Source organism: Pseudomonas sp. PSPC2-3, assembly GCF_049898265.1.
Classification (GTDB): Bacteria; Pseudomonadota; Gammaproteobacteria; order Pseudomonadales; family Pseudomonadaceae; genus Aquipseudomonas; species Aquipseudomonas veronii.
In genome coordinates this window covers 222,097-333,954 of the sequence record NZ_JAFCXJ010000010.1, presented here as the reverse complement: position 1 = coordinate 333,954, position 111,858 = coordinate 222,097, and the positions used below count along the sequence as shown (strand labels likewise).

108 protein-coding genes and 2 pseudogenes (1 of these 110 only partly in view) are annotated in these 111,858 nt (G+C 59.0%); 52 read left to right on the top strand and 58 right to left on the bottom strand.

The window, feature by feature from the left end; all coding sequences use genetic code 11:
- The 5 genes in view from ACP7E3_RS24140 to ACP7E3_RS24120 are tightly spaced (each overlapping or abutting the next) and all read right to left on the bottom strand, a layout consistent with a single transcriptional unit that may run on beyond the window.
- On the bottom strand, positions 1–738 hold the 5' end (the start) of the coding sequence (locus ACP7E3_RS24140; RefSeq protein WP_426124625.1) for a phage tail protein. It extends 807 nt beyond the left edge of the window; only the first 738 of its 1,545 coding nucleotides appear in the window; the start codon lies at positions 736–738; the stop codon falls past the left edge of the window.
- A complete protein-coding gene (locus ACP7E3_RS24135) occupies positions 731–1,351 on the bottom strand; it encodes a phage tail protein I (RefSeq protein WP_426124623.1) in 621 nt (206 codons plus the stop codon). Before ACP7E3_RS24135 ends, ACP7E3_RS24140 begins: the two co-directional genes overlap by 8 nt.
- Positions 1,351–2,262 (bottom strand): baseplate J/gp47 family protein, encoded by a 912-nt coding sequence (locus tag ACP7E3_RS24130; protein ID WP_426124621.1) that lies wholly within the window; start codon positions 2,260–2,262, stop codon positions 1,351–1,353. Before ACP7E3_RS24130 ends, ACP7E3_RS24135 begins: the two co-directional genes overlap by 1 nt.
- Positions 2,259–2,603, bottom strand: a complete 345-nt coding sequence (locus ACP7E3_RS24125) for a GPW/gp25 family protein (protein ID WP_201022013.1) — start codon at positions 2,601–2,603, stop codon at positions 2,259–2,261. The genes ACP7E3_RS24130 and ACP7E3_RS24125 overlap by 4 nt, the downstream gene beginning before the upstream one ends.
- Complete coding sequence (locus ACP7E3_RS24120) at positions 2,600–3,172, bottom strand: phage baseplate assembly protein V (RefSeq protein WP_201022014.1); 573 nt, start codon at positions 3,170–3,172, stop codon at positions 2,600–2,602. Before ACP7E3_RS24120 ends, ACP7E3_RS24125 begins: the two co-directional genes overlap by 4 nt.
- Before the next feature lie 98 nt (positions 3,173–3,270).
- On the opposite strand from ACP7E3_RS24120, the gene ACP7E3_RS24115 reads away from it, so the two are divergent.
- On the top strand, positions 3,271–4,230 hold the full coding sequence (locus ACP7E3_RS24115; RefSeq protein WP_201022015.1) for an FRG domain-containing protein: 960 nt from the start codon (positions 3,271–3,273) through the stop codon (positions 4,228–4,230).
- On the opposite strand, the gene ACP7E3_RS24110 is transcribed toward ACP7E3_RS24115, so the two are convergent.
- The 13 genes and pseudogenes from ACP7E3_RS24110 to ACP7E3_RS24050 form a co-directional block, all read right to left on the bottom strand.
- Positions 4,210–4,668, bottom strand: a complete 459-nt coding sequence (locus tag ACP7E3_RS24110) for a phage virion morphogenesis protein (protein WP_426124618.1) — start codon at positions 4,666–4,668, stop codon at positions 4,210–4,212. The two genes, ACP7E3_RS24115 and ACP7E3_RS24110, sit on opposite strands and share 21 nt — an antisense overlap.
- Positions 4,658–5,140, bottom strand: a complete 483-nt coding sequence (locus tag ACP7E3_RS24105; RefSeq protein WP_426124616.1) for a phage tail protein — start codon at positions 5,138–5,140, stop codon at positions 4,658–4,660. Before ACP7E3_RS24105 ends, ACP7E3_RS24110 begins: the two co-directional genes overlap by 11 nt.
- Entirely contained in the window at positions 5,137–5,394 is a 258-nt protein-coding gene (lysC, locus tag ACP7E3_RS24100; RefSeq protein ID WP_426124614.1) for an Rz1-like lysis system protein LysC, read from the bottom strand. The genes ACP7E3_RS24105 and lysC overlap by 4 nt, the downstream gene beginning before the upstream one ends.
- A pseudogene (locus tag ACP7E3_RS24095) lies at positions 5,315–5,680 on the bottom strand (Rz-like lysis system protein LysB); the annotation flags it as partial. The pseudogene ACP7E3_RS24095 and the gene lysC, both read right to left, overlap by 80 nt.
- Entirely contained in the window at positions 5,677–5,880 is a 204-nt protein-coding gene (locus tag ACP7E3_RS24090) for a hypothetical protein (protein ID WP_426124612.1), read from the bottom strand. The gene ACP7E3_RS24090 and the pseudogene ACP7E3_RS24095, both read right to left, overlap by 4 nt.
- Positions 5,877–6,719 carry an N-acetylmuramidase domain-containing protein gene (locus tag ACP7E3_RS24085; protein WP_201022019.1) on the bottom strand — a complete coding sequence of 281 codons (843 nt, stop codon included), beginning with the start codon at positions 6,717–6,719 and terminating at the stop codon, positions 5,877–5,879. The genes ACP7E3_RS24090 and ACP7E3_RS24085 overlap by 4 nt, the downstream gene beginning before the upstream one ends.
- Positions 6,716–7,039, bottom strand: coding sequence for a phage holin, lambda family (locus tag ACP7E3_RS24080; protein WP_426124610.1), 324 nt, complete (start codon positions 7,037–7,039; stop codon positions 6,716–6,718). The genes ACP7E3_RS24085 and ACP7E3_RS24080 overlap by 4 nt, the downstream gene beginning before the upstream one ends.
- 45 nt (positions 7,040–7,084) lie before the next feature.
- Positions 7,085–7,297 carry a tail protein X gene (locus tag ACP7E3_RS24075; protein WP_141605806.1) on the bottom strand — a complete coding sequence of 71 codons (213 nt, stop codon included), beginning with the start codon at positions 7,295–7,297 and terminating at the stop codon, positions 7,085–7,087.
- Positions 7,297–7,500, bottom strand: a complete 204-nt coding sequence (locus ACP7E3_RS24070; protein WP_426124608.1) for a DUF7415 domain-containing protein — start codon at positions 7,498–7,500, stop codon at positions 7,297–7,299. Before ACP7E3_RS24070 ends, ACP7E3_RS24075 begins: the two co-directional genes overlap by 1 nt.
- Positions 7,500–7,961, bottom strand: a complete 462-nt coding sequence (locus ACP7E3_RS24065) for a head completion/stabilization protein (protein ID WP_426124606.1) — start codon at positions 7,959–7,961, stop codon at positions 7,500–7,502. The genes ACP7E3_RS24070 and ACP7E3_RS24065 overlap by 1 nt, the downstream gene beginning before the upstream one ends.
- A 102-nt stretch (positions 7,962–8,063) precedes the next feature.
- A complete protein-coding gene (locus ACP7E3_RS24060) occupies positions 8,064–8,765 on the bottom strand; it encodes a terminase endonuclease subunit (protein ID WP_426124604.1) in 702 nt (233 codons plus the stop codon).
- A 3-nt stretch (positions 8,766–8,768) separates the two neighbouring features.
- Entirely contained in the window at positions 8,769–9,776 is a 1,008-nt protein-coding gene (locus ACP7E3_RS24055) for a phage major capsid protein, P2 family (RefSeq protein WP_426124602.1), read from the bottom strand.
- 40 nt (positions 9,777–9,816) lie between these two features.
- A complete protein-coding gene (locus ACP7E3_RS24050; protein ID WP_426124600.1) occupies positions 9,817–10,647 on the bottom strand; it encodes a GPO family capsid scaffolding protein in 831 nt (276 codons plus the stop codon).
- Between the two features lie 155 nt (positions 10,648–10,802).
- Here ACP7E3_RS24050 and ACP7E3_RS24045 point away from each other — a divergent pair, with 155 nt between their 5' ends.
- From ACP7E3_RS24045 to ACP7E3_RS24035, 3 genes are all read left to right on the top strand, one after another.
- On the top strand, positions 10,803–12,560 hold the full coding sequence (locus tag ACP7E3_RS24045; protein ID WP_426124598.1) for a terminase ATPase subunit family protein: 1,758 nt from the start codon (positions 10,803–10,805) through the stop codon (positions 12,558–12,560).
- Positions 12,560–13,609, top strand: a complete 1,050-nt coding sequence (locus tag ACP7E3_RS24040; protein WP_426124597.1) for a phage portal protein — start codon at positions 12,560–12,562, stop codon at positions 13,607–13,609. Before ACP7E3_RS24045 ends, ACP7E3_RS24040 begins: the two co-directional genes overlap by 1 nt.
- 273 nt (positions 13,610–13,882) lie before the next feature.
- Positions 13,883–15,817 (top strand): ATP-binding protein, encoded by a 1,935-nt coding sequence (locus ACP7E3_RS24035; protein WP_426124595.1) that lies wholly within the window; start codon positions 13,883–13,885, stop codon positions 15,815–15,817.
- A 305-nt stretch (positions 15,818–16,122) separates the two neighbouring features.
- On the opposite strand, the gene ACP7E3_RS24030 is transcribed toward ACP7E3_RS24035, so the two are convergent.
- The 3 genes from ACP7E3_RS24030 to ACP7E3_RS24020 all read right to left on the bottom strand — a co-directional run bounded on the left by ACP7E3_RS24030 (position 16,123) and on the right by ACP7E3_RS24020 (position 19,675).
- The gene (locus ACP7E3_RS24030; protein WP_426124593.1) at positions 16,123–16,965 is read right to left on the bottom strand and encodes a phage antirepressor N-terminal domain-containing protein; all 843 of its coding nucleotides are present in this window, start codon (positions 16,963–16,965) and stop codon (positions 16,123–16,125) included.
- A 1,005-nt stretch (positions 16,966–17,970) separates the two neighbouring features.
- A complete protein-coding gene (locus ACP7E3_RS24025; protein WP_426124591.1) occupies positions 17,971–19,371 on the bottom strand; it encodes a hypothetical protein in 1,401 nt (466 codons plus the stop codon).
- A gap of 82 nt (positions 19,372–19,453) precedes the next feature.
- Entirely contained in the window at positions 19,454–19,675 is a 222-nt protein-coding gene (locus ACP7E3_RS24020; RefSeq protein ID WP_426124589.1) for a hypothetical protein, read from the bottom strand.
- A 538-nt stretch (positions 19,676–20,213) separates the two neighbouring features.
- Between ACP7E3_RS24020 and ACP7E3_RS24015 the strand changes: the two genes are divergently transcribed.
- The 3 genes from ACP7E3_RS24015 (at position 20,214) to mqo (ending at position 23,093) form a co-directional block, all read left to right on the top strand.
- On the top strand, positions 20,214–20,579 hold the full coding sequence (locus tag ACP7E3_RS24015) for a DUF6124 family protein (protein ID WP_057003770.1): 366 nt from the start codon (positions 20,214–20,216) through the stop codon (positions 20,577–20,579).
- Positions 20,580–20,718: 139 nt separating this feature from the next.
- Positions 20,719–20,940 (top strand): hypothetical protein, encoded by a 222-nt coding sequence (locus ACP7E3_RS24010; RefSeq protein ID WP_057003769.1) that lies wholly within the window; start codon positions 20,719–20,721, stop codon positions 20,938–20,940.
- Positions 20,941–21,446: 506 nt separating this feature from the next.
- Entirely contained in the window at positions 21,447–23,093 is a 1,647-nt protein-coding gene (mqo, locus tag ACP7E3_RS24005) for a malate dehydrogenase (quinone) (RefSeq protein WP_046384303.1), read from the top strand.
- An 84-nt stretch (positions 23,094–23,177) separates the two neighbouring features.
- On the opposite strand, the gene ACP7E3_RS24000 is transcribed toward mqo, so the two are convergent.
- Positions 23,178–23,849: an NADPH-dependent F420 reductase gene (locus ACP7E3_RS24000; RefSeq protein ID WP_046384302.1), complete on the bottom strand. Its 672-nt coding sequence runs from the start codon at positions 23,847–23,849 to the stop codon at positions 23,178–23,180.
- A 99-nt stretch (positions 23,850–23,948) separates the two neighbouring features.
- Between ACP7E3_RS24000 and ACP7E3_RS23995 the strand changes: the two genes are divergently transcribed.
- Positions 23,949–24,845, top strand: a complete 897-nt coding sequence (locus ACP7E3_RS23995; protein WP_169863919.1) for a LysR family transcriptional regulator — start codon at positions 23,949–23,951, stop codon at positions 24,843–24,845.
- 176 nt (positions 24,846–25,021) lie between these two features.
- A complete protein-coding gene (locus ACP7E3_RS23990; RefSeq protein ID WP_046490468.1) occupies positions 25,022–25,351 on the top strand; it encodes a YXWGXW repeat-containing protein in 330 nt (109 codons plus the stop codon).
- Between the two features lie 7 nt (positions 25,352–25,358).
- Here ACP7E3_RS23990 and ACP7E3_RS23985 read toward each other — a convergent pair whose 3' ends face one another.
- The 4 genes from ACP7E3_RS23985 to ACP7E3_RS23970 all read right to left on the bottom strand — a co-directional run bounded on the left by ACP7E3_RS23985 (position 25,359) and on the right by ACP7E3_RS23970 (position 28,521).
- Positions 25,359–25,754, bottom strand: a complete 396-nt coding sequence (locus tag ACP7E3_RS23985) for a PIN domain-containing protein (RefSeq protein WP_017848878.1) — start codon at positions 25,752–25,754, stop codon at positions 25,359–25,361.
- The gene (locus tag ACP7E3_RS23980; protein WP_026140263.1) at positions 25,751–26,008 is read right to left on the bottom strand and encodes an AbrB/MazE/SpoVT family DNA-binding domain-containing protein; all 258 of its coding nucleotides are present in this window, start codon (positions 26,006–26,008) and stop codon (positions 25,751–25,753) included. Before ACP7E3_RS23980 ends, ACP7E3_RS23985 begins: the two co-directional genes overlap by 4 nt.
- 165 nt (positions 26,009–26,173) lie before the next feature.
- Positions 26,174–27,547, bottom strand: a complete 1,374-nt coding sequence (gene ppnN / locus ACP7E3_RS23975; RefSeq protein ID WP_046490470.1) for a nucleotide 5'-monophosphate nucleosidase PpnN — start codon at positions 27,545–27,547, stop codon at positions 26,174–26,176.
- Positions 27,548–27,696: 149 nt separating this feature from the next.
- Positions 27,697–28,521 carry an aspartyl/asparaginyl beta-hydroxylase domain-containing protein gene (locus ACP7E3_RS23970; RefSeq protein ID WP_046384298.1) on the bottom strand — a complete coding sequence of 275 codons (825 nt, stop codon included), beginning with the start codon at positions 28,519–28,521 and terminating at the stop codon, positions 27,697–27,699.
- Positions 28,522–28,841: 320 nt separating this feature from the next.
- Here ACP7E3_RS23970 and fabV point away from each other — a divergent pair, with 320 nt between their 5' ends.
- Complete coding sequence (gene fabV / locus ACP7E3_RS23965) at positions 28,842–30,035, top strand: enoyl-ACP reductase FabV (RefSeq protein WP_046384297.1); 1,194 nt, start codon at positions 28,842–28,844, stop codon at positions 30,033–30,035.
- 176 nt (positions 30,036–30,211) lie between these two features.
- Entirely contained in the window at positions 30,212–30,835 is a 624-nt protein-coding gene (locus ACP7E3_RS23960; RefSeq protein ID WP_169863921.1) for an HAD family hydrolase, read from the top strand.
- On the opposite strand, the gene ACP7E3_RS23955 is transcribed toward ACP7E3_RS23960, so the two are convergent.
- Positions 30,832–31,737 carry a LysR family transcriptional regulator gene (locus tag ACP7E3_RS23955; protein ID WP_017848872.1) on the bottom strand — a complete coding sequence of 302 codons (906 nt, stop codon included), beginning with the start codon at positions 31,735–31,737 and terminating at the stop codon, positions 30,832–30,834. The two genes, ACP7E3_RS23960 and ACP7E3_RS23955, sit on opposite strands and share 4 nt — an antisense overlap.
- A 103-nt stretch (positions 31,738–31,840) precedes the next feature.
- On the opposite strand from ACP7E3_RS23955, the gene ACP7E3_RS23950 reads away from it, so the two are divergent.
- The gene (locus ACP7E3_RS23950; RefSeq protein WP_201022033.1) at positions 31,841–33,010 is read left to right on the top strand and encodes an aspartate aminotransferase family protein; all 1,170 of its coding nucleotides are present in this window, start codon (positions 31,841–31,843) and stop codon (positions 33,008–33,010) included.
- A gap of 118 nt (positions 33,011–33,128) precedes the next feature.
- Here ACP7E3_RS23950 and punR read toward each other — a convergent pair whose 3' ends face one another.
- On the bottom strand, positions 33,129–34,043 hold the full coding sequence (gene punR / locus ACP7E3_RS23945; protein ID WP_426124582.1) for a DNA-binding transcriptional activator PunR: 915 nt from the start codon (positions 34,041–34,043) through the stop codon (positions 33,129–33,131).
- Positions 34,044–34,165: 122 nt separating this feature from the next.
- Between punR and punC the strand changes: the two genes are divergently transcribed.
- Positions 34,166–35,350 carry a purine nucleoside transporter PunC gene (gene punC, locus ACP7E3_RS23940; protein ID WP_134939682.1) on the top strand — a complete coding sequence of 395 codons (1,185 nt, stop codon included), beginning with the start codon at positions 34,166–34,168 and terminating at the stop codon, positions 35,348–35,350.
- A gap of 118 nt (positions 35,351–35,468) precedes the next feature.
- Here the strand turns inward: punC and ACP7E3_RS23935 are convergent, their stop codons facing one another.
- Positions 35,469–36,302, bottom strand: coding sequence for a nucleoside-binding protein (locus tag ACP7E3_RS23935; protein WP_426124580.1), 834 nt, complete (start codon positions 36,300–36,302; stop codon positions 35,469–35,471).
- A 157-nt stretch (positions 36,303–36,459) separates the two neighbouring features.
- Here ACP7E3_RS23935 and ACP7E3_RS23930 point away from each other — a divergent pair, with 157 nt between their 5' ends.
- Positions 36,460–37,962: a nucleobase:cation symporter-2 family protein gene (locus tag ACP7E3_RS23930; RefSeq protein WP_046490485.1), complete on the top strand. Its 1,503-nt coding sequence runs from the start codon at positions 36,460–36,462 to the stop codon at positions 37,960–37,962.
- Positions 37,963–38,049: 87 nt separating this feature from the next.
- On the opposite strand, the gene ACP7E3_RS23925 is transcribed toward ACP7E3_RS23930, so the two are convergent.
- On the bottom strand, positions 38,050–38,982 hold the full coding sequence (locus ACP7E3_RS23925; protein ID WP_426124578.1) for a proline iminopeptidase-family hydrolase: 933 nt from the start codon (positions 38,980–38,982) through the stop codon (positions 38,050–38,052).
- Positions 38,983–39,076: 94 nt separating this feature from the next.
- Positions 39,077–39,841, bottom strand: a complete 765-nt coding sequence (locus ACP7E3_RS23920) for a LuxR family transcriptional regulator (protein ID WP_046384289.1) — start codon at positions 39,839–39,841, stop codon at positions 39,077–39,079.
- 184 nt (positions 39,842–40,025) lie between these two features.
- Between ACP7E3_RS23920 and ACP7E3_RS23915 the strand changes: the two genes are divergently transcribed.
- From ACP7E3_RS23915 to ACP7E3_RS23890, 6 genes are read left to right on the top strand one after another with little or no spacing between them, the layout of a single operon-like run.
- Positions 40,026–40,913 carry a proline iminopeptidase-family hydrolase gene (locus tag ACP7E3_RS23915; protein WP_017848864.1) on the top strand — a complete coding sequence of 296 codons (888 nt, stop codon included), beginning with the start codon at positions 40,026–40,028 and terminating at the stop codon, positions 40,911–40,913.
- A gap of 3 nt (positions 40,914–40,916) precedes the next feature.
- Entirely contained in the window at positions 40,917–41,864 is a 948-nt protein-coding gene (locus ACP7E3_RS23910) for an ABC transporter permease (protein ID WP_046384288.1), read from the top strand.
- The gene (locus ACP7E3_RS23905) at positions 41,861–42,718 is read left to right on the top strand and encodes an ABC transporter permease (protein ID WP_057003760.1); all 858 of its coding nucleotides are present in this window, start codon (positions 41,861–41,863) and stop codon (positions 42,716–42,718) included. The genes ACP7E3_RS23910 and ACP7E3_RS23905 overlap by 4 nt, the downstream gene beginning before the upstream one ends.
- The gene (locus tag ACP7E3_RS23900) at positions 42,715–43,671 is read left to right on the top strand and encodes an ABC transporter ATP-binding protein (RefSeq protein WP_046384287.1); all 957 of its coding nucleotides are present in this window, start codon (positions 42,715–42,717) and stop codon (positions 43,669–43,671) included. The genes ACP7E3_RS23905 and ACP7E3_RS23900 overlap by 4 nt, the downstream gene beginning before the upstream one ends.
- Positions 43,668–44,639 (top strand): ABC transporter ATP-binding protein, encoded by a 972-nt coding sequence (locus ACP7E3_RS23895; RefSeq protein ID WP_108524373.1) that lies wholly within the window; start codon positions 43,668–43,670, stop codon positions 44,637–44,639. The genes ACP7E3_RS23900 and ACP7E3_RS23895 overlap by 4 nt, the downstream gene beginning before the upstream one ends.
- Before the next feature lie 47 nt (positions 44,640–44,686).
- On the top strand, positions 44,687–46,201 hold the full coding sequence (locus ACP7E3_RS23890) for an ABC transporter substrate-binding protein (RefSeq protein ID WP_126587943.1): 1,515 nt from the start codon (positions 44,687–44,689) through the stop codon (positions 46,199–46,201).
- A gap of 118 nt (positions 46,202–46,319) precedes the next feature.
- On the opposite strand, the gene ACP7E3_RS23885 is transcribed toward ACP7E3_RS23890, so the two are convergent.
- From ACP7E3_RS23885 to ACP7E3_RS23870, 4 genes are all read right to left on the bottom strand, one after another.
- Positions 46,320–47,060, bottom strand: coding sequence for a YciK family oxidoreductase (locus ACP7E3_RS23885; RefSeq protein WP_017848858.1), 741 nt, complete (start codon positions 47,058–47,060; stop codon positions 46,320–46,322).
- Positions 47,061–47,162: 102 nt separating this feature from the next.
- Positions 47,163–47,834 (bottom strand): N-acetylmuramic acid 6-phosphate phosphatase MupP, encoded by a 672-nt coding sequence (gene mupP / locus ACP7E3_RS23880; protein ID WP_046384284.1) that lies wholly within the window; start codon positions 47,832–47,834, stop codon positions 47,163–47,165.
- Between the two features lie 4 nt (positions 47,835–47,838).
- Complete coding sequence (ubiG, locus tag ACP7E3_RS23875; RefSeq protein ID WP_017848856.1) at positions 47,839–48,537, bottom strand: bifunctional 2-polyprenyl-6-hydroxyphenol methylase/3-demethylubiquinol 3-O-methyltransferase UbiG; 699 nt, start codon at positions 48,535–48,537, stop codon at positions 47,839–47,841.
- Between the two features lie 62 nt (positions 48,538–48,599).
- Positions 48,600–49,931 (bottom strand): TRZ/ATZ family hydrolase, encoded by a 1,332-nt coding sequence (locus ACP7E3_RS23870; RefSeq protein ID WP_046384283.1) that lies wholly within the window; start codon positions 49,929–49,931, stop codon positions 48,600–48,602.
- 109 nt (positions 49,932–50,040) lie between these two features.
- On the opposite strand from ACP7E3_RS23870, the gene mtnA reads away from it, so the two are divergent.
- From mtnA to ACP7E3_RS23815, 11 genes are all read left to right on the top strand, one after another.
- Positions 50,041–51,117 (top strand): S-methyl-5-thioribose-1-phosphate isomerase, encoded by a 1,077-nt coding sequence (gene mtnA, locus ACP7E3_RS23865; RefSeq protein WP_057003757.1) that lies wholly within the window; start codon positions 50,041–50,043, stop codon positions 51,115–51,117.
- Positions 51,118–51,540: 423 nt separating this feature from the next.
- The gene (gyrA, locus tag ACP7E3_RS23860) at positions 51,541–54,195 is read left to right on the top strand and encodes a DNA gyrase subunit A (protein ID WP_046384281.1); all 2,655 of its coding nucleotides are present in this window, start codon (positions 51,541–51,543) and stop codon (positions 54,193–54,195) included.
- Between the two features lie 238 nt (positions 54,196–54,433).
- Entirely contained in the window at positions 54,434–55,519 is a 1,086-nt protein-coding gene (gene serC / locus ACP7E3_RS23855; protein ID WP_026140261.1) for a 3-phosphoserine/phosphohydroxythreonine transaminase, read from the top strand.
- Complete coding sequence (pheA, locus tag ACP7E3_RS23850; RefSeq protein ID WP_017848851.1) at positions 55,519–56,613, top strand: prephenate dehydratase; 1,095 nt, start codon at positions 55,519–55,521, stop codon at positions 56,611–56,613. Before serC ends, pheA begins: the two co-directional genes overlap by 1 nt.
- A 9-nt stretch (positions 56,614–56,622) precedes the next feature.
- Entirely contained in the window at positions 56,623–57,735 is a 1,113-nt protein-coding gene (gene hisC, locus ACP7E3_RS23845) for a histidinol-phosphate transaminase (protein WP_017848850.1), read from the top strand.
- Between the two features lie 28 nt (positions 57,736–57,763).
- Positions 57,764–59,974 carry a bifunctional prephenate dehydrogenase/3-phosphoshikimate 1-carboxyvinyltransferase gene (locus tag ACP7E3_RS23840; RefSeq protein ID WP_411221055.1) on the top strand — a complete coding sequence of 737 codons (2,211 nt, stop codon included), beginning with the start codon at positions 57,764–57,766 and terminating at the stop codon, positions 59,972–59,974.
- Positions 59,971–60,660, top strand: coding sequence for a (d)CMP kinase (gene cmk / locus ACP7E3_RS23835; protein ID WP_017848848.1), 690 nt, complete (start codon positions 59,971–59,973; stop codon positions 60,658–60,660). Before ACP7E3_RS23840 ends, cmk begins: the two co-directional genes overlap by 4 nt.
- 119 nt (positions 60,661–60,779) lie before the next feature.
- Positions 60,780–62,474: a 30S ribosomal protein S1 gene (gene rpsA / locus ACP7E3_RS23830; protein ID WP_003218806.1), complete on the top strand. Its 1,695-nt coding sequence runs from the start codon at positions 60,780–60,782 to the stop codon at positions 62,472–62,474.
- A gap of 162 nt (positions 62,475–62,636) precedes the next feature.
- Positions 62,637–62,921 (top strand): hypothetical protein, encoded by a 285-nt coding sequence (locus tag ACP7E3_RS23825; protein WP_177030485.1) that lies wholly within the window; start codon positions 62,637–62,639, stop codon positions 62,919–62,921.
- Between the two features lie 131 nt (positions 62,922–63,052).
- Complete coding sequence (gene ihfB / locus ACP7E3_RS23820) at positions 63,053–63,346, top strand: integration host factor subunit beta (protein ID WP_201022036.1); 294 nt, start codon at positions 63,053–63,055, stop codon at positions 63,344–63,346.
- 21 nt (positions 63,347–63,367) lie between these two features.
- The gene (locus tag ACP7E3_RS23815; protein WP_201022037.1) at positions 63,368–63,610 is read left to right on the top strand and encodes a LapA family protein; all 243 of its coding nucleotides are present in this window, start codon (positions 63,368–63,370) and stop codon (positions 63,608–63,610) included.
- Between the two features lie 64 nt (positions 63,611–63,674).
- On the opposite strand, the gene ACP7E3_RS23810 is transcribed toward ACP7E3_RS23815, so the two are convergent.
- The 10 genes from ACP7E3_RS23810 to wecB form a co-directional block, all read right to left on the bottom strand.
- Positions 63,675–64,691: an MraY family glycosyltransferase gene (locus ACP7E3_RS23810; protein ID WP_426124568.1), complete on the bottom strand. Its 1,017-nt coding sequence runs from the start codon at positions 64,689–64,691 to the stop codon at positions 63,675–63,677.
- Positions 64,688–65,647, bottom strand: coding sequence for a UDP-glucose 4-epimerase family protein (locus ACP7E3_RS23805; RefSeq protein ID WP_201022039.1), 960 nt, complete (start codon positions 65,645–65,647; stop codon positions 64,688–64,690). Before ACP7E3_RS23805 ends, ACP7E3_RS23810 begins: the two co-directional genes overlap by 4 nt.
- 2 nt (positions 65,648–65,649) lie before the next feature.
- The gene (locus ACP7E3_RS23800; RefSeq protein WP_426124565.1) at positions 65,650–66,828 is read right to left on the bottom strand and encodes a glycosyltransferase family 4 protein; all 1,179 of its coding nucleotides are present in this window, start codon (positions 66,826–66,828) and stop codon (positions 65,650–65,652) included.
- A gap of 7 nt (positions 66,829–66,835) precedes the next feature.
- On the bottom strand, positions 66,836–68,482 hold the full coding sequence (locus tag ACP7E3_RS23795; RefSeq protein WP_426124563.1) for a heparinase II/III family protein: 1,647 nt from the start codon (positions 68,480–68,482) through the stop codon (positions 66,836–66,838).
- A gap of 49 nt (positions 68,483–68,531) precedes the next feature.
- Positions 68,532–70,370: an asparagine synthase (glutamine-hydrolyzing) gene (asnB, locus tag ACP7E3_RS23790; RefSeq protein ID WP_201022041.1), complete on the bottom strand. Its 1,839-nt coding sequence runs from the start codon at positions 70,368–70,370 to the stop codon at positions 68,532–68,534.
- Positions 70,370–71,989, bottom strand: coding sequence for an O-antigen ligase family protein (locus ACP7E3_RS23785; protein WP_426124561.1), 1,620 nt, complete (start codon positions 71,987–71,989; stop codon positions 70,370–70,372). The genes asnB and ACP7E3_RS23785 overlap by 1 nt, the downstream gene beginning before the upstream one ends.
- A 21-nt stretch (positions 71,990–72,010) precedes the next feature.
- Positions 72,011–72,472, bottom strand: coding sequence for a serine O-acetyltransferase (locus ACP7E3_RS23780; RefSeq protein ID WP_158683860.1), 462 nt, complete (start codon positions 72,470–72,472; stop codon positions 72,011–72,013).
- A 2-nt stretch (positions 72,473–72,474) separates the two neighbouring features.
- A complete protein-coding gene (locus ACP7E3_RS23775; RefSeq protein ID WP_104903659.1) occupies positions 72,475–73,719 on the bottom strand; it encodes a hypothetical protein in 1,245 nt (414 codons plus the stop codon).
- A 132-nt stretch (positions 73,720–73,851) separates the two neighbouring features.
- Entirely contained in the window at positions 73,852–75,117 is a 1,266-nt protein-coding gene (wecC, locus tag ACP7E3_RS23770) for a UDP-N-acetyl-D-mannosamine dehydrogenase (protein ID WP_426124560.1), read from the bottom strand.
- Between the two features lie 3 nt (positions 75,118–75,120).
- On the bottom strand, positions 75,121–76,254 hold the full coding sequence (wecB, locus tag ACP7E3_RS23765; RefSeq protein WP_158683908.1) for a non-hydrolyzing UDP-N-acetylglucosamine 2-epimerase: 1,134 nt from the start codon (positions 76,252–76,254) through the stop codon (positions 75,121–75,123).
- A gap of 1,050 nt (positions 76,255–77,304) precedes the next feature.
- On the opposite strand from wecB, the gene ACP7E3_RS23760 reads away from it, so the two are divergent.
- The gene (locus ACP7E3_RS23760; protein WP_201022044.1) at positions 77,305–79,299 is read left to right on the top strand and encodes a polysaccharide biosynthesis protein; all 1,995 of its coding nucleotides are present in this window, start codon (positions 77,305–77,307) and stop codon (positions 79,297–79,299) included.
- A gap of 110 nt (positions 79,300–79,409) precedes the next feature.
- A complete protein-coding gene (locus tag ACP7E3_RS23755; protein ID WP_201022045.1) occupies positions 79,410–79,742 on the top strand; it encodes a ComEA family DNA-binding protein in 333 nt (110 codons plus the stop codon).
- A gap of 137 nt (positions 79,743–79,879) precedes the next feature.
- On the opposite strand, the pseudogene ACP7E3_RS23750 reads toward ACP7E3_RS23755, so the two are convergent.
- Positions 79,880–80,005, bottom strand: a pseudogene (locus ACP7E3_RS23750) (TetR/AcrR family transcriptional regulator); the annotation flags it as partial.
- 156 nt (positions 80,006–80,161) lie between these two features.
- On the opposite strand from ACP7E3_RS23750, the gene ACP7E3_RS23745 reads away from it, so the two are divergent.
- Complete coding sequence (locus ACP7E3_RS23745) at positions 80,162–80,806, top strand: GntR family transcriptional regulator (protein ID WP_426124557.1); 645 nt, start codon at positions 80,162–80,164, stop codon at positions 80,804–80,806.
- Between the two features lie 15 nt (positions 80,807–80,821).
- Positions 80,822–81,670, top strand: a complete 849-nt coding sequence (locus ACP7E3_RS23740; RefSeq protein ID WP_426124555.1) for an urea carboxylase-associated family protein — start codon at positions 80,822–80,824, stop codon at positions 81,668–81,670.
- Positions 81,671–81,727: 57 nt separating this feature from the next.
- Here ACP7E3_RS23740 and ACP7E3_RS23735 read toward each other — a convergent pair whose 3' ends face one another.
- Complete coding sequence (locus tag ACP7E3_RS23735) at positions 81,728–81,895, bottom strand: DUF2897 family protein (RefSeq protein ID WP_079443146.1); 168 nt, start codon at positions 81,893–81,895, stop codon at positions 81,728–81,730.
- A gap of 109 nt (positions 81,896–82,004) precedes the next feature.
- Positions 82,005–83,369, bottom strand: coding sequence for an ethanolamine permease (gene eat / locus ACP7E3_RS23730; RefSeq protein ID WP_057003738.1), 1,365 nt, complete (start codon positions 83,367–83,369; stop codon positions 82,005–82,007).
- A 412-nt stretch (positions 83,370–83,781) separates the two neighbouring features.
- Between eat and kdpF the strand changes: the two genes are divergently transcribed.
- The 6 genes from kdpF to ACP7E3_RS23700 all read left to right on the top strand — a co-directional run bounded on the left by kdpF (position 83,782) and on the right by ACP7E3_RS23700 (position 91,742).
- On the top strand, positions 83,782–83,871 hold the full coding sequence (gene kdpF / locus ACP7E3_RS23725; RefSeq protein ID WP_003218754.1) for a K(+)-transporting ATPase subunit F: 90 nt from the start codon (positions 83,782–83,784) through the stop codon (positions 83,869–83,871).
- Positions 83,872–83,880: 9 nt separating this feature from the next.
- Complete coding sequence (gene kdpA / locus ACP7E3_RS23720) at positions 83,881–85,575, top strand: potassium-transporting ATPase subunit KdpA (protein ID WP_169863977.1); 1,695 nt, start codon at positions 83,881–83,883, stop codon at positions 85,573–85,575.
- 11 nt (positions 85,576–85,586) lie between these two features.
- Positions 85,587–87,644, top strand: a complete 2,058-nt coding sequence (gene kdpB / locus ACP7E3_RS23715) for a potassium-transporting ATPase subunit KdpB (protein WP_177030661.1) — start codon at positions 85,587–85,589, stop codon at positions 87,642–87,644.
- A gap of 67 nt (positions 87,645–87,711) precedes the next feature.
- Complete coding sequence (kdpC, locus tag ACP7E3_RS23710) at positions 87,712–88,257, top strand: potassium-transporting ATPase subunit KdpC (RefSeq protein WP_057003786.1); 546 nt, start codon at positions 87,712–87,714, stop codon at positions 88,255–88,257.
- A gap of 106 nt (positions 88,258–88,363) precedes the next feature.
- Positions 88,364–91,015, top strand: a complete 2,652-nt coding sequence (locus ACP7E3_RS23705) for a sensor histidine kinase (protein WP_057003736.1) — start codon at positions 88,364–88,366, stop codon at positions 91,013–91,015.
- 37 nt (positions 91,016–91,052) lie between these two features.
- Positions 91,053–91,742, top strand: coding sequence for a response regulator (locus ACP7E3_RS23700; protein WP_026140251.1), 690 nt, complete (start codon positions 91,053–91,055; stop codon positions 91,740–91,742).
- 147 nt (positions 91,743–91,889) lie between these two features.
- Here the strand turns inward: ACP7E3_RS23700 and ACP7E3_RS23695 are convergent, their stop codons facing one another.
- Positions 91,890–92,927, bottom strand: a complete 1,038-nt coding sequence (locus ACP7E3_RS23695) for a patatin-like phospholipase family protein (protein ID WP_017848819.1) — start codon at positions 92,925–92,927, stop codon at positions 91,890–91,892.
- A gap of 217 nt (positions 92,928–93,144) precedes the next feature.
- Between ACP7E3_RS23695 and ACP7E3_RS23690 the strand changes: the two genes are divergently transcribed.
- From ACP7E3_RS23690 to ACP7E3_RS23680, 3 genes are all read left to right on the top strand, one after another.
- Positions 93,145–93,423, top strand: a complete 279-nt coding sequence (locus tag ACP7E3_RS23690) for a hypothetical protein (protein WP_017848818.1) — start codon at positions 93,145–93,147, stop codon at positions 93,421–93,423.
- A gap of 82 nt (positions 93,424–93,505) precedes the next feature.
- Positions 93,506–94,267, top strand: a complete 762-nt coding sequence (locus tag ACP7E3_RS23685; protein ID WP_128192174.1) for a CHAD domain-containing protein — start codon at positions 93,506–93,508, stop codon at positions 94,265–94,267.
- Between the two features lie 90 nt (positions 94,268–94,357).
- Positions 94,358–95,155, top strand: coding sequence for an acyl-CoA thioesterase (locus ACP7E3_RS23680; RefSeq protein ID WP_426124549.1), 798 nt, complete (start codon positions 94,358–94,360; stop codon positions 95,153–95,155).
- A 3-nt stretch (positions 95,156–95,158) separates the two neighbouring features.
- On the opposite strand, the gene ACP7E3_RS23675 is transcribed toward ACP7E3_RS23680, so the two are convergent.
- The 3 genes from ACP7E3_RS23675 to ACP7E3_RS23665 form a co-directional block, all read right to left on the bottom strand.
- The gene (locus tag ACP7E3_RS23675; protein ID WP_017848815.1) at positions 95,159–95,521 is read right to left on the bottom strand and encodes an Mpo1-like protein; all 363 of its coding nucleotides are present in this window, start codon (positions 95,519–95,521) and stop codon (positions 95,159–95,161) included.
- 109 nt (positions 95,522–95,630) lie between these two features.
- On the bottom strand, positions 95,631–97,112 hold the full coding sequence (locus ACP7E3_RS23670) for a methyl-accepting chemotaxis protein (RefSeq protein ID WP_046384251.1): 1,482 nt from the start codon (positions 97,110–97,112) through the stop codon (positions 95,631–95,633).
- A 98-nt stretch (positions 97,113–97,210) separates the two neighbouring features.
- Complete coding sequence (locus tag ACP7E3_RS23665; RefSeq protein WP_017848813.1) at positions 97,211–98,017, bottom strand: TatD family hydrolase; 807 nt, start codon at positions 98,015–98,017, stop codon at positions 97,211–97,213.
- Positions 98,018–98,253: 236 nt separating this feature from the next.
- Between ACP7E3_RS23665 and ACP7E3_RS23660 the strand changes: the two genes are divergently transcribed.
- From ACP7E3_RS23660 to ACP7E3_RS23650, 3 genes are all read left to right on the top strand, one after another.
- Positions 98,254–99,681, top strand: a complete 1,428-nt coding sequence (locus ACP7E3_RS23660) for a transglycosylase SLT domain-containing protein (RefSeq protein WP_426124546.1) — start codon at positions 98,254–98,256, stop codon at positions 99,679–99,681.
- A 103-nt stretch (positions 99,682–99,784) separates the two neighbouring features.
- The gene (locus ACP7E3_RS23655; RefSeq protein WP_017848811.1) at positions 99,785–100,219 is read left to right on the top strand and encodes a DoxX family protein; all 435 of its coding nucleotides are present in this window, start codon (positions 99,785–99,787) and stop codon (positions 100,217–100,219) included.
- A gap of 260 nt (positions 100,220–100,479) precedes the next feature.
- Positions 100,480–100,788 (top strand): hypothetical protein, encoded by a 309-nt coding sequence (locus ACP7E3_RS23650; protein ID WP_017848810.1) that lies wholly within the window; start codon positions 100,480–100,482, stop codon positions 100,786–100,788.
- A 4-nt stretch (positions 100,789–100,792) separates the two neighbouring features.
- On the opposite strand, the gene ACP7E3_RS23645 is transcribed toward ACP7E3_RS23650, so the two are convergent.
- Genes ACP7E3_RS23645 through ACP7E3_RS23635 form a run of 3 tightly spaced genes read right to left on the bottom strand, consistent with a single transcriptional unit; the run spans position 100,793 to position 104,145 of the window.
- A complete protein-coding gene (locus ACP7E3_RS23645) occupies positions 100,793–102,481 on the bottom strand; it encodes a Gldg family protein (protein ID WP_426124544.1) in 1,689 nt (562 codons plus the stop codon).
- 15 nt (positions 102,482–102,496) lie between these two features.
- Positions 102,497–103,222 (bottom strand): ABC-2 transporter permease, encoded by a 726-nt coding sequence (locus tag ACP7E3_RS23640; RefSeq protein WP_046384248.1) that lies wholly within the window; start codon positions 103,220–103,222, stop codon positions 102,497–102,499.
- Positions 103,219–104,145 carry an ABC transporter ATP-binding protein gene (locus ACP7E3_RS23635; protein WP_057003733.1) on the bottom strand — a complete coding sequence of 309 codons (927 nt, stop codon included), beginning with the start codon at positions 104,143–104,145 and terminating at the stop codon, positions 103,219–103,221. Before ACP7E3_RS23635 ends, ACP7E3_RS23640 begins: the two co-directional genes overlap by 4 nt.
- Before the next feature lie 257 nt (positions 104,146–104,402).
- On the opposite strand from ACP7E3_RS23635, the gene ACP7E3_RS23630 reads away from it, so the two are divergent.
- On the top strand, positions 104,403–105,566 hold the full coding sequence (locus ACP7E3_RS23630; protein ID WP_046384246.1) for a hypothetical protein: 1,164 nt from the start codon (positions 104,403–104,405) through the stop codon (positions 105,564–105,566).
- Positions 105,567–105,692: 126 nt separating this feature from the next.
- Entirely contained in the window at positions 105,693–106,166 is a 474-nt protein-coding gene (greB, locus tag ACP7E3_RS23625; protein ID WP_026140354.1) for a transcription elongation factor GreB, read from the top strand.
- Positions 106,167–106,209: 43 nt separating this feature from the next.
- Here greB and ACP7E3_RS23620 read toward each other — a convergent pair whose 3' ends face one another.
- Together ACP7E3_RS23620 and ACP7E3_RS23615 are read right to left on the bottom strand one after the other, a co-directional pair.
- Entirely contained in the window at positions 106,210–108,720 is a 2,511-nt protein-coding gene (locus ACP7E3_RS23620) for an ABC transporter permease (protein WP_057003731.1), read from the bottom strand.
- Positions 108,720–109,403, bottom strand: a complete 684-nt coding sequence (locus tag ACP7E3_RS23615) for an ABC transporter ATP-binding protein (RefSeq protein WP_017849531.1) — start codon at positions 109,401–109,403, stop codon at positions 108,720–108,722. The genes ACP7E3_RS23620 and ACP7E3_RS23615 overlap by 1 nt, the downstream gene beginning before the upstream one ends.
- Positions 109,404–109,413: 10 nt before the next feature.
- Between ACP7E3_RS23615 and ACP7E3_RS23610 the strand changes: the two genes are divergently transcribed.
- From ACP7E3_RS23610 to ACP7E3_RS23600, 3 genes are all read left to right on the top strand, one after another.
- Entirely contained in the window at positions 109,414–110,019 is a 606-nt protein-coding gene (locus ACP7E3_RS23610; RefSeq protein WP_026140353.1) for an arylesterase, read from the top strand.
- A gap of 58 nt (positions 110,020–110,077) precedes the next feature.
- Positions 110,078–110,371, top strand: a complete 294-nt coding sequence (locus ACP7E3_RS23605) for a hypothetical protein (protein WP_017849529.1) — start codon at positions 110,078–110,080, stop codon at positions 110,369–110,371.
- Positions 110,372–110,457: 86 nt separating this feature from the next.
- Complete coding sequence (locus ACP7E3_RS23600; RefSeq protein ID WP_017849528.1) at positions 110,458–111,426, top strand: L,D-transpeptidase family protein; 969 nt, start codon at positions 110,458–110,460, stop codon at positions 111,424–111,426.
- Between the two features lie 134 nt (positions 111,427–111,560).
- Here the strand turns inward: ACP7E3_RS23600 and oprI are convergent, their stop codons facing one another.
- Complete coding sequence (gene oprI, locus ACP7E3_RS23595) at positions 111,561–111,812, bottom strand: outer membrane lipoprotei OprI (protein ID WP_003172710.1); 252 nt, start codon at positions 111,810–111,812, stop codon at positions 111,561–111,563.
- Positions 111,813–111,858 lie beyond the last annotated feature (46 nt).

The window sequence follows — 111,858 nt, the reverse complement described above, 5'->3', positions numbered from 1 at the left end:
CTGGGTGACGCCCTGCTCGACCGACGTCAGCAGCGCCGAGGTCACCTCGGCATTGGTGTCTGCATCCGCCGACCGGGTCCAGACCGCCGCTGCCGCCAGGTAAATACCATTATCCTTGGCCACGGCCTGGTTTTTCACCAGCACGCGGTCACCGGCTACCAGGGCCACCCCGTCGACCGTCTGAAGTCCGGCCAACGCGATGTTACTCGTGGTCGCCGCCCGTACCGACTGCTTGCTGTCGAGCTTAAACAGTTCTTCCTGAATCCGCGTATCAACGTAGTCACGGGTCGCCAACACCACCGCCGGGTCAATCTTGAGCGTGATATTGCCGGTACTGGCGACGATGAAATTCATCCGCACCACTTGCGTGCGGCCGGAGCCCTGCGACAGCAACGGCTTGAAGCTCGGGGCGCAGTTGGCCACAGCTACCAGATCGCCGTCCGCGTCATACAGACCGATCTCGCGAATCCAGCGCCCGCCCTCGTCGGCCGGGATAATCTGCTCGGCGATGATCACTGCCGAGTTAGCAGGGTCAACCCGGAGCTGATTGAGTGGGCGTCGGCGCCATTCATTGATCAGCCGCGTTTGCGACTCGCTCGGGATCGGGTCAGTGTCATTGGCATCACCTACCCCCATTTCGGTGATCTTCCAGGGAAGACCAAGCGCGTCGGCGTTCGCCTGCTTGGCTCTCCCCACTTTCGTGAGGAGCGCAAAAAACTGAGAGTTCAAATCAACCATGGTAAATGTCCAGAGTGTCTATTGAGTGTTCGCGCCCGACCACGTCGATGGTCCCGGTGACCTCAATGTCACGCATGACCGGCGGATAAACGTCGATTTCATCGCCTTCGTAAACGCTGGCGAAGATGTTGAGCACGCCCGTGGTTTCAAGGCTGATAGCCAGGCCAGTGAGGTGACGGGTGACGGGCCTGGCGTCATCGATCAGCCAGGTCAGTTCCTGATACATTTCTTCGGTGATGCCGGTTTCCAGCACGCCGACCTTGATGGCGAAGGTGCCTGGCACGCCCAGAGGATTGGTCTGCCACCATTCAAGAACTTCGATCAGGTAGCCCAAAGGCTCGACCACTCGCCGCAGGGCGCCGATGGTTCCCTTGCGCGAATGGATGAAGTGGGATGACCGGATGGCAGATCGTTTCGCGGCTTCGGTCCATTTGCTGTCCCAGCGGTCCACCGAAAAGGCCCAGGCCAGGTACGGCAATATTTCAAGTGGGCAGGTGTCTGGGTTGCAGAGCTGTCGCAGGGGAATGGGCACGCGCTGAATTTGCGCGAGCGCCTGTGCCGCTTGGCGTTCCAGCAGCGTGGAGTTCCCCGGTAGCAGTTGCTGGGCGGCCATTATTCGACACCTCGGGTGACGGTGACTTTGGTGCAGAACGGCGCCTGGGCTTTGGTCGCGACGATATCGACCCAGCCTTCCAGCTCGACCTTGCGCACGCCCTCGACATGCAACGCCGCATGCAGGGCTGACTCTGAAACTTCCATGCCCAGACGACGCCGTTGGTGGACGTAGGCCAATAAACGCTGCTCGGCGGCTGCAAGGACCGGTTCCGACTCTGGCCCGCTGGAGAGCAAGAAGAGCTGGGCTTTGACCTGGTAGTTGAGAATCTGCGCACCCTGGACAAGCAAGCGGTCCGCCACCGGCCGGCGGTCTTCGTCTCTGAGGTAGGTGTTGACCAGGACGAGCAAGTCAGCCGAGGCGGCGCCATCGCCGAGCAGCGATTGCACGGTGACCACAGCAACGGCAGGTGAAGGACTTTCAGCGGTGGCGTCGGCGACCCGGCCATCAGCTGCTCGGGCGTGGAAGATGTAGCTGTTGCGTGGACCGGCGGTGCTCAGTCCTTCCCAGGCCATCTGCGCCCGTTCGCGTAGGCTGTCGTCGCTCTCCATGAGCCTTGGCACAGGCGGTACTGCTAATGCGTTGCCTTCCTGGATGACCAACTTTTTCACATTGTAGTTGCCCGCCAGTTGCTCCAGATCGGGGCCTTTGGCAAAGGCCAGTAGGTTAGCCATGGACGCTTCATTAACCCGCTGACGCCATATGGTCTCGCGGTAGGCGTTCTCCTGCAGCAGCTTGGCCAGGGGCTCCGAATCCATGTCGAGGCGCTCGGCAATCTGTTCCTGTTCCTCGATCGGCCAGAGGCTGATCATGTAGGCCTTGCGCTCGGCCAGGATCAGTTCGAAGTCGATCTGCTCGACGATCTGCGGCGCGGGGAGCTGACTGAGGTCAATCGCGGCAAAGGAATTCATGCACTGCCCCCCAGTTGCAGCGGAAGGCTCAGGCTCAGCGCTTCATTGGTGTCGACGATGGAGCCTTCCAGTTCCAGCACCGACTGACCTTGCAGGTTCGCGCCGACGAACTGCACGCGGCTGAGGCTGATACGGGTTTCCCAGCGCATCAGCGCCATGACCGTGCCCGCGTACACACGCAGGCGCGTGGCGTCGTTGAACGGATGGTCCACCAGCTCGGGCAGCAGGCTTCCGTATTCACGGCGCATCACTCGGGTGCCGATGCGAGTGGTGAGGATGTCGGTGATGCACTGGCTGATGTGGTCCAGGGTGCTGATGGCTGCGCCGGTTTCTCGGTTCATTCTGGTTTTCCCGTCTTCGCACCGCCCACCAGCACGCCGCCGTGCAGGTGCTTGACGAGACTGATGTTGGCCGCGATCACATCTTCGGAGACGGTCACCAGGCCGACGACGTTCTGGTTGCCGGTTTGGTTGTAATCGCCCTTGTGATTGATGGGGCCGATGATGTTGATCCCGCCCTTACTGACCAGGCTGGTGGTGCCGCTATCGGGTAGGGTGGCGTTCAGATGATGGGCGACGCTGTCGTATTCGATCACCGCGCCGTCGGCGTAGGTGCGACGGTGCAGGCCGGCGCGGTTGCCGTTGGCGGGGATGTGGTCGCTGAACAGACCGGTTAGGACGACGCCGTTGGCGAGCTGGCCGGATGGGCTGAACAGGATCACCTGTTCGTCCACGGTGGGCGGGTCCCATTCGCGGTCAGACCCGGCGCGTAGGGCCAGCCATGGCAGCCAGGCGGTGGTCAGTGTTCCAGTTTTTACCTGCACGCGTGGGGGCTCCATCTGCACGGCGGCGATGACGCCGAAGCGGATGAGGTTTTCGAGCATGCGAGAAAGGGCGGCGAAGTCGTTCATGGCGCCGATGGTGTAGAGTTCGTCACGCGCAGGAAAGGGCTTACGGCTTGTAAGAGGTTGTATTACAAGATTAAAAAAAACGGGACGATGGGGGTTTGATGAAGGAATATATTGAAGAGCGCAGATTTACTAAGGCTAAGAAGTTATTAGAGGCCCTTGCTCCTTGGTCGAATAATATAAAGAGCGAGGACTTTATTTTTCGCGGCCATTCAGATAAAAATTACCTGCTCGCGCCAACATCTATTCGTAAAGAGTCTGTAGATTCAATATGGGAGTCTTCAAAGGCGTATGTTGATATCACGGGGTCACCTAAAGATAACGACTTTTCTCTAGCCTTCGTTGAGTATCAATTGATCAGGGACTTTTACAGGGGCGCAGATGTTGGAGGGCTACTAGTTCCTGCCTCTGATCGCTTACGTGCGCGGCTTCACCGAAAAGTAGATATCCATACTATGTCGACGTGGGTTGATGGGGCTAAGTGGCTTCCAGATGACATGCTTGAAGTTGCAGCGCTAGCACAACATTACGGCATCCCGACCCGGTTACTCGACTGGACATATGACCCCTTCGTAGCAGCTTTTTTTGCTTCAAGACCCTCAGATAGAAAACCTCGCGATTTATGCATATGGGGCTTAAATGCCACTTCTATAGGCACACTAGATTCGGGCACCCCCACGTTTCCTTTAAAACTCGTTACTCCTCATTATGCGGGTAACCCTAACCTTTCTGCTCAAAGTGGATTGTTCACTCACTGGGCACATGCTGTACCTGGCTTGGTAACCCTATCAACTGGTGAAATTAAAACTCTTCCTCCAGTGGATCGGCGCCCTTTAGATGTGGTTTTAAGAGAGTATTTATCGACGCTCTTTAAAAATGGCTTGCCGTCCATGTTTATTAAGTGGACTTTGCCAGCTAGTGAATCTTTAGAGCTGGCGCGACTGCTGAGGGACTTTGGCTATGGCCCAGGGAAGTTATTTCCAGGCTATGAGGGTGTAGCCATGGAGTTGAGGGAACGAATTTACTTCCCGAAGAAGAAGTCAGGCAGTCAGGTGAGCTAGGAGTCCATCGCGGATTAGTTCGAGGTCAGACTCGGTGAATCCCAAAACCGCCCGCTGTTCGTAGCGGACATCGGGAGCGCCAGGCTCTGCACGATCCTTCAAGCCGTACTGGTGAACTCTCGCGATCCGGGCGATACGCCCGGTGAAGCCAACCGTAATGGCATTGCTATCAACACGGACCTTTAGGTACGACGCGGTCCGCAGCTTCTTGAACATCGCCAACTTCCTCCGAACTCGACCCTGTTTTCCGCGCAGGTTCCGCTGCTTACGCGGCGCAAACTTGCTCCCGTCCGGGTTTTCCTGCGCCATCATCCGCTTCTGCTGACTGCGCCGCAGCTCCTGCCCAATGTTCCGCGCCAGTTTGCTGCGCTCCCCTGGCTCCAGCCGATCCAGCAGCACCGCCGCCCAGGTCTCCAGCGCCTCCAAGTTACTCGCCATTCGGCACCCTCCATTCACTGGTGTTGCCCTGGGCCCCTGGCTCCCAGTTCGGATCGAGATAGCCCACCACGTACTGCGATTCGTTCGGATGCCTCACGGTGATGTTGCCCTGGTCGTCCTTACCGACGACCACGCGCTCTGTCAGCGCCAGGGTAATGCTGAGGTCCACTTTGTTCTTGTCGAGGATGTCGGCTTCGAACTGGATGCCGTCTTTGACCTTGTCCAGGTTCTCCAGCAGCTCGGACTGGTTGACGCTGAGCCAGCCAAGGATCGGCAGGATCACACTGTCGGGATGGCCGGCGAACTCGGTGAGGATGATCTGCAGATCAAAGCTGTATTCAAACGACAGGGTGTGGGCAGCGGTGCAACGGACCTTGCCGTTGTCGATGAAGATCAGCAGGCGGTCGGGGTTGTGCTTGAACTCGGCCACTGTGGCCAGAAGGTGAGCGCGCAGACTTTCGGGCTTGTTCATGGGGTGGCCTGCTGGTGTTTGTAGACCATGTCGACCTGCGCCGCGCAGTCGGCCCAGGCGGCTTCGGCGCGATCTTCGTCGGTCAGTAGGTCACCGTTGTTGAGGGGGCTGGTCGCCGGCAGGTGGCATGGCACCACGGCCGGACAGCCAGTCACGGTAAGCTGCGGCGCCGGTGACGGCGGGGCGCTCGCGCAGCCGGCGAGCAGCGTCAGGCAAAGGCTGAGCAGCCCAATCGCGTAGTTCGGTGTTTTCACGTTTCAGCTCCTCTATTGTTCGCTCCCGTTTTGCCAGGCCCTGGCGCAACAGGTCCTGCTGGGTACGCAGGGCAGATTGGTTCGCCCGTTCCTGTTTCAGGGTGTCGGTGAGGGTGTTAGCGGTCCGCAGGTTGCGGTCGGCGTCTTCGCGGGCGGTCTTGGCCGTAGCGTTTGCCCGCTCGGCTTGGCTTTCGGCGACGTCGATGCGCTGTTGCTGGCCCCAGATCAGCAGCGCCAGGGCGCCGAGCAGGGCGATGCCGTACAGGGCCTGGCGCAAGGTACTCACGCGCGGTACCAGCCGAGTTTGTTCATAGCCGCGGAGTCGAGCTGCTTGATGGGGCCACGCACGATCACGGCCCTGGCGCCATTCATCAACTGGATGGCCTCAGCCAACAGCTGCATGTCGTCCTGTTCGGTCGACTCCGGCACCACCAGCAGGTCACCGTCCTGTACCCGTAGTTTTTGCAACGCGTCGAAGTCGATCATGCCGCTACCCCTTGCCCGCAATCGCAGCCGGCGTGCCGCTCGTAGGCGCGCTGGAGCTTGGTGTCGTAGAGGTTCCGCAGATAGTCCGGCCCGTTGTAGAGCTTGGCGAATTCGGCCCATTTGCGGGCTTTCAGGGCCTTGTGCAGCGCCGGGTCGGTCTCGATGAAGCGAGTGAAGGCGTCGAACTGCTGCGATTCGCCGGCACTCATCGCCGCCACGAACGCCTGCACACTGGCGTAGCCGAGGCGCTCCCAGTGGAAGCCCATGATCTGGAACGCGCCCCAGGACGCCGACTCCAGCGCGGCGGTGTCGTCGATCAAGCGGGCCATGGCCAGGCGCTGGTGTTCGGCGGTACCGCCGATGTATCCGCCGGGCTTTGGGTTGACCAGGGCAGGGTTGGCCGTGGCGAGCTGGTCGGCGTGACGCTTGAGTTCGGCCGTGTCGTCGCCTGCGTTTCGGGCCGTGGCGAGCTGGCGGTACATGATGTGCCGTTCGAACAGGATCACCGGCTTGCCGTTGTCGAGAAAGCCCTTGCCCTTGGATTCCACTTCGTTGACTGCGTAGATGGCCGCAAGCGGCACTCCGAGGCGTTCGGCGGCGGTCACCAGATCGTGGTTGCGCAACAGAGCGGCGCAGTCGCCACCGGCCAGGCTGGTCTGGGTCTTGGTGCCGGCGATGCCATCGGCTACCAGGCCGACTTTGACCTGATAGGCGCGGACAGCGGCTTCGGTGGTGTCGCCGTAATCACCGTCCGGCACGAGGTTGGCGCCGTGTCGGTTGAGGTTCTTTTGCAGGATCAGCACCGCTTGCGAGCGGTCGCCGTGGCGAAGAGTGGTCATAGCTGCTCCACCTTACGGTTGAAAAACCTCTTGGCGGCGGCGCGGGTACCTTCGACGCCGAGCAGGCCGATTACACCGCCGAAGAACGGTGCTGTGGATGTCGGAATGCCAAGTAGGGCCAGGCCATGGCTCGCGGCCAGGGCCAGCGTGCCGCACAGCGGGGCCTCGATCAGCATGCGGCGCAGGGTACCGCCGCCGTACATGATCCGCAGGGCCGCGACGATCAGGGCGAGGACTCCGGCGTAAAGAGTCGGCCAGTTCTGTTCGAGCCAGGCAGCGAGCCAGGCCCAGGTGTCGGGACGTTCAGGCATGCGCTTCATTCCGTTGTCCAGGGTTGGAGGGTTCAAGGGCTTGGTGCTGCAGTGTCAGTCCCATAGGTTCACCATCTGCCGCTGGGGCGCGCTGGTTTGGGCTTCGGGCATGTTGACGACAAGGCCTTGCGGCAGGATGGGGCCGTGGTCGGCCAGGCCGGGGTTGGCTTCAAGCACCGCCTCGGTGACGCCTGCGGTGCGGCCATAGTGCCGCCAGCAGAGGGCGTCGACGGTGTCGTTTTGATTGGCACGGACGGCGACGGGCATCACTCGGCCTCAGGTTCTGTCGGTGTGATTGGTGCGGCATATTCGAAAACGCCGTCGGGCGAGACGTAGGCCCCGGGGGAAACTCCGGTCTCAACCACTCGGAAAATCGCCAAACCGAGCGGGTGCATAATTTCGCGGTTGATGCGTTCGTGTAGGCCAAGGCGGCTGATTTCGTTCCAGTCGATGACTTTCATTTCGCTCATCAGATCAGCTCCACTGTGGTACGGGTGCGGCCGAGGAAGTCGCGCACAGCCCAGCGCAGGTCGCGGCGGTAGTCGTCAATGTTCGGGGTGAGGGCTTCCGCTTTGTCGCTGCCGGTTTTGGTCGCGCTGTAGTCGCGGTAACGCTCGCAGACTTCGGCGCCGGTTCCGGCCTCGATCGCGCGGCGGTAGAGGTGGACCTTTACCGACACGTCCTTGATGCGATCACCCGGCACCTCGGCCAGGGTGGCGTAGCCAGCGGCTTGTTGCGCGGTTCGCCATTCGCTCAGTTCGTTGTTGAGGTTGATTGCGGCAGCGATCACGGCTGTTTCCAGGCGGGCCGGGGTGACGCTGCCGTCGATGCGCAGGGTGGCGCGCAAGCCGTCCAGGTCAATCGACGGCCAGAACGGGTCGGTGTTGATATGGCCGCTGTCAACGGTGCCGCTGGCTACAAATGCGCTCATGACTGCACTCGAAAATAGGTCGCCGGTGGTCGGGGCTTCACGTTCAGGAGGAGCGGCCTGGCCGATCCGCCCCGAGCCGGCGGGGTGCGTGGGGACGCTCGGTTAGCTGCTGGGAGCAGCCTGTTTTTTCAGGAGACGCTCGGCGCCGTCCAAATCCTTCTTGCCGCCGCAGCCGTCGTGTAGCTCGATGGCGCGTTTGAGCAGATCGATACCGGCTTGAATCTGTCCGGGCTGGCCTGGCTCTTCGGCGGTGATGCTATGCAAGGTCGCGCGGCCCGTTGCCAGGAACAGCTTGGCGCGGGCCTGATCCGGCATGTCTTCGGCTTCGGTCAGTTCGACGGTGCGGTGCAAGATGCTCAAGTCGAAACTGCCATTGGCCTTCTGGGCTTTCAGCGCGGCGGTGGCAATTTCCTCCGCCACCAGGCAACCGGTAGTGCGCTCAAAACGGTCAGGCATGATCAGCTTGTGCTTGAGCACGTAGTCCGCAATATCCAGGGCGCCGCTGTAGTCCTCGACGTCAATGCGCCAGACCATGACGGTGGTCATGACGTCGTCTTGGGCGCCGTTGCCGGCTTCAAGCACACCCTCGACATACGGGATGTACTCGGGCAGCAGTTGCAGCTTGAGCGCGGCCTTGCCTTCGTTGGACTGGATGGCTTTCAATCGCAACCGGTCCTGCAGCAACTGATTCAACTGATGCTCGTAGGCGGTGGCACCGGCCATAGACTGCTGCGGCGCCGTTTTGGCCGCCTCCATTGCCGCGCGAGCGCGACGTTGGTGGGCTTGGGCGATGCTGAGTGCCATGGGTTAACCCTCGACCGGAGTGATGTTTTCCAGCAGGCATCCGAGGCCGTACTCCTCAACCACATAGGCCTCGTTCGACGATTCGAAGTTGGAGACGCGGTTCCACTCCGGCTCCTCCTTGAGGTAGCGGCGACGGGCGCCGATCTGCCAGTACACCGACAGGTTGGCGAAGGTGGTGATGAGGATCGTGCCTTCAGGAATGTATGGCACCTCGTACAGCGGCAGGCCACCGACGCGGCGTTGCGAGATGATCAGGTCACTTGCCAGGGTGTTGGTCGCGTCCTGGTCCTTGTTGACCAGGGCCAAGAACTTGTCGTGGACCAGCTCGCGGCCGGTCATCACCACCAGGCCAGGGTTGCGGCGATACCAAGGGTCGAGCAATTGGATGGCGTCGTAGACCAGGGCGTCGATGTTTTTGAAGTCGCCGGTTTTGCCGATGGTGATCTTGCCGGTGACGGCACCTTCCTTCAGCACGCGGTCGGGTGCGTGGGTGCGGTACTGCTGGAGCCAGCCGATGTTGACGTCTTCCAACAGCGGGTGCGCCGTGCGGTCGGTTTGCTCTGCGGCCGAAACGCCATAGAAACCGATCTGGATACGGTCGAGTGCCTGACGTTGCGCAATGGCGCCAGACAGCCGGGTTTGGAAGTCCGGGAACTTGGCCCAGGCGTCGAGTTGTTTGTAGCTGACGAAGGTGTCGAAGTCGGTTTGTTCGGCCTTGTACTTGTCGCTCGACAGGGTGCCGATGCTGCGCGGCTCACGTTTTTTGACGTTGGTGTTGGTACGGCTGGCAACGGTGCCGCCCACGCCCAGACCGACCTTTTCGCCTTCCTGCTCGTCGACGCCGATGACATTAATTTTGGTCAGGAACTCGCTCGACTCCTGGATCTTGGTTTCCAAGCGCTGCTGGATGGTTGGGTCAACGCTGAACGTGGCGGTGGTCGATTCCACGCCGTTGAGTTGTGCGACCTGGCTGAGGTAGCCGGTGTAGAGTTTTCGAGTGTCGTTACGCATGGGTATCTCCGATAGTGGGCTGGGCGGTGAAGGCCGCAGGTCAGAACTCAGCCAGGGCTTGTTTGCCGCCGCCGGTTACCGGTGGGCGCTGGGTTTGGGAGTGGTCTTGGGTCTTGCCGAGGGTGGTTTTCAGATCGACCAAGTCTTTGCTGAGCTGCTCAACCTTGGTATTCAGCTCGCCGGAGAATTTCTTCTCAGCGGCCAGTTGGTCGGGCAGGTCTTTGACGTGGTCGGCAATCGCTTCCACGGCCTGGCCCATCTGAGCGAATTCGGCATCGTCCTTCGCCTGTTTGCCGCCCAAGAGCGCCTGCACCTTGCTGAAAAGCTGGGCGCCGAGGCTGGGCTTGTCTTCGATCTCTTCAAACTGCAATTCGGTCTCCACCGCCTCGGTGAACATCGACGTCGCCGAATAATGGCGGTCTTTGAATGGGCTGGATTCGGGCTTCTGCGCAGAGAAAGACAGTACGTCGGTGCCCAGGCTGGCCGGAGAGTCGGTTACCGCCAGGCCGACGATGTAGGCCTCGCCGGTGTCCGAGAAGCTGTCGTCGATTTCGATCGAGGTGTAAATCTTCTGCTTGGCCTTGTTCATGGCGATCAGATCGGGCGTCGGTTCGACCTGGGCGAACAGGGCTAGCTTTTTCGCACCGTTGATTTCCACTTCTTCGGTCTTGACCGCGAGCACGTCGCCGTAGGCTTTGAACGGGCTGTCGGGCAGCAGGCTGCGGAAGTGCTCCAGCCAGATGCGGGCGCCGTAGGTGGACGGGTTGAAGTTCTTCGCGGCCTGTTCCAGCCAGCTGCGTTTGATGGTGCGCTTGTCGGAGGTAGCGCCCTCGACGGCGACGCGGAACCAATTGCTGCGAAATTTCTTCATGCCGGGAATCCTCAATGCGTTGGGCGCTAAGTGCGTTGCAATGAGGGGCATGGTCGTGACGCGCGCGAGTTGCGGCAACGTGGCGGGATTGTAGAGAGCGGAACTACAAGGGGCCGCGCTACTGACTCGCAAGCGCGGGCGGCAGCATCGCGGCCATGACTACGACTGAACTGCTCCCGATCGATCCCCGACGCCAATCCAAGTTTCTGTATTGGATGGGTTGGCGCATCTGTGAGATTGCCGAGGCTACGGGCGAAAAGGAAAAAACGCTACATAGCTGGAAGGCCCGCGACGAGTGGGACCGGGCGGATAACGTCGAGCGAATCGGCGGGGCGCTGGAAGCGCGGCTGGTGCAACTGATCCTGAAGGAAGGCAAGAGCGGCGGTGATTTCAAAGAGATCGACCTGCTGCACCGGCAGTTGGAGCGCCAGGCCAGAATCCAGCGCTTTCAAGGCGGCGGTACCGAAACCGAACTCAACCCCAACCTTGCCAAGCGCAACGAGGGGCCGAAGAAGAAAACGTCGAAAAATGACATCAGCGAAGACCAGATCGAGCTGCTGCGCGAAGCGTTTATCGACGGGTGCTTCGACTACCAGAAAGACTGGCACCGGGCGGGCAATCAGCGCACCCGCGTCATCCTCAAGAGCCGGCAGATCGGTGCCACTTACTATTTTGCCCGCGAGGCGTTCATTGATGCGCTGGAGACCGGGCGCAATCAGATCTTCCTGTCTGCGTCGAAGAACCAGGCTTACCTGTTTCGCGGGTACATCCAGGCGTTTGCCCGCGAGGTCATCGGCGTCGAGCTGACCGGTGATCCCATCGTCTTGCCGAACGGCGCCGAGCTGTTTTTCCTCGGGACCAATGCGCGCACCGCCCAGGGCTACCACGGCAATTTCTACTTCGACGAGTTCTTCTGGACGTTCAAGTTTGAGGAACTGAACAAGGTCGCGTCGGGCATGGCGATGCACAAGAAGTGGCGCAAAACCTACTTCTCCACGCCCTCGACCATGGCTCACGAAGCCTACACATTCTGGACTGGCGAGCGCTTCAACAAGGGCAAGCCAGCGGCGCAGCACACCAAGGTCGACGTTTCCCATGGTGCGCTCCAGCAAGGGCGGTTTTGCGAGGACCGGTTGTGGCGCCAGATCGTCACCATCCTCGACGCGGAGCAGGGCGGCTGCGACCTGTTCGACATTGAGGAACTGCGCCGGGAGTACAGCCCCGAGGCATTCGCGAATCTGCTGATGTGCGAGTTCGTCGACGACGGCGCGAGCATCTTCCCGTTGACGGTATTGCAGCCATGCATGGTCGACAGTTGGGTCGAGTGGGCCGAGGACTACAAGCCGTTTGCCATGCGGCCTTTTGGCGACCGCCAGGTATGGGTGGGTTATGACCCTGCGGAAACCGGCGATTGCTCGGGCCTGGTGGTGGTCGCACCGCCGCTGGTGCCCGGGGGCAAGTTTCGGGCATTGGAGCGCCATCAGTTCAGGGGCATGGACTTCGCGGCGCAGGCCAGCGTGATCAAAGCCGTCTGCGACCGCTACTGGGTGACGTACATCGGGATCGACGTCACCGGCCTGGGCAGCGGCGTGGCGCAGCTGGTGCGCCAATTCTTCCCCAACGTCACTACTTTCAGCTACTCGCCCGAGGTCAAGACGCGCCTGGTGCTGAAGGCCTACGACGTGATCCACCGGGGCCGGCTGGAGTTCGACGCCGGCTGGACCGACATGGCGCAGTCGCTGATGGCGATCCGCAAAACCATCACCGCAGGCGGTCGGCAATTCACCTACACCGCCGGCCGCAACGACAACACCGGCCACGCCGACCTGGCATGGGCGCTCTTTCACGCATTGCACAACGAACCGCTGGAGGGGCAGACCACTGCCAATACCGGGCGGATGGAGATTTTTTGATGTCGAACCGCCGCAGAAATACCAAGCAGTTGGCCCAGGCGCCCGTCTTGGCGACGCAGGAATTTATCCCGCGCAGTGATACCAAGATGGAGGCGTTCAGTTTCGGCGATCCGTCACCGGTGCTGAGCGGCCGGGAGGTGTTCGATTATCTGGAGTGCTGGTTTAACGGGCGCTGGTACGAGCCGCCGCTGTCGCTGGACGGTCTGGCACGGTCGGTCGGGTCCAGCGTGCATCTGCATTCGGGGCTAATGTTCAAGCGCAACCTGCTGAGCAAGACCTTTATCCCGCACCGGCTGTTGTCGCGCGCGGCGTTCGAACAGTTTGCCCTGGACTTCCTGTGCTTGGGCAACGGCTATCTGGAAGGGCGGCGCTCGATGCTCGGCCCGGTGCGCGAGCTGGTGCCGCCGCTGGCGAAGTACATGCGCTCGGGCAAGGATGGTCGGCAGTTCATGGTCCAGGGCTGGAAGGAAGAGCACGAATTTGAGCCGGGCACCGTTTTCCATCTGCGGGAGGCGGATCTGCACCAGGAAGTGTACGGCCTGCCCGAGTGGATCAGCGCCTTGCAGTCGGCGTTGCTGAATGAGTCGGCCACGCTCTTTCGGCGCAAGTATTACGAGAACGGCAGTCATGCCGGCTTCATCCTCTACATGACCGACGCCGCGCATAACGAAGCGGACGTCGACTCCCTGCGCAAGGCGCTGAAGGATTCCAAGGGGCCCGGCAACTTCCGCAACCTGTTTGTGTACTCGCCGAACGGCAAAAAGGACGGGTTGCAGATCATCCCGGTCAGCGAAGTGACGGCCAAGGACGAATTCAACTCGATCAAAAACCAGACCCGCGACGATGTGCTGGCCAGCTTGCGCATTCCGCCGCAGTTGATGGGCATCGTGCCGCAGAACGCGGGTGGGTTTGGGTCGATCAGGGAGGCTGCGCAGATCTATGCGGCCAATGAACTGGAGCCGATTCAGGCGCGCATGGCGCAGGTGAATGACTGGCTCGGGGAGGAGGTTGTGCGCTTCAAACCCTATGAAATTCCCGTAGGGGCCTAAAATCCCCTGCGCAGCAAACTAGGTGACGAACCGGTTCGACGTTGAAACACTCGAACCAGCCGAGTGCTCCATCCAATACTGCACCAGCCTGCACATGGCGGTTTTTTTTCCTCGTTTGTGAGATAACTCCAAGATGAGCTATGCCAAGCTAGCGTAGCGTGTAGGGTATATTAGATTGGATATCCTACTTTCATATTAGCTTAGGCGTCAGTGAAAGTCTTTAGTCTTGCTCATATTTGTTATTGGTTGTTTTTGCGATGGGGTGCGGGGTATATGTTAAATATTGTTGGTGATTCCGAATATAAAGGTTTTTTGCTGAAGCAATCATTAGAGTTTGATGGGTGTATTGTCGTATTAACAGGAAAAAATGGTGCAGGTAAAACAAGATTCCTTGAAAGTATTAAGGCGTTGTCATCTAAATCTTTTTGCGGTGGTCAACAGTTACACACCAATGATATAGCTCTCTTGGCTCAATCTTCTTTGGTACCTTCATTTGGACAAGGGTACAATGATGAATTGTATGTTTTGAAAGTCAGGCAAACGATAGAGTACTTTATTCGTAATAGGCAGGATTTTATAGAACAGTATGATGAGAGTAAAGCCGCTGCTCGCATGATGGGGCGACAGGGTATCAATGGTCAAAATGCTCTTAGCTATGCGAAGCTGCACGAACTGTGTCAAATCATATCGAGAAAATTAAATATTCCAGTTGCTGATTTAAGTGAAGAACATATAAGGCTGAATTTTGATGAGCTCTCAGATACTCCGTTTGGGCTAAGTAATATTTCGTTTATAAGTAACTCTTATCGGCGGCGCATTAATGAGAATGAATTTAATACCTGGCGTGCATTGGTGAAGCATAAAGAAATAAACTATGTTGAGGAAGATGATGTCGATGAGTATTTTGGGCGGAAGCCTTGGGATGTAATTAACTCAATGCTAGAAATGGTATTTGACGAAAAGTTTGTGTTTTCTGTGCCGGATGAAAGTTCGGATGCTTATGATTATGTTGCACAGTTGATGCTGAAAGGAAGCGGGGAGGTCTTAACTCCAGACGCGCTTTCGTCGGGCGAAAGAACATTGCTATGGCTTGTGCTGACGCTTTTCAATACGCAGTACGGGAAAACTATAGCTTCTGCTGTTCCGAAGCTATTACTTATTGATGAGCCTGACGCATTTTTACATCCGAAAATGGTAGAAAAACTTTATACGGTGCTAAACACATTTACCAAGATATTCGGCACTTACGTTTTTATAACTACGCATTCGCCAACGACCGTTGCCCTAGCTCCACTAGATAGCATATATGTCGTAGATGAATCTGGCGCATTTTTAGTTCAAAAAGATTTAGCGATATCCGAGTTGCTTGATGGGGTTAATCAGATTTCTTTAGATCCTGAAAATAGGCTTCATGTTTTTGTAGAAAGTTTTTATGATGCGAATTTATTCAATGCGCTTTATACGCATCTTAGAGGAGTGGAAAATGCGATTGATTCCAAGGTTTCCTTGAGTTTTATTCCGTCCGGGGGGAAAGTTCCTAGTGCTCGTATTGTTGAGGCTATGCATAGCTTGGTCTCTCAAAATGCGGAATTGGTGTCAAAAGTTGTCGCGGCGATAAATGGTGTAGGTAGTTGTGCACATGTTTATGGGGTTGTGGAGAGTTTTACTGATGTTAGTAGTAAGTACGTAAGAGGTGTAGTTGATTGGGATCTCCATAACAAACCTGCGCCCGGTGTGGTGGTTTTTGCTGAGGGGTATGCGTATACCACAGAAAATATTGGCTTAGATCCAATTTCGATTCTTTTATTACTTCATATGGACAAGGGAGACGACTACCCTATTGTGAGTCTGTGTGGGGAGGAAGTTTCTTGGGGGGAGTGGCTCGACCGTTTAGATTTGCTCCAAACGTCATTAGATCGCTATTTGGAGCGCGTAATGGGATCTAAAAATAATCGAGATGTAGAAATTGACTATATTTCTGGAGTGCGGCTTTTAACTGATAGTAGATATCTTCGTATGGGTGGTGAACTAGAGGGACGGGTAACTATGGCCTATCCTGGGCTGCGATCCTATATAGGGAATGGAGCAAAGAAAGATCTAAAATATACAGTTGTAACAAAGTCGATGCTAAAGCTGATGGGTGGGAAACTTATTCCTGTTCAATTCGTTCGGCTATTTAAAGAATTGCAGGCTTCACGAATTAGATGAGTGTATTAAGTGTGCTTGATGGTAAGGGGTGAATGTAGTTGGGTTTAAGTTGTAGGGATTATAGTTTGTTTTATGAGCGCGCATAGATTGAAAGTCGCCCTTGGGGCGATTTTTTGACTTTGATATTTTTATCTGATTGATCAAGCTTCGTTGCTAGAGGCTTTTATTTGGCTTCGATCATCTTGCGCGCGCCGTAGCCCCCCCCCGCCTCTCCTGTGGTCTAAATAGGCCGTTTTTTCTGCATTCCTGTAAGAAACTCAACGAAGCTCAGTCCCTGAATTTGGCCCATGCCCAGACTACTCGAATTAGCTTTCGATATCGGGAAGAGCTTCAAACACCCAGCATTTTACTGTGTTGCGCTCGATGGCGCTGTGGACCGCGTGATTATGGTTTATATAACGCGGAGCTGAACTGCTCTTCATCGCCTTGGTCAGGGCAGCATCCAGGTTGACGTTGATGCCATGTGCTTCGAAATGCTTCGCAAGCTCTTCAAGGCGAAACGCAAGCAGTGTTGATTTTATTGCGTGGTTGTACCGCACTCCCTTGCCATCCAAATCCCTCAGTGCGGCCCAGAAGTCGGCAAGAAGATCTGCCTCCAATGGCTCCGCGATGCCTATGTTGTTCAAGTCAGGGACGCTGAAGCCCAGTTTTGCTGAAAGTAGGGTGATCTCTTCCTGAATGGTGGCGCGTATCACGCGGTTGCGGGTGCGGTGCAGTTCTTTGAGGCGCGCGATGCGATGCCGGGAGAGGGCTATCTGCTGATTAGTGTTGGGCGATGCAGTGTGATGAGTGTTGCTCCTCTTGCTCCAGTAGTCCCATAAGGCATCGTCGCACTCTTCCTGGTAACGGATGATCTTGTCACGCAGTTCACTCTTCACCTTGTTTGGGCTGATTGAATACAGCCAAGACGGGAGCTTGCGAAGGGGGAGGCAGGTCATCTCCCGCATTTTTCCATCCTCGGCAACTATGGTGATTTCCACCACAGTTGAACTGTACTTCTCCGTAACTTTCGCGTGTTGGCTTTTCCAGTCAAGCCCCATGTTGATGACGATTGGTTTCATCGCCACGAGCGGCTCATTGTCTTTACCGACCAGGACAACGGTGTCCTCGTAGAACGGGACAGGTATCAGTTGCTGTGCTGTTTGCATGGTGGAGGCTCCCTGCAAATATCGAGGATGCCCAATAGTAGCGGCGTCCATTGGCGACTCACAACTTCTCTCTGCCCACCAACTCGTATCTCCCTGCCCAGCTATAGCTACGGCTGGCATCGCCAGGGATGCCCACGATCCACGCTGATTAGCTCTTGGTTCCAGAATTGCACTGTTTTAGTTCGAATCGGCCTCGGCCAGGTTAGTTCAGTCTTGGCGCGCGCCGTCGTCCCCCCACCTCGCCTGCGGGCTAAATGTGTCGTTTTTTCTGCATTCCCTGCAATTGCTCCGGCGCAGGCCTAGCGGGGCTTACTCTGGCATTGATAGGGGCGAAAAAGCCTGCGAATCCCTGCAAGGCAGGGCTGTTTTGGGGAGGATGCCGGAATGCAGTGTGGGATGGATTTTGAGAGGTGGCTCGGGAAAAGGGTTAGTTTTTGAAATGGCAGCCCAAGAGTGCCTGAAGCACCCGTATTCACTGGGTTTCAGAGCTAACTCTGAGGGGTTAGTTATGGTTAGGTCTGAGGTTATTAATTTATAACATGCTGATTTATAAGGTGTTTTTTTATCGGGTTTTTAACATCTATAAAGGTTAGGAAATAACCCTCAGATAACCAGTTCCTAACCTGCGGTCATCGTCGCAAAGCCCTACAGCACAAGGCTTTCAGGGCAGTCAGTAAAAAACTAACCTTCCTAACCGTTTTCCGAGGGGTCAACATGAAAAGCCTAAAGCGCCTAAGGCGGGGCGCTGGCACAGGTCCATCAGTTTTTGCGCACTCATGTTGGTGCGCAAAAACTCTCAGAATCCAGCAGCTGTCGCCAGCTCTACGCAACGTTGCCTCTACACCTCTGAAAGCCTTGAAAAAGTGGAGCGTGTGAAGGGAATCGAACTCTCGTTATCAGTCTGGGTAACTTATAATAACCGTCCAATACAAAGTTTTAAGCGCACGATAGGAAAAGGTAGCGTTACGCTACCTTTGTCTTGTTGGAAATTGAGTGGTGATAATGTTAGTTGCTGCTGCCTAGGAAAAACTTCGGAATCTGAGGAGCTCCGCACCATGCGGCTAAATTGTTATATTTGCTGGCAATATTTTGTGCTAACTCGATCCCGCTTTCTATTTTATTAAAAAAATCGTTTGTGGCTGTTCCGGCTTTAGATGCTTCATCTATGAACGTTTTTAGCTTTTTCAGACCGGATGAGTTTCTTGTTTCTTCCGGGGTTTTGTTATTTTCCAGAAGTGACAGGGACTCTTCAAGGTCTAGCAGTCTTAGTTGCATTTGTGGGTCAGCAGCCGACAAATCAGATAAGGTAGATATGTTGTCAAAGATTTCAGAGAGAGGAATGTCTACGTTGTTATGTATGATTGAACTGACGGAAATTGCTGGTTTAATGTCAATAGTAATAGGCGCTGAGGGCTGGCTAAGAGAATGACCGATTAGCTGAGTCAGTGATAGTACTTGTTCTCGATGAAACTGGATGACATCTTTTTGATGGTCGATTCGTATTTCTGCGATCCTCAATTCCTGCTTAAGCTCTATGATTTTTAATTTGTTGTCTAAGAAATCTTCCGGTGTTTTATCTCCACGAACTACTGATTCATATTCCTCCAGCGCTTTTTCAATTATCTCTTTGTCACCGTTTTCAGATTCTATTATAAGTCTGACGCATAGCCCTTCCTGCTCAATTCTGACCCTGGCTTTGGTGTTAGGGTATTTATCGCGGAGTACGGTGCCGAAGTAATTTAATATGCCTAATCCTGCTTGGTGGTATTCAGGTGGGAATTCCAGTGATCTGTTAATTATTACATCTTTTGATGATGTATACGTATTGGAGTCCAGCTCCATCAATGTAATTGGGTGCTCCTTTAAACTAATTCCGATGATCAAAAATGGGGAGTTGTAGGAAAGTGGTTCCAGTGCCTTTAATTCATCCGTGATTCTCTCTGATGAGAGCGCTACTATCGCTCCTCCGTTCAACGATGCATCACTATAAGTGGCGGCCATAACTGCGATTGGAATAGTAATTATATTGTTTTTAGAGGCGATAGGGGCAATTGTATATAGCCATCGGTTGAACACTTCGCGATGGCGATGAAGGCGAACGGCGATACCAGACTTTACGTGCCCAATGCCTCTGAGGGATATTGGACTATTGGCGATTTTAGAATCTCTTGTGGATAACGCTGTCCATCTCCTTTCCTCCAAGCGTTCGCTAAAATTGGTCTCTAACGCGACGCGGGGGCTGTGGTAGAAAGGATCGTTGTTTTTAGCTCTTGTCTCGTTCGGCTCATTGGTGATTGCAAGTGCTAGCGTTGAAATTGCATGCTCTATATCAGATATAATTTCTGGGTAATCGCTATTAAGCGTTTGCCAGGCATTTCCATAGCTTGTGATGTGTTTGATGAACATTTAACATCCTTTTATGTCAGGGTCGGAGTGCAATGGTGATTGATATCTATTAATTTATCTTTATCTAAATTTTAAAAGCTAATTACGAAATCCCAGATTTCCCACTCCGCAATCGAGCTAGACCCTGTTTTATAAAGCCAGCATTTTCCCCGATCGCTTCTAGCGCTCCACGGACGTTGTCTCCGGCATCCGTGCAACCCTCGTGCTCAACTCGTAGCGTCAGCTCCATCACGGCTGCTTCCAGCGCTAGCTGGTTGTTGTAAAGCCTTTCCAGTACATCAGAGAGTGAGTATTCGTTTCTCATGGCGTCGAGTCCGTTCAATAAAGCAAAAGCCCAGTAGTGACAGTGCCCACAACAGGCACCATAAGCTGCGCGCTAAATTTTTGCTACGTCGCGAAGGAAGCTAGGTGTCGAATCGCTGAGAAAGGATGGTACGAAATTGGTACGAGAGGATTAAAGCTGTTCCGAAGGCCTTTATCTGTAGGGGTTATCGGAGCAGTTTGTCCAATCCATCATCGGCGCGACAGATAAACGGCGGGAAAGTGGACCTGTCTGTAGGGACATTGGCAATCTGAGTCAACGAGGCGAATGGCGCAGTTTATCGGGGATGTTTCTTAGGTGTCGGGGAGGTGTATACCGTGCTCTTCACCACTTCGAGCGGGGGCGTTGCAATGTGTGGAATATGCCAGGAATGTCGGTGAAATATCCCGCATTCTTCTCGACTTGCTCCTCAAACCTCCCGCCGCTAACCTCCTCAAGTCGCTGCCAATCCAGCGGCCGGAGGTGGAAGTCCGTATCGCTAAAGGCGTTTTAACTCCCGTCACTATTTGGAGCTTCGCCCATGCACAGCAACACGCCCAGTCGCTCTATTGATCGCGACCCTTCGCCCGTCGATACCAAGCTTCACGCCACAGCTCAACGTGCCATTGCTCGTGACTTGCCTCAATCCACCGACAATGCGCCTGACGAACACCCAACCCACAACCTATTCCTCGTCAGCCCCGACATAGACACCGAAACCCTCCTGGCCAACGCTTCCGAAAACCTCGCGTCCGCCAGCGAAATGGCCGCTACCGTGGCTTTCAACCTCGACGAGTCCCAGCGCTCCATTGTCTTGGGCATTCAGCAACTGATCGACTTGAGCGCGCTACTCGTTGACCGGGCCCATGACCAAGTCGCTCGTGTCATCAGCCCGGCTACAGCCTGACAATCGACCTCTGCCGCCTTAGCCCAAGGCGGCAACCTGAACCCATTCTGTCTTCTGGCGAAGTTTCATCATTTCCTGTGCCGTTGAGGCCTACGATCATCTCTATGGGAAACCCCCGAACCCACAGGGAACTGAAAAAATGATCTCGAACCTTGTCAAAGTCGTGATGATCGCCGGCGCGTTGCTGTTGAGCGCTTGTTCGTCGGATTCGTCGGGCGTGAGTCGCGACCCTTGTTTTGCAGGGGGATGCCAGGCGTTTGGTGACCACAGCCCCAACAAGGCCGCCAAGATGAATTTTGGCGGCAGTGGGCTGGGTAGTAGTTATGGTGAGTATGGTTCTGGGTTGTTGCATGATGACTGATGGGGCAGTGGGGCAGTCAGGGATGTGTTGATTGAACCGCCGCTATCGGGAGCAAGCCCCCTCCCACATGAGGGGCTCCGACGCGTGAGGCTGCACGCTATCAAATAGCCATGCCTGTGACTTCACGTCGCGTCTGTCAGGCTTGACACTCACCCCGATCAGCCTTGCCAAAACGCCTATTTTAGAGCTGTCAATTAGCCAAACAGCGCATGATCGCCGGTTGGCGTGATATTCTGCGCGCCATCTTGGTCTAGTCTTTCTCCGGAACGTACACCCGTATACGTCCCGGCGGCTGGCTGTCGCCCAGGTAGCTGAAGCCAATAATGATAAGAAGTCAGCGCAGAAGGGACATAAAAGTGAGGTCGATACGTCGGCCTTGTGTGCCCACCCTGCGGTCTTTGAGTGAATGTGCAAACCCGGCGCTGCGTTGCCTGACGCCGCGTGATCGAGGGTTGCCCGGGCTCAGGGGCAGTGGGGCGGATGGCGTTTTATCATAGGTGCTACTGATGTTTAAGAAAGTAAACACGGCCCTGCTGGGGCTGGCTTTGTCGATGGGGATCACGTCCGTTCATGCGGAAGAGGCAAAGAAAGTCGATGTGCTGCTGATCGGCGGCGGCATCATGAGTGCGACCCTGGGTGTCTGGCTCAACGAGCTGGAGCCGGGCTGGTCGATGGAAATGGTCGAGCGCCTCGACGGCGTCGCCGAAGAAAGCTCCAACGGCTGGAACAACGCCGGTACCGGTCACTCGGCCCTCGCCGAGCTGAACTACACCCCGGAAGACAAGAACGGCAACGTTGAGATCCCGAAAGCGGTCGAAATCAACGAAGCGTTCCAGATCTCCCGCCAGTTCTGGTCCTGGCAGGTCCAGCAGGGCGTGCTGAAGAACCCGCGTTCGTTCATCAACTCCACTCCGCACATGAGCTTTGTGTGGGGCGATGACAACATCAAGTTCCTGAAAAAGCGTTACGAAGCCTTGCAAGCGAGCCCGCTGTTCGCTGGCATGCAGTATTCCGAAGACCCGGCGCAGATCGCCAAGTGGGTTCCGCTGATGATGGAAGGGCGTGACCCGAACCAGAAAATCGCGGCCACCTGGAGCCCGCTGGGTACGGACATGAACTTCGGCGAGATCACCCGCCAGTTCGTCGCTCACCTGCAAACCACGCCTAAGTTCGACCTGAAACTGTCGAGCGAAGTGCAGGACATCACCAAGAACGCCGACGGTTCGTGGCGTGTCAGCTACAAAAACCTGAAAGATGGCAGCAAGACCGAAACCGACGCCAAGTTCGTGTTCATCGGTGCCGGCGGCGGTGCCCTGCACCTGCTGCAAAAGTCGGGCATTCCTGAAGCCAAGGAATACGCGGGCTTCCCGGTGGGTGGTTCGTTCTTGGTGACCGATAACCCAACCATCGCCGAGCAGCACCTGGCCAAGGCCTACGGTAAAGCTTCGGTGGGCGCGCCGCCGATGTCGGTGCCGCACCTGGACACCCGCGTGCTGGATGGCAAGCGCGTGATTCTGTTTGGCCCGTTCGCGACCTTCTCGACCAAGTTCCTGAAAGAAGGCTCGTACCTGGACCTGCTGACCAGCACCACCACCCACAACATCTGGCCGATGACCAAAGTCGGTATTCGCGAATACCCGCTGGTCGAGTACCTCGCCGGGCAACTGATGCTGTCGGATGACGACCGCTTCAAGGCACTGCAAGAGTACTTCCCGAACGCCAAGCAGTCCGACTGGCGCCTGTGGCAAGCCGGCCAGCGTGTGCAGATCATCAAGCGTGACGAAGAGCAGGGCGGCGTGCTGAAACTCGGCACCGAAGTGGTCAGCTCCGCCGACAACACCATCGCCGGCCTGTTGGGTGCATCGCCAGGCGCGTCGACCGCGGCTCCGATCATGCTGACCGTGCTGCAGAAAGTGTTCAAGGACAAGGTCGCGACTCCGGCCTGGCAGGAAAAACTGCATCAGATCGTGCCAAGCTACGGCACCAAGCTGAACGACAGTCCTGAGGCTGTTGCCAAGGAATGGGCCTACACCGCCGGTATCCTGCAACTGACTCCACCACCAGCGATTCCGCAGATGACCGCTCCCAAGGCCACCGAGGCTGCCAAGCCTGCGGCTGAGCCGAGCAAACCGGCGTCTGATCTGGCGCTGTAAGACCAGGCCCTGAGACTGGGGCCGATCGGTCAAAAAAAGCCCGCTGAGCCGATGACGCTCAGCGGGCTTTTTGTGGGCGCGTGTTTATGCGCGGGGGTGGGTGCGCTCCACCGCAGGCAGTTCAACCGTTCGTTCGGCTGCCGCCAGCGCCGCCGTCAAGCCGGCTCGGTCCAGCACAACGCAATAGGCCGGTTTGGCCCGCTCGAAGCGCCAGCTTTCATCCAGCCCACCGGCATCCACGGCGTCGAAACCGAGTTCGTCGAGTAACTCGATCACTTGCGCTTTCGCCGCGGCGTCATCCGCCGCCACCGGCAGTGCGCGGCGGTCGGGTGCGCCGTGAGGGCGGGCGTCCCGCGTCAGGTCCGGTGCAAAGATTGCGTTGAATACTTTCACCACATGGGAATGCGGCAAATGCTCGGCGAGCAGCCGGCTGGTGGTGGTTTCAAAACGGTCCAATTCAGGGATATGCCCGTCGCGCTCGGGGTAGTAATTGTTGGCGTCCATCACTGTTTTGCCTTCCAGCCACTGCGCGGGCACGCTGCGGTAATGTTCCAGGGGGATCGCCACGAGGACCACGTCGCCAAATCTGGCTGCGTCTTGCGCGCTGCCCACTTTAACGCCCCAGATGCCGCTGAGTACGCTGCTCATGGACTGCGGGCCGCGGGAGTTGCTCAACATCACTTCGTGACCGGCCGCCAGCGCCAGTTGGGCCACCGCGCGTCCGATGAAACCTGCTCCAATCACGCCAATCTTCATGGCCTTGCTCCTGCAAAGTAGGGGAGCGGTTATGATGATTAACAATCACAGGGTGATAAACGAGCGTATTGGCGTGGGTGTCGTTACTGGGAGTTGGGAATGATGGACCGTCTTTCGAGCATGAATGCCTTTGTGGTCGCCGCCGAGTTGGGCTCGTATGCGCGAGCCGCCGAGCGTTTGAATATGTCGGCGCAGATGGTGGCCAAGCATGTCACAGCGCTGGAGCAGCGCCTGGGTGCGCGCTTGCTCAATCGCACCACGCGCCGACAAAGCCTGACGGAGTTGGGTAGCGCTTACTACGAGCGTTGCAAGCATATTCTGACGGAGGCTGAGGCCGCCGATTCCCTGGCGCAGATCATGAATGACACCCCACGCGGCACGCTGAAAATCACCGCCCCGGTGACCTTCGGCTCCTACAGCCTGATGCCCTTGGTGACCGCGTTTTTGCGTGACAACCCCGATGTGAACATCGACCTGCACCTCACCGATCGTTTTGTCGACCTGGTGGAGGAAGGCTACGAAGCCGCCTTCCGCATTGGCCCCCCGGCGATCACGGGGCTGACCGCCAGGCCCCTGGCGCCGTATCGCCTGGTGGTCTGCGCGGCGCCGGCCTACCTGGCGGCACGAGGCACACCGCTGTGGCCGGCGGACCTTCAACAGCATGAATGCCTGGGCTACGCCTTCTGGTCACGCCCGGCAGATCGCGAATGGGTGTTCTACCAGGGCTCGGTCCCGCACACCGTGCAGGTTGCCAGCCGTTTGCAGATCAACGAAAGCAGGGCCTTGATGTCGGCCGCGCTGGATGGGTTTGGCATTGTGCTCGGCCCGGAAGATTTTCTGCGCCCGGCCCTGGCCAGGGGCGAGTTGGTGCGAGTGCTGCCGGACTTTGACGCGCCGAGCCGGCCCATGCATTTGGTCTACACCGCCAACCGCCAGCGTACCGCCAAGTTGCGGCGTTTTGTCGAGGCTGTGCTGGAGCGCTTTGGCCCGGCTTGAGCGTTCAAATCGCGACTCGGCCTTCCGTCTGTTCCTCGGGATGCACTGTCGGCAGGTTCAGCAACCCGACAGACACCACCTGTTAAAAAGTACCCAGGCCTTGCAGGAGCGCGGCTGGAACAAGGGGGGATTTTTTACTGAGGTAGGTGTGGGGCGTTAGCGCCCGAGGGGTTTGTATGTTGCTACGTTATGCAGCATTGGCGGCCATGGTCGTCGCGGCGTCCGGGTGTGTGCAAGAGCGTGTCGTGCATGAGCGTCGACCGGTAGAACGTGAGTATGTGGAAGTGGTCGCGCCACAACCGCCGCCGATGCAAGTGATCGAAGTCGAGCCGGCGGTGCGTGAAGGTTATGTATGGTCACGCGGGTACTGGCGTTGGGACGGTGGACGTTATGTGGCGGTACACGGCCATTGGGAGCCGGTGCGCGAGGGCTACCGTTATGTGCATCCGCATTGGGTGCAACGAAATGACGGTTACCACTGGCAGCATGGTGGCTGGGTTCGCTGAACCCCGCTCAGGCCAGTCGCTTCATGCCCGCGCTCTTGGCTGCATCGAGGTCAAAGGTGGCGGTGTACTCGCAGCCGGCTGCGTGGGCGCAGCGCGCTATCAAACAGTCGGCGAAATCGGCTTTGTTCGCCGAAAACCGCCGGAGCGCCTGCCAGATGATCTCGGCATGCTCGACGATCAATTCACGGGTTCGCAGCAGCGTTTCCAGCACCGCCACCACATCGCTCTTGGCTGACTGGTAGCAACTTTGTAGCACCCATACCAACTCCACCACCGACACCAGGCTGACAAAGCCTGGCGACAGGGTGGTGAGGGATTCGATCAGCTCGGATGCCTTGGCGGATTGGACCGGATCATCCTGGGTGACATAGCGCACCAGCACATTGGTATCCAGGCCGATCATCGGGCTTTCGCTCCCTGTGCCGCAATCGCGCGGTTCATGTCCTCGATGGAAATGGCCTGGGCAGGCTTGCGGATCAGCCCCTTGAGGTCATGAACGGTTTTGCTCGCGGCAATAATGGAAAATTTGCCGTCTTCCATTTCGACGAATTCAACCCGGTCTCCCGTTTCCAGGCCCAGGGCTGTCCTGACCTGGACGGGGATGGTGATTTGTCCTTTTGAAGTCAGCGTGGCGGTCGCCATATTGAAGGTCTCCATCGTGATGCTCCTTACCTTAGGGTAAGGCGTCTGGGAGAACAAGATCCGTTGGTCCATAGGTCGCTCCTCGGTGTGGGTCAGTCGGGCTTCGTAAAAACGATAGCCCGACGTCTCCCGCCGACAAGCCTGAACACAAGGTTAAAGCGCTACAGCATGTGTGCTGACTTATTGCACCACGCGGTAGCACGGCACATATGCCGCGCCACCCGGCAACTTCATGCGGTGCTGGGCGACGAACGCCTGCAGCAGTTCATCCAGCGGCTTCATGATGGCCGGGTCGCCATGGATCTGGTAAGGGCCGTTCTGCTCGATCAGGCGAATGCCCTTGTCCTTGACGTTGCCCGCCACAATCCCCGAGAACGCGCGACGCAGGTTGGCCGCCAGTTCATGGGGCGGCAGCGCGTGGCTCAGTTGCAGGCTGGCCATGTTTTCGTGGGTCGGGTCGAACGGGCGCTGGAAGCCTTCGTCGATCTTCAACAGCCAGTTGAAGTGGAACGCATCGTTACGCTCGCGGCGGAACTGCTTGACGGCCTTGAGCCCGGCGGTCATCTGGCGGGCCACTTCGGCCGGATCGTCGATGATGATCTGGTAGTGCGCCTGCGCGGCCTCGCCGAGGGTGGCGCCGACGAATGCGTGCAACTGTTGCAGGTACGGTGCGGCGTGCTTTGGCCCGGTGAGGATGACCGGGAACGGCAGGCCGCGGTTGTCCGGGTGCATCAGGATGCCCAGCAGGTAGAGGAACTCTTCCGCCGTGCCGGCGCCGCCCGGGAAGATGATGATGCCGTGGCCGACGCGCACGAAGGCTTCCAGGCGCTTCTCGATGTCCGGCAGGATCACCAGCTCATTGACGATCGGGTTCGGTGCTTCCGCAGCGATGATGCCCGGCTCGGTCAGGCCCAGGTAGCGCCCGCCGTTGATGCGTTGCTTGGCGTGGGAAATGGTCGCGCCCTTCATTGGCCCTTTCATCACGCCGGGGCCGCAACCGGTGCAGACGTCGAGGCTGCGCAGGCCCAGTTCGTGGCCGACTTTCTTGGTGTATTTGTATTCTTCGGTGTTGATCGAGTGCCCGCCCCAGCACACCACGATCTTCGGCTCGACACCCGGGCGCAGCGTGCGTGCGTTGCGCAACAGGTGGAACACGTAGTCGGTGATGCCCTGGGAGTTGCTCAGGTCGATGCGCTGGCTGTCCAGTTCGTTCTCGGTGTAGACGATGTCGCGCAGGGCGCTGAACAGCATTTCGCGGGTACTGGCGATCATTTCGCCATCGACGAAGGCGTCGGCCGGGGCGTTCAGCAGTTCCAGGCGCACGCCGCGATCCTGCTGGTGGATACGCACTTCAAAGTCTTTATAGGCGTCGAGGATGGTCTTGGCGTTGTCGATGTGCGCGCCGGTGTTGAGGATGGCCAGGGCGCACTGGCGGAACAGGGTATAGATGCTGCCGGAGCCGGCTTCGCTCAGTTGCTGGACTTCACGCTGGGAGAGTGTTTCGAGGCTGCCCTTGGGGCTGACGGAGGCATTGATGACTTGACGTTGGGGCATTCTGATTCCTTGAAAGCACAGCCACCGCGCCCGTCATGGGGGCGATGGCTTGAGAAGAATGGGCGCCGGATACGGTCGCACGAGACGGCTATTTTCGCTGGCCCGCAGGCGCTACGCAAATACTGTCCAGCCCCATCATGCCGCAGAACCTACTGGATCAGCTTCCAGTTTTTGTAGAAAACCCGACGCAGCGTGAACACCAGGCCGGCAAACCCTGTGATCACGGCATTGAGGACGGCGGGCAACGCGGTCGGCCGCACGATATCAATGAACAGGCAGTAGCGCTTGGCATCGTTCTTGTTGAAGGACGCATGCATCAGCGTGTCATCGAAGATAAACAGTGGGTCGTCGTGCCAGTAATGCTTGTGTTTGCCCACCTGGATGTACACGCCCTCATGGTGAGGCGCCGGCGCCATGTTATAGAGCACCCGGAACATCATGCGCAGGGGGCCGAAGTGGAAGGAGGTCGAACGGTTTTCGTTGAACACCGACACGCCGATGGTCTTCACGAACGGCAATTTCTTGCGCAGTTCCGGGATGTCCAGGGTGGTTTCGATCGGCCGGCCGTACCATTGGAAAAACAGCATGCCGCGTTTCTTCTCGGCCATGCGTTCGTCCAGGTAGCCGATGATTTCATCCTTGTGGGCCATGGCGTCGTCGATCACCTGTTGCAGGTCTTCACGCCAGGCGGGCGGCAGGTCGCGCATCGTGTAGACGTGGCGGTTGCGGCTGCTCAGCAGGTCGAACAGGGTGTTGAACGGTGCCAGCAGCCAGGTATTGCGGCCGCTGCCGATGAAATATTTCTTGAAGGTGTCGCGGTCATACAGGCCGTTACGCAGGAAATCATAGATACCGCAGACCAGCACGAGGCCGAGGAACACCACGGTGGTCAGGGGAAAGAGGTAGATAATCAGCAGGACGCCGAATGCCCAGGCGAACGACACGGCTTTTTTGCGTAACGCAGATTTACTCATGAAACTCAGCTCCAGCTGGACTCCATTCGACAGGTCCAGATGCGTGGCTGCGAGTGGTGGGGTTGCGAAACATATCGAAACAACCTCGTCATGATAAGACGTTCTCAGGTCGATGGGCGTTTTAAATATTACGAAATTGTGAAGAACGGACACAGTTTTTAACCCGCGGCGCGGCTTGCGCGGCGAGTTTTGGATTGGATTTTGTAAACAGAAGATTTGCGACTATCGTGACGCTTCGGTTTTTTGGACGTCATAGACCGGTACGATTACGTTGAATGGCCACCATTGGCCTTCGGCACCTTGGAAGAGGCAGAAATTTTATGATCATCAAACCGCGGGTTCGTGGCTTTATCTGTGTGACCGCTCACCCTGTTGGCTGTGAAGCGAACGTCAAGGAACAGATCGACTACGTCACCCAACACGGCGTCATCGAAGGCGGCCCGAAAAAGGTGCTGGTCCTCGGTGCTTCCACCGGTTACGGCCTGGCCGCGCGCATCAGTGCTGCGTTTGGCTGCGGCGCCGATACCCTGGGCGTGTTTTTTGAGAAAGAAGGCGAAGAAGGCAAGCTGAGCTCCGCCGGCTGGTACAACAGCGCCGCGTTCGAGAAGTTTGCCGTCGAAAAAGGCCTGTACGCCAAGAGCATCAACGGCGACGCGTTCTCTGACGAGATCAAGCGCCTGACCATCGAGACCATCAAGAAAGACCTGGGCAAGATCGACCTGGTGGTCTACAGCCTGGCCGCGCCACGCCGCACCGACCCGCAGGGCGTGGTGCACAACTCCACGCTCAAGCCGATCGGCAAGGCCGTGACCCTGCGCGGGATCAACACCGACAAGGGCGTTGTCGTCGACACCACCCTTGAGCCGGCCACCCAGGAAGAAATCGACGGCACCGTGAAAGTCATGGGCGGCGAAGACTGGCAGCTGTGGATCGACGCCCTGCGTGAAGCGGACGTGCTGGCTGAAGGCGCCAAGACCACGGCGTTCACCTACCTCGGCGAGAAGCTGACCCAGGATATCTACTGGAACGGCTCCATCGGCGAAGCCAAGAAGGACCTGGACAAGAAAGTCCTGACCCTGCGCGACAACCTGGCCGCACTGAAGGGCGACGCCCGCGTGTCGGTGCTCAAGGCTGTGGTCACCCAGGCCAGCTCGGCGATCCCGATCATGCCGCTGTACCTGTCGTTGCTGTTCAAAGTGATGAAAGAGCAGGGCACTCACGAAGGTTGCATCGAGCAGGTCTATGGCCTGTTCAAGGACAGCCTGTACGGCCGCGAGCCGAAGCTCGACGCCGACGGCCGCCTGCGTGCCGACCTGGCCGAGCTGCAACCGAAAGTCCAGGACGCCGTGGCTGCGCTGTGGAATCAGGTCACCGACGACAACGTCAACGAGATCAGCGATTTTGCCGGCTACAAGGCTGAGTTCCTGCGTTTGTTCGGCTTTGAGATCGACGGCGTGGACTACGAGGCTGACGTGAATCCGACCGTAAAGATCAACGGTCTGGTCCAAGCCTAAACACGCTCGAAAAACATGTGGGAGCGGGCTTGCCCGCGATTGCAGTGGGTCAGCCGAAACCTCCGGCACTGACAAACCGCCATCGCGAGCAAGCCCGCTCCCACATTCGTTGTGTGTAAAGCCATCGCGATCTGCCAGACTCCATCCGCTATCAACTCACGCTAACGGAGGATCTGATGACGATTCGTGCAGTCGTTTTTGATTTTGGCGGTGTCCTGTTCGATTGGAGCCCGCAGCACCTGTACCGCCAGCTGATCGCCGATGATGACGAGCGGCAATGGTTCCTCGACAACATCTGCACCCAGGCCTGGAACACCGAGCAAGACGCCGGTCGCACCCTGGCCGAGGCGACGCGCAGCCTGGTCGCGCAATATCCCCAGCACGAAACCTTGATCACGGCCTACTACGACCGCTGGCATGAAATGCTGCGCGGGCCGTTGCCCGAGGGCGTGGCCATTCTCAAGGCGCTGCATCAGGCCGACGTGCCGCTGTTCGGGCTCACCAATTGGTCGGCCGAGACGTTCCCCTATGCGCGGGCCAACTACCCGTTCCTGCAGTGTTTTCGCGACATCGTGGTCTCCGGCGAGTTGAAGCTGATCAAGCCCGATGCCGCGATCTATCACGCCAGCCTCGGCCAGGTGCGTGCTCATCTGCCGGATATCCAGCCTGCCGAAGTGGTGTTCATCGATGATGTCGCGGGCAATATCGACGCGGCTATCGCGCTGGGCTGGCAAGGCATTCACCACGTTTGCGCCGAGCGCACCGCTGAGCGTCTGCGTGAATTGGGCGTGGGCTTTTAGCGCGCCCATTTCTCCAGGGCAAAATCCACGAACGCCCGCAGTTTAGGCAGGCGGTAACGATCCTGGCCGTACAGCAAATGCATGGGGCGGCGGGGCAGTTGATAGGCGGTCAGCAAGGCCACCAGCTTCCCGCTCTGCAGGTCGGGCTGCACCAGGGCATCGGGCAGCATGACGATGCCCATGCCTTGCACTGCCGCCTGGCGCAGGGCTTGCGAGCTGTTGATGGTCAGCGAGCCGGACACCGGAATCTCCACTTCGCCGTCCGCGTCGCTCATGCGCCACAGTTTGTCGGCGTTACGCCAATCGTCGCCGGATGGGTAGGCGAAGGCCAGGCAGTCGTGTTGTTGCAGATCCTCGGGCGTTTGCGGCGTGCCGCGTCGCGCCAGGTAATCCGGCGCGGCGCACAGGGTGATGGTGTAGTCCTGCAGGGGCCGGGCGATCAGGCTTGAGGGTTCCAGCTCGCCCAGGCGGATGGCCACGTCGAAGCCGCTGTCGACCAGGTCCATGCGTTGATTGCTGAGCACCACGTACAGCTTGATCAGCGGGTAACGTTGGGAAAATTCGCTCAAGGCCGGCGCCAGGCGTTCGGTGCCGAAGGCGGGCGGGGCGGTGATGCGCAGGGTGCCCTTGGGCACGTCGCTGTGGGCCTGTTCGGCCAATTGCTCGGAGTCGGCCACCAGCCCCAGCACTTCCAGGCAGCGCTGGTAATACTGCCCGCCGAATTCCGTGAGGCTTTGCTTGCGCGTGGTGCGCTTGAGCAGGCTGACCCCCAGGCGTTGCTCCAGGGCGCGCAAGTGGTTGCCGACCATGGTGGTCGACATCCCACTGGCATGGGCCGCGGCGGTCATGCTGCCGGTCTCGACCACTTTCACATACACCGACATCGCCTGGAACAGATCCATTATCAAGCCCTGGTTTAAAGTCATTGCAGAAAAGCACAGTTTATCCAGCTTGGGTGGCTAACGATACTGGACCCATCCCAACCCAGCACTGGAGCTTGCCACCATGACCGCCGCTTGCCTGATGACCACTTACCAACCCTTGGCCTTGAGCTTTGCGCGTGGCCTGGGCACGCGCCTGTGGGACCAGCAGGGGCGCGAATACCTGGACGCCGTGGCAGGCGTGGCCGTGACCAACGTCGGGCACTCCCATCCGAAACTGGTGACAGCCATCAGCGAACAAGCCGGGCTGCTGTTGCACACCTCCAACCTCTACAGCATCGATTGGCAACAACGCTTGGCCCAGCGTCTGACCCAACTGTCGGGCCTCGATCGTGCGTTTTTCAACAACTCCGGCGCCGAAGCCAACGAGACCGCGCTAAAACTGGCGCGGCTGCACGGCTGGAAAAAAGGCATCGAGGCGCCGTTGGTGGTGGTGATGGAAAACGCCTTCCACGGCCGCACGCTGGGCACCATGGCGGCCAGCGACGGGCCTTCGGTACGCTTGGGGTTCCAGCGCTTGCCGGGGGATTTTCTCAAAGTCGGCTTCGGCGACCTGGCGGCGCTGGAGGCGATCACGCAAACGTTCGGCACGCGCATCGCAGCGGTCTTGCTGGAACCGATCCAGGGCGAAAGCGGGGTGCAAGTGGCGCCGCCGGGTTACCTGAAAGCCCTGCGCGCTCACTGCACGCGCCACGGCTGGCTGATGATGCTCGATGAAATCCAGACCGGCATCGGCCGCACCGGCGCCTGGTTTGCCTTCCAGCACGAGGGCATCGTGCCGGACGTGATGACCCTGGCCAAAGGCCTCGGCAACGGCGTGCCCATCGGTGCCTGCCTGGCCAGGAACGTGGCGGCCGACTTGTTCACTCCGGGCAGCCACGGCAGCACGTTCGGCGGTAACCCATTGGCCTGCCGGGTGGGTTGCACCGTGCTGGAGATCATTGAAGAACAAGGCCTGCTGCAGAACGCCGCGCAACAGGGCGAGCGCTTGTTGGCCCGCTTACGGGTGGAGTTGGATGAGCACCCGCAGGTCCTGGCGATTCGCGGCAAGGGCTTGATGATCGGCATCGAGCTGGCAGACCCGTGTCGCGAGCTGGCCCTGCGCGCCGCCGAGGAACATGGGTTGTTGATCAACGTGACGCGGGGCAAGGTGATTCGCCTGCTGCCGCCGCTGACCCTGGAGGCCAAGGAGGTCGAGATGATCGTGCGGGCCATCACCCGCTTGCTGGATTGAAATGAGATCCCCTGTGGGAGGGTGCTTGCCCCCGATGGCGGTGTATCAGTCGAGCAATCTGCAACTGACACACCGCCATCGGGGGCAAGCCCCCTCCTACAGGGGATTCCGGTGATCTTCAGTGGTCACTCCCATTCAACCACTCTTGGTTCATCGTCTCGCTATCCCCCAGGTAGTCCAGCAACCAACTCATCGCCGGGGACAGTTTGTTCTGTGCCCAGGCCACGCATGACGGGCTGGCCGGGAACGGCCTGTGCAGTTGCAGCGCGACCAACTCACCACGTTCGATCCACGGCAACACCTGATGCGCCGGCGCCATGCCGACGCACAGGCCGTCGCGCAGGCAGTCAATGGCCGAGGCCCAGTTCGGTACCACCAGCCGACGCTGGTTATCCAGGGTCCAGGTATCGCGCTTGGGCAGGTTGCGCGAGGTGTCGGTCATGCACAGGGACGCGAACGGGCGCAGTTGATCGTCACTGAGCAAACCATCCTGCGCCGCCAGCGGATGTTTCGCGCTGACCACGCACAACCAGTTCAACAGGCCCATATCGCGAAACGTAAAGTGACTCGCCACCGGCACCGCGCTGGTGGCGCCGATCACGATGTCGGTGCGCTCATCGGCGAGGGCGTCCCACACGCCGTTGTACACCTCGTACTCCAGCAGCAATTCCACGTCAGGGAACCGCCGATAGAAATCCAGCACCAACTGCCGGCAGCGCTGGGGTTTGACGATGGAGTCCACCGCGACCTTCAACTGGCCGCTCCAGCCATTGGCCACTTGCTGGCACAGGCGCCGTGTACCGAGCATGGTTTTCATCACGCCGCGGGCTTCGTCTATAAATAGACGGCCGGCCGCGGTGAGCTCGACGTCGCGATGGCGCCGCACGAACAAGGGCACGGCCAGCCACTCTTCCAACTGACGCACCGTGTAGCTGATGGCCGACGGCACGCGGTGCAATTCCTGGGCGGCGGCGCTGAAGCTGCCATGGCGTGCGACGGCATCGACCACATCCAGGGAGTATTCGGACCACATGGTGGTTGCCTTCAAATTAATTGATAGAAGTATCCAATTATTATCGCTTCACAGAGAGGCTGCCAGCTTCATAATGGGCAGCAGTCAGCAAATAGTTTGATGGCAGGTTCAACAAGGCTTCAATGAAAAATTCTTTTGGTTTCACCTGGTACCTGGCGGGGCTGAGCATGCTCGGTTATCTCGCCATGGACATGTACTTGCCGGCGTTCGGTGCCATGGGCGAGCAATTACACATCGGCGCGGGCGCGGTGGGCGCCAGCTTGAGTATTTTCCTCGCGGGCTTTGCCGTGGGGCAGTTGTTGTGGGGGCCGTTGTCTGACCGACTGGGGCGCAAACCGATCCTGCTCACGGGCCTGAGCCTGTTCGTGCTGGGTTGCGTCGGCATGTTCTGGGTCGAGACCGCCACGCAGCTGCTGGCACTGCGTTTTATCCAGGCGATTGGCGTGTGTTCCGCCGCCGTGAGCTGGCAGGCACTGGTGATTGACCGCTACCCGGCCGACAAGGCTCACCGCGTGTTCGCCAGCATCATGCCGCTGATGTCGTTGTCGCCGGCCCTGGCGCCGCTGTTGGGGGCCATGGTGCTGAATCACTTTGGCTGGCAGGCGATTTTCGCGGTGTTGCTGGGCGTGTCGCTGCTGTTGCTGCTGCCGACTCTGTTCCTGCGCACCGCGCCGAAACGGCTGGCGGAGGCGGGTGAACCGACGCGCCTCGGATATGGACAATTGCTCGGCTCGCGCGTGTTCACCGGCAACGTCATGATCTTTGCTGCCTGCTCCGCCAGTTTCTTCGCCTGGTTGACCGCCTCGCCGTTCATCCTCGGCGATATGGGCTACAGCCCGAATGACATTGGCCTGAGTTATGTGCTGCCGACCCTCGCGTTCCTGATCGGAGGCTACAGCTGCCGCAGCGCGTTGCAGCGATTCCAGGGCAAGACGCTGTTGCCCTGGCTGCTGGTGGCCTACTGCATCAGCATGCTGGCGTTGTACCTGGTCGCCACCTTGAGCGTGCCGACCCTGACCACCTTGCTGATCCCGTTCTGCCTGATGGCGCTGGTCAACGGCGCCAGTTATCCCATCGTGGTGGCGAATGCGCTGATGCCGTTTGCGGAAAATTCCGGCAAGGCAGCGGCGCTGCAAAACACCCTGCAACTGGGCCTGTGTTTTCTCAGCAGCCTGTTGGTGTCGTCGATGCTCGAACAGCCGCTGCTGATCACCGTGATCGTGATGCTGGCGACCGCGCCGCTGGCGGTGCTGGGTTACTGGTTGGCGCGGCCGAAAACCGATGATTCGCAGTTGGCGAATGCTTGATCTGACAGGTGCGCGCTGGATAGCCTGCGCTGCATCAGGTTTACCGAGCCGATGCGATCGCAGGCAAGCCAACTCCCACACGTGATTACGGTTTCTTCAGGGGCTTGAGCGGTAAATCCTAGAACGTCACTTCCATATTCAGCGTGGGTGTCGACGTGCGACTGCCCCGACCGCCGTCCACACCGAACTTGTTATGCCAGTACTCGTAGCCCACTCCGAGGTACAGGTTCGGCGTTACGCGCTTGCCGGGTCGCACCGCGACCATCAGCGCGCTACGCATCAGCGTTTCCGCTGCGGTATCGCGGCCGTGGAAGTCCTCGCCCTTGTTGCCGACATGGTTGATAAACCCCTGGAACTTGGCCGCGTGGCTGCCGATCTCGAACGGACGCATCCACGTCAGGTTGAGCATGTAGGTGTCGTCGAAGGTATGGTCCGACTCTTTCGCGCCGGGAATCCCGCTGTGATTGCGTTCTTTGTAATACATCAGGCTCAGGTCCAATACGCCGACGGTGTTGAACTTCAAGGTCGGGCCGAACACCAGCGCGCGTTTTTTCGCCGAGGCAAAGTTGTTGTTGCGGTTGGCATCGAAGCCCAGGGTCAGGGCGTAGTCCTTGATCAACCCGGCGCCCAACGGCGTATCGAAAACGCGAGAGGCATACAACTGGTGTCGGTATACCGCATACACCTCACTGCCGCCGTGGTCGGTGCCCTTGCGCGGGTCGCGGCTGTCGGACAAAAACACATCGAGGTTCAGAAAGTTGCTGCCGTACTGGTAGCCACTGGCGTGGGTGACGCTGTAGATGCGCTTGCTGAATGCGTCGGGGTTGTTCGGGTTGGTGAATTGCTGGCCGTAGCGAAATCCTACGCTGTTGTTCATCCATTCCAGCGCGACAGCCTCCCCGCCGCCGAGGAGGGTCAATGCAACGGTTGCGCCCTGTAATGCCTTTTTCATTGTTTAGGTCCTATGGCGTTCTGGCTCATGACGGCCGGATTGTTTTTGTAACGCCGGTGGAGGGTATCTTGTTCGAATGATTGTATACAACTCTATGGACATATAGTCACGGTATTGCATACAGTGGCGCCACAACAAAAACAGAGAACCCCTCACCATGACTATCCCGAAGGCGTCATCGCAACGACCCGAAGATGAGAATCTCGGCGTCGCCGCCAACATGGCTTACGGCCTGCAGCATGTGCTCACCATGTACGGCGGCATCGTTGCCGTACCGTTGATCGTCGGCCAGGCGGCCGGGTTGTCGCCGGCGGATATCGGCCTGTTGATCGCCGCGTCGCTGTTTGCCGGCGGCCTGGCCACGTTGTTGCAAACCCTTGGCCTGCCGTTCTTTGGTTGTCAGTTGCCGCTGGTGCAGGGCGTGTCGTTTGCCGGCGTGGCGACGATGGTGGCGATTGTCGGCAGTGATGGCGCCGGTGGGGTGCCAGCGATTCTCGGGGCGGTGATGGCTGCGTCGTTTATCGGGCTGCTGATCACGCCGGTGTTCTCGCGGATCACCCAGTTTTTCCCGCCGTTGGTGACCGGCATTGTGATCACCACCATCGGCCTGACGCTGATGCCGGTGGCCGCACGCTGGGCCATGGGCGGCAACAGCCGTGCGGCGGATTTCGGCAGCATGGCGAACGTCGGCCTGGCCGCGTTGACCCTGTTGCTGGTGTTGTTGCTGAGCAAGATCGGCAGCGCGACGATCTCGCGGTTATCGATCCTGCTGGCGATGGTGATCGGCACCGTGATTGCGGTGTTCCTGGGCATGGCGGACTTTTCCGGCGTGACCCAGGGGCCGATGTTCGGCTTCCCCACACCGTTCCATTTCGGCATGCCGACCTTCCATGTGGCCGCGATCATTTCCATGTGCATTGTGGTGATGGTGACGCTGGTGGAGACTTCGGCGGACATCCTGGCCGTGGGCGAGATCATCGACACCAAAGTCGACTCCAAACGCCTGGGCAATGGCTTGCGTGCCGACATGCTGTCGAGCCTGTTCGCGCCGATCTTTGGTTCGTTTACCCAGAGCGCGTTCGCCCAGAACGTCGGCCTGGTGGCGGTCACCGGGGTGAAAAGTCGTTTTGTGGTCGCGACGGGCGGGTTGTTCCTGGTCGTCCTCGGCCTGCTGCCGTTCATGGGGCGGGTGATTGCGGCAGTGCCGACCTCGGTGTTGGGTGGTGCCGGGATCGTGTTGTTCGGCACCGTGGCAGCCAGCGGTATTCGCACACTGTCCAAGGTGGATTACCGCAACAACATGAACCTGATCATCGTGGCCACGTCCATCGGTTTCGGCATGATCCCGATTGCCGCGCCGAGCTTCTACGATCATTTTCCCAGCTGGTTCGCGACCATTTTCCATTCGGGCATCAGTTCGTCGGCGATCATGGCGATCTTGCTGAACCTGGCGTTCAACCACTTCACCGCCGGCAATTCGGACCAGCAGTCGGTGTTTGTGGCCGGGACTGAGCGCAGCCTGTGTTTCCAGGATGTGGCCGTCTTGCGCGAAGGCGATTACTTCAGGGGCGGCAAGCTGTTCGATGCCGAAGGCAAGGAGATTCCAGTGGTGGCCGAGGTGCCGAGAAAAACCGCGAAGGCCGAGACCAGCGAGGTTTGAAACGGTGGCAGCGGGTTTGCTCGCGATGGCGGTCAGGCGCTGACTGAACCACCGCCATCATGAGCAGGCCCGCTGCCACATTGCTCGTCAGCTTGCTTTGAGGGTCTTGTGCGGCACTGAACACGCCTCATCCAAAAACTTCACCACTGTCCCCATGCACGCCTGGCGCTCTTCGACATGGGGCATGTGGCTGGAGTCTTCAAACAGCGCCCAGCGCACATCCGCGATTTCATCCAGGAACGGCTTGACCACCAGCGGCGTGGCTTCGTCATGCCGGCCGGAAATCACCAGGGTCGGCACCTTGATTGCCGACAGACGGCCAATCACGTTCCAGTCCTTCAAACTGCCGATCACATGGAACTCGGTCGGGCCGCTCATGGCGTGGTACACGGTCGGGTCTGCATCGACCTGGGCGAATGTGCGCGCAACCTCGTCCGGCCATGGGTTGACCCGGCAGACGTGCTGGTCGTAGAAAATCCGCGAGGCGGCGAGGTATTCCGGGTCCTGGTAGGTGCCGGCGGCTTCATGCTTGAGCAGGGTTTCATGCACGCCTTCGGGCAGCAGCTGACGCAGGCGGTTGGCTTCGCTGACCCAGGTACGCATGCAGGTGGGCGAGTTGGCCGGGATAAACGCACGCAGGCCCTTGGGTTGCAGAATCGCGTGTTCGCTGCCGAGCATGCCGCCCCAGGATTGCCCGAGAATCGCGTAGTCCTGGCTGATTTGCAGGTGGTCCAGCAGGTTGTTCAGTTCGTCGAGGAACAGGCTGACAGTCCAGAAGGAGGAGGCTTTGTCGGGCAAGTGCGTGGAGCGGCCGTTGCCCAGTTGGTCGTAGTGGATGACGGCGTGACCACTGGCGGCGACGTCCTTGAAGGCATCGACGTAATCATGGGTGCAGCCGGGACCGCCGTGGATGATCACCAGCGGTGTACGGCCCGAGGCCAGGTCGCCGGTGACGCGATACCAGGTCTGATAGGGGCCGAAGGGCGCAAACCCTTCGCGGACTTTTTCGATGAATTCCATTTCGTATCCTGCTTTGAAAAAAAAGTATCAGGGACACGATAATCGGCACGCGACGTTTAGGTAACTAGCAAAACAGCTAGGTTTTGCCGAAGGGTCAATCTTCCAGCAAGCGGTAATGAGTGGCGCGCACCACGGCCTGTACGCGATTTTTCGCCCCCAGTTTGTGCATTGCCGAGGCAAGATGCAGGGTGACGACCGCCAGCGAGCGGCTCAGTTGCGTGGCGATTTCGGCGGCGGTCAGGCCGTCGGCGGCCCATTTCAGGCACTCGCGCTCGCGTTTGGTCAGACGGATATGCGGGTAGGTGCGTAGTTCATTGCTGAACAGTGGGTAGGCCGCTTCCTGCAGCGCATGGGAAATCAGGCCGAAATCCGACAAGCTCTGTTGCGCGTCCTCCAGCACCGTATGCGCCTTGCCGGTGCGCAAGCCGGTCAACGATGCGAAGCCGCCCCGGGGCAGATGAATCGGCACGCTGACGCCGCAGGTCAGTTGCTGGTCATGCAGGTAAGACGAGACGGGGGCGTGGCACGGGTCGATGATCTTCTGCAGCGCCGTCTGCGCCTTGGCCTCGTAGGACCAGACAAACGGCGACACCGTATTCAAGGCCAGGTGCTGCACCGGATCGATCTGGTAGAACCCTTCGCCGCACCACAAGGCATGCCAATCGGAAGGCGTGTTGCGCAGTTGCAGCACCGAAGGTGTGATCAACGTGCCGTTGAGGTCGATGGGCACCGGCGAGTAGTCATACACCAGCGCATCGAAACCCAACTGTTGGGCTAGAATAAACGCATTGTCCATCTGCTCGTCCAGGCTCCTGCCCGGCATGAGACGGTGATTGAAGGCAGTTAGCTTGGCCAGCATCCGTTCTGCTCCCGAATTCATATGAATCTCGACTTGCTGCAAGTAGAATGCCACGCCCCGGCGAAGGACTGCCAGGCCAAACCTATAAGAAATACTAGGTTATGGATGCACGGCATCCTCGGTAGCTTATGGCCTCATAAGCGGCCGCAACCCGCCAGGCCGATACCACACAAGGAACGTATGCATGTGGCGTGAAATAGCCCCCGACCAGCAGTACACCGTGCAAGTCGATGGCCATGACCTCGCGGTCTACAGCTTTGGCGAAGGCGATGAGGTGCTGTTGTGCCTCAACGGCGGGCCAGGGCTACCGTGTGACTATTTGCGCGACGCCCATGGCTGGCTCAAAGAGCATGACCTGCGAGTGGTTGCATTCGACCAGCTTGGCACCGGTGCTTCAGCCAGACCGACCGATGTTTCCCTGTGGGAAATCGGCCGTTATGTCGAAGAAGTCGAAACCGTGCGCCAAACCCTGGGCCTGGGCCGTGTGCATTTGCTCGGGCATTCCTGGGGCGGCTGGCTGGGCATCGAATACGCCATCCATTACCCCGATGCGCTGAAAAGCCTGATCCTGGAAAACACCGTCGGCGACATTCCGCACCTCTCCCAGGAACTCGAACGCCTGCGCGGCGCCCTCGGCAGTGAAACCGTGGCGATGATGCAGCGCCATGAAGCCATGGGGACGCTGGATCATCCGCAGTACCAGGCCGCGATCACCTTGCTCAATTATCGCCATGTGTGCCGCCTGGACGAATGGCCGGCGCCGCTCCGGCGCTCCCTTGACGACTGGAACATGGGCCCTTACGCAACCATGCAGGGCCCCAACGAATTTCTGTATATCGGCAACCTCAAGGACTGGAACCGCATCGCCGAGATGGCCGATTTCAACATGCCGATGCTGATCACCACCGGCCAGCACGACGAGCTCACCCCGGCCTGCGCCCTGCGCATGAAACTGGCCGCCCGGCACGCCGAATTGCATGTGTTCCGCAACAGCAGCCATATGCCATTTTACGAAGAGCCCCAGGCGTACTTCCCGGTACTGCTGGACTTCCTCGCTCGTCACCGAGGCTGACGGATGAACCTGGCGCGCTACCGCTTCGTGCTGACCCGGCCGCTGCAATTGCTGCCGGTGCTGTTCGGCATCAGCCTGATCACCTTCGTGCTGGTGCGCTCGATTCCCGGTGACCCGGCGCGCGCGCTGCTCGGCTCGCGCAGCACGCCGGATGCGTTGCTGAAGATCCGCGCACAGTTCGGGCTCGACCAGCCGCTGTGGCTGCAATATTTTTACTTCTTGAAAAACCTGCTCAAGGGCGACCTCGGCCAATCGCTGTTGTACAAGGTCGACGCGTTGAAGCTGATCGTCACCCGTATCGAGCCGACCCTGGTGCTGGTGCTCGGCAGTGTGCTGCTGGCGCTGCTGATCGCAGTGCCGCTGGCCACCGTCGCGGCGCGGCGCAAAGGCGGCTGGGCGGACAACCTGATCCGCGTGTTCACCACCGTCGGCCTGGGTATGCCGGCATTTTGGCTGGGGTTGATGCTGATCCTGCTGCTTAGCGTGCAATGGGGCCTGTTTCCGGTGTCCGGCTACGGTCGCACCTGGCTGGACAAGGCGCACCATATGGTCCTGCCGTGCCTGACCATCGCCCTGGCCCTGTCGGCGGTGCTGGTGCGCAACCTGCGGGCGAGCATGTTGATGGAGTTGCAGGCGGACCATGTTACCGCTGCCCGGGCGCGCGGGTTGTCGGAAGCGGCGGTGTTTCGCCGGCATGTACTGCCCAATTCCCTGGTGCCGACGGTCAACCTGCTGGCGGTGAATATCGGTTGGCTGATCAGCGGCACGGTGGTTATCGAAAGCCTGTTCGCCATTCCCGGCATCGGCCAGTTACTGGTGCGCGGCATCTTTACCCGAGACTACATGGTGGTGCAGGGCGTGGCCATGGTGCTGGCCTGTGCGACGGTGGTGGTCAACTTCGTCGCGGATGTGGTGACCGTCGCCCTCGACCCACGGGTGAAGATGCAATGAGCACTCGTCCACTGATCGCGCCATGGCGCTTGCGCCTGCGCTTTGGCTTGCGCGACGGGCGGCTGACCGCCGCGTGGGGTTTGCTGATTCTGCTGGCGTGGCTGGGCCTGGCGTTGTTTGCGCCGTGGCTCGCGCCGTTCGACCCGATCGCGCAGAACACCGATCTCAGCTTGCTCGGGCCGAGCCTGGGCCATCCCTTCGGTACGGATAATTATGGCCGCGATATTCTCTCGCGGGTGATCTGGGGCGCACGCATCGACCTGCAATTGGCGATTGTCGGGGTGATCTTCCCGTTCATGATCGGTACCTTTATCGGCGCGGTCTCCGGCTATATCGGCGGGCGTTTCGACAGCGTCTGCATGCGCGTCATCGACGTGATCCTGGCGTTCCCGTTCCTGGTGTTGATGCTGGCAATCATGGCCATCCTCGGTCCGGGCTTGAAGAGTTTCTATATCGCCATGGCGCTGGTGGGCTGGGTGTCGTATGCGCGGTTGATCCGCTCGCAGATCCTGGTGCTCAAGGAAAGTGACTTCGCCCTGGCGGCCAAAAGCCTCGGCTTTGGCCATGGGCGCATTCTGTTCCGGCACTTGCTGCCGAATGCGATGTTTGGCTCGATTGTGTTTTCCATGTCTGACGCGGTGCTGGTGCTGCTCAACGGCGCAGCGGTGAGTTACCTGGGCCTGGGCGTGCAACCGCCGACCGCCGAGTGGGGAACGATGGTCGCCGAAGGGCAGGCCTTCATTACCACCGCCTGGTGGATCTGTACTTTTCCGGGGCTGGCCATCGTGACCCTGGCCATGGGCTTCAGCCTGCTGGCCGATGGCGTGGCGCAAGTGTTGGGAGAGCGCCCATGAGCCTGCTGCAAGTGCGCGACCTGAGCGTGATCGCCAACAATGCCGGGCGCGACGTGACCCTGGTCGACCGCGTCTCCTTCGACCTGGCCGAAGGCGAGATCCTCGGCCTGGTAGGCGAAAGCGGCTCGGGCAAGACCATGGCCTGTCGCGGGCTGATCCGCCTGTTGCCGTCGCCCAACCTGCGCGTGCAGGGCGGCGCGGTGCGCCTGGCCGGCCAGGACTTGCTGCCACTGGACGACGCAGGCATGCGCGCAATCCGTGGCGGGCAATTGGGCATGATCTTCCAGAACCCCAGCAGCCACCTCGACCCGCTGATGCGTATCGGCGAACAGATCGCCGAGGGCATCCGCCTGCATCAAGGCGCGTCGAAAAAAGACGCGCGCCGGCAAGCCATCGAAGTGTTGCGCCAAGTGGGCATTCCCGATCCCCAGGCGCGGGTCGACAACTACCCTCACGAGTTTTCCGGCGGCATGCGCCAGCGCGCCATGATCGCCGTGGCATTGGGCTGCAACCCGACAGTGCTGATTGCCGACGAACCCACCACGGCCCTCGATGTGACCGTGCAGGCGCAAATCCTGCGGCTGTTGCTGGAGCTGCGCGACCAGCGTGGCTTGTCGATCATCATGATCACCCACGACCTCGGCGTGGTGGCGCAAACCTGCGACTCCATCGCGGTGATGTACGCCGGGCGCCTGTGCGAGCACGCCAGTAAATACGAGTTGCTCGCCCATCCCCGACACCCGTACACCGCGGGGCTGATCGATTGCCAGCCGGCCCACAGCAGCGGCCACGCCTTGCTGCGCACCATTGCTGGCCAGCCGCCGTTGCTCGATGCGTTGCCCGTCGGGTGCCGCTTCCACCCGCGTTGCCCGCAAGTCGGCAGCCTGTGTCGCGAACGCTTGCCGGAAGGTGCGCGGGTGGCCTGTCACTATCCGTTGGGAGATCGCCCATGAGCCTGTTGCAGATCAAGGACCTGGAGGTACGGTTTGCCGCGTCCGGCAGCGGGATGTTCGGCCTGCACAAACAGTGGGTGAGGGCGGTCAACGGTGTGTCGCTGAACCTGGCGGCGGGCGAGACCCTGGGGCTGGTGGGCGAATCCGGCAGCGGCAAAAGTACCCTCGGCCGGGCGATTCTGCACCTCAACCCGATCAGCGCCGGGCAGGTGCTGTTCGACGGCATCGACATGGCCCACGGCAGCGCCGTCGACATCGCCCGCCTGCGCCATGAAACCGCGATGATCTTCCAAGACCCGTATGCCGCGCTGAACCCACGCCACACCATCGGCGAAACCCTTGCCGAAGTGTTGCGGGTGCAGCGCAAAGTCGCGCCGCAGCAGATCGCGCGGCGTGTCGACGAATTACTCGAGCTGGTCGGCCTGCGCCCTGAATTGGCCGCTCGCAAGCCCGGCTCCCTCAGCGGCGGCCAGTGCCAGCGAGTCGGCATCGCCCGGGCGCTGGCGGTGGAGCCGCGCTTGATCGTTGCCGATGAATGCGTGGCGGCACTGGATGTCTCGATCCAGGGACAGATCATCAACCTGTTGCTGGAACTGCAACAGCGCATGAACCTGGCGATCCTGTTCATCGCCCATGACCTGGCCATCGTGCGCCGCCTGTGCGACCGCGTGGCGGTGATGTACCTGGGCCAGATCGTCGAGGAGGGGCCGGTGGAAGCGGTCTTCACTTCACCGCGTCACCCGTATACGGCGGCGTTGATCCAGGCGATTCCCGAGATCGATCCGCATCGGCCGTTGCCCACGGAGCCCTTGCCCGGCGAGCCGCCGAGCCCGCTGAATTTGCCTACAGGCTGTGCTTTTCACCCGCGTTGCCGGTATGCCCAGACCGTGTGTTCCGTGGTGTTGCCGCCGACCCATTTCCTGCACGAGCATCGGTACAGTTGCGTGCTTGAAGAACCTTTGCTTTGACCCCTGCCATTCTTGAACAACCGCCGTTATAAACAAGGAGTTATGACATGCAATCGCGCCACTTGAAGTTGCTCGCCGCCGCCACATTGACCGCCTGGTCGCTGACCGCCGGTCTTGCCCAGGCCGCCGGTGTTCTCACCATCGGTTGCCGGGAAGACAGCACCACGTTTGATCCGATCAAAAGCGCGCAAAACCGCGACACCTGGGTCTTTGCCAACGTCTACGACACCCTGGTGCGCGTGGACAACCTGGGCACCAAGATGGAGCCGGGGCTGGCTGAAAGCTGGGAGATTTCCAAGGACGGCCTGACCTACACCTTCAAGCTGCGTGCGGCGAAGTTCTCGGATGACTCGCCGATCACCGCAGAGGATGCGGCGTTCAGCCTGTTGCGCATCCGTGACAACAAGGCCTCGCTGTGGAGCGACCCGTTCAGCCTGATCGACACGGCCAAGGCCGCCGACCCGCAAACCCTGGTGGTAACGCTGAAGACTCCGGCTGTCGCGTTCCTCTCGCAACTGGCGTCGCCGACGGTGTCGATCCTGTCGGAAAAGGCCATGAGCAAAATGGGCGAAGACGCCTACGCGGAAAACCCGGTGACCTCCGGCGCGTTTACCGTGGGCGAGTGGCGCAAGGGCGATCGGGTGATCCTGAAGAAAAACCCGAACTTCTGGCAGGCCGGGAACGTCAGCCTGGATGGCGTGGAGTGGGTCTCGGTGACCGACGACAACACGCGCATGCGTATGGTGCAGAACAACGAGCTGGACACGGCGATCTTCGTACCGTTCTCCCGGGTTGAAGAACTGAAGAAAGACAAAAACGTGGTGATCCATTCCGACCCGTCCACCCGCGAAGATCACCTGCTGATCAACCACGAGCACGGCCTGCTGGCCAAGCCGGAAGTACGCCAGGCGCTGGACATGGCCATCGACAAACAATCGCTGGTGAAGACGGCCACTTACGGTCAAGGCACTGTGGCTTATTCCTACATCCCCAAAGGTTCGCTGTACCACTACGCCAACAACCTGCAGCGCCCGTATGACCCGACCGCGGCGAAGAAACTGCTGGCCGACGCCGGCGCCAAGGACTTGAAGCTGAACTATGTGGTCAACGCCGGCAACGAAGCCGACGAGCAGATCGCGGTGATCATCAAGGACCAGTTGGCCAAGGTCGGCGTGACGGCCAACCTGCAGAAAGTCGACCCGACCCAAAGCTGGCAGATGCTGGTGGACGGTGATTACGATATTTCGGTGATGTACTGGACCAACGACATCCTCGACCCGGACCAGAAGACCACCTTCGTGCTGGGCCACGACACCAACAAGAACTACATGACCCGCTACAGGAACGACAAGGTCAAGGAACTGGTCGCCGCCGCACGCATCGAGGCCGACCCGGCCAAGCGTGAGCAGATGTACGTCGACCTGCAGAAACTGGCGAAACAGGATGTGAACTGGATCGACCTGTACTACAGCCCGTACATCAACATCTCACGCAAGAATGTGAGCAACTTCCTGCAAAACCCATTGGGTCGCTTCACCCTCGAGGAAGTCGTGAAAAACTAAAGAACACCGCTAAATAAATGTGGGAGGGGGCTTGCCCCCGATGGCGGTGGGTCAGTCACAGATGCAGTGACTGACACCCTGCTATCGGGGGCAAGCCCCCTCCCACATGTGTCGGCCGTTACTGCGCGTCGAACGCTTGCCCGTTGATCCCGCTGCTGTCCGGCCCCATCAGGTACAGGTACACCGGCATGATGTCTTCCGGCGCCGGGTTGTCGGCCGGGTTTTCCCCCGGGTACGCCTGGGCCCGCATGCTGGTGCGTGTGGCGCCGGGGTTGATGCTGTTGGCCCGTACTGGCGCAACGGTGTCGAGCTCGTCGGCGAGGGTTTGCATCAGGCCTTCGGTGGCGAATTTCGATACGCCATAGGCACCCCAATACGCCCGGCCCTTGCGCCCGACGCTGCTGGAAGTGAACACCACTGAGGCGTCCTGGGACAGCTTGAGCAGCGGCAACAGCGTGCTGGTCAGCATGAACATCGCGTTGACGTTGATGTGCATCACCCGCATGAAGTTCTCACCGGACAACTGCTCGATCGGCGTGCGTGGGCCGATGATCGAGGCGTTGTGCAGCAGGCCGTCGAGGTGGCCGAATTCCTTTTCGATCATCGCCGCCAGCTCATCGTATTGATGGGGCAGGGCGGTCTCCAGGTTGAACGGGATCACCACCGGTTGCGGGTGGCCGGCGGCTTCGATCTCGTCGTACACCTGGGCCAGGTTGGCTTCGGTCTTGCCCAGCAACAGCACGGTCGCGCCATGGGCGGCATAGGTTTTCGCCGCCGCCGCGCCAATCCCGCGACCGGCACCGGTCACCAGGATGACGCGGCCTTTGAGCAGTTCGGGACGTGCAGAGTAATCAAACATAAATAGCCTCGACAAAATTCACTAGGTGACCAACACCGAGCTGGAAAACACTGAAGATCCCCTGTGGGAGGGGCTTCATAGGTCAGCAAGACCGGTAGACCATCAGCAACTGCACAGCGCGTTATCCAGCACCTTGCGCAATTCCAGCGGGTGATCCACCACCACATCCGCGCCCCAGTGACGTGGGTTGTCGTCCGGGTGGATGTAGCCATAGGTGACCGCCGCCGTGCGGGTGCCGGCGTCGCGGCCGGACTCGATGTCGCGCAGGTCATCGCCGACGAACAGCACGCTGGCCGGGTCCAGGTTGAGCATCTGGCACGCCAGGATCAGCGGCTCCGGGTGCGGCTTGCTGTTCGTCACGTGGTCTGGGCAGATCAGCAGCGCCGAGCGCTCGGCCAGGCCCAGCTGCTGCATGATCGGCTCGGCAAACCGCAGCGGTTTGTTGGTGACCACGCCCCAGATCAGCTTGGATTTTTCGATGTCTGCCAGCAGCTCGGCCATCCCGTCGAACAACGCGCTGTGGATCGCGCAGCCCTTGAGGTAGCGCTCGAGGAACTCCAGGCGCAGTTCTTCAAAGCCCGGGGATTCCGGGTCCATCGAGAAGGTCACGGCGACCATCGCCCGCGCGCCGCCGGAGATTTCATCGCGGATATGCTGGTCGTTGATCGGCGCCAGGTTACGGTCGGCGCGCATGGCCTGGCAGATGGCGATAAAGTCCGGCGCGGTGTCCAGCAGGGTACCGTCCATATCGAAGAGAACTGCTCGCAACTTCACAGGCTTACTCCTCGCGCAGGGTCTGGATCATGTAGTTGACGTCGACGTCGCTGGCCAGCTTGTAGTGCTTGGTCAGCGGGTTGTAGGTCAGGCCGATGATGTCCTTGACGCTCAGCCCGGCCTGACGGCTCCAGGCGCCCAGCTCGGAAGGGCGGATGAATTTCTTGAAGTCGTGGGTGCCGCGCGGCAGCAGCTTCATGATGTATTCGGCGCCGATGATCGCGAACAGGTAGGCCTTGGGGTTGCGGTTGATCGTGGAGAAGAACACCTGGCCGCCGGGCTTGACCATGCGGAAGCAGGCGCGGATCACCGAGGAGGGGTCCGGCACGTGTTCGAGCATTTCCAGGCAGGTGATCACGTCGAACTGCTCGGGCATTTCCTCGGCCAGGGCTTCGGCGGTGATCTGGCGGTATTCGACGTTCACCCCGGATTCCAGCTGATGCAACTGGGCCACGGCCAACGGCGCTTCGCCCATGTCGATCCCCAGCACCGTAGCGCCGCGCTGGGCCATGGCTTCGCTGAGGATGCCGCCGCCGCAACCGACGTCCAGCACCTTCTTGCCGGCCAGGTTGATGCGTTCGTCAATCCAGTTGACCCGCAGCGGGTTGATGTCGTGCAGGGGTTTGAACTCGCTTTCGCGGTCCCACCAGCGGTGGGCCAGGGCTTCGAATTTGGCGATTTCGGCGTGGTCGACGTTGCTCATGGTGGTTCCTCTAAATCGGATAAATCGGTTTGTCGGCCCTGAACCCGGGTTCAGGACCGGCGTTATTCGCGGTGCCCGCTGATGCGCTGGCCCCAGGCAATGGCCATGGCGGTCAACTGTGGTTCATCCATGCGGGTCAACTGCCGGTTGTCGAGCAACTGCTTGCCGGCGACCCAAAGGTGTTTCACGCTATCGCGTCCGGTGGCATATATAAGCTGTGAGACCGGATCGTAGATCGGTTGTTGCGCCAGCCCCGAAAGATCAAAGGCGACGATATCCGCCGCCTTGCCGACCTCCAGCGAGCCAATCTCGCCCTCCAGGCCCATGGCGCGGGCGCCGTTGAGGGTCGCCATGCGCAAGGCACGGTGGGCATCCAGGGCGGTCACCGAACCGGAGACGGCCTTGGCCAGCATCGCGGCGGTACGGGTTTCGCCCAGCAGGTCGAGGTCATTGTTGCTGGCGGCGCCATCGGTACCGATGGCCACATTGACGCCAGCCTGCCACAGACGCTCCACCGGGCAGAAGCCGCTGGCCAGTTTCAGGTTCGATTCCGGGCAATGGATGACGCTGGTGTTGCTTTCTACCAGCAAAGCCAGGTCGTCCTCGCTGATTTGGGTCATGTGAACAGCCTGAAAGCGCGGGCCCAGCAGGCCAAGCCGGCCGAGGCGCGCCAATGGGCGTTCGCCGGTCTGCTCGACAGACTGTTGTACCTCGAACGCGCTCTCGTGCACATGCATATGGATCGCCGCGTCCAGCTCCTCGGCGATCACCCGGATCTTTTCCAGGTTGGCGTCGCTCACGGTGTAGGGCGCGTGGGGGCCGAAGGTGATCTTGATGCGCGGGTGATGCTTGAGGTCGCCGAACAACTCGATGCCCTGGCGAATCGCCTCGTCGGCGCTGCTGGCGCCGGGAATCGGGAAGTCGAGGATCGGAATCGCGATCTGCGCGCGCATCCCGCTGTTGTGGACGCAATCACTGGCGACCTTGGGAAAGAAGTACATGTCCGAGAAGCAAGTAATGCCCCCCTTGAGCTGTTCGGCGATGGCCAGGTCGGTGCCGTCGCGCACGAAGGCTTCATCGACCCACTTGGTCTCGGCGGGCCAGATGTGTTTTTCCAGCCAGGTCATCAGCGGCAGGTCATCGGCCAGGCCGCGAAACAGGGTCATCGCCGCGTGGCCGTGGGCGTTGATCAGGCCGGGGCTGAGCAGCATGCCCGGCAGCTCGCGCACTTCACTGGCGGAAAGTTTCAGCGCCGCGGCCCGCGGGCCGATAAAGGCAATGCGCCCATCGCGGATGCCCAGGCCATGCTCCTTGAGCACCACGCCGGCGGGTTCGACAGGTACCAGCCACGTCGGCAGTAGCAATAAGTCGAGCGGGGCGGCAGTGGAGGTCATCGCAGGCTTCTTCCCGGGCAGCAATAAAAGAAGGGCGAAGTATACCCGAGCGTCCTGGCTGGCGGATCGCTATAATCGGCGGCTTTTGTTCATGAGTGCGGGGTGAGGGATGCGCGATCGACTGTTGGCTGCGGAGAAAGTGAAGGCCATCGATTGGCGCGATGGCGCACTGCACCTGCTCGACCAGCGTGTTTTGCCGTCCCGGGAAAGCTGGGTGACCTGCTCCACGGTCGATGAAGTGGCCGCGGCCATACGCTCGATGGTCGTGCGCGGCGCAGCGGCCATCGGCATCAGTGCCGCCTACGGCCTGGTACTCGCCGCCCGCGAACGGATCGCCGAGGGCGATGACTGGCAGGCTGGATGGGAAGAAGACTACGCACTTTTGGCCGATACCCGCCCGACCGGCGCAAACCTGCTCTGGGCCCTCAAACGCATGCGCGACCGCCTGGACCGTCTCAAACAGCACGCCGATCCGCTGGCGGTGTTGGAGGCCGAAGCCATCGCGATCCATGAGAGCGATCGCGAAGCCAACGTCGTCATGGCTCAGTTGGGCGTCGAGCGGATTCGCAAGCACCAGGGCAACGCCCAGGCGATCCTGACCCATGGCAACGCAGGCGCCCTGGCCACAGGAGGCGTCGGCACGGCCCTCGGCGTGATCCGCGCGGCCTTCCTGGAGGGGCTGGTCGAGCAGGTCTATGTCAACGAAACCCGGCCATGGTTGCAAGGTTCGCGGCTGACGGCGTGGGAATTGGCTGGCGAGGGGCTGCCCGTCACGGTCAATGCCGACTCGGCGGGCGCGCATATCCTCAAGACCAAAGGTGTGACCTGGGTGATCGTCGGCGCCGACTGCATTGCGGCCAACGGTGATGTGATCGGCAAGATCGGCACTTATCAATTGGCGGTCTGCGCCATGCACCATGGCGTGCGTTTCATGGTGGTGGCGCCGAGTTCGACCCTGGACCTGATGATGGCCTCCGGCGATGACGTGGCCCTGGAAGAGCGCGCTGCGGGCGAGTTGCTGGACGTCGCCGGGCAGCGTTTTGCTGCGGATGTGAATGCCTTCAATCCGGTGTTTGATGTGACCCCGGCCGACTTGATCGACGTGATCGTGACCGAAAAGGGTGTTGTCGAACGGCCTGACACGGCCAAGCTCGCCAAGTTGATGTGCCGTAAACGCCTGCATTGAGGGCTTTGGTGGTTGTTAGATTGCCATCGGGAGCAAGCTCCCTCCCACATTTGACGGTGTTCACAATTTGAGTGTGGCAGGGGGCTTGCTCCCGATTGGCCTTGAAAGGCTATGGTTTCTTCGGATCTGCCGCGCAAAAACAGCACCACCCCGGCTCTAAGCCCCTCTCGTCGTCCTCAAGCCTGTCATCCGTCAACTTACTATGCTCCATGCCCATCAGGGGGATAGGTGCGTGGCGGCGATTGTGATAACATCCGGCGGTTTCCAGGGTCGCCCCGAGGGGCTGCCTTTAACGTGCAGATCCGTGTCATAACTCGTTGATTTGTCGTAAGTCGTTGCCAGGCACCATGCCGGCAGCGGCGAGCTTCGTTCGTCCCATATGGATGTGACGAGGTTTCACCCGAAAAAGGAATCAGGCTTCTCATGGGCGAACTGGCCAAAGAAATCCTCCCGGTCAATATCGAAGACGAGCTGAAACAGTCCTACCTCGACTACGCGATGAGCGTAATTGTCGGTCGGGCACTGCCTGATGCGCGCGATGGCTTGAAGCCCGTGCACCGGCGTGTGCTGTTCGCGATGAGCGAGCTGGGTAACGACTGGAACAAGCCGTACAAGAAATCTGCCCGTGTTGTCGGTGACGTGATCGGTAAGTATCACCCTCACGGCGACACTGCGGTGTACGACACCATCGTTCGGATGGCCCAGCCGTTTTCCCTGCGCTACCTGCTGGTAGACGGCCAGGGCAACTTCGGTTCGGTCGACGGCGACAACGCCGCGGCCATGCGATACACCGAAGTCCGCATGACCAAGCTGGCGCACGAGCTGCTGGCCGACCTGCACAAAGAAACCGTGGACTGGGTGCCGAACTACGACGGCACCGAAATGATCCCGGCGGTCATGCCAACCCGTATTCCCAACCTGCTGGTCAACGGCTCCAGCGGTATCGCCGTGGGCATGGCCACCAACATCCCGCCGCACAACCTCGGTGAAGTCATCGACGGTTGCCTGGCCCTCATCGACAACCCCGAGCTGACCGTCGATGAGCTGATGCAATACATCCCGGGCCCGGACTTCCCGACCGCCGCGATCATCAACGGTCGCGCCGGCATCATCGAAGCCTATCGCACCGGCCGTGGCCGCATTTACATGCGCGCCCGCTCGATCATCGAAGACATCGACAAGGTCGGTGGTCGCCAGCAGATCGTCATCACCGAGCTGCCTTACCAGTTGAACAAGGCGCGTCTGATCGAGAAGATCGCCGAGCTGGTCAAGGAGAAGAAGCTCGAAGGCATCACCGAGCTGCGCGACGAGTCCGACAAGGACGGTATGCGCGTCGTGATCGAGCTGCGTCGTGGCGAAGTGCCTGAGGTGATCCTCAACAACCTCTACGCCCAGACCCAGCTGCAAAGCGTGTTCGGTATCAACGTCGTGGCCCTGATCGACGGTCGCCCGCGCATCCTGAACCTCAAGGATCTGCTGGAAGCCTTCGTCCGTCACCGTCGCGAAGTCGTGACCCGCCGCACCGTGTTCGAACTGCGCAAGGCCCGCGAGCGCGGCCACATCCTGGAAGGCCAGGCGGTTGCGCTGTCGAACATCGACCCGGTCATCGCCCTGATCAAGGCTTCGCCGACCCCGTCGGAAGCCAAGGAAGCGCTGATCAAGATGCCGTGGGAATCCAGCGCCGTGGTGGCGATGGTTGAACGCGCCGGCGCTGATTCCTGCCGTCCCGAGACCCTCGACCCGCAATACGGTCTGCGCGACGGCAAGTACTTCCTGTCGCCGGAACAGGCCCAGGCCATCCTCGAACTGCGCCTGCACCGCCTGACCGGTCTGGAGCACGAGAAGCTGCTGGCCGAGTACCAGGAGATCCTCAACCAGATCGGCGAGCTGATCCGCATCCTCAACAGCGCCGTGCGCCTGATGGAAGTGATCCGCGAAGAACTGGAAGTGATCCGCGCCGAATACGGCGACGTGCGCCGCACCGAAATCCTCGATGCGCGTCTCGACCTGACCCTGGGGGACATGATCCCGGAAGAAGAGCGCGTCGTGACCATCTCCCACGGTGGCTATGCCAAGACCCAGCCATTGGCTGCGTACCAGGCCCAGCGTCGTGGCGGTAAAGGCAAATCGGCTACCGGCGTCAAGGATGAGGACTACATCGCTCACCTGCTGGTCGCCAACAGCCACACCACGCTGCTGCTGTTCTCCAGCAAGGGCAAGGTGTACTGGCTGAAAACCTACGAAATCCCGGAAGCCTCCCGTGCCGCCCGTGGGCGTCCGCTGGTCAACCTGCTGCCGCTGGACAGTGATGAGTACATCACCACCATGCTGCCGGTCGATGAATACACCGAAGGTCACTTCATCTTCATGGCCACCGCCAAGGGCACCGTGAAGAAGACCCCGCTGGAATCCTTCAGCCGTCAACGCAGCGTGGGCCTGATCGCCCTGGAGCTGGATGAAGGCGACGTGTTGATCTCCGCAGCCATCACCGATGGCGAGCGTGAAGTCATGCTGTTCTCCGATGGCGGCAAAGTGACGCGCTTCAAAGAATCCGACGTGCGTGCCATGGGCCGTACCGCCCGCGGTGTGCGCGGGATGCGCCTGCCGGAAGGGCAGAAGCTGATTTCCATGTTGATCCCGGAAGAAGGCAGCCAGATCCTCACCGCTTCGGCGCGTGGTTATGGCAAGCGCACCGCCATCAGCGAGTTCCCGGAGTACAAGCGTGGCGGCCAGGGCGTTATTGCCATGGTCAGCAACGACCGCAACGGCCGTCTGGTCGGCGCGGTACAGGTACTCGATGGCGAGGAGATCATGTTGATTTCCGACCAGGGCACCCTGGTGCGTACCCGTGTCGCCGAAGTATCGAGCCTGGGCCGTAACACCCAGGGCGTGACGCTGATCAAGCTGGCCAACGACGAAACGCTGGTTGGCTTGGAACGCGTCCAGGAACCGTCGGAAGTCGAAGGCGAAGAGCTGGAAGGCGAGGCATTTGACGGCGAGGTGATCGCAACCGGCGATGACAACGTCGACGAGCCGACCCTCGACGCTGCCGCAGACGAAGAAGAACCGCAGGAATAAGCGGACAAACAGGGGGGGCGGATGAAGATTCGCCCCTTGTTGTTTGTCACCTTTGAAATATCAATGCTCCCCCTGTAGGAGCGGGCTTGCCCGCGAAAATCGTCAACGATAACGCGTGCATCCTGGATAAACGCGGTGATCTTGTGTTTTTCGCGGGCAAGCCCGCTCCTACAGGCAGCGTTAGCAGTTAATATTCGATTTATTGCACCACCCCCACCAGATCAGAGTGAGATTGGATGTGAGCAAGAGAGCCTATAACTTCTGTGCCGGTCCCGCGGCGCTTCCTGAAGCAGTCCTGCAGCGCGCGCAGGGTGAACTCCTCGATTGGCATGGAAAAGGCCTCTCTGTGATGGAAATGAGCCATCGCAGTGATGAGTTCGTGTCCATCGCCACCAAGGCCGAGCAGGACCTGCGCGACTTGCTGGACATTCCCTCCGACTACAAGGTGCTGTTCCTGCAGGGCGGCGCGAGCCAGCAGTTCGCCCAAGTGCCGCTGAACCTGCTGCCCGAAGACGGCACGGCCGATTACATCGACACCGGTATCTGGTCGCAGAAAGCCATCGAAGAAGCTGCGCGCTACGGCAACGTCAACGTCGCCGGTACCGCCAAGCCTTACGATTACTTCGCGATTCCAGGTCAGAACGAGTGGAAGCTGTCGAAGGACGCGGCCTACGTACACTACGTGGCCAACGAAACCATCGGCGGCCTGGAATTCGACTGGGTGCCGCAAGTGGGTGACGTGCCGCTGGTGTGCGACATGTCTTCGGACATTCTCTCGCGGCCGATCGATGTGTCCAAGTACGGCATGATCTACGCCGGCGCGCAGAAGAACATCGGCCCGAGCGGCATCCTGGTCAACATCGTCCGTGAAGACCTGCTCGGTCGCGCCCGCTCGCTGTGCCCGACCATGCTCAACTACAAGGTCGCGGCCGACAACGGCTCGATGTACAACACGCCGCCGGCGTTTGCCTGGTACCTCTCGGGCCTGGTGTTCGAGTGGCTCAAAGAGCAGGGCGGTGTTGCCGCCATGGGCAAGCTCAACGAAGTGAAGAAGCGCACCCTGTACGACTTCATCGACGCCAGCGGTTTGTACAGCAACCCGATCAACCTGACCGACCGCTCGTGGATGAACGTACCGTTCCGCCTGGCCGACGACCGTCTGGACAAGCCGTTCCTGGCCGGTGCCGAGGCGCGCGGCCTGCTGAACCTCAAGGGTCACCGTTCGGTGGGCGGCATGCGCGCCTCCATCTATAACGCTGTCGATATCAATGCCATCAACGCGTTGGTGGCCTACATGGCAGAGTTCGAAAAGGAACACGGCTAATGTCTGAGCAAGAACTCAAGGCCCTGCGTGTACGCATTGACAGCCTGGACGAGAAAGTCCTGGAGCTGATCAGTGAGCGCGCGCGCTGTGCCCAGGAAGTGGCGCGGGTGAAGATGGCGTCCCTGGCGGAAGGCGAAGTGCCGGTGTTCTACCGTCCGGAGCGTGAAGCTCAGGTGCTCAAGCGCGTGATGGAGCGCAACAAGGGGCCGTTGGGTAACGAAGAGATGGCGCGGTTGTTCCGTGAAATCATGTCTTCCTGCCTGGCGCTCGAGCAGCCGCTGAAAGTGGCTTACCTCGGCCCGGAAGGCACCTTCACCCAGGCGGCAGCGATGAAGCACTTCGGTCACGCGGTGATCAGCAAGCCGATGGCAGCGATCGACGAAGTGTTCCGTGAAGTGGCGGCCGGCGCGGTGAATTTTGGCGTGGTGCCGGTGGAAAACTCCACCGAAGGCGCGGTCAACCACACCCTGGACAGCTTCCTTGAGCACGACATGGTGATCTGCGGCGAAGTCGAGCTGCGCATCCACCACCATTTGCTGGTGGGTGAAAACACCAAGACCGACAGCATCAGCCGCATCTACTCCCACGCCCAGTCCCTGGCCCAGTGCCGCAAGTGGCTGGATGCCCATTACCCGAATGTCGAGCGCGTGGCGGTGTCCAGCAACGCCGAAGCGGCCAAGCGGGTCAAGGGCGAGTGGAACTCGGCGGCGATTGCCGGCGATATGGCGGCGGGCCTGTACGGCCTGACGCGCCTGGCCGAAAAAATCGAAGACCGCCCGGACAACTCCACGCGCTTCTTGATGATCGGCAGCCAGGAAGTGCCGCCGACTGGCGACGACAAGACCTCGATCATCGTCTCCATGAGCAACAAGCCCGGCGCGCTGCATGAACTGCTGGTGCCGTTCCACGACAACGGGATTGACCTGACGCGCATCGAGACTCGTCCTTCGCGCAGCGGTAAATGGACCTACGTGTTTTTTATCGACTTCATCGGCCATCACCGCGATCCGCTGGTCAAAAGCGTGCTCGAAAAAATCAGTCAGGAAGCCGTGGCACTCAAGGTGCTGGGCTCTTACCCGAAAGCGGTTTTGTGAGGCGTTAACATGAGTGGCAACTTCCTCGCCCTGGCGCAGCCGGGCGTGCAACAACTGTCGCCTTACGTTCCAGGCAAGCCTGTGGACGAGCTGGCGCGTGAGTTGAACCTGGACCCGGCGAAGATCGTCAAGCTGGCCAGTAACGAGAACCCTCTGGGTCCAAGCCCCAAGGTGCTGGCGGCGATTCGTGAAGAGTTGGCCGAGCTGACCCGTTATCCGGATGGCAACGGTTTTGCCCTCAAGTCCCTGCTGGCGCAGAAGTGCGGGGTCGAGCTGAATCAGGTGACCCTGGGCAACGGCTCCAACGACATTCTTGAACTGGTCGGTCGTGCCTATCTGGCGCCCGGCCTGAACGCCGTGTTCAGCGAGCATGCGTTTGCGGTCTACCCGATCGTCACCCAGGCCGTCGGTGCCGATGCGCGGGTGATTCCTGCCAAGGACTGGGGTCACGACCTGCCGGCCATGCTGGCGGCGATCGATGCACAGACCCGCGTCGTGTTTATCGCCAACCCGAACAACCCGACCGGCACCTGGTTCGATGCACAGGCACTGAACGACTTCCTACAGGATGTGCCGGAACATGTGCTGGTGGTGCTGGACGAGGCCTACATCGAGTACGCCGAAGGCAGCGACCTGCCCGACGGCCTGGATTTCCTCGCGGCCTACCCGAACCTGCTGGTCTCGCGCACATTCTCCAAGGCTTATGGCCTGGCGTCGCTGCGCGTCGGCTACGGCCTGTCGACGGCGGTGGTGGCCGATGTGCTCAACCGTGTGCGTCAGCCGTTCAACGTCAACAGCCTCGCCCTGGCGGCGGCCTGCGCAGCGTTGCAGGATGCCGAGTACCTGGAAGAAGGGCGTCGCATCAACGAAAGCGGCATGCTGCAGTTGCAGGCAGGCTTTCGTGAGCTGGGCCTGGGCTGGATTCCGTCCAAGGGCAACTTCATCTGCGTCGATCTCGGCCAAGTGGCGGCCCCGGTGTTCCAGGGCTTGCTGCGCGAAGGCGTGATCGTGCGTCCGGTGGCCAACTACGGCATGCCGAACCACCTGCGCATCACCGTCGGTCTGCCGGCTGAGAACAGCCGCTTCCTGGAGGCGCTGGCCAAGGTTCTGGCCCGTGGTTGATGTCACTGCATTGCAACCTGCTGTGCCTATGATCGGTCGCCTGGTGGTGGTCGGTCTGGGGTTGATCGGTGGTTCCTTCGCCAAGGGCCTGCGCGAGAGCGGGTTGTGTGGCGAAGTGGTCGGCGTGGACCTGGACCCGCAATCGTGCAAGTTGGCGGTTGAGCTGGGTGTCGTCGATCGCTGTGAAACCGACCTGGCGCGCGCATGCCAGGGCGCCGATGTGATCCAGCTCGCCGTGCCGATCCTGGCCATGGAGAAGTTGCTGGCGGTGCTGGCCGGCATGGACCTCGGCCAGGCGATCCTCACCGACGTCGGCAGCGCCAAGGGCAATGTGGTGCGGGCGGCGCAGCAGGCGTTTGGCGAGATGCCCGCGCGTTTTGTGCCGGGTCATCCGATTGCCGGTTCCGAGCAGAGCGGGGTAGAAGCGTCCAATGCGCAGTTGTTCCGTCGGCATAAAGTGATTCTGACGCCGCTGGCGCAAACCGATCCGGCGGCCTTGGCCGTGGTCGACCGTCTGTGGCGCGAGCTGGGCGCGGATGTCGAGCATATGCAGGTCGAGCGCCACGACGAAGTGCTGGCGGCGACCAGTCATCTGCCCCATCTGCTGGCGTTCGGATTGGTGGATTCGTTGGCCAAACGCAACGAAAACCTCGAGATTTTCCGCTATGCCGCCGGTGGCTTTCGCGATTTCACGCGGATCGCCGGCAGCGACCCGGTGATGTGGCACGACATCTTCCTCGCCAACCGCGAGGCCGTGTTGCGCACCCTGGACACCTTCCGCAGCGACCTTGACGCCTTGCGCGACGCGGTCGATGCCGGGGATGGCCACCAATTATTGGGCGTGTTTACCCGTGCGCGGGTGGCGCGTGAACATTTCAGCAAGATCCTGGCACGCCGGGCCTACATGGAAACCGCTGTGAACGCCGACGACCTGACTTTCCTCGCCAACCCGGGCGGCCGCTTGAGCGGGCGTATCCGGGTGCCGGGCGACAAGTCGATCTCCCATCGGTCGATCATGCTCGGTTCGTTGGCCGAGGGCGTGACCGAAGTCGAAGGTTTCCTTGAGGGTGAAGATGCCCTGGCGACCTTGCAGGCGTTTCGCGACATGGGCGTGGTGATCGAGGGGCCGCACCACGGGCGCGTGACCATTCATGGTGTCGGGCTTCATGGTTTGAAGCCGGCGCCGGGGCCGATTTATCTCGGTAACTCCGGCACCTCCATGCGCCTGCTGTCCGGTTTGCTCGCCGCACAGGTCTTCGACAGCGTGCTGACCGGCGATGCTTCGTTGTCCAAGCGCCCGATGAACCGCGTGGCCGAGCCGCTGCGGAAGATGGGCGCGGTGATCGAAACCGGGCCGGAAGGGCGCCCACCGCTGACCATCCGTGGTGGCCAGAAGTTGAAAGGCCTGACGTATGTGCTGCCGATGGCCAGTGCGCAGGTCAAATCCTGCCTGCTGCTGGCGGGCCTGTATGCCGAGGGCAAGACGTCCGTCACCGAGCCGGCACCGACCCGCGACCATACCGAGCGCATGCTGCGCGGTTTCGGTTATCCGGTAGAGGTCGTGGGTGCAACGGCGACGGTCGAGTCGGGCCATGCGCTGGTCGCCACCCATATTGAAGTGCCGGGGGATATTTCCTCGTCGGCATTTTTCCTGGTGGCGGCGTCAATCGCGGAAGGTTCCGAGCTGTTGCTGGAGCATGTCGGCATCAATCCGACGCGCACCGGGGTGATCGATATCCTGCGGCTGATGGGCGCGGATATCCGCCTGGAAAATCCGCGCGAAGTGGGCGGCGAACCGGTGGCCGACCTGCGGGTGCGGGCGGCCGCGTTGAAAGGGATCGAGATCCCCGAAGCGCTGGTGCCGTTGGCAATCGATGAATTTCCTGTGCTGTTTGTGGCTGCTGCCTGCGCTGAAGGGCGAACCGTCCTGCGTGGTGCACAAGAATTGCGGGTCAAGGAGTCCGACCGTATCCAGGTCATGGCCGACGGTCTGCTCGCCCTTGGCGTGAAGTGTGAACCCACCCCCGATGGGATTATCATTGACGGTGGCCTGATGGGCGGTGGCGAAGTGCATGCCCATGGCGATCACCGGATCGCCATGGCGTTCAGCGTGGCTTCGCTGCGGGCAACGGCGCCGATTCGTATCCGTGACTGCGCCAATGTTGCTACGTCTTTTCCGAACTTTCTTACACTGTGTGCCCAAGTCGGCATCCGTGTTGCCCAAGAGGCTCAATTGTGAATATCAAAGCACCGGTGATTACCATCGACGGGCCAAGCGGCTCGGGCAAAGGCACGATCGCCGGCATCCTGGCCAAGCGCCTGGGCTGGTGCCTGCTGGATTCCGGCGCGCTGTACCGCCTGCTGGCATTTGCCGCGCGCAACCACGGCGTCGATCTCACCAACGAAGAATCCCTGAAGCTGCTGGCGGCGCACCTTGATGTGCAGTTCGTCGCTGCGACGGAAGGTCATCCCCAGCGCATCATCCTGGAAGGGGACGATGTGACCGATGACCTGCGTAACGAACAAGTCGGTTCCTGGGCCTCCCAGGTTGCCGCGTTGCCGGCCGTGCGTGATGCGCTGCTGCAGCGCCAGCGGGCGTTTCAGGAACCGCCGGGCCTGGTAGCCGATGGCCGCGACATGGGCACGGTGGTATTTCCCGAGGCGCCGCTGAAGATTTTCCTGACCGCCAGTGCCGAGGAGCGGGCGCGTCGCCGCTACTTGCAGTTGAAGGGCAAAGTGGATGGTGTTAGTCTGTCGAGTCTGCTAGATGAGATCCGTGCACGCGACGAGCGTGATACCCAGCGCGCAGTAGCCCCGCTCAAGCCGGCGGCTGATGCCATACAGCTGGATTCCACGGAGTTGTCCATCGAGCAGGTGTTGGAACGCATCTTGAGTGAAATCGCTATTCGCGATATCGCCGGGTGACCAAGAAGTCTGCAGGGGACCAGTCATAGTCCTGCGGTGCTTCTTTTAATTGAAACTAACCCACACCGTCTGGGGCGTGGAGATGGGCGTATTCTTCGCCCTTATCAACAGGAATTAAAATGAGCGAAAGCTTTGCGGAACTCTTTGAAGAAAGCCTAAAAACCCTGAACCTTCAGGCAGGCTCCATCATCACCGGTGTTATCGTTGATATCGATTACCAAGCTCGCTGGGTAACCGTTCACGCTGGTCTGAAGTCTGAAGCACTCATCCCGCTTGAGCAGTTCTACAACGACGCTGGCGATCTGACTATCAATGTCGGTGACGAAGTTCACGTTGCTCTGGACTCGGTTGAAGACGGTTTCGGTGAAACCAAGCTGTCCCGTGAAAAAGCCAAGCGCGCTGAATGCTGGATTGTTCTCGAAGCAGCCTTCGCAGCTGAAGAAGTGGTCAAGGGCGTTATCAACGGTAAGGTTAAAGGCGGCTTCACTGTCGACGTTAACGGCATCCGTGCGTTCCTGCCAGGTTCTTTGGTCGACGTCCGTCCAGTGCGCGACACCACGCACCTGGAAGGCAAGGAACTCGAATTCAAGGTCATCAAGCTCGATCAGAAACGCAACAACGTTGTCGTTTCCCGTCGCAGCGTCCTGGAAGCAGAGAACTCCGCCGAGCGTGAAGCTCTGCTGGAATCCCTGCAGGAAGGCCAACAAGTCAAAGGTATCGTCAAGAACCTCACCGATTACGGCGCATTCGTCGATCTGGGTGGCGTCGATGGCCTGCTGCACATTACCGACATGGCTTGGAAGCGTATCAAGCATCCTTCCGAAATCGTCAACGTTGGCGACGAGATCGATGTCAAGGTTCTGAAATACGATCGCGAACGCAACCGTGTTTCCCTGGGCCTGAAGCAACTGGGTGAAGATCCATGGGTCGCTATCAAAGCCCGTTACCCAGAAAGCACCCGCGTGACCGCGCGTGTTACCAACCTGACTGACTACGGCTGCTTCGCTGAGCTGGAAGAAGGCGTTGAAGGCCTGGTACACGTTTCCGAAATGGACTGGACCAACAAAAACATCCACCCTTCGAAAGTCGTACAAGTCGGCGACGAAGTGGAAGTTATGGTTCTGGACATCGACGAAGAGCGTCGTCGTATCTCCCTGGGCATCAAGCAGTGCAAATCTAACCCATGGGAAGATTTCTCTGGCCAGTTCAACAAGGGCGATAAAATCTCCGGCACCATCAAGTCGATCACCGATTTCGGTATCTTCATTGGTCTGGACGGCGGCATCGACGGCCTGGTTCACCTGTCCGACATCTCCTGGAACGAAGTGGGCGAAGAAGCTGTTCGTCGCTTCAAGAAGGGCGACGAGCTGGACACCGTTATCCTGTCGGTTGACCCAGAGCGCGAGCGCATCTCCCTGGGCATCAAGCAACTGGAAAGCGATCCGTTCTCCGAGTACGTTCAAGAGAACGACAAAGGCGCAATCGTTAAAGGCATCGTGAAAGAAGTTGACGCTAAAGGCGCCATCATCACCCTGGCCGACGATATCGAAGCGACTCTGAAAGCCTCCGAAATCAGCCGTGACCGCGTTGAAGACGCGCGCAACGTTCTGAAAGAAGGCGAAGAAGTAGAAGCCAAGATCATCAGCGTTGACCGCAAGAGCCGCGTAATCCAGCTCTCCATCAAGTCGAAAGACGATGCTGAAGAGAAAGAAGCCATCCAGAGCCTGCGCGACAAGCCAGCTACCTCTGAGCCTTCTGCTGGTCCTACCACTCTGGGCGACCTGTTGCGTGCACAAATGGAAAAACAGAACTAAGTTCTGTCAGACCATAGAAAAAGGGCGACTTCGGTCGCCCTTTTTTGTGCCTGAAATTTGTTGAATCAACAACTTGGAGCCACGTAGAGCTGATCGGTGTCAGAACTGATTATAGTCTTTGGATAAGCTATTCCCGTGTTGCTGATTCAGTAAGGATTTTCAATGAACAGGCTCATCTTAGTGTTCGCAATGGCCATGCTTGCAGGTTGCGCCGCCACCAATGCCAAGACTCACGCACGGCATGGCGTCAGTGGCATCGAGATCGACTGCTCAGGCTTGGGTTCCAACTGGGAGAAGTGCGAGAAGCGCGCGGCTCGAGAGTGCAAGACGCAGGGGTACAAGGTCGTCACAAGGTCCAGTGACGCCAAGGACGAGGAAGGGGATTACTTGTTCGGCTGGAACCCGGCAGGCGCCGTTACCCGCACGATGCTGGTGATCTGCAATTGAGCGCGTAAGCGCTTGATAGTGAAGTCGATCTGGCGTGTAGATAAGTTATTGGATGGGCTGTTCAAATTCATCAAGTCATGCTAAAACCTTTGAAGCGCTTTTCCTAGCTGCTTGAAAAAGAAGGGAAAAATATGACGAAGTCGGAGTTGATCGAACGAATTGTCACCCATCAAGGGCTGCTCTCATCCAAGGATGTGGAGCTGGCCATCAAGACCATGCTTGAACAAATGTCCCAATGCCTGGCTACGGGCGATCGTATTGAGATCCGAGGGTTTGGTAGCTTCTCGCTACACTACCGCGCCCCGCGCGTAGGCCGTAACCCTAAGACCGGGCAATCCGTCAGCCTGGACGGCAAGTTCGTTCCGCATTTCAAACCAGGTAAAGAGTTGCGAGACCGGGTCAACGAGGAAGAGGACGAGGCTTGAAACTCGTTCAGGGAGTAAGTCATGAGTAGCTTCAAGCGCGTGCTTGGTATTTTGGTGATACTTTTGGTTTTGCTCTGCATTCTGGCGTTCGTGCTGGAGAACCAACAGGTGGTTTCTCTACGGTTTTTTGGGTGGGTCGTGCCACAGTTTCCAGTATCTGTCTTTATCGTGGCTGCCTTACTTCTCGGTATGACGGTGGGCCCTCTGGTTGGTTGGATTGCAAGCCGTACTATAAGAGCGCGACGCCGCAAGCATTTGGCTTGACTGCGTAAAGTGACGTCGCTCTGCTCATATAGAGACGGGAAGGCGGCTGCCATCCAGGAGTCGATCAGCAAATCTCTTTAGCTCCTGCCTTGAACTTTACCGCTAACGCAACTAGCGGTAGATAGGCCAGAAGTAGCCCAATTACCGCATCCAATATGTTACCGCTGACCAGCAGTGCCATGGGGAGCAGCCAACCAATATTGATTGCCGCCACCGTCAGGGTTACCGGCAAGTGTTTGCCAAACTGGCGTGAAGCAAATTGGTAAGCGTGGCTGCGATGTGCCTCATAAACTTTTTCCCCCCTCAACAAGCGGCGCAGCAGAGTCCAAGTGGCATCGGTAATAAACACGCCGAGCAGGATTAGCCAGCTCCAAAGGAGCTGCGGCGCAGTCCAGGCTGCCTGTAATGACAGTATCCCCAGCGTGACTCCCAAAAAGCCACTGCCGGCGTCGCCCATGAAGATGCGCGCTCTAGGAAAGTTCCAATACAGGAAGCCCGCAACCGCAAATGCCAATAGCAGCGGCAGCAGCGCCAAACGATCATATCCGGCAAGCCAATACAGCAGAGCACTGCTGAGACCGACACAAATTGCTTCGACGCTGGCTATGCCATCAATTCCGTCCATGAAATTGTATAGGTTTAACAGCCAGACTAAATAAACAGCCGCCAACACATGACCGACCCAGCCAAGGTCGATTGAAAACCCTAGTAGTTCCAGCGGCGGAAGTCCGCCAACCCAGAAAAGTACCCAAGCAGCCGCAATGAAATGCCCGAGTAGGCGCCAGCGAGCACCAATATGGCCATGGTCGTCAAGAAACCCCAATACTGCGATACCGGCACCGGCGCCCAAAAGCGCCCAGGCAAAAGACCAGGCGACGGCACCCAGGTTTGCAGTCAGTACCAGGGCAAGCAAAAAGCTTATAACGATCGATACTCCGCCGCCTCTGGGGGTCGGTACGACATGCGAACTGCGCGCGTTGGGTATATCGATCAGGCTTCTGGCGAGTGCGTAATGGCGCAAGGCACCTGTCAGAATAAGTGCGACAAGGGTCGCAGCCGGTAACAGCCACCACATATTCATTTAGCGTGTAGTTCCAAAAAATGTTTGCCTGTTTTACGCAGTGCGTCATCCACGCTGCACGGTGGTGTCCATCCCAAGAGTTCGCGAGTCTTGGAGATATCTACTTGTAGAGAGCCACATAATCGTTGTGCGAGAGCCCGTCGCCCCAATATGGCGGCTCCGGCTTCGAGCATCCAGGCGGGTAAGGGCAGCAGGTGTGCGGGCTTCCCGATAGCCTTAGCCATACGGCGTAACAACGTTGTAGTCGAGAGATCCTCGCCATCACTCACTAAAAAAGTTTGGTTTGCTGCAGCAGGGTGTTCGACACAGGTCACTATCAAGTCAACGAGGTTATCCAGAGCGACCAGGCTGCGTTGGTTATGGATAGCGCCAAGCGGCAATGGCAGGCCCTTATGCAGCCAGCGCATCATGCTGAGAAAGTTCGCCTGCACGCCGGGGCCATACACAAGAACGGGACGGATTATCACAACCTCCATCCCTGTTTCGTCTGCTAAGGCACGTAGACCGCGTTCGGCCTCCATCTTGGAGATACCGTAAGGGTCGGTTGGCGCCGTCGGACCATCAGCCGTGTAAGCCATGCCCCCCGTGGTGCTTTCTCCGTTAACTTTGATTGAGCTGATGAAGATGAAGCGTTTGACGCCGGCATCGGCGGCTTGCCGCGCCAAATGGAGGGTTCCATCAACATTGACCCGGCGGTATTCGACTAGCGGGTCGGCTGAGTTGTCACTCATGACGTGTACACGAGCCGCCAAATGGATCACTAGATCTTTGCCAGCCAGCAATGGCTGCCACTTCTGATCTGCGGACAGCCCGCTTATCTGAACCTGGTCAATGTGCAGATCAAACTCTGCATTCAGGTTGCGCATGGCAGCGGTGATCTTGTGTCGTCGTGCCAATAATGGGGGAACTAGACCACGACCAACGAAACCGCTCGCTCCTGTCAGGAGGATTTGCATGATCAAGTAGTCTCTAGGAGTGAAAGAACGTCTTCTGACATTTCACGCATGATACTACTGCGATCGAAATGTTCTACGAAGGCATGGCGGGGGCTGGTCGCGATAGTCAAGGTTTCGAGGGCCTTTACCCCGGCGGCGACATCGCAAGGCTCAAAGACAGCCGCGTTTTCGATATGCATGGAAACAAAATTCGCCGCATAACCGGATATGCCGGCCCAGATCGGCTTGCCCAGCGCAGCGTATTCGAACAGTTTCGACGGTAAAACTTTGCGAAACGCATCATAGTCGTTCAAGTGTAGAAAGAGCACATCCGCAGACTGATAAATATGAATCAACTCATCGCGCTTGACGGGGGTTAATAATTCAACATTAGTACATCCTTGCGCCGTAATGGCTTCTCTTAGAAGCGCCAGCCGGCCTCCGTCACCGATTACCCGAAATCGCAACACGCCTTCGAGCTGTTTTGCTAATAACGGGACGATATGATGTAGGCCCTGGCCTTCACCAATGTTCCCGGCATAGACGACGTCCATCACCTTCGGCGAGCTAACTGTGGTTTCCAACGGCTGGGCGCTCAAGAACTCGCTGTCGATGCCGTTTGTAAAAAATGAATAGCTCTGGTCTGGATAGCGTGATTTGAAATACGGATAAAATCCTTCAGAAACCAGATTCACTTTTTTCGCTGAGGTGATGGCAAATCTTTCGAGTAGCGAAAGTATTGGCTTCATTAGCCGAACCAGTTTCTTCGGTAAAACATCTTTGATCGTATCAACAAAAATATCGCGAATGTCTAAATAAAGCGGAGCTTTTTGTTTGCGTGCGATGAGGGCGCCCAGCACTGCCGTCATAAGGCGTGAAGAGGTGGCATAGACAAGGTCATGGCGCTTGTCTTTTATTATTTTGCGCACAGTATTTGCGTAAACCAGAAAAGCCTTGGCTTGATCAATCATTCCGCTTTTGTGGGCGGGCAGGGCGACTCTTCGCACCGTCAGGCGAGGATGCTCTTCCAGTTCCGGCGCTGCGCTAGTGAAGGTGCTATAGCGGTTTGGCAGGGTTGTAATCAATTCGATATGAGCATCCACTGGCAGTCGCTTGAGCAGCGCGTCTACCAACGCGGTTGAGCGAAAGGAGCCCGCCGAAAGGTCAGGTTGGTAATAGAAGCTCAAAATTAAAAGTTTCAAATAAACCTCACCAGGTTATACGAGTGCTCAGCACGGTGGATGACAGTTCAGCAATGATGCATTGGTTTGGAATTGATTCACCGAATGCTGGATGCCACGTAGTAGAAATCAAGCTGACACTTTTCGCGCCTTGTACGGTAGCGACGGCGACCTGACCTCCTGGGAGCGTTAACGTAAAGGTGTCGCCATTTTGAATAATCTTGACTTCGGGGTGTACGTAGAGCCTGGCTAATGCTCGGTTGAAATCGCCTGTGACCGAATCGCGGATTTGTAATTCGCCCGGTGTAGCTATCCATTCACGCGTGTGCAGATTTTTGCCTTTCAATCGCTGGTAGCCATCGTGGCTGCTGCGAATACGCACGGCGTTTTCATTTTGTTCGATCAAGCTCAGTGTCGTTCGTGCTCGGCGTGCGACCCTGAAGCCTGCCCATACTTCAGATGAATTTTCATCATTAACGTCGACTGTATTGTGTGCCGCAGTACTGCGTTGGCGATGACGTTCGGAGTCTTCACCGTATTGCGAGGTTCCGGAGTTAACGAACACTCGATGCCCAAACAAACTGAGTTCGAAGCTCAAGGTGTCCGCGTGGGTATGTCCGGGTTGATAGTCGGGGGCTACTTGTGTCAGGTTCAAAAGCGCCTTGCTGGCGTCACTGAAATTAACCGCCACGTAACCACTTTCGATATGATGTTCTGCGTAAACAGCCAAGGGCTTTGGCTTGTTGTTCGCTGGTAAACACCCCAGTTCGCTGGCATACATTTCAATATTGCCTAATGTTGGGGCAATACCCAATGCCGAGTCGTTAAAAAATGGTATATCTCCATCCGGGTGCTGGAGGCTGCGCAGCCAGACGATGCCCTTTTTAATAATTTGTTTCCACTCGGGAAGGCGTGTTCTTAGTGTTGGTATTGTAGTATGAGTGGCTAAATTCACTAAGTCACACATGTCCCAAAGCAAGGACGCGTGGTACATGGGGGATAGTTCAAAATGCGCGCCATCAGCCAAAAACTGCTCTTTGACCTCTGTGTCCAGTATCTTCAATCCGGCAGATTGCCAACGTTCAGCATCTGCACCATCTAAGAAGCAGCCGCCAAATAGCAGCGCCTTACCATTCACAAATATATGGTTGGCGAGGATGTGGTGTTCAACCTGCTTTGAGAGTGCATGGCATTGTATGGCCAGGCTATCCAGCCACTTCGGCTCAAGGGTGGGCTGCTGATTGAACCATTTAATGAGGTTCACAATGCGCAGTGAAAGTGTATAAGGCTCCCAGCCGCAACCTGCATAGGGTGGGTTGCCGGCAATCCAGCTGTTTACCAAGGTTCTATCAAAATCAGGTCGTGTGCGGTCTGATGACACGAGGTGATCAAGGTAGTGCAGGTTATACTGCCAGATCTTCGGGCGCTGTTGATTGTTCCACTCAAACGGTGCTTTAAGGCCCATAAATTCAAACTGTTCGTCAGCTGTAAAGTGCGAAGAACTCCAGTGCGGTGGATTAGCTAAGCCGAAACTCATCCGTTTGACAGGTGTGGGGGCAGTAAAAGAACTGATTTTAGCGTAACGGTAATACAGTCGATAGAAAATCTGCTTCATCCGCAACAGTTTTACCGTATGGTAGAGCTTTAGTAGTCGATGCATTAACGTATTGCCCATGAGAACCACTTGAATAGTGAGAAGTCAGATTGATTGATTTTAGTGATGCTCATGGAAAGTTATGTTTTAGCCAGCGTTCGAAGTACAACACCTGCCATAGCTTGTAGGTGTTATTGGCGGTACCCATGAAATGGTTTTTGACCAGTTTCTCTACTTCTTCAGGTCGCAGGTAAGCATAAATACGTTCGAACTCTGACAGCAGGCGTTCTGAGCCAATGCGACGGATAATGCCATCGAGAGGGGGGTTGAATCCGGTTTTTGGACGATCGACAAGTGAGGCGGGTAGCAGGCTTTTTAATAGAGTCTTAAGTGGCGCCTTGGGATTGCCGCCTTTCAACAAATCGGCACTGGAGGTCGCCAAGCCTTTCGCAACGATTCGTTCATCCAGCAGTGGAACGCGCAGCTCAATACTGGCGAGCATGCTGGCTTTGTCAGATACGCTGAGGTTATGACTGAGAAAACCTGTCAGGTCAAAGTGTTGTGCGAATTTTACCTTGTCTGCCGGATCGCCACTGTAATCAAGGAGTACGGCGTTCAAGCGTTGTTTGTAGTGGCACTCCAGCCCCGCAAAATCGCGGAAAAAGCCCTTGAGTTCTTGGCGCGAAAAATATCCCAGCATTCGAGAATAGGCCAGAGGCCAATAGCTTTCTTCGGCATAGGAAACCAGCCGCTCAAATTTCTTGTCAAGTTGCTTGGGGAATAGCTTCAGTTTCAGCAGCGCGTTCAAGACCGGGTAGAGCAGACGGATCAACCGGTGATGCTTCAGGACCTTGTAGCGTGGGTATCCAGCAAATGCTTCGTCTCCGCCCATTCCACTGAGCATCACTGTGTATCCGCTCTTCCTGGCTTCAGCCGATAAGCGATAGGTGGCCCAGAAGGTGTAATCGGATACCAGCTCTTCTGTATTCGCGGCGACAAAATCGATCGACTCGAAAACATCATCTTTTGAATCAAGAATCTCTGTGACGACCAGCTTTTTGTGCAGGTAATCGGCGATTTCAGCTGAAAACCTCATGTCGATGACGGAGTCATCCGTTGCTTCGTACTTTGCAAAAAAAAGATCTGCTTCACCTGTGAAACTCGCCAGTATGCTCGAATCAGCGCCACCACTGAAAAATACACCGACTGGAACGTCTGCTTCCAATTGCCGCGTGACAGCGGAGCGTACATTTTCTGCAAGGCTCTGTTCTGATGTGTAGCTCGTTATGGTCTGGTGCCGCCGCGTCCTGCAGTCGCCGGTCAATAGATCGAACTCAAGGTAAGTCCCCGGCATTAGCTTTTTGATAGCTTTGTAGCCGGTGTTCGGCTCGTAGAGGAAACCGTTGTTGAAGAACTCAAAAACGTCGTCATTGTCGATCTCAGTTACGACGTCCGAATAACACTTGAGGCCACGGATTTCGGAGCAGGCATAGATGCCATATTCGCCAGTGTAGCAATATACCGGCTTTATCCCAATCACATCCCTTACCAAGAATGTTTTCTGGCGCGGTTCGTCCAGAATGACAAATGTATACATTCCTTGCAGACGTTTGAAGGCGTGGTCCCCGTGCGCTACATACAATTGAAGGATTACCTCGGTGTCGGAGGTGCCATTGAATGTGTAGCCTTGTTCGATCAACTGGTTACGTAGTTCATGATGGTTAAAGATTTCTCCATTGAATACGATGCTAATTCCATTGCCAGTAAACATCGGTTGGCTGCCAGTTGCCGAAAGATCCAAAATGCTGAGTCTATTATGACCAAGTCCAACTTGGTGGTTGGCAATTTCGGCGAAATAGGTGCCGGAAGCGTCTGGGCCACGATGCTTGGTGGCCGCGAGACTCGCTTGCAATTGGTCTCGTAGCGCAGGAGTATCGCGTTTAACCGCAAAAAAACTTAAACCGCACATTAAACTGGTTGCTCCCTATTTTGTTGGTCAGTAACTTTATTTTTTATGGCGTATTCGGTTGCTGAACATTGGGGGGTGTTCAATTCCGTGTTTTTTGCGCTGTCACTGATTTTTTGCATAGGCCATTTTTGCGCATAAATTAATCCCCATACTGTGGCGAGCAGTATGTTGAAAGAGATCAATCGAAAGACCGCAAAAAATAATCCATATATAGCCATGGTCATGACGGTTATGCGAATAACTGTCAAATAGTTGGGCTCGGATTTTAGAGTGGTCAGTTTGTACAGGGCGGGGCCCATGATAATGAGTGTGTAGGTCAGGAGTCCTAGTACTCCACTCACCATTAGCATATACAAAGGCCAGTTGTGTATGTATCCAACAAGTTCTATAAGTGATGAGCCGTCAGGTTTTTCCCAGTGCATCTCATGCTTTACACCTATTCCATTGCCGAATACGGGGCTGCTCAAAAACATGTCCCATGCAATTTCGTATTCTTTGACTCTAGATGCTACGTTGAAATCCTCTTTCTTTTTCGTGATGGTATTTAAAACGATTATTTCCGTGTTCTCTGGGGTATTTGACGAAATGGGGGCGGTAGCCATTGGCAGTGCTGCGTCGGACAGGGAATTCAAGCGCCCCAGCCAAGATTGATCCATACCGGTGGAGAAGATGAATACCAAGCCTAATACCAGTTGAGCGGTAATGTTGGCAGAAATTTTTACACGGAGATTTTTGTGAGTGACAAAAATATAGATTGAGAATAGAGCAATGGTAGCGACGCCACTGATCAACATGCTTCTCGTTAACGTGATCAGCACAGCTGTCAGGCAAAGCAATGATATGAAGGCAGTCACCAGTGCGATATATCGGTTTCGCGTTAATGTGTTGATAACAAAACCTGCGGCCATTCCAGAAGGCAGCAGTGCATCTGTCGCCTGCGGTAACAGCATGGTTATCCGGTCCCGCAGGGGGCCTACGGTATTTGCCATATTCAGTGCGGCTTCCCGTGACAACCTTATCTGTTCTCCATCCACCAACACGGTCCAGTACGGTTGCCATATATCATATTGGAAATAGTACAAAACGATATGGCCTGCGCTCAATAAGACCAGTGCGCCGATCGAGGCGCCAATCCAATAAATGTTTTTTTGCTCACCGTTGATAAGTACGCATACGGGCATGAGCGCAAATATAAATAAAAAGGGTGTAACGCCCCTGATCCAATCTTGTACAGGGACATGATGTTTCATCGCAATCAATAAGTTGAGGCACAGTAACCCAATGCCGATCAAAAGTGGCCAGGCAAAGAAACGAAAAATGGATTTTATGCTTCGGATACGAAAAAGTCTGATAAAGGTGCTGACAAACACCGTTGCCGTGAGTGCGGCAAATATTAACTCTTGGGTACCTACGGATGGCGGCGCGGGGCGCAGCGCAAATACCAGCGGGAATAATGCCAATAAACCGTGCCATGGCGAAGCGACGGCGGCCAGCACTAGGAACAGGCCTCCTAGTATGCCGATATAAAAAAGCACACCGGCATTCTGCGTAAGTAGAATAGCAACGCAGGCTGACATTGCAATCATCAGGCTGCTTTTAAAGTAGTCACTGCCATTCATCGCGATGCTCCAATTGCCATATCAGGGGCGTATTGCCTTGTAGTCTGCGGACGTTTGTCCGACAATTCTGGCCGGAACTCCTACAACGATTGAGTTGTCAGGGATATCCTTTAGTACTACAGCTGAAGCGCCAATTTGACAGTTGTCACCGATTTTTATATCGCCAATGATCTTGGCGCCCGCTCCGATATAGCAGTTATGCCCAATGACCGGGCATCGATTGATCTCACTTGTTACATAACCTTCGGCAGCGCCAATCGTGATTCCCTGACCCAGTACACATCCGTCCCCCACTTTGGCATTCGCATGGAGCACGACCCCAATCGCACCGTAAGCGAAAATGGTGCCCTTTCCGATATTTGCCGAAACCGGGATGTACGAGTTGAACAACAGAAAGATCAGGTTGCGAACAAAGCCCGGCAAGACGGGGATTCGGCGCTGGTAGAACCAATGGCCTATTCGATATAGTTTCACTGCATTCACTGTCAAAACCTCAATGTGCGAAGATCAGCCAGTCGAAGCCGAAGTACTCCTGCTGCGATAATTGTAAGCGAACCCATATAAAGTACGCCCCAGATCAAGCTGATGTCTTTCATGATTACTGCAATTGGCGAAAGTAGTGCTACCCAGAAAACCACTGACAACCGGATTCCGGGTTGGCACATAACATGCAGAAATAACAGGTACGCCGAGAATCCTATAGCGTAAAAGAGCTCTGCCTGCTTAAGACCGTGAACAAAGAGAATCATTCCGGCCACTGCCAGGGGGGCAATGATCAGGTTGACGACGATGACCTTGCGATGAAGTCCGCAGGCCACTAGGTAGCGTTCTGTCACTACAGACCAGTAAAGCACAGGTAAGCAGGGTAGCATCGCTAAGTAGGCGGAATACTGGGGAAATAGCCAGCCGGCTGCGTAACCTGTCAGTCCTGCCAGAGCAAAGTACAGTAGCGCCGTTGACATGATGATTTTATATTGCTCCTGGCGCTGGCTGCCAGAAACGAAAGCGACGAATACTGCCCTGACATTGATGGGAAATAAACTTGTCGCCGATTGAATGATTGATACGATCACCCGGAAAAGTCCCAGATCTCGGACGGGAAGGCTTTTTGAAAGGATAAAAGGGAGGATATTGGTAAATAGATTGAATACCAGAGTGATGGATACCATTCTCGGTAGTAATACCACGACGTTTTTGCAAGTAGACAGTAGCTGTTTCCCCATGGGCAACCGTGCGCCATGACAGACCAGTACCGCAATCGCAAACAAGCAGGGCAGCAGGTTCGTCAGAATTAGCACATCAACGATGTTCAATGGCAATATTTTTTGGTAACTGATGAGAAGCGCCGAGAAAAACACACATAGGAAAATCATCAGATAGCCGACAATCCACCGTTGAAGGCGTAGGCCGAAGAGCGATAACAAGCATGCTGAACTGAGCAGCATCACGCCTAATAACAAAGGATTGCCGATGCTATCGATAAGATTCATCGCGCTGAAAAGTAGAAAAATCAACACCGCCATAAACAGTGAGGTGACGAGTATGTACTCGGCCTCCACGCTGGCAATGAGTTGTTCGTTGATGATGTCTAGAAGCTTCTGAAATAGAAATACCAGTACGTTAGCCTTAATAAAGGCGCCATAAGCTTCCAGGCCATACAGTCCTGGGATGACAAAATTGACAACTAATCCACTTAACAGTGTCAGCGCCTGAATCAGTAGATTGAACATGCTAAGACCTCGTCAACCTTATTACGACAAATGCTATTCCACGAGTACCTGATGACCGCTATTGCGTCATCGCATAAGATCTGGCGGAAACCTGTGTTTTCCGCCAGACCAGTATGTTTGAGCCTGATGCCTTCAGGCCCAGACGCCGCGGGTATCAATGACTTGTCGTGATGACAATTGGTCTTTTGAGATGTTCTTGAACGGACTGTGGTCCACAAGCAGAACAACGACATCAGCCAAGGACAGCGCGTTATCAATGTCGCTCAATGCTGCAAGACCGTTCAGGCGTTCTGGTATTTGTTCGATGTTGGGCTCCACCGCCAGCACGGTACCTGGGTGGTTTTTTGCGATTTGCACCGCAATTTCCAGGGATGGGCTTTCACGAAGGTCGTCGATGTTTGGCTTGAATGCCAGGCCCAGGCAAGCGATTGTCACATCTTTGGCTGTCTTGGAGGGATGCGCCTGCAGGAACTTACCAATCGCAAGCCTTACTTGGTCCAGTACCCATGTTGGCTTACTATCATTCACTTCGCGAGCGGTCCGGATCAGGCGCGCATCATCAGGCGTCTTACTGACAATAAACCAAGGATCGACAGCAATGCAGTGTCCGCCAACACCAGGGCCCGGTTGCAGAATGTTGACTCGCGGGTGGTGGTTGGCCAAGCGAATCAGTTCCCAAACACTAATCTCAAGTTTTTTGCAAATCATCGACAGTTCATTGGCAAAAGCAATGTTCACATCGCGGAAACTGTTTTCAGTGAGCTTGCACATTTCGGCTGTGCGTGCGTCGGTAATGATGCATTCGCCCTTAACGAATGTTTGATATAAGCGCTTTGCGGCTTCCGAGCATTTTCTGGTCAGGCCGCCGATGATCCGATCATTCTCAATCAACTCTCGTAACACGTGCCCAGGCAGGACGCGTTCTGGACAATGCGCAATACGGATATCCGATGCTTCGCCCAGCGTCTGCGGGAAGCTCAGGTCTGGCCGTGCTTGCGCCAGCCACGCGGACATTTGCTCAGTGGCTCCCACAGGAGAAGTCGATTCGAGGATTACCAGGTCGCCTCTCTTCAGTACCGGGGCGATGGATTTACTAGCCGCTTCAATATAAGAGAGATCAGGCTCGTGGTCGCCCTTGAAGGGGGTCGGCACTGCAATCAGGAACGCATCGGCGGGTTCGGCGATGGTGGTCGCCCTCAGATAGCCTTCAGTTACCGCGGTGCGTACGACGATGTCCAAATCCGGTTCGATAATATGGATATCACCGCGGTTGATCGTGGCTACCGCTTGTGCGTTGACATCGACGCCGATAACTTTTTTCTTTCTTGCTGCGAAAACGGCGGCAGTAGGGAGTCCGATGTAGCCTAGGCCGACTACAGAAATAGTTTCAAAGCTCATGGATTAGCCTTTTTTGATTTGGGAAAGAGCTTCAAGGATCCGAGCGGATGCCTTTCCGTCGCCGTAAGGGTTGTGCGCGAAGCTCATCTGGTGATAAGCGTCAGGGTCCGTCAGAAGACTGCGCAGATTATTTGTAATGACCTCAATGTCGGTACCGACCAACCTGACGGTACCCGCTTCGACGGCTTCCGGGCGCTCAGTAGTGTCGCGCATGACCAGCACAGGTTTGCCCAGTGATGGAGCTTCCTCTTGTATGCCGCCTGAGTCGCTGAGAATCAGGTGCGAACGCTCCATCAAATAGACGAATGGCAAATAATCCAGGGGCTCGATCAAATGAACATTTTGAATGCCCGCCAACAATCGATTGACCGGCTCGCGTACGTTTGGATTCAGGTGAACGGGATAGACGATCTGGACGTCAGGAAAGTCTTTGGCCGTTTTGATCAGGGCCTGGCAAATTTTCTCGAAACCGTCGCCAAAGCTTTCGCGACGGTGGCCGGTGACGAGGATGATTCGTTTTTCTTCACCCAGGAATGAAAACTGTTGGTGAAACTTCTGTTGCAGAGCGGGGCTGTTTTTGATTCTTGCCACAACCTCAAGCAGCGCATCAATGACGGTATTGCCAGTCACATGGATGCATCCAGCATCAACCCCTTCTCTCAGCAGGTTCTGCCTGGACGTTTCTGTAGGAGCGAAATGTACAGCCGCGAGTGCGCCGGTCAACTTGCGGTTGGCTTCTTCTGGCCACGGTGAGTAGAGATTGCCGGTGCGCAGACCTGCCTCGACGTGAGCGACGGGGATCTGGTGATAATAAGCCGCTAGTGTTGTCGCGAACGTCGTCGCTGTATCCCCATGCACCAAGACGATATCGGGTTTGAATTTGGCGAAGACACCTTTCATCCCTTGTAAAATGCTGCTGGTGACATCAGTTAGATCCTGGCCCGACTTCATGATATTGAGATCGAAGTTCGGAGCGATCTCAAACAGGTTGAGCACCTGATCCAGCATTTCGCGATGTTGTCCGGTTACGCAGACCTTGGCATCGAAGCGCTCGTCTGCAGCAAGTCTCAGCGCCAAAGGGGCCATTTTAATTGCTTCAGGACGCGTGCCGAACACACACAAGGTTTTCAAGATCATTGCCACACCAGTGTTAAAAATGAATTTCACCACACGCTTCTGTTAATCATGCGGCGGGGGAGTCGTAAATTTTTATAGTTCCTTGAACGTCTAAGCTTTTTTGATAACGTGTTTACTCACTTCTCTTCGCTGCTTTTTACATGACAGGGGGCGAACGCCTGCCTGTATTTTTTTCAAAAGCCCATCTAGAGCCCGTTTTGTGAGTCGACGCTGGATTCGGGGTTGCTGTAAGGGGTTTCTTACAGCTGGGTATTGCATTTGAATCAGCGCCCTCTTGTTGCACCCTTGCTGCGTTGCGCATGGACTGGCATCGTTGGCATGGCTATTCGTACAAAATGACGTTTGAGGTCACGGATGCGTCTACAACGCATGTCTATCATTTTTTTGTGACGTTTCATTGCTGAATTTCTGATGTGATTAAGATTATAGCCTTCTTTTCCAATGGTTTTTCAAGGCCGTGATATTTCTGGCGGTTGGCAGTAGGGATTTGCATGGCGTCATCTTTTTTTGCAGTCAATGTGTTTGGAGCAATCACACTGCGCCTTAGGTGTCTTTGATTAAAGTAATAAAAAATGTAAATATTTCAGTTTTTTAATCTGACCAATTTAGACACTAGCATTACAGAGACTGGGGTGTGAATCCTAGTGCGCCGATTATACTGGTTTTGTGTGACCGTCATCGGCGCGGGGGCGGGGGCGGGTAAGATTGACGAATCTCGCGAGTGTCTCTGAGTTTTCCTACGCATGGATTGGCCTGCCAACAACGTGTACGTGCGCTTCGGGTCAGCCAGTCGGTTGCCCCTGGCTCAGGGAATGCAGAGGATTTGTGGTACAACCTGAGTATCATATCGGGATTGGATCTGTGGTGAGTCGTAAGGCCCCGCCTCGTTTCTGGTTCCCGTGCCGGATGAGCCTTTTTTGTGCTTCGGGTGCCACGCCTGTATGGCGCTTGTTCAGCACCGATCAATCATCGTAAATCGATTTTTGGCGGACTCAAGGGTAGCTGTTCATTTTTTGATTTTGGAAGACTGGAGAGGTGTTCGAGAGGGTCATGGATAAGGTAAGAGTTTTTTTATTGAATCTTCCGCGCCGACACAAGCGCATTCTGCAAGTGCTTGCAGATGTGGTGCTTGTATGGCTTTCGTTGTGGATGGCTTTTGTCGTCCGTCTCGGCATTTTCGAAATGAACGAGCCTGTTCGGCATCACTTGTGGCTGTTTGTGAGTGCTCCTATCGTCGCTGTCCCGCTGTTTATCCGTTTTGGCATGTACCGGGCGGTGATGCGCTATTTCGGCAATGATGCGCTTGTCACAATCATCAAAGCAGTCAGTCTTTCCTCGCTCATCCTCGGTATGTTCGTCTATGTCTATAGCAATCATCAGATAGTTGTCCCGCGCTCGGTTATTTTTAACTACTGGTGGTTGAGCATGATTATGATTGGCGGCTTGCGCTTGGCAATGCGTCAATATTTTTTGGGGGACTGGTTTACCGGAGTGCAGCATGTTCCGTTCACTAGTCGCGATGACGGCTTGACGAAGGTTGCTATCTACGGTGCCGGTTCAGCGGGCAACCAACTGGTTGCAGCATTACGCATGGGCCGAGTCATGCGTCCTGTCGCGTTCATCGACGATGACAGGAGCATTGCCGGTCGTGTGATTTCAGGCTTGCAAGTGTTCAAGCCCAAACATATCGAGCAGATGATCGACGCCACAGGCGCACAGGAAATCCTGCTGGCGGTGCCGTCGGCAAATCGGGGGCGCAGGCGAGAAATTCTGAGCTATCTTGAACGTTTCCCGCTTCATGTTCGCAGCGTTCCGGGCTTCATGGATCTTGCGAGTGGTCGAGTCAAAGTGGACGACATCCAAGAAGTGGATATCGCCGACCTGTTGGGGCGCGACGCCGTACCTGCTCAAGAGGATCTCCTTGAGCGTTGCATCGTCGGCCAGTCGGTGATGGTCACGGGCGCAGGTGGATCAATTGGTTCGGAGCTTTGTCGCCAGATCCTTGCACTAAAGCCCACGACGCTGCTGCTGTATGAGCATAGCGAATTCAATCTTTACAGCATTTTATCTGAGCTTGAGTACCGAGTCGCACGCGAGTCATTGCCGGTTAAGCTGTTACCGATGCTGGGCTCTGTGCGCAACGAGACTAAGTTGCTTGATGTGATGAAATGCTGGCATATCGACACGGTTTACCATGCCGCCGCTTATAAGCATGTTCCGATTGTCGAGCACAATATTGCCGAAGGCGTGTTGAACAATGTCATTGGCACGCTCAATACCGCCCAGGCTGCTCTTCAGGCGGGGGTAGCTAACTTTGTACTGATTTCCACCGACAAAGCTGTTCGTCCTACCAATGTGATGGGCAGTACAAAACGACTTGCAGAACTGGCATTACAGGCGCTCAGCCGTGAGAAAGCGCCGGTTATATTCGGTGATAGGTCGGGTGTTTCCCGCGTCAACAAGACTCGCTTCACGATGGTGAGATTCGGTAATGTGCTGGGTTCATCAGGCTCCGTCATTCCGCTTTTTCACAAACAAATCAAGTCCGGCGGCCCTTTGACCGTCACTCACCCAAAAATCACACGCTATTTCATGACGATCCCCGAAGCGGCACAGTTGGTCATCCAGGCCGGCTCCATGGGGCTGGGCGGTGATGTATTTGTGCTGGATATGGGCGAGCCGGTGAAAATTGTCGAGTTGGCGGAGAAAATGATTCACCTTTCCGGCCTGAGCGTTCGTTCCGACAAAAATCCCCATGGCGATATCGCCATTGAATTCACTGGGCTGCGTCCTGGCGAAAAACTTTATGAAGAGTTGCTTATCGGCGACAACGTAGTCGCCACGCAGCATCCGATGATCATGAGTGCCAATGAAGACTTCCTGTCATGGGATGTCCTGAAAGGCAAATTGAGTGAGCTGCTTGCAGCGGTAGATGCGGATGATTACTCCCGCGTCCGCCAACTCTTGCGTGACACCGTCAGTGGTTACTCTCCCGATGGCGAAATTGTCGACCTGATCTATCAACGGCACCGGCTTGAACCCTGAATTCACACGCTGTAACGCAGCCATTTTTGACTCTCTACGCACATCACCTAAGTTAGAGAAGCAGCTTTGGAAAAGCTGCTTTCACTCATTGATGTCATGGAGCGTCACTCATGCCAAACGCTTGTTTTTCCTCCCTCGTTTTCGCCCTCCTTGCGAGCATCTCGGTAGCAACTACCGCGGCGCCTGCGATCACGCCCGAGCCCGCTACCATCCGCTCTGGCCAGATGAACCCGGTGGAGCAGTCCACCAAGGTCAATCTCAACGCTGCAGATGCTGAAGCCTTGCAACGTGATCTCCTGGGCATTGGCGCCGCAAAGGCGAGGGCTATCGTTGCTTACCGCAACAGCAACGGCCCTTTCAAGGCGCTTGATGAGTTGTTGGAGGTTAAGGGGATCGGCAAGGCACTGCTGGAGCGGAATCGCGACAGGCTAGCGATCAACTAAGGGGGCAATGTTCGCCGAGGAGGCCGGTTATTGACCGGCCTTTTTATAGTGCAATAGCTGCGCCTTCAAACGTTCACGTACCCGCCCATGATGCGCGTCGCCAATTCAGCGCTCTCGACACTTCTGCCCAGCACCCCTTCATCCTTGGATTTGAGATGTGCATAGAACCCGCCATGGGTCAGGTTCAGTGCTTTCATCAAGGGCGGCTGGCCGGTGGCGCCGACGCCATCGCGGCAAAAGCAAACGGAGGCTTCCTTGATGATACGGGTTAGAGCGTTGTGGTCGTGTGAATAGCGCGTAGCCTGCCTCGTAGACGTGCCGACATGTTAACCAAGCTGAACTTTTACCCACGGGGTGGGCGTTGGCATGAAAAGTGATTACTCACACAGGGAGGATTGTTCAACAATCGTGAGGTAACGATGACACTCAGCTTGTCCTTAGCCGACCAGATCGCCCTGGAGCTGCGTGCCGACATCATCGGTGGCCGACTGTTGCCCGGAATGGCATTGGTCGAAGCCGAGCTGGTCAAGGCCTATAACGCGTCGCGCAATACGATTCGTGAGGCGTTGCACCGTTTGGAGCGGGAAGGGTTGACGCGCTACGTGCGCAACAAGGGCGTGGTGGTTCGTCGGTTGGAGCGCGAAGAGGTGCGTGATTTATTTGTCGTCCGCCGCACGCTCGAATTGCAGGCCATTGCCCAGAGCGGTGCGTTCACCCAGGATCAATCCGAGCGTATGCAAAACGCCATCGAGGCCACCGCGCTGGCCCGGGAGCGTGAGGACTGGCGTGCGGTTGCGACCCACAGCCTGTTGGTGCACCAGCAGATTGTCGGGTTGATGCGCAGCCCGTTGTTCGACGAGTTTTTCGCCCAGGTGATTGCGCAGTTGCGTCTGGTGTTCTGCGCCGCGCCCGATGAGCAGCGTTTCCAGTCGCCCTGGCTGGAACGGGACCTTGAGATCCACACGTTATTAGCCAATAACAACAAGCTGGCGGCCGGGGAGGCGATGAGCCTGTACCTGGATGATTCAGAACGGCAGTCGTTGGCCCTGTTTACTTTCCCTTGATCGAGGATTCGCACCATGTACAAAGACTATCCAGCCGCTTACCAGGTCAGCAAAGGTTCGGCGTTGCAGGTCGACACCGCGTTTTACGAGCGTATCCGTGAGCGCAAGGATCAACGCACCTTGGTCGAACAGTTCGAGGTGCCGATTCGCACGGGCAGGGCGTGGAAGGTGCCGGCCGGGCATGTGTTCCGTGTGACTACGCCGGTGGGGCCACAGGTGGGCGACTTCAATGTGTGGAACGCCAACGACCCGCGCGAACGCCTGTGGGCCGCGCGCACGCGTCAGTTGCAGGGCGCGCATGTCAGCACCCATGACCGGCTGTGGTCGAATCTGCCATTTCTGCGGCCTCTGGTGACGATCACCGATGACAGCCTGGCCAGCTACGGCATTGATGAGCACGGCGGGCGCCTGCACGATTTGCTCGGTACGCGCTGCGATCCGTATGTGAACCGCATGCTCACTGGTGAAGATTTCCATCATCACTGTCACTCGAACCTGACCCGTGCGGTGTTGCCTCACGGTCTGACGGAATTCGACGTGCATGACGTGCTGAACATCTTCCAATGCACCGGCCTCAATCACGACGACATGTATTTCATGAAAGCCTGTCCGGCGCAGAAGGGCGATTACCTGGAGTTTTTTGCCGAGATTGATTTGTTGTGTGCGCTGTCGACCTGCCCGGGCGGGGATCTGTCGCTGCCGATGTGGGGCCCGGATGCGCAGGACCCGCTGACGGCGTGTCGTCCGCTGGGGGTTGAGATTTATCGATTGGAAGCCGAGTTGCTGAACGGCTGGAGTCAGCCGGAGCGTGCTGCTTATAAAGGGCAGCACGGTTTGCAGATTGCCAAGGCGGAATGGGAGTAGGGCAGAAGAGGGGCTGCTTTGCAGCCCGACGGGAGCAAGCGCCCTCGCCACATGGGATCAGCGGTCCTGCCCATCCTTGGCATCCGCCTGCGCATTGCGCTCGGCCACGCGTTTGCGTTGTTCGTCGGTGAGTTCCACTTTGTTGGCGCTGTCACGCAGCATCAGCAGCCCGCCGACGATCGACCCGATCGCAACCACCATAATCAACCATGCATACCACGGCATAACGCTCTCCTTGAGGCAGATTGCCGTGGGAGGTTTTCCCACGGTAATAACTGCTTTGAGTTACAGGCTTTCTGAGTAGTTCAGTGTAGGCCTGTTCCGCCTCAAAACCTTAGAGCCCGGTCAACATTGCATCTGCCGGTGCCGCGGCGCGGTCGTGCGCGGTCATCTGGAAGTAGATGAAGCCGACCAGCATGAAGCCGAGGAAGATCATGCCGATCAGCGCGTTGAACCAGGCCATGGCCACCAGGCACACCACCGCCAGCACCAGCGCGATGCCCGGCACGATCGGGTAGCCCGGAGCGCGGAAGGTGCGTTCCAGCAGCGGTTCGGTCTTACGCAGTTTGAACAGGCTGAGCATGCTCATGATGTACATCACGATGGCGCCGAATACGGCCATGGTGATCATTGCTGCAGTCAGGGTCATGCCGCCCAGGTTGATCAAACCGTCGCTGTAGATGGCGGCAATACCGACCACGCCGCCAGCGATGATTGCCCGGTGCGGTGTATGAAAACGCGACAGCTTGGCCAGGAACGGCGGCAGGTAGCCGGCCCGAGCCAGGGCGAAGAATTGGCGCGAGTAGCCAAGGATGATGCCGTGGAAGCTCGCCACCAAACCGAACAGGCCGATCCACACCAGCATGTGCAGCCAGCCGGAGCTTTCGCCTACTACGGTTTTCATCGCCTGGGGCAGCGGGTCGTTGATGTTCGACAGGGTGCGCCAGTCGCCCACGCCGCCGGCGAAAAACATCACGCCCATGGCCAGGATCACCAGGGTCAGGATGCCGCTGATGTAGGCTTTCGGAATGGTGCGCTTCGGATCTTTCGCTTCCTCGGCCGCCATGGCCGCGCCTTCGATGGCGAGGAAGAACCAGATCGCGAAGGGGATCGCCGCGAACATTCCGGCAATCGCCGGGGCCCCGAAGGTGTCGGAGCCGGCCCAGCCATTAAGGGCGAAGTTGCTGAAGCTGAACGCGGGGGCGACCACGCCCATGAATACCAGCAGTTCGGCGACGGCGAGTACGCACACCACCAGTTCGAAGGTGGCGGCGAGTTTCACGCCGAGGATGTTCAGGCCCATGAACACGATATAGGCGCCGACGGCGGCGTGTTTCGGATCGAGTGCGGGAAACTGCACATTCAGATACGCACCGATGGCCAAGGCGATGGCGGGCGGGGCGAACACGAATTCGATCAGGGTCGCCAGGCCGGCAATCAGGCCGCCTTTTTCCCCAAACGCGCGGCGGCTGTAGGCAAAGGGCCCACCTGCGTGGGGAATGGCGGTGGTCAGTTCGGTGAAACTGAAGATAAAGCAGGTGTACATCGCGGCGACCATCAACGAGGTCACCAGGAAGCCCAAGGTCCCGGCCACGCCCCAGCCATAGCTCCAGCCGAAGTATTCCCCGGAAATCACCAGCCCGACCGCGATGCCCCACAAATGCAGGGTGCCCAAGGTGGGTTTGAGTTGTGTGTTCATCGTATTGCGCTCCCTGAACCGGTTGGAATGATTCAAGGTGTTGCAGCGGCCATGCCAGCCTGAGAATCATTGTCGTAAAGCTGCGCTACTGTCGTTTGGGGGATGGTTTGGCGTTTGAAATTTCCTGTTGCTGCACCAGATAAGTGCGGCGGTGACTGTGCCGGTGCTATCGGGAGCAAGCTCCCTCCCACACTTGGCCGAGTTGTCACGCCGAGCGCCGATCAACCTGTGGGAGGGGGCTTACTCCCGATAGCGCCCGCCCAGGCACCGAAACCCCCGGTGTAAACCCCGCATAAACCCACTCTTTACGCCATCTTTACGCCTCACCCAGCCCCTCGCTCTCGTTCCTTTACACCACTCCTGCCGACAATTGCCCCACACGCGGCACTCGCCGCAAAACGGAGAGACTTCCATGAGCGTTCTGGACGGGGTGTCACTGCTATTGGCCGTGGCGCTGTTCATTTATCTGCTGGTTGCGCTATTGCGCGCGGATCGGAACTAGGAGCAGGCTATGCACAGTTATGACTATTGGCTGATCATCGCCTTCTTCGCCGTGGTACTGGTGCCGGCCCCGTTCCTGGGGCGGTTCTATTACAACGTGATGGAAGGCCGGCGCACTTGGCTCACGCCGCTGCTCGGGCCCGTGGAGCGCGCGTGCTATCGCCTCTCGGGCGTGGACGCGCAACAGGAACAGAGCTGGCAGAAATACATGTTGGCGTTGCTGGCGTTCAACCTCGCCGGGTTTGTGTTGCTGTTCTCGATCCTGTTGTTCCAGGACTACCTCCCACTAAACCCGCAGAAATTGCCGGGCCAGGAATGGACCCTGGCCTTCAACACCGCGGTCAGCTTCATGACCAACACCAACTGGCAGTCCTACAGCGGTGAAGCGTCCCTCAGCTACCTCAGCCAGATGGCCGGCCTCACCGTGCAGAACTTCGTCAGTGCGGCCACCGGTCTGGCAGTCCTGGTCGCGCTGTGCCGTGGGATCGGTCGCAAATCCACCCAGACCCTGGGCAACTTCTGGGTCGACATGACCCGCGCCACGCTCTACGGCCTGTTGCCGTTGTGCCTGGTGATGGCGTTGTTCCTGGTGTGGCAGGGCGTGCCGCAAACCTTCGCGCATTATGTTGATGCCGTGACCCTGCAGGGTGTCGACCAGGTGATCCCTTTGGGCCCGGCGGCCAGCCAGATTGCGATCAAGCAACTGGGCACCAACGGCGGCGGTTTCTTTGGCGTGAACTCGGCGCATCCGTTTGAAAACCCGACGGCCTGGGCCAACCTGTTCGAGTTGTCGGCGATCATCCTGATCCCGGTGGCGCTGGTGTTTACCTTCGGCCATTACGTGAAGGATCTGCGTCAGAGCCGGGCGATCCTCGCTTGCATGCTGGCCCTGTTCCTGATCGGCGGTGCAACCTCGCTGTGGGCCGAGTACCAGCCCAACCCGACCTTGAACAACCCGGCGGTTGAGCAGACCGCGCCGCTGGAAGGTAAAGAAGCGCGCTTCGGCACCACTGGCACCGTGTTGTGGTCGGTGACCACCACCGCGGCGTCCAACGGTTCGGTCAACGGCATGCACGACAGCCTCAGCCCCCTCAGCGGGATGGTGGCACTGGTCAACATGATGGTCGGCGAAGTGATCTTCGGCGGCGTCGGCGCCGGTATGTACGGCATGTTGCTCAACGTGTTGATCGCGGTGTTCCTCGCCGGCCTGATGATCGGCCGCACTCCGGAATACCTGGGCAAGAAGCTGCAGGCCAAGGAAGTGCAATTGCTGGTCGTGACCCTGATGGTGATGCCGATCGGCGTGCTGGTGCTCGGTGCCCTCGCTTCCAGCCTGCCCGGCCCGGCCGGTGCGATCAGCAACCCTGGCCCCCACGGGTTCAGCCAGTTGCTCTATGCCTACACCTCGGCCAGTGCCAACAACGGTTCGGCGTTCGGCGGCTTCAGTGCCAACACGCCGTTCCACAACTTGATGCTGGGCCTGGGCATGTTGATCGGTCGCTTCGGCTACATCCTCCCGGTACTGGCCCTGGCCGGCAGCCTGGCGATGAAGAAGACCGCACCGATTGGCCAGAACAGCTTCCCCACCCATGGTCCGCTGTTCGTGACCCTGTTGACCGTGACCATTTTGCTGGTGGGCGGCCTGACCTTCCTGCCGACACTGGCACTGGGCCCTATTGCTGAACACCTGAGCATGGGCTTCTGAAGGATATGAAAATGAATATGCCTGCAAAAAACGCGAGCCCGGTCAAAACCCACGAACCCGCCAAAACCGCGATCTCCGCGCTGTGGCGCCCGGCGCTGGTCCAGGCGTTCGTCAAGCTCGACCCACGGCAACTGCAACGCTCGCCGGTGATGCTGGTGGTCGAACTGACCGCCATCCTCACCACCGTGCTGTGCCTGGTGCCCGACACCGCCGTGCCGACCTTCGTCGCCGCGCAAATCGCCGTGTGGCTGTGGTTCACCGTGCTGTTCGCCAACTTCGCCGAAGCCTTGGCCGAAGGGCGTGGCAAGGCCCGCGCCGACAGCCTCAAGGCCGGCAGCGAAGGCCTCAGCGCTCGGCGCAAGGAGGCCGATGGCAGCTTCAAGGTCGTGCCCGCCACCGGCCTGCGCAAAGGTGATGTGGTGCGCGTCGCCGCCGGGGAAATGATCCCCGGCGACGGCGAGGTCATCGAAGGCATCGCCGCGGTCAACGAAGCGGCGATCACCGGCGAATCCGCACCGGTGATCCGCGAATCCGGCGGCGATCGCTCGGCCGTCACCGGCAACACGCGCCTGGTCTCGGACTGGCTGCTGATCCGCATCACCGCCAACCCCGGCGAGTCCACGCTGGACCGCATGATCGCGCTGGTGGAAGGCGCCAAACGCCAGAAAACCCCCAACGAAGTGGCGCTGGATATCCTGCTGATCGGCCTGACCCTGATCTTCCTGCTGGTGGTCGTGACCCTGCAGCCGTTCGCCCACTTCGCCAATGGCAGCTTGCCCCTGGTGTTCCTGGTCGCCCTGCTGGTGACGCTGATTCCGACCACCATCGGCGGCTTGCTCTCGGCCATCGGTATCGCCGGCATGGACCGCCTGGTGCGCCTCAACGTGATCGCCAAGTCCGGTCGCGCCGTGGAAGCGGCGGGGGACGTGCATGTGTTGTTGCTGGACAAGACCGGCACCATCACCTTTGGTAACCGTCGCTGCGCGGCAGTGGTGGCGGCGCCAGGCGTGAGCGGCCGGGAACTGGCCGAGGGCGCGCTGCTGGCGTCCCTGGCGGATGACACGGCAGAAGGTAAATCCATCGTTGAATACCTGCGGGCCCTGCACCCACAGGCCGAGCCGTCCCTGGCGGAACTGACTGCTGTGCCGTTCACCGCCGAAACCCGTTTGTCCGGCGTCGACTATCAGGGCCGCGTATTCCGCAAAGGCGCCGTGGACTCGCTGCTGGCGTTTATCGGTCAGCCTCGCGGCGACCTGCAACCGGCCCTGTCGCGGGAAGTCGACAAGATCGCCCAGAGCGGCGGCACGCCGTTGCTGGTGTGCGCCGATGGCAAGTTGCTCGGTGCGATCCATCTGAAGGACGTGGTCAAACCCGGCATCCGCGAACGGTTTGCCGAGCTGCGCAAGCTGGGGATCCGCACCGTGATGGTCACCGGCGACAACCCGCTGACAGCGGCCGCGATTGCTGCGGAAGCCGGCGTGGACGACGTGTTGGCCGAAGCTACCCCGGAGAAAAAACTCGCACGGATCCGCCACGAACAGAACGACGGCCGACTGGTGGCGATGTGCGGCGACGGCGCCAACGACGCCCCGGCGCTGGCCCAGGCGGACGTCGGCATGGCGATGAACGACGGGACCCAGGCTGCCCGCGAAGCGGCCAACATGGTCGACCTCGACAGCGACCCGACCAAGCTGCTGGACGTGGTGCAGATCGGCAAGGAATTGCTGGTGACCCGCGGCGCGCTGACCACCTTTTCCATCGCTAACGACGTGGCCAAGTACTTCGCGATCCTGCCGGCGCTGTTCGCCTCGATCTACCCGCAACTGGGCGTGCTCAACGTGATGCACCTGCAGAGCCCGCAGAGCGCGATCCTCTCGGCCATCGTGTTCAACGCGCTGATCATCGTCGTGCTGATTCCCCTGGCGCTGCGCGGTGTGCGGGTGCAGGCGGCGAGCGCGGCGGCGTTGCTGCGGCGCAACCTGTTGATCTACGGCCTGGGCGGGATTGTGGTGCCGTTCGTGGGCATCAAGGCGATCGACATGTTGCTGACCGCGCTGCACCTGGTTTGACCCGATGCCTGTGGGCACCGGCAAAGCGGTGGCCACAGGTTGCACTGACCGAATCGAGGAATTTGAAATGTCCAATATCATCCGCCCGGCCCTGAGTCTGCTGGTCCTCATGACCCTGATCACCGGCGTCGCCTACCCGTTGGTGGTGACCGGCGTCGCCCAGGTTGCCTTCCCGGACCAGGCCAACGGCAGCCTGGTGCGCGACGCCAGCGGCAAGGTGCGCGGCTCCAGCCTGATCGCCCAGGACTTTACCGGCGACAGCTGGTTCCACCCGCGTCCTTCGGCAGGCGCGTTCGCGACCGTGTCCAGCAGCGCGAGCAACCTGGGGCCAAGCAACCCGGCACTGGCCACGCGCGTGTTCGATGACGCGAATAAACAGTTCGTGCCCGCGCAAGGGCCGGTGCCGTTAGCCTCGCTGACTACCTCCGGCAGCGGTCTTGATCCACACTTGCCTCCGCAGGCGATTGCCTATCAACTGGCGCGGGTAGCCGCCGCGCGGAACATGCCGGTGGCCACCCTGCAACGCTTGCTGGATGAACACATCGAAAGCCCACTGGTGGGCCCGCCGGTGGTGAATGTGCTGGCGCTGAACATGGCCCTGGAAAAATTGTAAACAGGAGCGCCGCTATCGCGGGCAATGCGTTCCAAATGTGAGAGAGGGCTTGCCCGCGATAGCGCCCTGAAAGACACCCTATAAACCCCTGAAGGAACCCCCGCGCATGAGCGACTCCGGCCGCGCCGATGCCCTGTTAGCCGATCTGCCCCGGGACGGCCGTGGCCGGCTCAAAGTCTTCCTGGGCGCCGCGCCGGGTGTAGGCAAGACCTACGCCATGCTCCAGGCCGCCCACACGCAGTTGCGCCAGGGCGTCAGGTTGCTCGCTGGCGTGGTCGAAACCCACGGCCGCGCCGAGACCGAAGCGTTGCTCAGCGGCCTGCCGCAGCAACCGTTGCTGCGCAGTGAATACCGGGGCGTGATGCTCGAGGAAATGGACCTGGACGGCCTGCTCGCCGCCAAGCCGCAACTGGTGCTGGTGGACGAACTGGCCCACAGCAACGCGCCCGGCAGCCGCCATGAAAAGCGCTGGCAGGATATTCAGGAACTGCTCGCCGCCGGCATCAACGTGTTCACCACGGTCAACGTCCAGCACCTGGAAAGCCTCAACGATCAGGTGCGTGGCATTACCGGCGTGCAGGTGCGCGAAACCCTGCCCGATTGGGTCTTGCAGGAGGCCGATGAGCTGCTGCTGATCGACCTGCCATCCCGCGAGTTGCTGGAGCGCCTGCGCGACGGCAAGGTGTATGTGCCAGAACAGGCCCGTGCGGCCATCGACGCGTTTTTCACCCAGACCAACCTGATGGCCCTGCGCGAGCTGGCGATGCAAACCGCCGCCGCTCACGTCGACGACGACCTGGCCCAGGGTTACCGCCAACTCGGCCAGGCCGCGCCGGCCGTGCGTGGGCGCTTGCTGGTCGGCGTCGACGGCGATGCACAAGCCGAACGCCTGGTGCGCCATGCCAGCCGCGTGGCGCAGCGTCGCCATCTGCCCTGGACCCTGGTGCATATCGATAACGGCCGCGCACGCGATGAGCAAGCACGCCTGCGTCTGCAAAATGCCCAGCAACTGGCCGAACGCCTCGGCGGTGACGTGGTGCTGCTGCGTGCGGGTGAGGTGACCAAGACGCTGATCCAGCATGCCGCCGAGCGCCGCGCCAGCCTGGTGCTGGTCGGGCAGTCGCGGATGAACTGGCGACGTCGGCTGTTCGGCGGTGGCGTGGCCGAGCGCCTGATGCGCAATGCGCGCGGTCTGGAAATCAATATCCTCGACAGCGACGACGTACCTGCACCGCCGCGTCTGCCGGATGTGCGCGGGCTGGTGTGGTTCGACTATGCGCTGGCGGTGGTCGCGACGGTGATCGCGGCGGCCCTGGCCTGGGCTGTCGCCAGCGTGTTGCCGTTGCCGAATATCTCGCTGGTGTTTCTCGCGGCGGTATTGCTGGTGGCGGTGCGCAGCAGCCTGGGGCCGTCCCTGATGTGCGCGGCGCTGTCGTTCCTGACGTATGACTTCCTGTTTATTCCGCCGAAATTCTCCTTCGCCATCCAGCGTGAAGAAGACGTGCTGACTCTGTTGTTCTTCCTGCTGATGGCGGCGCTGACCGGCAACCTCGCGGCGCGCCAGCGCCGGCAGTTGCAGGCGTTGCGCGATACCCAGGAAGAAACCAGCGAACTGCTCGACCTGTCGCGCAAACTCACCGCCGCCACCGACCGCCAGGCGGTGATCAGCGCGGCGGCGCATCACCTGGAAGGCTGGAGCGACCTGGATCTGTGCCTGGTCAACCGCGACGGCCAGGGCGGCTGGAAAGTCGAGACCGGCGGGCCGCTGACCTTCACCGAAGCCGAACGCGCCGCCGCCGACTGGGCCTGGCAGCATGATCAGCCGGCGGGCAAGGGCACCGGCACGTTGCCGTTCGGGGGCTGGTGGTGGTGGCCGCTGTCGAGCGAAGAGGGCCCGCTGGGGTTGCTCGGCGTCAGTGCAAAACCCGGTATGGAACTGAGCGGCCAGCGGCGTCGCTTGCTGATCGCCTTGAGCCAGCCGCTGGCCCAGGCGTTGGCCCGCGCGCAATTGGCGCAGGAGCTGGAATCCGCGCGCCTGCACGGCGAGACCGAGCAACTGCGCAGTGCCTTGCTCGCCTCGGTGTCCCACGATTTACGCACGCCGTTGACGTCCATGCGCGGCAGTATCGACAGCCTGCTGGCACTCGGCGAAGCCATCCCGCTGGAGGATCGCCGCGAGTTGCTCGAAGGCACCCGCGATGAAGCTGAGCGCCTCGACCGCTATATCCAGAACCTGTTGGACATGACCCGCCTGGGCCACGGCGCGTTGAAGCTGGCGCGCGATTGGGTCTCGCCCGGTGATATCGTCGGCAGCGCCCTCGGCCGTTTGCGCGCGGTGCTGGCGCCGTTGCAGGTGAGGATCGATGTGCCGTCTGAATTGCCGTTGCTGTATGTGCATGCCGCGTTGATCGAGCAGGCGCTGGTCAACGTGCTGGAAAACGCCGCTCGATTCTCGCCGGCCCAGGGCCATTTGCACGTCAGCGCCGGGGTGTCGGATAACCAGCTATTCTTCGCCGTGGCGGATGAGGGCCCCGGGATTCCCGAAGACGAGCGCGCGAAGATTTTCGATATGTTCTACACCGCTGCCCGTGGCGATCGCGGCGGGCAGGGCACCGGTCTGGGCCTGGCGATCTGCCAGGGCATGGTCGGTGCCCATGGCGGGCATATCAGCGTCGCCGATGGGATTGGCGGGCGGGGCACTTGCATCACGCTGTTCCTGCCTTTACCCGCACAGCCTGGCCTGGAACGCGAGGCGTGAGCTACTCTCTTTTTTCAATGGATTTTGATTGGACACCATGAGCCAGACCGCGACGATTTTGGTCATTGACGACGAACCGCAGATCCGCAAATTCCTGCGCATCAGCCTGGCCTCCCAGGGCTACAAAGTGATCGAGGCCGGCACTGGCAACGAAGGCCTGGCCCAGGCCGCCTTGAGCAAGCCGGATTTGCTGGTACTCGACCTCGGCTTGCCGGACATGGACGGCCAGCAGGTGCTGCGCGAGTTTCGTGAGTGGTCGACGGTGCCGGTGTTGGTGTTGTCGGTGCGCGCCAGCGAAGTGCAAAAGGTCGAGGCGCTGGATGGGGGCGCGAACGATTACGTCACCAAACCCTTTGGCATCCAGGAGTTTCTGGCCCGCGTGCGCGCCTTGTTGCGCCAGGCCCCAGCGGGTGAAGCCCAGGAAGCGGCGTTGTGTTTTGGCCCGCTGACGGTGGACCTGGCCTTCCGCCGCGTATTGCTGGACGGCGCCGAAGTGGCGCTGACCCGCAAGGAATACGCGGTGCTGGCGCAATTGGCGCGACATCCGGGGCGGGTGATTACCCAGCAGCAATTGCTCAAAGACATCTGGGGGCCGACCCATACCGAGGACAGCCACTACCTGCGCATCGTGGTGGGCCACCTGCGCCAGAAGCTGGCGGATGATCCGACTCAGCCGCGGTTTATCGTGACCGAGGCGGGGGTGGGGTATCGGTTGCTGGGGGCTTAGGTCTGATGGATTTTCGTCGGCTGTCAGGGCCCTATCGGGGGCAAGCCCCCTCCCACATTTTGAAATGTGTTCACAAATCAAACTGTGGGAGGGGCGGTGCGACGATTCGACTTGCCCCCGATGAGGCCCCCAGCCACACCGCCAATCTCAGTGCTGCTCACTCTCATACCGATCCAACGTATCACTGGCGATCTCGCGCCCCAAGGCGATCAGTTCCGGCGCCTTGTAGAACTCGAAAAACCGGCACACCCGCTTCGGCACGTTGATCAGCACATCCGGCGGGTAGCCGGCGATCTTGTATTGCGCCAGCGATGTCTGCATCACCTCGAAGCTCTGGTTGATCAGGTCCAGCAATGATGCCGGGCCGACGTTATCGATGATGAACGATCCGGTCGCCGACTTCGGCGCCCCGGCTTTTTCCGGGGCGGCGGCGGGCTGCTGGGATTCCGGTTCGGCCGACTCCAGCCACGGGTTGATCTCGGCCGCTTGGGCCTGCAAGGCTTCCTGTTCGAGCTTCATCAACTGCTCGGCCTGCTTGCGGCGAAACGGCAAGTGCGAACCCAGTGACTTCGCCAGGCTGTTGAAGCGGCTCTTGAATGCCGGCGGCCGCTGGATCACTGGCAAGTGGTAGTGTTTCTGGTTGGTCGCGTTGAGGTTGACCGCAATGATCAAGTCGCAATGGCTCGACACCACCGGCACGATCGGCAGCGGGTTGAGCAGGCCGCCGTCCACCAGCATGCGGTTGCCCTGCATCACCGGGGTGAACAGGCTCGGAATCGCCGCCGATGCGCGCATGGCCTGGTGCAGACAGCCTTCCTGGAACCAGATTTCCTGCTGGTTGGTGAGGTCGGTGGCCACGGCGGTGTAGGGGATGCGCAGCTCTTCGATATTGATCTCGCCGACGATCTTGCGGATCTGCCCGAAGACCTTCTCGCCGCGAATCGCTCCCAGGCGGAAGCTCACATCGACCAGGCGCAGTACGTCGAGGTAATCCAGGCTTTCGATCCAGTTGCGATACTCGTCGAGTTTGCCGGCAGCATAGATTCCGCCCACCACCGCGCCCATGGAGCAGCCGGCGATACAGGCGATGTCGTAGCCGCGCCGTTCGATTTCCTCGATCACACCGATATGGGCATAGCCCCTGGCCCCACCGGAGCCCAGCACCAAGGCAACACGCTTCTTCATGGTCGATGTCCTTCGTTAAGCAGGCGCCCACAATGCACCCAATACGGGGGCGGCTTCAATCTTCGCGCCACCGCGCAATATTTTTCCAGAATAGCGGCTAGGCTCGGGTATGCTCTGGCAATAGGCGCTTTTGATTTCGGGTGGCGGACAAGGCACTTTTCTTTGTAGGCAACGTCTACACGGTACGACCGTTTTTCTTTATTTTGAGGTGTCATCGATGAAAGCCTGGATGTGTGTGCCTGTGATCATGTTGGCCCTGGCCGGTTGCGCCGGGAAAACTGCCTATCGCGACAGCTGCGGCAGCCAATTGGACGCCGCGTGGAAAGAGCTGGACCTGGCCAAGGCCGAAGGCTTTGCCGGTACCGTGAGTTACTCCAAGGCCTTGTCCCTGCTGACCGGCGCCAAGACCCAGCAGCAATTCGAAGCGTTCGAAGGCTGCGCCAACAAGGCCGAGAAGGCGCGTTTCTATATTCGTGAGTCGCGCGCCGGCCGCTGATTCGTCGCAGCTGTCGAGTGCAACCAGGCTGCGTCAGCGGTTTGAGTGATGCAGGGATTATTCGTCGTCAGTGGGGGAAAGCATGTCAGCCTTGGTAGATCAGTTAGTCGCTCAGGTCATCGGCCTGGAAGTAGGGTTACTGAGCTGCCAGGCTCGGCTCGCCGCCGTCACCGACGATGAAGCCCTGCATGATTTGCGCACCACCGTGCGGCGCCTGCGTAGCCTGTTGCGACCCTTGCGCGGCTTGCCGGGGGTCGAACAACTCGAACTGGCCGCCAGCACCGTCGGCCAATTGACCACCCCGTTGCGCGATCGTGAAGTGCTGGCCGCGCATCTGCACCAGCACGGTCACCATGCCGCCGCCGACCGTCGTCTGCGCCTGCAACCCGAGGCCTATCGCCACGTCGCCGAGGGCCCGGAGCTGGCGCACCTGCTGCAGATCCTCGATGCATTCCCGCGGTTTATCCGTGCCTCGCAACACCAGAAACTGCTCAGGGGCCTACGCACGCGTATCGAGAAACGCCTGGCCAAGCAATGGCACAACCTCGATGACGCCCTGCAGGACCCCAGCCACGATCGCCACCGTCTGCGCTTGTTGATCAAGCGCGTGCGCTACGCCGCCGAAGCCTACCCCGAGCTGGACAAGCTGCCGGTCAAGGCCGTGTTGCGCCTCAAGCAAGCCCAAGGCGCCCTGGGCGATTGGCATGATTGCTGGCAGTGGCTGCTCCAGGCCGAGCATCAAGCCGATCTGCAGCCCTGTGTGACGATTTGGCGTCGCACCATGGCCCAGGCCGAAGGCGAGGCGGATCGGGTGCTGGACAAACTCTGCGCGGATTGTTTCTGAGCCGGTCCGGTTTTTGGCCGGAATAGGCGCTGTACCTGGTGGGTGCGCTGGTTAAGATCGCTGCTCCGGTCTTTTTGATGTGAGGTCGCCATGCGCTTCAGTGATTTGCTCGACGCCGCCCGTAACCACCCGCTGGAGGTCACCATCCCCGCCGAATGGGCGCAGGGTCGCGCGACCTTTGGTGGCCTGGTGGCCGCTTTGCAATATGAAGCGCTACGCGCCCAGGTCCCTGCCGACCGGCCGTTACGCTCGTTGGCAATCACTTTTGTCGGCCCGGTCGCCGCGGATGTGCCCGCCAGTTATCACGTCGAAGTGCTGCGCGAAGGCAAGGCGGTCAGCCAGTTGCTTGGCCGGGTGGTGCAGAACGGTGAAGTGGCGACGCTGGTCCAGGCCAGTTTCGGTGCGTCCCGTGAGTCGCAAGTCGTGGTGCCGAGCGAGCCGCCGCCGACCTTCAAGCATTGGGATGAATGCCAGGAGCTGCCGTATATCCAGGGCGTCACCCCGGAATTCATGCGGCACCTGGCGATGCGCTGGAGTGTCGGCGGCCTGCCGTTTACCGGCAATACCTCCCGCGACATGGGCGGTTGGGTGCGCTTGCGCGGCGATGTGAAGGAAGAGCCGCTGACCGAGTCGCACATCCTCGCCCTGGTGGATGCCTGGCCGCCGGCGTTGCTGCCGCACCTGCGCAAGCCAGCGCCGGGCAGTACCCTGACCTGGACCATCGAGTTTATCCAGCCGCTGCAAGACCTCACCACATTTGACTGGTGCCAGTACTACGTCAACATCGAACACGCCCGTGACGGCTACGGCCATGCCGCTGCGGCGCTGTGGAGCCCGAGCGGCGAGTTGATCGCCATCAGCCGCCAGACCGTGGTGGTCTTCGCCTGACCTTCAGTGCCGGTGGCGCTGACGCCAGGCGCGCCACCAGCCACCGCTGAGCACAAAGCGCGGGAAGCTCACGAACTGCTCGACCAACAGGCGTTGGACCGCGTCTTTGCGGTCGCTGAACGGTTCACCGGCCTGGGCTTCCAGGCTGTGGCCATGCCGCTGCAAGGCAAGGCCGGCGAGGATGCCGACAACGCCCACAGCCAAACTGGCCAGGCTCAGGCTGAACACCCCGGAAACGACCAACAGAAACCCGATGATAAACAGCGGCACCGCGATCATGTGCAACGCCAGGTTGGTCGGGTGCTGGTGGTTTTGCGGGTACTGACGCCATTGCCAGGCGGGGAGATTGGGATGACGTTTGCCCATGATGATGAATCCTCTGTCCGTTGAAACAACTTGAACAGAGTTTAGGTCGGGTCGGCTGGCGCGGCGAATCAAGGCTGGCTATGGGGGCCATAGCCTCGCCTTGTATTGCTTATAGCTTCAACTGGCCAATCGCCTTGCTCAACTCCCCGGCCAATGTGGCGAGCTGATTGCTGGTGGTGGCCGAATCCACGGTCTGCTGCACGGTGTTCTCGGTCACATCACGAATACTCACCACGGCGCGGTTCATCTCTTCGGCGACATGGCTCTGCTGTTCGGCGGCGACGGCGATCTGGGTGTTGCTTTCGCGCATCTGCGCCACGGCGCCGGTGATTTCGGCCAGTGCCGCGCCGGCTTCCTGGGCCTGTTGCACGCAGTCATCGGCCTTGAACGAGCTTTCTTGCATGAAGTCCACCGCATCGCGGGTGCCGGCTTGCAGCGCCGAGACCATGAGCGTGATTTCGTCGGTGGAGGTTTGCACGCGTTTGGCCAGGTTGCGCACTTCGTCGGCGACCACGGCGAAACCGCGGCCCATCTCCCCGGCGCGGGCGGCTTCGATGGCGGCGTTGAGCGCGAGCAGGTTGGTCTGTTCGGCGATGCTGTGGATCACGCTGACCACACCGTTGATTTTCTGGCTGTCTTCGGCGAGTTTCTGGATCATCTCGGCGGTCTGTTGCACGCCGCTGGACAGCCCGGCGATTGAGCGCTGCACCCGATCCACCACTTCGCGGCCGCTGCCGGCGAGGGTGTCGGCGGTCTGGGACAAATCGCGGGTGGCGCCGGCGTGCTGGGCGATGTGGTGGACGGTGGCCGTCATCTCGTTGATGGCGGTGGCGGCCTGGTCGGTTTCGCTTTGCTGGCCGAGCATGCCGTGCTGCACCTCGTTCATGCTGCTGGCCAGGCGCGCCGCGCCCTCATCCAGTTGCTTGGCGGTGCTGGCCACGGTGTTGACCACTCGCTGGTAGCCGGCTTGCATGGCATTGAACGCGCTGGCCATCTGCCCGACTTCATCTTTGCAGGCCAGCGGGACACGCGCCGACAAGTCGCCGGTTTTCTCGACGTGCAGCATCACGTCCTTGAGGGTGTTGAGCTGGCTGAGCAGGAAGCGGATCAGCAACTGCGAGGCGCAGAGCATCGCCAGCATCAGGATCAGCACCGCCACCGCGTAGTTGGCGAAGCGCTCACTGAACACCTGGCTCAGGCTTGGCGCGTAAGCGAGCACGGCGACCTGTTGCCCGTCGGCGCGGGCGACCACTTCAGCGCCCATCAACGGGTTTTCGCCGAACAAGGGCAGGTGATTGAGTTCGACCCAGCCGCTGGCACTGCTCAAGTCTGACAGATCTTGATCAGCCAACTGTGGGACTTGGCCACGGGCAAACGTCAGCCACGCCTCGCCCTTGGGCAGCGCCTTGTCGGCCGGCCAGGCGCTGAGCAAGCGCGCCTGGGCTTGTGCCGAGGCCTGGGACGCCTGGCTGCGCGACTGCTGTTCGAGATGCACAGCGTATAGCACCAACAGCAGCGTGGTGATAAAGGCGACCGCGTTGACGGCCCAGAATTTGTATTTCAGCGAGATATTGCTAAGCCAGGCACCCATAGAAGGTTTTTCTCTGATAGCGGAAACAGCATTGGCAAGGTGCCATTATTGTGCCGCTACTGAAAAAATACCACTTTGATATGGGTCAATACGCCACATCAAACCACAGCGGGTAGGCCAAAAAAAATACGCGCGCAGGCGGTGCTGTGCTGGGCCAGGTCTTCCGGGCTTTCGTTGCGGTGCAGGGCGACTTCGCGCAGCACCTCCGGCAGGTAGGCCGGTTCGTTACGGCCGTTTTTCGGTTTGGGCCGTAGGGTGCGCGGCAGCAGGTAAGGCGCATCGCTTTCCAGCATCAGGCGGCCCCGAGGAATTTCTCTGACCAGCGGATGCAGGTGCGTCCCACGGCGTTCGTCGCAGATCCAGCCGGTGATGCCGATGTGCAAGTCGAGGTCGAGGTAGCTGAACAGCGCCTGCTGCTCGCCCGTGAAACAATGCACCACGGCGGCGGACAAGTGATCGCGGTAATCCTTGAGGATCTCCAGCAGGCGCTGGTTGGCGTCGCGTTCGTGGAGAAACACCGGCAGTTTCAGCTCGACGGCCAGGGCCAGGTGTTCTTCGAGGACTTTTTCCTGCTGCGGGCGCGGTGAGAAGTCGCGGTTGAAATCCAGCCCGCATTCGCCCACCGCGCGCACGCGGCTGTCGTTGAGCAAACCACGTAGGCGTTGGGCGCTGTCGCCGTTCCAGTCGCTGGCGGAGTGGGGGTGGATGCCAGCGGTGCAGAACAGTCGCTGGCCGCTTTCATCCAGCTTTTCGCACAATTGCAGGGCCTGTTCGCTGCCGTCGACACTGGTGCCGGTGAGCACCAATTGTTGCACGCCGGCAGCATACGCACGCTCGAGAACGGCCTGGTGCTTCTCGTCGAAACTTGGGTTTGTCAGGTTGACGCCGATATCAATGAGTTGCATGGTGCTATCTCCGCCTGCGGCCGGAAAGCATATCAGAGCTGTAGATTTATAAGAAAAACCTAGAACTACAACGAGTTATAGCTGTCTTTGAACGTCGCAAGTGACATTGTGGTGGGTCTATCGCCTACCCTGGTGCCGCCGTTGCGTGCCTTGTCAGCGCATAAAGCGCTCTGTTTCTGACCTCCAGCTCCTCGTTTTTCGCGAAGGTGCTGGCCAGTATTCTTTCCGGAGAGCGGATGATCCGACCCTCGGCGTTGCTTATGTTGTGCCTGACGTTATTGCTGCCCATGGCGGCGGTCGCGCGGCTGGACGGGCCGCTGGAAGTGACCAAACCGAGCAAGGTGCGCGACCTGGCCGAGATTCGCTCCAGTCGTACCCTGCGCGTACTGGTCAACCAGAGCCGCAACAGTTCCGGCGAAATCCAGGGCCAGGCCATTGGTGTCGAATACCATCGCCTGCGTGCGTTCGAGCAGTACCTCAACGACCAAGCCCGCGATGGCCAGGAAATCAATCTGAAGGTCATCCCCAAGGCCAAGGACCAACTGCTTGGTGCGCTGGCGCGGGGTGAAGGCGATCTGGTAGCCCCCGGGGAATTGCTGGAAGTGAAGGCCACGCACAAGATCAGTGCGAGCGACCCGATTGCCAGCGGCGTGCCGTTATGGCTGGTGGGGGTCAAGGGCGAGCGCCGGTTCACCCGGCTGGAGCAGTTGTCCGGGCGCACATTGGCGCTGACCACCGGCAGCGCGGCGGCGGATGCGATCAACCAGGTCAACCAGAAACTGGCCCTGCACAAGCAGCCGCCGATCAAGGTGGAGTGGGTCGACCCGAGCCTGGCGGTGGAGGACGTGCTGGAGATGGTCCAGGCCGGCATCTTTCACCTGACTATCGTCGAGAAGCCCATCGCCGAACGCTGGTCGAAGATCCTGCCCAAGCTGCGCTTCGACAAGCAAGTGGTGATCAATGAGCCGGGCGAAGAGTATTGGTTCGTGCGGCAGGACGCCGCGATGCTGCGGGCGAGTATTGATCGCTTCCTCAAGACCTACCGCACGCCGTCCGACCAGGACGTGGCGTTTCAGCGCATTTATCGACGCCTTTACCAAGTGCGCAACCCGCTGGCCCGCATCGACCGCCAGCGCCTGGAGAAACTGCGCCCGATCCTGCAAAAACATGCGCGCGAGCAAGGCATGGATTGGTTGAACCTCGCCGCGCTGGCCTTCAAGGAGTCCGCCCTCGACCCAAGCGCGCGCAGCAGCGGTGGCCCCACCGGCCTGATGCAGATCACGCCTTCGGCGGCGCAGCGGGTGGGCGTGAACAATATCGAAAATCTCGACAGCAACGTGCAGGCGGGCGCACGTTATCTGTCGATGATCCGCCGCAAGTTTTTCGCCAGCCCCAAGCTCAACGAGCGTGAGCGCATGGCGTTCGTGCTGGCGGCCTACAACATGGGGCCGGAACGCGTGCAAGGCATGCGTACCGAAGCCAAGCGGCGTGGGTTGAACCCCAATCAGTGGTTCTTCCAGGTGGAGCGCATTGCCATGGAGCAGGTGGGGATGAGCGGCGTGAGCTATGTGAATAGCGTCAACAAGTACTACCTGGCGTTTGATCGGGAGCGGGACTCCCTGGAGCCGTCGGCGTTGGAGCCGAAAATCGCTTCGCGCAAGTGATCGATTTTATAGATATTAATCAGGCATTTTTTCGGCTTTTATCATTCCCTAAACTGATTAATATAGCGGCCAACCAACCCCTACTCTGAAAAGGATTATCCCCATGAGCCCACTGATCAAAAGCATCCTGTCCACCCGCGCCGGCTATGGCTTGACCATTCTGCGCATTGTCGTCGGCATCATCTTCGCTGCCCACGGTTCGCAAAAACTCTTTGGCTGGTTTGGCGGCTACGGCCTGGCGGGCACCGCGCAGTGGATGGAAAGCATCGGCCTGGCGCCGGGCACCCTGATGGCCTTGTTGTCGGGCGGTACCGAGTTCTTCGCCGGCCTGGCCTTGATCATCGGCCTGCTGGCACGCCCTGCGGCCTTGGGCCTGACGATCCTGTCGCTGGTGGCGATCTTCTCGGTGCATATCCATAACGGTCTGTTCATGGCGAACAATGGTTATGAGTTCGCCCTGGCCTTGCTCGGCGGCTCCCTGGCCGTCCTGTTCGAAGGTGCCGGCAAACTGTCCGCCGACCGCGCCATCACCCACTGATCGGTCTGTAACCGCTGGAGAAGGCCCGCCATGTGCGGGCCTTTTCGTTGCGCGGGATTCTTGACACCGCCCCATCGGCTTCTCTAGGATGTTGGTTATGCGCCGATTTAAACAGCTAATTGCGGGGCGCCACTGGGACTCGATGCAGCCCGACAGAAGCCAGTTCTCATTGCAGACGCCGGCTTCGAAATACCGCTAAAGCGCTGGTTCGGTGTTGCCTCTCACCTGCCCGCAGACTTTTGAGGCAGAGACACGACACGATGAATGCACCACGCCCCCTCATACGCCTGGCTCCGATCACTGCGGAGCTGACTCAACGCAATCCGAGAATTCTCCTGGGCGGCAAGCACCAGCCGACGCTGTTGCGTTACCTGGACGGCTGGCCGCGTCGGGGCGGGCGGCCCTCGGCGTTCCTGATCCAATTTGTCGAAGATGGCGATTCCCTGGCACGCTTTGCCAGCAACAGCTTTGACCTCGCGGTGATCCAGGCGCCCAGCGCCAGTGACGCGGCTGAGGTGATCCGCCAACTGACGCGCATTGCCCGGCAAGGCTTGATCGCGCGGCGCTGAGCCCTCAATAAAACGCCGACGGCGGCACCGGCCAGCGACGACGCCGCCGCCGAAACAGCCCCCAGGCAATCAGGCACAGCAGTGCCGGCAACGGCACAATCACCAGCAGTTTTACGTTGCGTTCCAGGCGCTGCACTGGCGCGTAAAGCGTGTTTTTCAGCGTATGCAGTTCCATCGGTAGACGCAGGCGTTCCTTGTTGAGCGCTTGCAACTGGGTACTGGTATCGACCGACTCCGTGCCCAGGGCCGTGACGTCGGGGTTAAGGCGCTGCCATTCCTTTTCCGTTCGTGCCAGGCGCCGTTCCAGCTCGGCAGCCTGATCCCGATAGGCGCGTTCGGCAGCCTCGCGCCGCTTCGCCAGCAGCTTCAATGAATGGCCGGCCACCGCGCGCGGGCGAATATCCGCCAGGGCCTGCGGCGCGGCCAGGTTATCCAGTGCGTTCATGACAAACAGTTTGTTGGCATTTCGCGCGGATTCGCCGGGAGGCTCGCTCAACATATCCGTATCTGCAACCACGACCACATGGATCTGCGCCGCCTTCTGCAACCCCGGCGGCCGCCCGTCAAATCCGTCGGCAAACGCCGAATAGGCTGGCCCTTCGAGGCGGGCAGCGATCACGTGAGGCTCGCCACGCGTGGGTAACGCACTGCCCACGGCGTCTGAATCGATCAGTAACGACTGTCTGGAACTGCGCAACAGCGGCGTGAAGATGGCGCGGCTTTTATCCAGGGAGAACAGGGCGCCGCTGTTCGACACGGTCACTGTGCCCAGCTTCCAGCTGCTGACATCGCGGGTATTCATTGCTTGGCGTGGCAGGGTGAATGTGGCCGGTTGATGTTCCGACGGGGCATAGGTGGGGTCGACCAGCACTTTGTTGCTCGGCATGCTGACCCCCCAGCCGGCGAGCAAGCCGTCTAGCCGGGTGGCGGAGGACGTTGTCTTTGAGCCGCCTTTGTCGAGGGGGTCGATAAACATCAGCAGTTTGCCGCCGCCCAGGACGAACTGGTCGATCGCATACAGTGTTTTTTCCGGCAGCCCGCGTGGATGTACCAGCATCAGGGTTTTAATCCGCGAGGGCACATGATCGGCCGTCGGCTCCAGCTCCAGGAGATCGAAATGTCGGTGCAACTCCAGTACCAGCGGCTCGATGGATGCGCCGGCCGGTAACCCTGATAACAGCCCGACGATCGCGGGCTCGGGGTGCAGCAACTGGGTGATCAAGTGGCTGATTTCATACTCCAGCAGCGGCTCGTTCTCCGGGTTGAACGACTCGATGCGTTGGGCGGTTTGTCCCTCCCGAGCGCCGATAAGACCGAAGAACCCCGGTTGATCGCGCAGGCCATACAGTCCTGCTTTGTAGGCATCCTCTGAAAAGGGAGTGGGATCGATAATGTGCAGATTGATCCTGCCGTTTGCTGCGTGTTCAAACGCCCTGAGCTTTTCTTCAACGCGTTTGGCATAGTGTTTCAGGATGCTTTTTTTGGCCGGTATGCTTGAGTTGAAATAATAGAAGTCCAGTGGGCTTTCCAGTGTGGTGAGTAAGTGCAATACCGCGGGTGACAATGTATTGGTCTGTTGTTGGGAAAAGTCCTGGCGTAAATCAGGAAGTTTGACTACCCATACCAGGTTGAATGCGAGGAACAGCAGCAGTATGACGCTAAGTGTCATGCCGGTGCGCAATGGATATCGCATCGAGAGTGTTCCTTCTCAGCTGTTCTTGTAGTTGAGGATAACGGTCGTCGCAGCAAGAAAAGCAATGATCATGCTGATGAAATACGCGCCGTCCTGAAAGGTAAGTGTCCCGTGATCAATCAGGCCAAAACGCAGGAGTGGGCTGAGAGATGTCAAACTGTCGATGATCCAGATGGGGGCTTGACGCTCCAGTGCATCCAATATCGAAGACACGCCGCTGGCCAATAACAGCAGGCTCAGCGTCAATATGAAAATGGCCAGGCGCTGGCGGGTCAGTGCGCAAATAAAAACACCCACTGAGAGATAGCTCCCGCTCAATAACCAACTGGCCAGGAATTGGGATGCGATGACCCGGTTGTCCGCACTGCCCAACAAGTTGACCACCGTCACGATGGGGAATGTCAGTAATAATGCCAGGCCCGCCACGACCCAGGCGGCGAGGAACTTCCCAATAACCAGTTCGGCGGGCCGCACAGGCAGTGTTTTCATGAAATCGCCAAAGCCTGTCTCATTCTCGTCCGCCCAAAGTTGAGTCGACAGTGCAGGGATCAGTAACAGGTACAACCAAGGGTGCCATTGAAAAAAGCCCTGCAAATCGCTGCTGCTGCGCTCCAGCAGTTGGCTGGTGTGCAACCCCAGCAAGGTCGACAGCAACAGGAACAGCGCAACGCTCAGGTAGGTGGCAGGTGCCGATAGATAGCTGGCAAGCTGGCGTTTGAAAACAGATGGCAGCAGGTTCAATGGGATGCCTCCTGGCTCAGGTGGTGAACGACATCGTTCAGGCGGCCTGGCTCCAGATTCAGTGAGTGTATTTCCCAGCGTCGGTTGGCAATCAATGCGCAGATGGCGGGGTAGATGGAGTGTCCCGGCATGGCGAGAACGGTTACCGTGCCCGGGCCGTGCCGGTCTTCTTCGATACCTGCCACGCCGGGCAGTACGGCAAGTGCCAGTAAATCCAGGGCTGACTCCGCCGCCAGGGTGACTGCGCGAAAGTGCCGGGAACTGCGCTGCAGCTCGGGCATCGGGGTGTCCGCCAACAGGCGCCCGCCGCCAATGACCAGGGCGCGGGTGCAGACGCCGGCCAGTGCTTCGCAATCGCGTGAGGCAACGATGATCGTCATCTCGTCGGCCAACGACTGGATAAGCCTGCTGATCTTGCCTTGCTGATGGGGCGCCAACCCTTCGCTGGGTTCGTCCAGTAACAGCACGTCGGGGTCGTGCAGCAGGGCCTGGGCAAACGCGACTTTGCGTTTCAGGCCAGGGGGAAGGGTGTTGATCGGGTAATCGAGGACTGGCCAGAGTTCGAGTCGGCTGGCCGCGTGATCCACCCGCCTGCGTCGCTCCGCGCCTTGGAATCCCCGAAGGGTGGCGATGAAACTGAGCAGGTTCTTGACCGACAGGGTCGGGTGACTGACTCCGGATTCGGGTTGATAGCCTATTGCCTTGCGTGCGTGATAGCCGTGTGTATGTGTATCCAGCCCCAGAATCCGCACTTGCCCCGAGGAGGGTTGGATGGCGCCGGCGATCATTTTTAAAAGTGTCGTTTTACCTGCCCCCTCCAATCCAAATAAACCAAGGCACTCTTGGCGTTTGGCAGAAAATGAGACATCGCTGATTACACTCTTTTTGTTCAAGTATTTTGTGAGGTTGCTTATCTCGATCATTATGCTTTTCTGTTCGGTTGGTGAGGCAAGAAGAATGAAGAGGCAAGCGCCTTTGTTGAGTGATATAGGGCTCGGGTTTAAAAATGGTACGTTCAATGTACAGCGCTTGGAAACGCTGAAGTATCTTAATAAGAGAAGTCCTACGTTCAGTCTGTTACCTCGCTGAAACAATCGTTGAGTGATAAATGCATGTTGATGGTCGGATGTTTATCTGATGTTTATATACGCTTTGCTTGTTGTCATGAGGCCTGATTACTATGATGCTTCTACGTACCCTAGTTCTTGAACGCTCTGGTGAGGATGCGCCGGTCAACGGTGCTCTGCTCTGTGGTTTTGCTGTTCCCCAGATCGCGTCGAACTTTCTTGTGTACAGCCTGGATGAAGAAATAGAGCCGGGTAGTTCCCGGGTATATGTCGCAGCATTGCGTAGGAAAGTTGAACGCTACTTCTTGGGTGGGGTGGATGCCCAAGAGGATCTGCAAGTTGCGATGCGGGTGTTTAAACAAATACTGACCCTGGCCGCGTCCGGTACCAAGTCGGGTAGCGTCGGCGACGGCCAGATTCCCTATCACTTTGTCGACTTGAAAGGCTGCAAGTTGCCGCCCGCCAGGCCCGAAGATCATCATTCAATGAACATCAAGAAAGCCTTGGTGATGAAGGTGATTACCTTGGGCACATCGGCCCCTGCGTCAGAGGCGATTGAAAGTCCCACGCTGATTGTCCCGTCCATTCGTTTTTCTTCCAAATTGGTCTCGGCTCCCAAAGTCACCAAGGCGCCTGAAAAGGTCTTGCCCGTGGTGATCGAGGGGCTGGCTGAACCTCAGCGGCAGGTGCCCGCGGTCGTGGCGCCAAATGCTGCGCCGGTCGTCGCGGTTGCACCCAGTGCGCCGCCGGCGTCCAACGAACAGGCAGAACACAATTCACTGTTCGAGGTGGACAGCACCTTGACCAACCTCGCGCGTGTCGCCCAGGAACTGACCCAGCAAAAACTTGCGATGCAAAAGCGCGAAGAAGCACTCGAACAGCGCCAGGTTGAACTGCAGCGAGGGCTGGCGGAGCTTGAGCAAAAGCGCCAGGAACTGACCCGTCGCATGGTGCAGGAGGAGGGCGCCGTGCAGTTGCAGGCGCAGGCGTTGGAGGGGCGTGAAGCGCAGTTGGCAAATGCCGTGGTCATGCAGCAGCAAGGGCAGCGTCAAATGGATGAGCGCACCCGCGTCCTCGAAGAGCGGGCCATTCAAGTCGAGGCGCAAGAGCTGCGGGCGCGTCAGAAAGGCGAGACGTTGGCGGCGCTGCTCGTGCAGTTACCAGGGTTGCGCCAGAATGTGCATGCCATTCTCTTTGAACTCGACCAGGCGTTGGACGGCCTGGCCAGGAATGAGCTGGTTCAAGCCAGCAGCGAGCCGGGCGCAATCCAGCTGTGATGCGAGGCGTCAGAGGGTCTGGCTACTTTCCCCGGTTCATTTATCATCACCCTCTGTTCGTCGACGCCGGGGCCTGCATGCCGCGGCGTATTGGAATCAATGGACATTGCCTGGGGATGCACACGTTTGAGTACCAAGCTGATTACCAAAGAAGGTCATGAGGCGCTGAAGAAGGAGTTGGATTACCTGTGGCGCGAAAAGCGTCCGGACACCACGCGCAAGGTGACTTGGGCTGCTTCCCTGGGGGATCGCAGCGAGAACGCGGACTACCAGTACAACAAGAAGCTGCTGCGTGAGATTGACCGACGGGTGCGCTACCTGCGCAAGCGTCTGGAAGACATGCGCGTGGTGGAGTACATGCCCGAACAGGAAGGGCGGGTATTTTTCGGTGCCTGGGTCGATATCGAAAACGAGCAGGGCGAAACCAAGCGTTTTCGCATCGTCGGCTATGACGAGATCTACGAACGGATGGACTACATCTCCATCGACTCGCCGATGGCGCGGGCGCTGCTGCGCAAGCAAGTCGACGATGAGGCCATCGTGCAGACGCCGAACGGCGAGGTGTGCTGGTGGATCACCGCTATCGAGTATGTGAAATAGACAATGGTGGCCCGCGGTCTGTGACGCGCGGGCCATTGTCGTCTCAGCCTTCGCGCAATACCGCCAATGGCGTGGCATTCAGCGCGCGGCGCGTCCCGAACACCCCGGCAGCGCCGATCAGCACGCCACCGATCACCGGCAGCAACAACAACCACGGGTGTGGGTGCCAGGCCAGGTCGAAGGCATAGCGGTAGAGCACCCAGGTCACCAGCTCGGTGCCCAGCGCCGCGAGCAAACCGCTGACGGCGCCGAGCAGGCCGAACTCGATGCGTCGGGCCTTCACCAGCAGCTTGCGCTCGGCGCCCAGCGCACGCAGCAGTGCACCTTGGCGAATGCGCTCGTCCAGGGTGGCCTGCAGGCCGGAGAACAGCACCGCCATCCCTGCCGCCAGCACGAACAGCAGCACATACTCCACGGCCAGCGTTACTTGGGCGAGGATGCTGCGCAACTGTTCCAGCAGGGCCTCGACTTGCAGGATCGTGACCGCCGGGAAGGCCCGGGACAGGTCGACGATCTGCCGGTCATGGCCGGGGGCCAGATAAAAGCTGGTCAGGTAGGTGGCCGGCAGGTCTTTCAAGGTGCCAGGCTGGAAAATCATGAAGAAGTTGGGCTGGAAGTTATCCCAATTGATGGTGCGCAGGCTGGTGACCCGCGCTTCACGGGTTTCGCCCGCCACGGTGAACACCAGGTGGTCGTTGAGCTTGAGTTTCAGGCTTTCGGCAACCTTGGCTTCCACCGACACCCCCGGTATTTCATCGCCCGGTTGCTGTGACCACCAGGTACCCGCAGTCAGGGCATTGCCCGGCGGCAGGTCGGCGGCCCAGGTCAGGCTCAGGTCGCGCTGGATCGCGCGGTCGCCGCTGGAGTCCTTGCTGACGATCGCCTGCACGGGCTCGCCGTTGACGCTGATCAGCCGGCCGGGCACCACCGGATACAGCGGCGCCGATTGTGCCTGCAGTTCGAGCAGGCGAGCGCCAAAGGCGTCCTTGTCGGCGGGCAGGATGTTCAGCGCGAAGTAGTTGGGGGCGTCCTTGGGCAGCTGGTTTTGCCAGGTGTCGAGCAATTCGCCGCGCAGCAGGGCGATCAAGCCCATGGACAGCAGGATCAAGCCGAACGCCAGCGACTGGCCTGCCGCCGCCAACGGATAACGCAGCAACTGGCCCAGGCCCAGGCGCCACGGCAGGGACGCCCGGGCCAGCAGGCGGCGCAGGCTCTGCAACAGCAGCAGGAGCAGGCCACCGAGGATCAACGCCGCAACCACGCCCCCGCCGAGCAGGGCGAAGGTCAGCACCAGGTCGAGGCTCAGGCGCCACATGATCAGGCCCAGGGCAAGCAGCGCCGCGCCGTAGACCATCCAGGTGCTGGACGGGATGGGCAGCAGGTCGCGCCGCAACACGCGCAGCGGTGGGACGCGGCCCAGTGCCGCCAACGGTGGCAGGGCGAAACCGGCGAGGGCCACCAGCCCGGTGCCGATCCCGGCAATGGCCGGCAGCAGCCCGCCGGGCGGTACGTCCGCCGGCAGCAGGTCGTGGAGGAAATAGAACAGGCCAAATTGCGCCAGCCAGCCCAGCAGGGCGCCGGCCAGGCTCGCCAACAGGCCGAGTACGCTCAGTTGCAGGCTGAACAACAGCATGGTTTCACGCCGCGATAAACCCAGGCAGCGCAACAGCGCGCTGGCATCAAAACGTCGGCTGGCGAAACGGTTGGCGGACAACGCCACGGCCACACCGGCCAGCAATACCGCCACCAGGCTGGCCATGTTCAGGTAGCGCTCGGCCTTGCCCAGGGCGCCGCCGATCTGCTGGTTGCCATCCCGCGAGTCCTGCAGGCGCTGGTTGGCCGCGAGGCCCGGCTTGATCAGGTCGCGATAGGTTTGCAGTGCCGTACTTGAGGGGGCTGCGCGCCACAGCTCGCGGTAACTGACGCGGCTGCCGGGCTGGACGACGCCAGTGGCGCCCAGGTCGGCCAGGTTGATCATCACCCGTGGCGTGAGGCTGTAGAAATTGCCGGCGCGGTCCGGTTCATAGGTCAGCACACGCGCCAGGCGCAGGGACTTCATGCCCACGTCGATGCTGTCACCGACTTTCAGGTCGAGTGCGGTGAGCAGCCGTGCCTCCACCCAGGCTTCGCCGGGTTTCGGGCCGCCGCCTGCGGTTTCGTCAGCGAATGGCGCGGCTGCGCTCTTCAGTTCGCCGCGCAGCGGGTACTGCTCGTTGACCGCCTTGATGCTGGACAGCTGGATGCCGTTATCGGTGGCGATAACGCTGGAAAACTCGACGACGCGTGCGTGATCCAGGCCCAGTTCGATCCCGGACCTGATTTGCTCGGGGCGCGCGGGTGAGCTGCCCTCGAGCACTAGGTCGGCGCCGAGGAACTCGGTGGCGCGCAACAGCATGGCGCCATTAAGGCGTGCGCCGAAGTAGCCGATGGCGGTGCTGGAGGCCACGGCCACCAGCAGGGCGAAGAACAACACGCGCAATTCGCCGGCGCGGGCATCGCGCAGCAATTGGCGCAGGGCAAGGCTGAACAGGCGCAACAGCGGCAAGCGTGCCATCAAGGCTCCAGGGGCGCGACCAGCAGGCCGGCTTCAAGGCGGATCAGGCGTCGGCAACGGTGCGCCAGGCGCTCGTCGTGAGTGACCAGGACCAGGGTCGTGCCGCTTTCTTTATTCAGTTCGAACAGCAGGTCGCTGATGCGCTCGCCGGTATGGCTGTCGAGGTTGCCGGTGGGTTCGTCGGCAAACAGCACGTCCGGTTCGGCGGCAAAGGCGCGGGCGATCGCCACCCGTTGCTGCTCACCCCCGGAGAGTTGGCGTGGCGAGTGGGTCAGGCGTTGGCCCAGGCCGACCCGTTCGAGCAGGTACCTGGCGCGCTCGCGGGCGTCTTTGCGGCCGTCCAGCTCCAGCGGCAGCATGACGTTCTCCAGGGCGTTGAGGCTGTCGAGCAGTTGGAATGACTGGAAGACGAAGCCCACGTGTTCGGCGCGGATGCGCGCGCGCTGGTCTTCGTCGAGGCTGCTCAAGGCTTGGCCTGCGAGGATAACTTCGCCGCTGCTGGGCAGGTCGAGGCCGGCCAGCAGACCGAGGAGGGTGGACTTGCCGGAGCCGGAGGCACCGACGATAGCCAGGCTATCGCCCTTGTTCAGTTCCAGGCTCAGTTCGTGCAGGATAGTCAGTTCACCTTCCGCGCTGGGAACCACTTTGCTAAGGTTTCGCGCGATGAGAATGCTTGCGCCCATGGAGAATCCGATGCGAATGTGGTTTTTGAGTGCTGGCCTGGCCTTGATGTGCATGGCCCAGAACGCAGCGGCGGGTACAGTCCTGATCGTTGGCGATAGTATCAGTGCCGGTTTCGGACTGGATACCAGCAAAGGGTGGGTAGCCTTGTTGGGACAGCGGCTCAAACACGAAGGTTTCGACGATAAAGTGGTCAACGCGTCCATCAGCGGCGACACCAGCGCCGGAGGCCTCGCGCGGCTGCCGGCGGCGCTTGCGGAGCATAAGCCCAACCTGGTGATTATCGAGCTGGGCGGCAATGACGGCCTGCGTGGACAGCCGCCCGCGCAATTGAAACAAAATCTTGCGTCGATGATCGAGCAGTCCCAGGCGGTCGGCGCCAAGGTCCTGCTGCTGGGCATGCAGTTGCCGCCTAACTACGGTCCGAAATACACCACGGCATTTGCCGGGGTCTACGCGGCCCTGGCCAAGGAGAAGAGCGTGCCGTTGGTGCCGTTTTTCCTCGACGGCGTGGGCGGTCATCCCGAGCTGATGCAGGCCGATCAACTGCACCCGGCGGTCGGCGCCCAGGGTAAGTTGCTGGAAAATGTCTGGCCGACGCTAAAACCGCTGTTATGACGCTTTTCTACCGGCAGGCTTTCGGCTAAGGTGGCGCCCCCCCGATTTGGAGCCCTCGATGTCGCGTCCTGCCTGGTCCCTGTTTAATTACCAACTGATCGAGCCGGACGAGCAGCTGGATCTGTTCGCCTGCCAGGAAGTCCGGGTGCATCTGGTCACGCGTCAATTGGAGCTGGGCGGCACGATCGATCGCACGCTCTGCGGCACGTTGTTGCCGGCTCAGCCACGCTGGTCGGCGGTGGATCGCTCGATTTTCCAGGATCAGCGCCTGTGCCCCCTGTGCCGTGCCATCTTGGAGTCGCAAAAGCGTGGCACGCCGCCGATCTGGCCGGAGCTGCGCTTCGAGTGGTGAGGGGCGCTACGAGCTTGCAGCTTGAAGCCCGCATCGCGTATACAATCGCTTTTTACCTACACGTTGTTCTGCGAAGGATTTTCCGGATGTTGTCGCGCCTTTCCGCCGTCACCTGCTGCCTGTCTCTTGCCGCCCTGTGTGCGGCGGGTTCCGCGGCGGCCTTGCAGTTGCCCTTGCCACCCCCGGGCGAAGACATCGTCGGCCAGGTCCAAGTGATCAAGGCCAAGTACGAAGATACGTTTGCCGACCTGGGTACCACCTACGACCTGGGCTACTCGGAGATGGTCGCCGCCAACCCGGGCGTCGATGCCTGGTTGCCGGGGGCGGGCACCGAGATCGTCCTGCCGACGCGGTTCATCCTGCCGCCGGGCCCCCGCGAAGGTATCGTGATCAACCTTGCCGAATACCGGCTCTACTATTTCCCCAAGGGCCAGAACGTCGTCTACACCTTCCCGCTGGGGATTGGTCGTGAAGGCTGGGGCTCGCCGATCGCCCATACCAGCATTGTCGCGAAAACGCCGAACCCGACCTGGACGCCACCCGCTTCGATCAAGGCCGAGCACGCCGCCAACGGCGATCCGTTGCCCAACGTGGTACCGGCCGGCCCGGACAACCCGCTGGGGCCGTTCAAGTTCACCCTGGGCACGCCGGGCTACCTGATCCACGGCTCCAACATGAAGTTCGGTATCGGCACGCGTACCAGCCACGGCTGCTTCCGCATGTTCAACAATAACGTGCTGGAAATGGCCGGCATGGTACCGGTGGGTACTCCGGTGCGTATCATCAACGATGCCTACAAGTTCGGCAGCAGTGGCGGCAAGGTCTACCTCGAAGCGCATACGCCGCTGAACGACGATGGCACGCCGTCGGTGGTCGACAAGCACACCGCGGTGATCAACGCGCTGCTCAAGCGTGAAGACCTGGCCAATCACCTGCGGGTGAACTGGGATCAGGTGCGCGACGTGGTCGCGGCGGAAGATGGCCTGCCGACTGAAATCGGTGTGCCGGCTGCGGCGTCGATGGTCTCGAACGCGCCGCTCGATCCGTTGCAATAAGCCGGTTCGATCAATCGCCCGCCACGGCCTTGGGCTGCGGCGGGCTTTTTATTGCCCGTGATCCGGGACCGAATCGCAGGCAATAAAAAGCCGGTCCAAGAATGGACCGGCTTGGTAACAACCCCGAAGGACTATTACTTGCGGCTAGCTTTTTCAAGCATGCGCAGAGCGCGCTCGTTAGCTTCGTCAGCAGTCTGTTGTGCTTTTTGAGCAGCAGCCAGAGCTTCATCAGCTTTACGGTAGGCTTCGTCTGCACGAGCCTGGGAGCGAGCTGCTGCGTCTTCAGTTGCAGTCAGACGAGCTTCGGTTTCTTTGGAGACGCTGCTGCAACCGGTAGCCAGAACTGCGGCCAGAGCCAGAGCAGAGAATTTCAGAACGTTGTTCATCGTGTTCCCCTTCAAGGACTTTCTATAAGATAGCTACTATCTCAGA

Bases quoted from the DNA above. Each gene is read 5' to 3' on its own strand.
- ACP7E3_RS24135 (WP_426124623.1), bottom strand. From the start codon at position 1,351: ATGGCCGCCCAGCAACTGCTACCGGGGAACTCCACGCTGCTGGAACGC.
- ACP7E3_RS24130 (WP_426124621.1), bottom strand. From the start codon at position 2,262: ATGAATTCCTTTGCCGCGATTGACCTCAGTCAGCTCCCCGCGCCGCAG.
- ACP7E3_RS24125 (WP_201022013.1), bottom strand. From the start codon at position 2,603: ATGAACCGAGAAACCGGCGCAGCCATCAGCACCCTGGACCACATCAGC.
- ACP7E3_RS24120 (WP_201022014.1), bottom strand. From the start codon at position 3,172: ATGAACGACTTCGCCGCCCTTTCTCGCATGCTCGAAAACCTCATCCGC.
- ACP7E3_RS24115 (WP_201022015.1), top strand. From the start codon at position 3,271: ATGAAGGAATATATTGAAGAGCGCAGATTTACTAAGGCTAAGAAGTTA.
- ACP7E3_RS24110 (WP_426124618.1), bottom strand. From the start codon at position 4,668: ATGGCGAGTAACTTGGAGGCGCTGGAGACCTGGGCGGCGGTGCTGCTG.
- ACP7E3_RS24105 (WP_426124616.1), bottom strand. From the start codon at position 5,140: ATGAACAAGCCCGAAAGTCTGCGCGCTCACCTTCTGGCCACAGTGGCC.
- ACP7E3_RS24090 (WP_426124612.1), bottom strand. From the start codon at position 5,880: ATGATCGACTTCGACGCGTTGCAAAAACTACGGGTACAGGACGGTGAC.
- ACP7E3_RS24085 (WP_201022019.1), bottom strand. From the start codon at position 6,719: ATGACCACTCTTCGCCACGGCGACCGCTCGCAAGCGGTGCTGATCCTG.
- ACP7E3_RS24080 (WP_426124610.1), bottom strand. From the start codon at position 7,039: ATGAAGCGCATGCCTGAACGTCCCGACACCTGGGCCTGGCTCGCTGCC.
- ACP7E3_RS24075 (WP_141605806.1), bottom strand. From the start codon at position 7,297: ATGCCCGTCGCCGTCCGTGCCAATCAAAACGACACCGTCGACGCCCTC.
- ACP7E3_RS24070 (WP_426124608.1), bottom strand. From the start codon at position 7,500: ATGAGCGAAATGAAAGTCATCGACTGGAACGAAATCAGCCGCCTTGGC.
- ACP7E3_RS24065 (WP_426124606.1), bottom strand. From the start codon at position 7,961: ATGAGCGCATTTGTAGCCAGCGGCACCGTTGACAGCGGCCATATCAAC.
- ACP7E3_RS24060 (WP_426124604.1), bottom strand. From the start codon at position 8,765: ATGGCACTCAGCATCGCCCAAGCCCACCAACGTCGCGCTCGCGCGGCA.
- ACP7E3_RS24055 (WP_426124602.1), bottom strand. From the start codon at position 9,776: ATGCGTAACGACACTCGAAAACTCTACACCGGCTACCTCAGCCAGGTC.
- ACP7E3_RS24050 (WP_426124600.1), bottom strand. From the start codon at position 10,647: ATGAAGAAATTTCGCAGCAATTGGTTCCGCGTCGCCGTCGAGGGCGCT.
- ACP7E3_RS24045 (WP_426124598.1), top strand. From the start codon at position 10,803: ATGACTACGACTGAACTGCTCCCGATCGATCCCCGACGCCAATCCAAG.
- ACP7E3_RS24040 (WP_426124597.1), top strand. From the start codon at position 12,560: ATGTCGAACCGCCGCAGAAATACCAAGCAGTTGGCCCAGGCGCCCGTC.
- ACP7E3_RS24035 (WP_426124595.1), top strand. From the start codon at position 13,883: ATGTTAAATATTGTTGGTGATTCCGAATATAAAGGTTTTTTGCTGAAG.
- ACP7E3_RS24030 (WP_426124593.1), bottom strand. From the start codon at position 16,965: ATGCAAACAGCACAGCAACTGATACCTGTCCCGTTCTACGAGGACACC.
- ACP7E3_RS24025 (WP_426124591.1), bottom strand. From the start codon at position 19,371: ATGTTCATCAAACACATCACAAGCTATGGAAATGCCTGGCAAACGCTT.
- ACP7E3_RS24020 (WP_426124589.1), bottom strand. From the start codon at position 19,675: ATGAGAAACGAATACTCACTCTCTGATGTACTGGAAAGGCTTTACAAC.
- ACP7E3_RS24015 (WP_057003770.1), top strand. From the start codon at position 20,214: ATGCACAGCAACACGCCCAGTCGCTCTATTGATCGCGACCCTTCGCCC.
- ACP7E3_RS24010 (WP_057003769.1), top strand. From the start codon at position 20,719: ATGATCTCGAACCTTGTCAAAGTCGTGATGATCGCCGGCGCGTTGCTG.
- mqo (WP_046384303.1), top strand. From the start codon at position 21,447: ATGTTTAAGAAAGTAAACACGGCCCTGCTGGGGCTGGCTTTGTCGATG.
- ACP7E3_RS24000 (WP_046384302.1), bottom strand. From the start codon at position 23,849: ATGAAGATTGGCGTGATTGGAGCAGGTTTCATCGGACGCGCGGTGGCC.
- ACP7E3_RS23995 (WP_169863919.1), top strand. From the start codon at position 23,949: ATGATGGACCGTCTTTCGAGCATGAATGCCTTTGTGGTCGCCGCCGAG.
- ACP7E3_RS23990 (WP_046490468.1), top strand. From the start codon at position 25,022: ATGTTGCTACGTTATGCAGCATTGGCGGCCATGGTCGTCGCGGCGTCC.
- ACP7E3_RS23985 (WP_017848878.1), bottom strand. From the start codon at position 25,754: ATGATCGGCCTGGATACCAATGTGCTGGTGCGCTATGTCACCCAGGAT.
- ACP7E3_RS23980 (WP_026140263.1), bottom strand. From the start codon at position 26,008: ATGGAGACCTTCAATATGGCGACCGCCACGCTGACTTCAAAAGGACAA.
- ppnN (WP_046490470.1), bottom strand. From the start codon at position 27,547: ATGCCCCAACGTCAAGTCATCAATGCCTCCGTCAGCCCCAAGGGCAGC.
- ACP7E3_RS23970 (WP_046384298.1), bottom strand. From the start codon at position 28,521: ATGAGTAAATCTGCGTTACGCAAAAAAGCCGTGTCGTTCGCCTGGGCA.
- fabV (WP_046384297.1), top strand. From the start codon at position 28,842: ATGATCATCAAACCGCGGGTTCGTGGCTTTATCTGTGTGACCGCTCAC.
- ACP7E3_RS23960 (WP_169863921.1), top strand. From the start codon at position 30,212: ATGACGATTCGTGCAGTCGTTTTTGATTTTGGCGGTGTCCTGTTCGAT.
- ACP7E3_RS23955 (WP_017848872.1), bottom strand. From the start codon at position 31,737: ATGGATCTGTTCCAGGCGATGTCGGTGTATGTGAAAGTGGTCGAGACC.
- ACP7E3_RS23950 (WP_201022033.1), top strand. From the start codon at position 31,841: ATGACCGCCGCTTGCCTGATGACCACTTACCAACCCTTGGCCTTGAGC.
- punR (WP_426124582.1), bottom strand. From the start codon at position 34,043: ATGTGGTCCGAATACTCCCTGGATGTGGTCGATGCCGTCGCACGCCAT.
- punC (WP_134939682.1), top strand. From the start codon at position 34,166: ATGAAAAATTCTTTTGGTTTCACCTGGTACCTGGCGGGGCTGAGCATG.
- ACP7E3_RS23935 (WP_426124580.1), bottom strand. From the start codon at position 36,302: ATGAAAAAGGCATTACAGGGCGCAACCGTTGCATTGACCCTCCTCGGC.
- ACP7E3_RS23930 (WP_046490485.1), top strand. From the start codon at position 36,460: ATGACTATCCCGAAGGCGTCATCGCAACGACCCGAAGATGAGAATCTC.
- ACP7E3_RS23925 (WP_426124578.1), bottom strand. From the start codon at position 38,982: ATGGAATTCATCGAAAAAGTCCGCGAAGGGTTTGCGCCCTTCGGCCCC.
- ACP7E3_RS23920 (WP_046384289.1), bottom strand. From the start codon at position 39,841: ATGCTGGCCAAGCTAACTGCCTTCAATCACCGTCTCATGCCGGGCAGG.
- ACP7E3_RS23915 (WP_017848864.1), top strand. From the start codon at position 40,026: ATGTGGCGTGAAATAGCCCCCGACCAGCAGTACACCGTGCAAGTCGAT.
- ACP7E3_RS23910 (WP_046384288.1), top strand. From the start codon at position 40,917: ATGAACCTGGCGCGCTACCGCTTCGTGCTGACCCGGCCGCTGCAATTG.
- ACP7E3_RS23905 (WP_057003760.1), top strand. From the start codon at position 41,861: ATGAGCACTCGTCCACTGATCGCGCCATGGCGCTTGCGCCTGCGCTTT.
- ACP7E3_RS23900 (WP_046384287.1), top strand. From the start codon at position 42,715: ATGAGCCTGCTGCAAGTGCGCGACCTGAGCGTGATCGCCAACAATGCC.
- ACP7E3_RS23895 (WP_108524373.1), top strand. From the start codon at position 43,668: ATGAGCCTGTTGCAGATCAAGGACCTGGAGGTACGGTTTGCCGCGTCC.
- ACP7E3_RS23890 (WP_126587943.1), top strand. From the start codon at position 44,687: ATGCAATCGCGCCACTTGAAGTTGCTCGCCGCCGCCACATTGACCGCC.
- ACP7E3_RS23885 (WP_017848858.1), bottom strand. From the start codon at position 47,060: ATGTTTGATTACTCTGCACGTCCCGAACTGCTCAAAGGCCGCGTCATC.
- ubiG (WP_017848856.1), bottom strand. From the start codon at position 48,537: ATGAGCAACGTCGACCACGCCGAAATCGCCAAATTCGAAGCCCTGGCC.
- ACP7E3_RS23870 (WP_046384283.1), bottom strand. From the start codon at position 49,931: ATGACCTCCACTGCCGCCCCGCTCGACTTATTGCTACTGCCGACGTGG.
- mtnA (WP_057003757.1), top strand. From the start codon at position 50,041: ATGCGCGATCGACTGTTGGCTGCGGAGAAAGTGAAGGCCATCGATTGG.
- gyrA (WP_046384281.1), top strand. From the start codon at position 51,541: ATGGGCGAACTGGCCAAAGAAATCCTCCCGGTCAATATCGAAGACGAG.
- pheA (WP_017848851.1), top strand. From the start codon at position 55,519: ATGTCTGAGCAAGAACTCAAGGCCCTGCGTGTACGCATTGACAGCCTG.
- hisC (WP_017848850.1), top strand. From the start codon at position 56,623: ATGAGTGGCAACTTCCTCGCCCTGGCGCAGCCGGGCGTGCAACAACTG.
- ACP7E3_RS23840 (WP_411221055.1), top strand. From the start codon at position 57,764: ATGATCGGTCGCCTGGTGGTGGTCGGTCTGGGGTTGATCGGTGGTTCC.
- rpsA (WP_003218806.1), top strand. From the start codon at position 60,780: ATGAGCGAAAGCTTTGCGGAACTCTTTGAAGAAAGCCTAAAAACCCTG.
- ACP7E3_RS23825 (WP_177030485.1), top strand. From the start codon at position 62,637: ATGAACAGGCTCATCTTAGTGTTCGCAATGGCCATGCTTGCAGGTTGC.
- ihfB (WP_201022036.1), top strand. From the start codon at position 63,053: ATGACGAAGTCGGAGTTGATCGAACGAATTGTCACCCATCAAGGGCTG.
- ACP7E3_RS23815 (WP_201022037.1), top strand. From the start codon at position 63,368: ATGAGTAGCTTCAAGCGCGTGCTTGGTATTTTGGTGATACTTTTGGTT.
- ACP7E3_RS23810 (WP_426124568.1), bottom strand. From the start codon at position 64,691: ATGAATATGTGGTGGCTGTTACCGGCTGCGACCCTTGTCGCACTTATT.
- ACP7E3_RS23805 (WP_201022039.1), bottom strand. From the start codon at position 65,647: ATGCAAATCCTCCTGACAGGAGCGAGCGGTTTCGTTGGTCGTGGTCTA.
- ACP7E3_RS23795 (WP_426124563.1), bottom strand. From the start codon at position 68,482: ATGGGCAATACGTTAATGCATCGACTACTAAAGCTCTACCATACGGTA.
- asnB (WP_201022041.1), bottom strand. From the start codon at position 70,370: ATGTGCGGTTTAAGTTTTTTTGCGGTTAAACGCGATACTCCTGCGCTA.
- ACP7E3_RS23785 (WP_426124561.1), bottom strand. From the start codon at position 71,989: ATGAATGGCAGTGACTACTTTAAAAGCAGCCTGATGATTGCAATGTCA.
- ACP7E3_RS23775 (WP_104903659.1), bottom strand. From the start codon at position 73,719: ATGTTCAATCTACTGATTCAGGCGCTGACACTGTTAAGTGGATTAGTT.
- wecC (WP_426124560.1), bottom strand. From the start codon at position 75,117: ATGAGCTTTGAAACTATTTCTGTAGTCGGCCTAGGCTACATCGGACTC.
- wecB (WP_158683908.1), bottom strand. From the start codon at position 76,254: ATGATCTTGAAAACCTTGTGTGTGTTCGGCACGCGTCCTGAAGCAATT.
- ACP7E3_RS23760 (WP_201022044.1), top strand. From the start codon at position 77,305: ATGGATAAGGTAAGAGTTTTTTTATTGAATCTTCCGCGCCGACACAAG.
- ACP7E3_RS23755 (WP_201022045.1), top strand. From the start codon at position 79,410: ATGCCAAACGCTTGTTTTTCCTCCCTCGTTTTCGCCCTCCTTGCGAGC.
- ACP7E3_RS23745 (WP_426124557.1), top strand. From the start codon at position 80,162: ATGACACTCAGCTTGTCCTTAGCCGACCAGATCGCCCTGGAGCTGCGT.
- ACP7E3_RS23740 (WP_426124555.1), top strand. From the start codon at position 80,822: ATGTACAAAGACTATCCAGCCGCTTACCAGGTCAGCAAAGGTTCGGCG.
- ACP7E3_RS23735 (WP_079443146.1), bottom strand. From the start codon at position 81,895: ATGCCGTGGTATGCATGGTTGATTATGGTGGTTGCGATCGGGTCGATC.
- eat (WP_057003738.1), bottom strand. From the start codon at position 83,369: ATGAACACACAACTCAAACCCACCTTGGGCACCCTGCATTTGTGGGGC.
- kdpF (WP_003218754.1), top strand. From the start codon at position 83,782: ATGAGCGTTCTGGACGGGGTGTCACTGCTATTGGCCGTGGCGCTGTTC.
- kdpA (WP_169863977.1), top strand. From the start codon at position 83,881: ATGCACAGTTATGACTATTGGCTGATCATCGCCTTCTTCGCCGTGGTA.
- kdpB (WP_177030661.1), top strand. From the start codon at position 85,587: ATGAATATGCCTGCAAAAAACGCGAGCCCGGTCAAAACCCACGAACCC.
- kdpC (WP_057003786.1), top strand. From the start codon at position 87,712: ATGTCCAATATCATCCGCCCGGCCCTGAGTCTGCTGGTCCTCATGACC.
- ACP7E3_RS23705 (WP_057003736.1), top strand. From the start codon at position 88,364: ATGAGCGACTCCGGCCGCGCCGATGCCCTGTTAGCCGATCTGCCCCGG.
- ACP7E3_RS23700 (WP_026140251.1), top strand. From the start codon at position 91,053: ATGAGCCAGACCGCGACGATTTTGGTCATTGACGACGAACCGCAGATC.
- ACP7E3_RS23695 (WP_017848819.1), bottom strand. From the start codon at position 92,927: ATGAAGAAGCGTGTTGCCTTGGTGCTGGGCTCCGGTGGGGCCAGGGGC.
- ACP7E3_RS23690 (WP_017848818.1), top strand. From the start codon at position 93,145: ATGAAAGCCTGGATGTGTGTGCCTGTGATCATGTTGGCCCTGGCCGGT.
- ACP7E3_RS23685 (WP_128192174.1), top strand. From the start codon at position 93,506: ATGTCAGCCTTGGTAGATCAGTTAGTCGCTCAGGTCATCGGCCTGGAA.
- ACP7E3_RS23680 (WP_426124549.1), top strand. From the start codon at position 94,358: ATGCGCTTCAGTGATTTGCTCGACGCCGCCCGTAACCACCCGCTGGAG.
- ACP7E3_RS23675 (WP_017848815.1), bottom strand. From the start codon at position 95,521: ATGGGCAAACGTCATCCCAATCTCCCCGCCTGGCAATGGCGTCAGTAC.
- ACP7E3_RS23670 (WP_046384251.1), bottom strand. From the start codon at position 97,112: ATGGGTGCCTGGCTTAGCAATATCTCGCTGAAATACAAATTCTGGGCC.
- ACP7E3_RS23665 (WP_017848813.1), bottom strand. From the start codon at position 98,017: ATGCAACTCATTGATATCGGCGTCAACCTGACAAACCCAAGTTTCGAC.
- ACP7E3_RS23660 (WP_426124546.1), top strand. From the start codon at position 98,254: ATGATCCGACCCTCGGCGTTGCTTATGTTGTGCCTGACGTTATTGCTG.
- ACP7E3_RS23655 (WP_017848811.1), top strand. From the start codon at position 99,785: ATGAGCCCACTGATCAAAAGCATCCTGTCCACCCGCGCCGGCTATGGC.
- ACP7E3_RS23650 (WP_017848810.1), top strand. From the start codon at position 100,480: ATGAATGCACCACGCCCCCTCATACGCCTGGCTCCGATCACTGCGGAG.
- ACP7E3_RS23645 (WP_426124544.1), bottom strand. From the start codon at position 102,481: ATGCGATATCCATTGCGCACCGGCATGACACTTAGCGTCATACTGCTG.
- ACP7E3_RS23635 (WP_057003733.1), bottom strand. From the start codon at position 104,145: ATGATCGAGATAAGCAACCTCACAAAATACTTGAACAAAAAGAGTGTA.
- ACP7E3_RS23630 (WP_046384246.1), top strand. From the start codon at position 104,403: ATGATGCTTCTACGTACCCTAGTTCTTGAACGCTCTGGTGAGGATGCG.
- ACP7E3_RS23620 (WP_057003731.1), bottom strand. From the start codon at position 108,720: ATGGCACGCTTGCCGCTGTTGCGCCTGTTCAGCCTTGCCCTGCGCCAA.
- ACP7E3_RS23615 (WP_017849531.1), bottom strand. From the start codon at position 109,403: ATGGGCGCAAGCATTCTCATCGCGCGAAACCTTAGCAAAGTGGTTCCC.
- ACP7E3_RS23610 (WP_026140353.1), top strand. From the start codon at position 109,414: ATGCGAATGTGGTTTTTGAGTGCTGGCCTGGCCTTGATGTGCATGGCC.
- ACP7E3_RS23605 (WP_017849529.1), top strand. From the start codon at position 110,078: ATGTCGCGTCCTGCCTGGTCCCTGTTTAATTACCAACTGATCGAGCCG.
- ACP7E3_RS23600 (WP_017849528.1), top strand. From the start codon at position 110,458: ATGTTGTCGCGCCTTTCCGCCGTCACCTGCTGCCTGTCTCTTGCCGCC.
- oprI (WP_003172710.1), bottom strand. From the start codon at position 111,812: ATGAACAACGTTCTGAAATTCTCTGCTCTGGCTCTGGCCGCAGTTCTG.